Below are 114,400 nucleotides of genomic sequence, written 5' to 3' on the forward strand. Positions count from 1 at the left end.
GAGAAACTGCGCATCGCGCAGTTTCTCCGCCCTCGGTCCAGGCCGTGCCTGGTCCGGGGTGCAGGGGGCGGACAGCCCCCTGCTGGGGTGCGGGGCAAAGCCCCGCCGCGCATCCCTACGCCTTCGGCCGCGCGAGGTTTTCCTTCAGATCGATCCACCACACCGGCGCGCCCGCCGCGGGCTCGCCGCCGGGAGGCCCGACGCTCACCTCGACGCGGATCGGCCCGACCGCGCGCATGTAGATCCGCTGCCCGACGGCCGTCGCGCCGAGCTTGCAGATCGCCACCTCCACGCGCGGATCGTCTGCGGCGACTTCGCCGTCGTCCTCGGCGCGCATGTACAGCACCTCGACGTTCGGCTTCGTGCATGCGCCGACCTCGCGCCACACGTCGTACTCGACCGAGGGATCGAGCACATCGGCGAGCTGGCCGTGGCGATTGCGGCCCACGCGGTACTTGAAGGCGTCGCGCTTCTCGGCGCGCACGTTCGCGCCGATGCGTTCGAACTTCATCGCGAGGGCGCCGAGCGCGCATGCCGTCTTCACCGTCGGCGCGCCGAGGTTCAGCCGATCGGGCTCGATGAAGCGGTGGATCTTCACGTTCTTCGGGAGCGTCGCCGTGAGTTTGTCGAGCAGCGCCGGGTGCATGCTCATGCGACCGCCGAGCATCACGCGCAGGCCGTCGTAGGGATCCGGATCACGCCCGATCTTCTCGAGCGCCTTCTCCAGGCCCACGCGCACCTCCTCGACCGCCTCGGAGAACCAGCCGTCGATCTCCGCGGCGATCGCTTGCCGATCCACCTCGAGCGGGAAGTCGAAGAACGGACCGTCGAGCGTGGCGAGCTTGATCGACTTGGGCAGGCGCGCCTCGCCGCCTTCGAGCAGCGGCCGGATCGCGTCCTTCAGCACCTCGGCGTTCGCGCGGCCCTCGGGGCTCGCGACGAGCAGGTGCTCGAGCGCGCCCACGGGCGTCTCCTCGCTCGGACGATCGAAGGGCACGCGCGCCGCGCCCACGCTCGCTTCCGCGGCGACGTAGAGCCGATACGCGAGCCGGTGCAGGAGCCGCTCCCCGCCGAACCACGGGATGCTCGTCGGCTCGAGGTACTCGATCATCCGCTCGTAGCCGCCCTCCATCTGCTCCTCGGGTTTGGCGTTGCGGAACAGACCGAACACCACGCCCGTCTCGCTCGCGCCCGCGTCGAGCGCCACGAACGGCACCGGATCGGGCTTCGGCTGCACGGCGAACGCGCGGAACGCGAAGGCTGCGAACGGGATCGCCGCGGGGCCCGCGTCGACCACGTTCAGCATGTCCATGTCGTGGAACTCGAGCATGCCGGCGGGCAGGCTGCGGAAGAGGCCGCGACGAAAGGCCACGAGCGCGCTCTTGCGCCGATCATCGTTCCAGCCCGAGGGCATCGCCACGAGGTAACGCGTGTGGATGCCGCGCGTCCTGTGGTTGACGTTCAGGCCGATGTAGTAGGCGTAGAGCTCGATCGGATCGAACGGATCGTGCGCGCCGATCCCGTCCTCGTCGATGATCGGCGGAGCCGGCTTCTTGAGCGTCTCTTGCGTCTCGGGATCGCCGCGGCCGCGCAGTGAGATCTTCTCCTTGCGATCCACGCGCTCGCGCAGCATCGGCAGGTGCGTGAGCGTCGCCGCGCCGAGCGCGATCGACTCCTCGCCGCCCTTCCTGCGCAGAGCGCGCGCCGCGTGTCCGATCGTCACCTCGCCCCAGCGCGTCATCGGCAGGATCACGCGATCGCGCCACGCCTTCAGCGTGCGTCCGAGCTGCTCGAACGAGATCTCGCTCGGGTTCTCGTAGTCGGCCGAGACCACGGGCGCGCTCGTCGCGCCGATGCGCACGAGCTCCGGCGCGCTGCGATCGCCGCGCAGGGCGACGACCGTCGTGCTCGATCCGAGATCGATCGACACCCACTCCTTGAGCACGTCGAGTTTCGGATCACGCCGCTTGATCTCCGGCGGCACCGCGTCCTTGTCCGTGCGCCCGATCCGCCGGTGGATGCCGACGACCTTGCCCTGGCGCAGGATCGCGATCGCCGTCTGCCCCACGTACCGCGCGCCGTTCCAGAGACCGGCCGAGGGATCGGTGAGCAGGTGCCCCTTCACGCAGGGCAGGTTCGCCACGACCGTCGGGAACAGATCGGCGAGGTGATCACTCGAGGCGGCCCCGTCGTAACGCTCCACCTTGATCGCGGGGCTGTAATAGTCCTGCGCGCCGGCGCCGTAGATGCGCGGCGTCGTCTGGATCAGCTTGAGGTAGGGGATGGGTGAGGTGTGTTCGTCGAGCCGGTATTCTTGGTACTGCTTCGTCCACCCGATCTGGTTTTCCATCTCGGGCCCGATGCGAGGCACGCTCGCGTTCATCTCGGTGCCGAAGTAGAGGAACTTCGTCGGCGCGCCGCCCACGAACGCCGCGATCCGCACCTCGATGAACGACTGCGAGGCTGGCAGCGGAGGCAGCGGGATCGTGTAATCGAGCACCAGCGTCGTGGACCAGGGCTGATCGAACAGGCGCGACTCCCACCGTGTCACCAGCGTCGGAAAGCCCCTCCCCTCGAGCGAAGTGAGCCTCTCGGCCTCGCGAAGGTGGGCGTCGTCGATCGACAGCTCGTAGAGCGACATACGGGGGCGACCTTAACACGAACACGCTTCCCGTCGGCAAAGGCCCTGTGGGGCATCCGTGACCCCCGCGTCCTGCCGGCGCCCCGCCTTTTCCCCCACCCGCCTCCTGGGCTCGCGCCCGGCACCCGTGGTAAGCTCGAGACGTGTTGGATTCCTTCCGCTTCTCGCGAGCGACGATCCGATGACCCTCACCCCCGGCCAAGTCATCGACGACAAGTACCGCATCGTCCGCCTCCTCGGCACGGGGGGGATGGGCGCGGTCTTCGAGGGCGAGAACACGCGGATCAAGCGCCGCGTCGCCATCAAGGTCCTGCACGCGAGCGTCTCCGGCTCGGGCGAGACCGTCGCGCGCTTCGAGCGCGAGGCCCAGGCCGCAGGAAGGATTGGCTCGGAGCACATCTGTGAGGTGCTCGATCTCGGCGTTCTCCCCGACCAATCGCGCTACATGGTCATGGAGTACCTCGACGGCGAGACCTTGAGCGCGCGGATCAAGCGCTCGGGCCGCCTCACGCCGGCGCAGAGCATCCCGCTCATGGCGCAGGTCCTCGACGCGCTCGGCGCCGCGCACGCCGCGGGGATCATCCATCGCGATCTCAAGCCCGACAACATCTTCATCCTGCCGAACAAGGCGGGCCGCGCCGACTTCATCAAGATCCTCGACTTCGGCGTCTCGAAGTTCTCGCAGATCGGCGGCGAGGAGATGAACGTGACGCGGGCCGGCTCGGTCGTGGGCACGCCGTACTACATGTCGCCCGAGCAGGCCCGCGGCATGAACGTCGTCGACGCGCGCAGCGACATCTACGCGCTCGGCGTCGTGCTCTACCAGGCGACGACCGGACAAGTCCCCTTCCGCGCCGAGACGTTCAACGAGCTGCTCTTCAAGATCGCGCTGGAGCTCCCGCCTCCGCCGCAGCAGTTCGTCCCGGATCTCGATCCCGAGTTCTCCCTGATCATCCAGCGCGCGATGGCTCGCGAGCAGGTGCACCGCTTCCAGTCCTGCGCCGAGTTCAAGGACGCGCTCTTCGCCTGGCAAGCGGCGCGTGGTGGGAGTCCGAGCATCGTCCCCGGCGCGCGTCTGGCGACGCAGCCACCCGGCATGCTCATGGCGCCAGGGCCGCTGACGGCGACGCCGCTGCCCGGCGTGATCCCAGGCGTCGGGATGGCAACGCCGCCGCCCGGCGCGCCCGGCATGGGCACGACGGGACAAACCGGTACATCACTCGACGGATCGCAGGGCACGGCGAACGCGTGGGGCCACACCTCGGGCGCCGCCGCGCCGAAGCCTTCGCGCGCGAACGCAATCGTGGGCGGGCTCGTCGGGCTCGTGCTGCTCTCGGGTCTCGGCGTCGCCGGCTACCTGATGCTCGGCAAGAAAGATCCAGCGCCAGCCGGCGGATCGATCCCGAGCACGAGCGTCGCCCCGCCCATCCCAACGACCGCCGCCACACCAACGACGGCGCCAACGCCGAGCGCCGCAGAGGTCGTCAATCCCCCGTCGGAAGACACGAAGCCGACCGAGCCCACCGCGAGCGCAGCGCCAACCCCGACGACCTCGACCGCGCCGCTCGGCACGACATCGACGAAGCTCGGCGGTCCACTCCCCAAGCCCTCCGCGACGTCGACGAACAAGACGAACAAGGGCGGGACGACAGGCGGCGACTTCGGCTACTAGCCAGGATGCGCGTGCGCGGGGCGTTGCCCCGCACCCCAGCAGGGGGCTGTCCGCCCCCTGCACCCCGGACCAGGCACGGCCTGGACCGAGGGCGGAAAAACCGCGCGATGCGCGGTTTTTCCGACGGGCCCCGGGCAAGACCACGAACGGCGTTGCCAGCTGAAACAGCAGCGCTGTCCCCCTCGTCGAGGGGACACGTCAACGCCACGGTTTTGACTGGCAACCTCGTCGCGGGTCTTGCCACGGCCCGTTCGATGAACTGCGCATCGCGCAGTTCATCGACCCCGAGTCCAGCGCTTGCGCTGGTCCGGGTCCAGGGGTGGACAACCCCTGGTCGGGGTCCGGGGTGAAAACCCCGGCGCTACGCTGTGATTAGAACCGACCGACGAGCCCGGCGCCGTTCGGCGCGACGTACGGCATGACCATCGCGCCTGCTGGTTTGTCCTGCTTGCTCCCGATCAGGAACAACGCGACGCCTGCGCCGGCCAGCGCTGCGCCTGCTGCGAAGCCCACGATTGCGCCCGTCCCGCGCGAGGCGGACGCCTCGTCGAGCGCGGTGATCTCCGCCTGTTTGTCTGCGGGGCACGGCTTTGGGCAGGCGTTGAAGGCGTCGTCGGCTTCCTTCGACTTGTTCACGAACATGACTGTGAAGATCGTGCCGGCGATGATTCCTGCTCCGCCGAGGCCCATGCCGGCGATGCCGACGTACTTCAGCGGGCTCTTGCCCTGCGGCTTGTCCGGGGTCGGCCCGGCGGCCCCGCCGGTTTGTCCGCTCCCTTCCGGCGCTGCTGCGCCCTCCGTGGGCGCCTCCACTTCGAGCGACACTTCTTTCTTCTCGCCGTCGCCGAGCGAGACCTCCTGCGTGACGGCGTTGCGCCCCGCCGCGGTCGCGGTGACCACGTGTTTGCCTGGATCGATCGGGCGGTGCACACCGATGAGCGCGGACGTGACGCCTTGCTCGTCGAGCTTGACCGTCACCTTCGCGGGATCCGCTGCGCCTGGGCCCGTGAGCACGATGCGCAGCGAGCCGATGCGCGGCTCGATCGCGGCAAGCTCGGTCTTCGCGTCCTCCTGGGCTCGCTTGAATGCCGCGGGCGCGTTCGCGGGCAGCTCCTCGCGGATGATCTTGAGGAACGACTCGCGCGCGGCAACCAGCTTGCCGAGACCGACCTGCCCGCGCCCGATCAGCAACAGATGCGTCGGCGCGTGGATGATCGCCTCGGCGCGGCCGAGGAGATCGATCGCCTCTGCGTAGTTCTTGTTCTGGAGGGCCTCGGCGCCTTGCTGCGCAAGGGAGCGCGCGGCCGCCTTCTCCTCGGCCGTCTGCGAGGAAGCAGGCGTGGGCGAAAGGAGCGCGAGCGCGACGGTGGCGGCGGCGGCGAGTGGAGCGAGACGATGGAGGCGCACGGGACGTTATCTCCTCGATCTCCGACCCTACCACACGAGCAGGCGCATCGATCAAATCCGCGAGACCGCCCACGACGGCATTGCTTTCGCATGGGCGGACCCCATGAAAACCCGCTCCCCCCGCCTGGTCATCGTGAGCGCGCGCGCGCCGTTCGTGAGTACGGCGAGCGGCATCGTTCGCGCGCCGGGCGGACTCATCTCCGCGCTCCTGCCGCTCATGCGCAGATCGCGTGGCACCTGGATCGCGACGGGCGCGGATCGGGAGGCTTGCGACACGAGCGAGCTCCCTTTTCGCGTGCGTACCCTCTCCCTTCCCTCGGAGATCCGCTCGGCCTGGTATGCGGGCGCCTCGAACGGCGCGCTCTGGCCGCTTTCGCACGGCTTCGTCGAGATGTGTCGTTTCCGCGCCGAGCAAGCACGCGCCTACTTCGAGGTGTGTCGCGCGGCCGCGGATACCGCTGCCGAGCATGCGCCTCCGGGCGGCGTCGTCTGGGTCCACGACTACCAGCTCGCGCTCGTCCCTGCCCTGCTCCGGGCGCGCAGGCCCGACCTCACGATCGGCTTCTTCTGGCACATCCCCTGGCCCCCGAGCGAGAGCTTGCGCGTCTTGCCCTGGGCCTCCGAGCTCGTCGAGGGGGTGCTCGGCGCGGATCTCGTGGGCCTCCACGTCCCGCGGTACGTGCGCGCCTTCCGCGACGCGCTCGACGAGCTCGGCGTCGCGTACGCGAACGACGGCGGAAGCATCGTCGTCCCGCGCGGCGCGCGCCATGCGCGGATCGAGACGTGGCCGATCGGCGTCGACGTCGACGGCTGGGCCTCGCTCGGGCGCGACGAGAACGTGGCCGCGGAGGCCGCGCGCATCACCGCCGATCTCGGCGGCGGCCGCGTACTCCTCGCGGTCGATCGCATGGACTATGCGAAGGGCATCGTCGAGCGGCTCGAGGCGTTCGAGCGGCTGCTCGAACGGAACGCCGACGCCCGCGAGCGCGTCACGCTCGTGCAGATCGGCGTACCGAGCCGCGAGACGGTACCGGCGTATCGCGAGCTCCGGCAGCGGATCGAGGCCACGGTCGGCCGCATCCAGGGGCGCTTCGGTGGACCGCGCCGCAAGCCCGTCCACCTCTTCGCGCGGACCTTCGACTCGACCGAGCTCGCCGCGTATTACCTCGCGGCCGACGCCGCGATCGTCACGCCCAAGCGCGACGGCATGAACCTCGTCGCCTTCGAGTACGTCGCGACCCGGCCGAGGCCGAACGGTCGACTCTTGCTGAGCACGACCGCGGGCGCGGCCGACGTCCTGCCCGAGGCGCACCTCGTCAACCCCTACGACGAAGAGGGCCTCGCGTCGGCGATCGAGGACGTCGCGCTCGCGCCGGAGACGGCGAGCGACATCGCGCGCATGGCCGCGCTGAAGACCAGGGTCTCCCGACTCTCCGTCGAAACGTGGGCCTCGGGCTTCCTCGCCCGACTCGAACAGGTGACGGAAGAGCGGCTGCCCGTGCGCGCAGAGCAGACGCGCCTCGCTGCGTCCGCACGTGTCACACGCGCGCGCTGACGAGGACGCTCGCGCGCGTCACGCGCGGACGGAGCCGCCGTGATCGGGACGCACGAGGGCGGGTGGCACCGGACGTGCTGAACCTGCGGGTCTCATGTCCAGCACTACACGCCCATCGAACCCGGAGCCGGAGGGCAAAGCCCCCGGACGAACTGCGCCTCGATCCCCCGTCGAGGCTCCGCCGATCCCCACGGTGGGGCACGTATTCCGTTGCCCCGCGTGCGGCCGCGTGTTTCTCGTCGTGGCTGCGGAGGGCGCGACGGCCGCGCCGCGGTGCGCGTGCGGCGTCGAGCTCGTCGTCGGCACGTTGCCCGCGGGCGCCCACGAGATCCAGATGCGCGCGCATGCCAAGCGGCCTCGCGCATCGCGCCGCGCGCGCCCGCGCGGCGAGGAGATCGATCAAGGCTACGGCTCCTCGCATGGCTACGGCCCTGGGCACGGCGGACCCACGAGCCCGGGCGACGCGCCTGCTTGCGGCACCGCGGGCACGCCCCCTTGCGAGCAGGCGACCTTGGACATCGCGGCCGATCCGGAAAAACCCTGAGACTCGTGTTGCTCCGGCGGCGTGCACGCTCTGCCCGGCACGCAGGGTGCATTGGGTGAATGCGGGCGGACGTCCTCGCGGCGTAACCCCGCCTGCGCGGCACGACGAGTGCGCCGCGCGTGCCGCGCGAGAGGGAGGTAGGAGAGCATGTCGATTCTGCTCTGGATTCTGTTCGGTCTCGTCGTTGGCGTCATCGCGAAGCTCTTGACGCCGGGTCGTGAGCCCGGAGGGTTCCTCATCACGGTGCTGCTCGGCATCGGCGGCGCGCTTCTGGGCGGCTTCCTCGGACGCGTGCTCGGGATCTACCCGACGTACCAGTCGACCGGCGGCTTCATCATGTCGATCATCGGCGCGATCCTGATCCTCGCGATCTACAACATCGCCACGAGTCGTCGCACCGCCTAGAACAACCGCGCTCTAGAGCCGCGTACCACCTCGTACGTGGCTCGGAGGCGCGCCCCGCGGCGGGAGGAGTCCCGCGCGGGGCGCGTTTCGTTCATTCCTTCGAGCACGAACCTCGTGTGTCGTGATCGACCCGGGACGTCGGCAGTATCGACCTCGATCCCGCAGCCGCGTCGCGCGCCGGGCGGATTCCCTCCCGCAGCGTGCTGCCACGCGCGGCCGCGGCGACGAGCACGCCCACCACGAACGCCACCAGGAGCGGCACGACGCGCGGCGACGAGAAGCGACGCGGAAGCAGCGGCGGCGCCGCGATGATCGTCGCGGCCTCGTCGATGGGCAGAGACACCTCGGGACGGGTCGCGTCGTCGCGCGGCGGGCTCGCGTCCGCGATGCTCTCCCCGCCTTCGCGCAAGAGCGCACGCGCGCGGAACCCTTCGGGCCGCGTGTCCTCCGCGGCGGGATCCTCCACCGGCGCCGACCTCGCGGGGGACGTCGACGGCCGCCACGACCTCGCCTCCGGCCACGTGTCCGGCGCGCATGCTTGCTCGCCCTCGTACACCTCGCGCGCGAGCTCCGCGAGCTCCGCGAGCGCCGCTGACCCGCCTTCGACCGAGAGCTCGGCCCCGACGGCGCGGAGCGCCTGCTCCATCGCCGCCGCGCTCTCGAACCGATCCCGCGGATCCTGCGCCAGCGCGCGCCGCACCACCGCTTCGAGCGGCGGCGGGCAGTCCGATCGCAGCGTCACGAGCGGCGGGATCTCCGCGTCGAGCGCTTGCCGGATCATCTCCACGTCCGCGCCGCGCCGGAAGAGCGGCCGCCCCGTCAGCATCTCGAAGAGCACCACGCCGAGCGCGTACACGTCTCCGCGCGCGTCGAGCGGCTGCCCGCGCAGATGTTCCGGCGCGATGTACCCCATTTTCCCCTTCACCAGCCCCGGCGCCGTGTCGCGCGGCACGTGCGCGCTCGTCGTCTTCGCCACGCCGAAATCGATCAATTTGATCTCGCCGTCGACGGACACGAGGATGTTCTGCGGGCTCACGTCGCGATGGACGAGGCCGATCGGAACGCCGTCGTCGTCCTCGAGCGCGTGGGCGTGCGCGAGCGCGCGCGCGGCCGCGGCGCCGACCTCGATCACCGCGCGGAACGAAAACGATCGACCGCTCGCCTGCAGCGCACGTCCGAGCGTCGCGAGGTCGGGGCCGCGCACGTGCTCGAGCACCAGGTGATCACGCCCGCGGTGCGATACGAAGTCATAGAACCGCACGATGTTCGGGTGACAGAGGCGCGCCGAGATCCACGCCTCCCACGCGAACATCTTCACCACCGACGGCGCGGCGCGGAACTCGTCGCGCAGCCGCTTCACGACCACCGTGTGCTCGATCGCGTAGAGACCTCGACGCCGCGCGAGGAACACCTCCGCCATGCCGCCGCTGCCGAGCTGCTCGACGAACTCGTAGCCCCCGGCGCCCATCGGCAGCCGCTCCGGCAAGCTCCCGCGCGAACCAGGCAAAGACGCGGGGAACGGCCACCTCGCCGAGGTCGACGTCGCCGTGCGCGATCGCCGGTCCAGCGTGCGCGCTCGGCTCGGACCGCGATCGCGCCTCCGCCTTGGTCGCACCTTGAACTCACCCCCCTCCGCCACGAGACCATCATGGCGCAAGCTCCCTCGCTCGCCAGCGGCATTCGTTGGCTCGCTCGCTCGAACCACGGGCGAAGACGAAGCGGGACGGCGCGCGATGTTCGTGCTGATGCGCGCGCCGTCCGCGGAGCGCATCGCGCTTGCGTTGCACGCTTGTTCCACGCGAACGAACGAGGTCCGTCCGCGCCTCGGTGTCCTCATGTCACTGCGGCTTCGCGGCTCTTCTCCGGCCTGCGCCGCGCGAGCGCGCGGACCTCCGCGATCGTCACCACGCGCAGCGCGAGCAGCAGCGCCGCGTGCGTGATCGCGCCGGCGATCACCGCGGCCCAGAGCCCCACCGCCTTCAGCGCGACGAGCGCGACGACCGTCATGATCACCGTCGCGAGCGTGGCCGCGCCGAGCCGCCCGATCGGCGCCTCGCGCATGTACCGCAGCGCGAGGATCCCCGTCGCGACGAGCATGCCCACGGAGGCCAGGAGCGCCGCGAACGCGGCCCCGAGCGCGCCGTGCCGCGGCACGAGCCACATGTCGAGCGCCACGTTCGCCGCGAGCGTCGGCGCGAGCACCGCGCCGAGCTGCCGTTCGCGCTTCGAAGCGAGCAGAGGCAGCGCCGCGACCTGGAACGCGAACGTCGCCGGCACGTGCCACGCGAGCACCCGGAGCACGTCCGACGTACCCGCGAAGTCGCGCCCCTCGTACACGAGCGCGACCACGTCCGGCGCGACGATGCTCACGCCCGCCGCGAGCGGCAGCCCGAGCGCCGTCGCCACCACGAGCGCCGTCCGGAAGAGCTTCACGAAGCCAGGCTGATCGTGCGCGTAGAGCCGCATGCCTGCTGCGAACGCGGCGCCGAGCACGAGATCGGAGATCAACTCGAGCTGCTCGACGAGCACCCACGCCGCGCTGAACACGCCGACCGCGGCCTCGCCGTCGAGCCAGCGCAGGATCACGCGATCGGCTTGCCGGATCACGCCGAGCAGCGCGCCGATGAGCCCGAGCGGGATGCTCTTCTTCGCGATGGCCAAGAGCTCGTGCAGGCCCACTTCGAGCCGCGGCTGGTAGAGCCGCTTGCGCAAGAAGTGGTACGTGAGCGCGAGCTCGATCGCGTTGCCGAGCGCGAGCGCGCCTGCCGCCGCGACCACGCCGAGCCCCGACGCCACGAGCGCGACCGACAGAGCGATCACGAAGAGACGCGCGCCGAGCTCGACGTACAGGATGTACTGGAAGCGCTCGTGCGCCTCGAAGCTCAGCCACATCGTCGTGTAGAGGATCGTGGCGAGCTGTGACGCGGCTGCGATCACGACGAGCGTCGCGCCTTCTCCCGAGCGCGTCGCCACCGTGAACAGCGTCGCGCAGAGCAGCGTCGTCGCGCCCATCGCGCCGCGCGCGACGAGCGCCGATCCCAGGTGCCTCGGCCCGAGCTCCGGCGTCACCGCGATCTCGCGCGCGAGATAACCACGCACGCCGAGGCCTGCGATCACGGCGGCCATCGAGGTGATCGCCAGCGACGCCTGCAGCTCCCCCCACGCGGCCACGCCCAGCCGACGCGCCAGGTAGCCCACGTAGACGACGCTCAGGACGGCCATGATGGCCTGCTTCGCGATCATCAAGGCGGCGTTCCACGCCACCCTTTGTCCCTGGTGCATCCTCCCGCGCCCCCGCTCCGCGACAGCGGACTGACGCTTGGATGCTCGATCCCTGCTCCGCGCGTCGGGCTCTTCAGGAGCACAAAAGCAGCGTGGCGGCTTTCGCCGCCACCTTCTCTGCTTGCGCGGCGTTTTCCCGGAACGCCGCGACTTCTGCTTTGGAGCGGGACACGAGGCTCGAACTCGCGACCCTCAGCTTGGGAAGCTGATGCTCTACCAACTGAGCTAGTCCCGCGAACTGCGAACGCATGTCTAGCCAATTCCGCGGAGCTTGGCAAGGCCCTGCGCGCTCCCGAGGTTTCCGCCCCGGCCGACGACGATTCCCCGCGCCGTTCAGACCTGTATTACCTTCGCTCACCGTGCTTCCCGCTCGTCCCCGTTTCCTCGCGGCAGCGCTGTTCGTCCCTTCCCTCGCCCTCGCGACCGCGAGCTGCGGCGGACCTCAGACGAACGCCGGCGGTGCGCCCGCGCAGAGCCCCGAGATCGAGTGCCCGGATCCAATCGGCACGATCCCTCGCGAGAGCTGCGCCGAGATCGCCGACGACTTCGGCTCCTTCGACGTCTCGAGCTCGCTCAAGCTCGCGGGCGCGAGCCGCGGCGCCGAGCAACGCATCGAGGCGATCCGCGCCGCCGCCGATCTCGCCGCCAAGCTCAAAGAGCGCCGTGTCGCACTCTGCGAGTCGTACAACACGTGCAAGACGAAGCCCGCCGATCACGCCGCCGAGGATCAACGCCTCGCGGGCCTGATGAAGGAGCTCATCGATCTCTGGGACGCGCGCAAGTTCCTGAACGTGGATGACGTCGCTCGCTTCCGCGGAGGCGTCACGAAGATCGCCGCCAAGCTGGACGGGACGACCGCGGGCCCGAGCACCGACAGCGCGGAGCCTGCCGTGGGCAAACCCGGGAAGAAGACCGTGCGCGGCGAAGCGCTCGCGCGGATCGAGGGCGCAGGCCTCACGTTCGCCCCGTCCGGCGGCAACGTGACGATCACCTCGACGACCGCAGGCACGCACGACGCGCTCCGCGCCGCGGCGGAGGAGCTTCGCGGTACGGGTGGTCGCATGCGCGTGCGTATCTTCGGTTCGTACACGCCGTCGGCGCCTCCGCTCATCCCGGCCGGCGAGGATCTCATCATCCGCTTCAAGTACCGCGCGGCGCAGGCAGGCGAGATCCACGTCGCGCTGCGTTCGCTCGAGGATCCCGACGCAGTCGAGAGCACGATCGTCTTCCGCGTCGCCGCGGGCACCGGGACGGAGAGCACGACGCTCACGGCCACGCCCGGGTCGAGCGGGTTTTACGTGGGCATCAGCTCGCGCGGCGCCGGTAACGTGGAGTTCGACGATGTCGAGCTCGTTCGCCAGAACGCCGTGATCGCCGCAGCCCGCGCCGAGTCCGCGACCGAGGCGAACCTCGCGTCGAACTGCACGATCAGCAAGACGAAGCCCCTCGCCGGCAAGGCGTCGTTCCTCTGCGAGTCGGGCGACGGAGACAAACTCGTTCTCGGTCAGCCCAAGGGCCACCTCTACCTCGCGCTCAAGACGCCCGCAGGCGAACGCGCGCGCATCCGCACCCTCTCACTCGAAGGCGGACGCAGTCTCGACCTGAACGGGAAGGAAGACACCGAGCTCGTCATCGGGCTCGAAGGACCGGGCTCAGCCACGATCCAGTCGATCGAGCTCCTGCCCGTCGGCGGCGAGTAGTCGTCTCATCGGGGGCCGCTGCGCTGGGGCTTCGCCCCAGGCCCCACCAGGGGCTGTCCGCCCCTGGACCCGGACCAGCCAGGGGCTGGACCCGGGGTCGATGAACTGCGCGATGCGCAGTTCATCGAACAGGCCGAGGCAAGACCGGCTACGACCCTGCCAGCCAAGACAGCCGCGCTGCCCTTTCGACGGGCGACGCGGTCCCACCGGGCCCGTTGGAAGAACTGCGCGGAGCGCAGTTCTTCCACCCTCGGTCCAGGCCGTGCCTGGTCCGGGTCGAGGGGCGGATAGCCCCCGCGGGGCCCGGGGCAGCGCCCCGGCGCGGCGGCCCCAAGAAGAAACCCTAGGTCTCGTTCGCTGCGGGCCGCTCGCGCGCCGTTACCGGCGGAAGCGTCTTCGCGCGGGTGCGCGGCTGCGAAGAGACGGGCGCTGCTTCCTTCTGGAGGAACGCGAGCACGCTCGTTGGATCTGCCTCGGGCACGATCCACGGCAGCGCGCGCAGCTCCAGGTCCTCCGCTGGCAGCCACCGCAGGCTCCGCGTGATCAAGACGACCCGCTGGTTCCGCGCACAGAGCTCCTTTGCGAGCTTGGCTGCGCCGCGCGGTGCGGGCGGCAGATCTAGACAAACGAGACAGAGATCGAAGGGTTTGCCCTTCGCCCAGGAGCGCGCCGCCTCCACGGAGTATGCCTCGACCAGCTCGACATCCTCGATCAGCGGCTCGAGCCCCTGGACGAGCGCGTCACACGTCGACAGGCGTGGATCTCGTGCCACCAGGATCCGGCGGCCCTGCGCCTCGACGTCCGTTCGTGTCTCGATCATCGTCGCTCGGAACACCCCACTCGCCCCCATATTCCCGACCCTCCCGAGAAGCGATCGACTCCTGGGCCGAGCGTATCCCTCTTGAGCCCGATCACTCCACGCTTTATAAGCGCCGCGAGCGAATCAGCGGCCGAGCCGAGGTCCCCCACGTCCGGGACGGCTCGCCCACGCGGGAGATCCATGAGCCAGTTCAGCGTGCAGAGCCGATGCGAGTGCCAGGCGATCCTGTCTGCGACGCTCGACGAGAAACGTCACGTCGTCGCCGGGACGGCGTCGCGCGGGCGAGCGCGGGAGGTCGCGCCCGCCCATAGCATCGGGGCCTCGGGCGAGCGCTTCGACATCGGGTGGGCCTGCCCCTTCTGCGGCCGCAACACCCTCCGCTCCTTCCACGTCGGCGCCCTGCGCCCCGTCCGTGTCGCGTCCTAACAGGACCGCAGCTCCGCCTCGAGCAGCCGTGCTGTCACCTCCGCGCGCGGCCCTTCGCCGGCCCTCTGCCTGAGCCAGCGCGCGTGCGCCAGCGCCACCGCCGCCTCGTCGTGGCGACCCACCTCCGACAGCAGCGCTCCGAGCAGCGTGAACGTCCGCGCGCGCCACTCGTCCTGCGAGCACGCCTGCCGCAGCAGCACGATCGCGCCCCGTGTATCGCCGCGCCGACGCAGCTTCCGCGCCCGGTAGATGAGCCCCTCGATTGGATCGAGCTCGCCTTCCGGCCGATGAACCGCCCGTTCCTCACGCACGCCCTGACTGGCGCGCACACTCCGCCCATCTCTCCGGCTCATGACGGGCCTTCCAGCAGGGCCCGTTCCAGCCGGCGGCGCGGCGATCAGTTCATCGTCCGGAACACGTAATCCCAGAGCGGCGAGGACACACCCCAGCGCGCGGGGGTGCCGGTGTGGTGGTGGATCATGTGGTGGCGCTTGATCCACTTGCCCCAGCGCGAGCTCATCCGGAAGTGGTGGATCGCGTAGTGCGTCCCGTCGTACGCGAGGTAGCCGAGCCCGAAGCCCGTGAAGAGCGGATCCACGAGCACCGGGCCGACGGTCGCGCGGAAGAGCAGGTAGAACGCCACGCCGAGCGGGATGCTCGCCCCGAGCGGAAACACGAGCCGATCCGCGTCCTGCGGGAAGTCGTGGTGAACGCCGTGCAGGACGAAATGCACCCGGCGCTGCCAGAGCCGCGGCCCCACGTAGTGGAAGACCCAGCGGTGCAGCACGTACTCGGCGAGCGTCCACAGGAACAGACCGAGAAAGCCGAGCCCCAAACCGGTGCCGAGCCCGACGCCGTTCTCGTAAGCACGGAACGCGAGGTAGCCGTAGATCGGGACCCAGAACACGAACGGGGTCGCGGGGTGGATGCGGGAAAACCGCTCGATGAGCGGGGTCTCGAACATCCGGCAGGTGGCAGGCTTCGACGATCCGACGCGATCCGGGGCCGTGGCTACCATCGACCCGACTCCTAACGCATTCCGGGCAGAATCGCCAGAGTACGCAAGGCGCGCAAACCCTGGCGAATGGCGAGGCTGGCCACCTCCGTGGCAGCGCGCGACAGGGTGCGAGACACGCGGACGTCGGGTGGACGATTCAGGGAACGATTTCGGGAGCTTGTGCTGCGGAGTCGAGGTGCGACGCGAGGGATGCGGTGAGCCGTGCATCCCTCGCGTCCTGCCTGAGGAGCGCCCGCCAAAGGCTCAGAAACACGCCTCGTAGAGCGCGCGGAGATCGTCCCGGGTGCAGGGCCGCGGGTTCGACTGGTGGCAGGCGTCCTGGAAGGCGAGGTCGGCGAGCCGATCGAGGTTCCCGCGCGGCACGCCCGCCTGCGCGAGCGTCCCCGGAAGACCGAGCCGCTCGCGCAGCCGGCGCACGGCCTCGACGCAGCCGGCCGGGCTCGCCTCGCCGCCGAGCAGGACCGAGACCTCCGCGAGACGCGCCCCCGCAGCCTCCGCGTTGAACGCGCACACCGCCGGCAGGCAGAGCGCGTTCGCCAGGCCGTGGTGCGTCCCGTGCTCGCTCGACAGCGGATGCGCGAGCGAGTGGCACGCGCCGAGCCCCTTCTGGAAGGCGACCGCGCCCATCATCGCCGCCTTCATCATCCCGCCGCGCGCCTCGAGGTCGCCGCCGTTCTTCACGGCCCGCTCGAGGTAGCGCCCGACGTGCCGGATCCCTTCGAGCGCGATGCCGTCCGCCATCGGGTGATCGCCCTTCGCCACGTACGCTTCGAGGCAGTGCGTGAGCGCGTCCATGCCCGTCGCCGCCGTGAGGAACGCCGGCATCGAGCGCGTGAGCTCCGGATCGAGGATCGCCGCGTTCGCGAGCAGGTGCGGCGAGAAGATCACGGTTTTCCGGTGGTTCACGTCGAGCGTCACCACGCCCGATCGCCCGACCTCGCTGCCCGTGCCCGCCGTGGTGGGCAGCGCGAGCATCGGCGGCACGTTCGCCGTGATGTACCGATCGCCGCCGATCGCGTCGTCGTACTCGGCGAGCGGCCTGTGGTGGTGGATGCCGAGGCGCACGAGCTTGCCCACGTCGAGCGGCGAGCCGCCGCCGATCGCGATCACGAGGTCCGCGCCCGACTCCTGGAACGCGCGCACGCCGTCGTGCACGTTCGCCTCGATGGGGTTGCCGAGCACGCGGTCGAAGATCGTCCACGTGATCCCCGCCTCGCGCAGCGACGCCTCGATCGGCGCGAGGAGCCCCGCCCCCACGACGCCTTTGTCCGTCACGACGAGCGCGTGCTTGCTGCCGAGCCGCGCGGCCTCGGCGCCCGTCTGCTTCGCGGCCCCCACCCCGAACACGATGCGCGTCGGGAAGCTCCAGATCGACAGGTGTCCCATGCTCGTCCCCCCTCGCCCTCTCAGATCGCCTCGAAATACCGCGCGAGCTCCCAGTCCGTGACCGCGCGCTCGTACTGGCGCACCTCCCACTGCCGGGTGCGCACGTAGTGATCGACGAACCCCTCGCCGAGGATCTTCCGCATGCGCTGGCTCTCCGCGAGCAGCGCCGTCGCCTCGGCCAGCGTGTGCGGCAGCCGCTCGCGCCCCTCGCCGCCCTCGCCCGCGTCGCCCGTGATCGGCGCGCCCGGATCGATCGCGTTCTCGATGCCGTAGATCCCGGCGCCGAGCGTCGCGGCCATCGCGATGTACGGGTTGATGTCGGCCGCCCCTTGCCGCACCTCGACCCGCGCGGACTTCGTCCCGGCGCCCACGATCCGGAGCGCCGCCGTGCGGTTCTCGAAGCCCCACGTCGCCGTGAGCGGCGCCCACACGCCGGGCACGTACCGCTTGTAGGAGTTCACCGTCGGCGACACGAGCGCCGTCATCTCGCGCATGCACGCGAGCTGCCCGCCGATGTAGTGGCGCATCTGTCGTGAGATCCCGCCCTCCGACGGCGGCCCCTGGAACACGTTCTCCCCTTCCTTCCAGAGGCTCTGGTGCAGGTGACCGGACGAGCCCGGCAGCTTCGCGTTCCACTTCGCCATGAACGTCACGCTGAGCCCGTGCTCGTAGGCGAGCTGCTTCATCGCGGCCTTGAAGAGCGCCGCCTTGTCGGCCGCGCGCAGGGCGTCGTCGTACCGGATCGCGACCTCGTACACGCCCGGCCCCGTCTCCGTGTGCAGCCCCTCGAGCTCGATGTCGAAGGCGCGCATGCCGTCGAAGATCGCGGCCATCAGCTCCTTGTGCTGGCCCTCGCGCACCCACGAGTAGCCGAACATCCCCGGCGAGAGCGACTCGAGCTTCTGGAACCGTTTTTCGTGAAGCGACGCCGGCGTCTCTTTGAACAGAAAGAATTCGTACTCGGCCGAGAGCTTCGGGTGATACCCGAGTGACTCCGCGTGCGCGATGACGCGCTTCAGCGCCGAGCGTGGACACGCCGGATGCGCGCCGCCCTCCGCGTCGCGGAAGTCCGCGAGCATCGCGACGGTGCCGGGCTCCCACGGCACGAGCCGCCTCGTCGAGGGATCCAGCACGGCGTGCGCGTCCGGATACCCCGTGTGCCAGCCGGTCACGCGCGCGTTGTCGTAGAGGACGTCGCCGATGTCCCAGCCGAAGATGACGTCGCAAAAACCGAAGCCACAGGAGAGCGCCGAGCGCAGCTTCTCCATCGACACGTACTTCCCTCGAAGCACGCCATCGACGTCGAACCCGCCGATCTTCGCCCGCCTGACACCTCGCCCCTCGAGCTCGCCCAAGAGCTCGTCAAACGATGCCCCACCCATGCCCGAGTTCGTACCACGAGTTCGCGGCACGGGCGCGCGGCCACGAGCTTACTCGATGCGCTCGGGAGGTTCGTCCGCGGCGTGCTCGAGGTCGCTCTTGACGTTCGTCCTGCCGAGATCGACGAGGATCGCGCCGGGCTCTCGGCGCTTGGCTGCGTCGAGGGCGGCCGCGGCGCGGCCGAGCACGTCCGCGGCGCTGTCGGCCGAAGGCGGCCTCCAGACGGCCACGCCGGCGCGCAGCGTGATCACGTACCCCGCGTCTTTCGCCGCGGACGCCATGTGCGCCGTCGCGCGCGCGAGCACGCTCTTCACGGCGGCGTGGTCGACACACGGCAAGAGCAACACGAACTCGTCGTTCCCCCACCGCGCGACCACGTCGTACTGACGCCGCGACGCGCGCAGCGCCTCGCCGATCAGCCTGAGGAGCGCGTCGCCCTTCTCTCTTCCGTGCGCCTCGTTCAGCGCGCCCATGCCGTCGACGTCGACGCGCGCCACGGCGTACGAGTCCCACACGCGTTGCGCGCGCCGATGCTCGCGCTCGCACTCCTCCTCGAAGCGACGCCGGTTCCAGAGCCCCGTCAGCGTGTCGACGAGCGACACCTCGTCGAGCTTGCGCGCCATCGCGGCGGACGCGCTCTGATCACGCACCACATCGATCCGCCCCACCACCACGCCGTCCTTCACGACGGGCGCGCTCGTCCACACGAACGAGCGCGGCGGCGTCCCCGGGATCTCCAGCGGGTCGATCTGCACGCGCTCTGGCGAGAACGCACAGGCATCGAGCGCCGCGAGCGGTTCTCGAAGCTCGGGCGCGGCGTGCGTGATCCGCGCGAGCAAACGCGCGCGATTTTCCCCCACGCACGATCCCGGATCGAGGCCGAGCAGCGCGGCCGCGCGGCGTCCCGCGGCGCGGCACACGAGCCCTTCATCGAAGACGAGCACCGCCTCGTCGAGGACGTCGAGCAGCGTTTCGAGCGCGAGGTCGGAAGGGTGGGTCGGTCGCGACGACATCGCGTTCGAAGGGTACCACCCGAGGCTCGCTCCGGACCAATTCGAGGCGCTGGATCAGGGCGCGACGGAGAGCGTATGTCGCGACAGGAACCGGAGCAGGTCCTCCTCGCGCCCCTTGGGCCAGCGCCGGTGCAGCGCCGTTCCGACGATCTTCGTGCACTTCTTGTCGATCGCGCACGACGGCTCCTCGGCGTTCGCCGCGCCGAGCCGCATCCCCGTGGTCTCGGCCGCGATCGCGTCGCGCGACCTGAGCCAGCGCTCGACCGACGCGCAAGGCGAGATCTGATCACACGCGCGGTACATCACGAACGCGGGCGGCGGCGGACCCGGGCACGACCACGCGGCGCGCGGCGCGTCGCTGCCGTACGTGGCGAACGCCGCGATACGATCGGCGCGCATCATCGCGTACGTCGCGGCCATGTGCCCGCCGTGCCCGGCGCCGACGGCGTAGATCCTGCGACGATCGACGTGTCCACGTGCCGTGAGCACCGACACGAAGTGATCCGCGGTGGCGACGTCGACGTTGTCCTCGCCGGTGTAGTCGACGTCGAACATCGCGCCCTCGCGATTGCCGTGCAGCGCGCGGCCTTGCGGCGAGATCACGATGAAGCCTGCGTGCGCCGGGTCGCCGGTCAGATCGAAGCGCGCGGCGAGCTTGCGGAGCGAGGTCTCCTTGTCGACGCTGCGCGGGTTGTCGCCTGCGTCGTGGAAGAAGACGAGCAGCGGCACGGGAGCACGCGTCTCGATGCCTTTGGGCGTGATGACGCACGCGTAACGCGGCGCGCCCGCGGCGTCCTTCCACTCGAGGACCTCGGCGCCGGGACAAGGCGGCCTTCCGAGCGTGCGCTTGATGTCGCGATCGGGCAGGCCGTCGACGGCGACGCAGCTCCCTTCGGTGGGCGGGCGCGTCACGGGCTTGGCCGCGGCGGACGCCGTCATCGCGGGGACCGGCGCGGCCCCGCCATCCTTGCGGCCAGCATCCCTGGCGCCCGCGTCGGTCGCGGCGGCGTCGGCGGCTGCCGCGTCGCGATCGAAGACGCCGAGCAGATCGCCGCCGTCGACATCGGAGGAAGGGAGCGAGCACCCCGCGCCGAAGAGCGTTGGGATGGCGAGCGGCGCGGCGAGAGCGAGCGCGCAGGCGAAAATCCGGAGCCGCACGGGCGACACTCTAGCCAAGAAGGGCGCTTCGCGAAGCGTCAACGCACCGCGACGCGGGGAAACGGGCGTTGAGACGAAGGGGAACGTGCCGGGATCGGGATCCGTGGGCGTTGCGAGGTGTGGGAATCGTTCGGGAACGGGATCCGCGGTCGTTGCGCGGCGGAGGAATCGTCCGAGATCGAGGATCCGCGGGCGTTGCGAGGGGTGGGAATCGTCCGGGATCGGGATCCGGGAGCGTTGAGAGGAAGGGGAACGCTCCAGGATGCGGATGCGGGGGCGTTGAGCGGAAGGGAAACGCTCGCGGATGCGGATGCGGGGGTCGTTGAGACAAAGGGGAATGCCCGTTGCGACGAAGCGGGGTGCGTTTCTACGTCGGGGAGGCTGGTCAGGCGGGGGGCAGGGCTTCTAGCCACGCCATCGCCTCGTTCCAGGAGAGGACTTGCTTGGCTTCCCGGAGCGCGCGCCAATCTTCGCCGTCGTCATGGGTGACGATCCGCGCGGAGGAATCGCTCGCGACGAGGAGGGAGATGAGCCAGTCCGTGGTCATGGGCATGTCGCCCGGGAGAACGGCGAATCCTCCCCGGAGCACACCGCCGAGCGTCCTCTGCTTCGCCCCTTCCCACGCTTCGATCGTCGGGTACCGCTCGTAAAGCGCGTCAGTCCAGGCGGCGGCGACAGGCACTGATCCTCTGCCCCACGCGCTCGTGCACGCTCGCGGAGGTCGGCGCCGACGAGGTCGGACGGCTGCCGCACGACGGAGGTGACGCCTTCCGGCGATCGGCTGAAGCGAACGACCTCGGGGCCATCGAAGATCGGGACGTGGCTCTCCAGGATGATCTGGTCGACGAGCCCGCTCCGTACTTGCTCGCGCAGCATGTCGCCAAGGAGTTCCTGGTAGCTCGGATCGAGGCTGATCTCCGGCTCCTCGATGGCCACGATGGCCGCGCGTGACGTGAGCACGGCGGCACAGAGAGCGACGACTTGCTGCTCGCCCGAGCTCAGCTCGGAGACGCGGAGGATCTGCTTACCGCGGATCTCGAAGCGGAGATCGGCGCTGCCGTCGGGCAGGCGCAGGACGTTGACCTCACGCCCTGCGAGCGTCTTGAAGCGCGAAATGAGCTGCGTGAAAGCGCGCCAGCGCTCCGTGTCGAGGGGTTCGAGGGAGGTCGCGAGATCAAGCAGGCGCGTAGCAAGCTCGGCGGAAAGAGGCGAAGCAGGAGCATCGGAACGGGGCTTGGTCTGCCCCGTGCGGTGTTCACGGCGGCGCGCGTCCAGGCGGAAGAGCGGCCGACTGCCGGGACCTAGCGGAGTTTCGACCTTGGCCCGGATGGTCCCGAGACGTTCCTGTTCCTGCGGCTGCAATTCGCCTGCATAGAATTGATTCCCATCGACGGATTGCCCCCAAACACCGTCCATGCCGATGAGCACCTCGTTCCCAGCGTGCGCGATGCTGACCATCGCCGTTCCCCCAAGGGCAAAGTGCACTCGTATGTGCATGAATTCACGGGTACTAGGGGGCCAGTCGCGAGGTGAGGCGATGACGCCCGCGTCGTCCGTGAGACGCTCCCAGTCAAGCGTGAAGTAGTCGCCACGCGCGTTGGCGCGCTGCCGCATCCACAGGCCAGCCAGCCGAAAGAACAACTCCAGCGCCGCCAGCGCGTTCGATTTGCCGCTCCCGTTCCCCCCGTGGAACACCGCGACCTCGTCCGCCACGCCTCCCGCGGATGCGAGCGGGATCTCGGTCGGGCCGTGGAACGTGCGGAAGTTCTGCACGACCAGCCGGGAGATGCGGAGCGACGGCGTGGCGCGGGGATTCACGCGCGAAGCAGAGCAACGGCCCGAAACCGGGTCAAGACGGTACCCCCCGCCGTTTCCACCTCCGTCCCCGCCCTCGCGCCTGAAATCGCCCACCCCCCTCCTTGAAAGACCAGCCTGACTGGCTAGGTTCCACCGACCCTCATGGACCTCTTCGACGGCATCCTCGGCGCCTTGCTCCTTGCTCTCGCGGCTTTCCAGACCTGGCTCACGGTTCGCGTCTGGAAGAGCCGCCTCTTCGAGCGCAAGCAGAAGATCCTCCAGTCCCAGCTCATCTGGCTCCTGCCCATCCTCGGCGCCGGGCTCGTCTTCACCATCCTCATCGAGGAAGAGCGCTCCAACAAGACGCCCCCCTCCCAGCTCTCCTGAGCTGGCTGGAAAGTTCTGCGACCACTCTCCCCCGCGCCGCGTGATCCTCCGTCGGATCCGCCCAACGTCCCCACCACCTCCGGCTCATGTTGAGTGCCGCTGGCCTTCGGCGCTAAGGTGGCGCCGATGTCCATCACGCCCGGTACACTCCGAGCCGAGATGGAGGCGCGTCGAGCCTCCGGACGGACCTTCGATCTGAAAGAGTCGCTCTCCGTCCTCGTGCCGCTCTGCACCGAGATCGGGGAGCTGCATCGCGAGGGCAAAGCGCTCTTCGTCCACCCCTCCGCCATCCTCTACACGGGCTCCGCCGTCAGCCTGCTCGAGGACAAGGCCGAGGCGCTCCCCGTACTGCCGGCCGATCGCGCCTGCATCGCGCCCGAATGTCGCAAGGGCACGCCCGGCGACGCGCGCGCGACCGTCTTCAGCATCGGCTCCATCCTCTACGAGATGCTCACCGGCGGCAGCGTTGGTCCGGGCATGAAGCGGCCCACGGACGTCGTGCCCGACCTGCCCGCCGCGTTCGAGATGATCCTCGGCAAGGCCCTCGTCGCCGACGCGAAGCATCGCCCCGCCGACCTCGCCGCGCTCGCGCAGGCCCTCCACAACGTCGCGCCCGGCGCCTCGGTCGCGCCGCCGCCCACGGATGCAGGCCTCGATGACGGCGTCGAGGTCGACGTCGCCATGTCCCTCATCCCGCCGGCCACCGCGACCGGCGGCGTCGCCATTCCCGCCGCGCCGAGGGCACCGAACATCCCCGGCGCTACCGCCGTGGCCGCCGCGCCCGCGCACGATGGCCCCTTCCCCATCGCCGTCGTCCAGGCGCCCCAGGTCCGCAACGCGAACGATCCCACCCAGCGCCTCGCTGACCTCAAGGCCGCGCTCGAGTCCGATCCTCGCCCTCGTTACGTCGTCATCAAGGACGGCATGGATCACGGCCCGTTCTCCGCGGTCGAGGTCCTGCAGCAGATCGCCACGGGCAACTTCACCGGCGACAACCCCCTGCGTGACTCCATCCTCAACGAGGAGAAGTTCATCAAGGACTGGGAGCAGTTCGCCCCGTACGCCGAGCAGGCGAAGCTGAACCGCGACATCAAGCAGGAGAAGAAGAACCTCGAGGCCGTCGTCGTCGCCGAGCGCAAGGGCACGCAGTACAAGGCGCTCATCGGCGTCGCCGTGACCCTGTTCCTCGGCGCGGGCTTCGCGGGCTGGCTCCTCAGCGTGCGCGGCAGCAAGAAGGACGACAAAGAGGTCCAGGGCGACACGGTCGTCGCGGTCGAGGTCGACGCCGGGCTCGGCAAGGGCAAGTCGGGCCCCGCGGGCGGCGGTGCCATCGGCGGCGGTGGTGGCGGCAAGTACCCCGTGCTCGGCGGCGGCATGAGCTGCGAGGGCGCGCGCTCCAAGTACATCGAGGACTACAGCAAGGATGCGCCGCCCGATCTCAGCGCGGGCTCGTTCGGCAACGTGCTGAACCGCGGCAACTACCTCAACTCGTGCAGCGTGCCTCCCTCGACCGAGGTGAGCATCTGCGCGGCCATCCAGAACGGCCGCGCGGTCGGCGTGACGGTCTCGACGAGGCCTTCGAACCCGGGCATCAACTCCTGTGTCGCTGGCCAGGTGCGCGCGCTCTCCTTCCCGGCGCATCCTCGTCTCGACGTCACCACCACGACGTTCGCCGCGAACTAGCCCTCTGCGGCCGTCCCATGACCGAGCCGCTCATCCGCATCGAAGACATCACGAAGAGCTTCGGCGCGCGGACGGTGCTGCGCGGCGTGAACCTCTCCATTCCGCGCGGCTGCTTGTACGGCCTCATCGGGCCTGGCGCGTCGGGCAAGAGTGTCTTGCTCAAGCTCATCACGGGCCTCTATCGGCCCGACGCGGGGCGCATCCTCGTCGAGGGGCAGGACGTGCACGGGATGAGCGAGCTCGAGCTGCAGAAGTTCCGGCTGCGCTTCGGCATGTTGTTCCAGAACAACGCGCTGTTCGACTACATGACCGTGGGCGAGAACATCGCGTTCCCGCTGCGCCGGCTCTTCGATCTGCGCGAGGACGAGATCGTCGAGCGGGTGTCGGAGCGGCTCCGCGTGGTGTCGCTGCCCGGCTTCGAGGATCGTTTGCCGGCGGGGCTCTCGGGCGGGCAGAAGAAGCGCGTGGGCGTGGCGCGGGCGACGATCACCAAGGCGGAGATCGTGCTCTACGACGAGCCCGCGGCGGGCCTCGATCCCGTGACGTCGCAGCGCATCTTCGAGCTGCTCCGCGACGAGCAGCGCGCCGCGGGGGCGACCGTGGTGATGGTCTCGAGTGACCTCGATCGTCTCCTCACCGTGACCGATCGTGTCGGCATGCTCTACCGTGGCCGCCTCGTGTTCGACGGCACGACCGAAGAAGCGAAGACGAGCGACGACCCCTACGTCCGCCAGTTCGTCCACGGGCTCACGGAAGGCCCCCTCTGATCTCCTTTGCATCGACCGCACCGCGGTCGATGCACCAGCGGTCCAGGGCTTGCCCTGGTCCGGGTGCAGGGGCGGACAGCCCCTGCTCGGGTCCGGGGTGAAACCCCGGCACTAACGCTTCACACGAAGTGAAACCACTGCGTGGGGTTGTCCCGCAGGAACGCGCCGAGATCGTCCATCAGGCGTTGCGCCGCCTCGTCGAGGTCGCTCGCTTTCGGGCGGCGGGGGACGTGGATCGGGGGGAGGACGTGGGCTTCGTAGTGCATGAAGCCGAGCCTCCGCGTGAAGACGGGCATGATGGGCGCTCCGCTCAGCGCGGCGATCATCAGCGGGCCTTCGGGCACCTGAAAGGGCTCGCCACAGAGTGCGACCGTGCGCGCGCGCATTCCGGGCGGCACGCGGTCGATCTGCATCGCCACGACGTCGTCTTGCTGCAGGTGCCTGAGGAGCGGCAGTGCGTCGAGCGCCGTCTCGCCGATGTGCACGACCTTGACGCCCGAGCGCTCGCGCAGCTCGTCTTGCATCGCGCGGGCTCGCTCGTCGCGCTCGCGGGCCATCACCACGACCACGTTCTTTGCGTGCACCCGGCTCAGCATCGGGCCCGCCACTTCCCAGCCGCCGAGGTGCGCGGTGGCGATGACGATTCCCTTCCCCTCGGCGGCGCACGCCTCGTAGTTCGCGACGCCGATCGCGTTCGAGAGCAGCCCGAGCTCCCGCCCGCGCGGCGTCCCGAGCAGCATCGCTTCGGTCATGCAGCTCGCGTAGTTCGTGAAGACGGCCGCGACGTCGGCGACCTCTTCGAGCGGGGGGCGCGGGCCGAGCACGCGGCGCAGGTTCTGGCGCACGCAGGCGCGCTTTTCGTGCAGGCCTGCGGCGAAGGCGGGGCCGAAGAGCAGCGGGCCGTAGCGGAGCAGCGCTTCGGGGCCGTGCGTCACGGCCTTCACCATCAGCCGACGGAGGAACGCGGAGTCGGAGCGGAGCCCCTCCGCGATGTGCCGGATGCCGCTCTGCATGGGGAGCTCGCCCCCTGCATTAGCAGCTCGCCGGGAGATGTCAGGGGGAACGGAGGCAGGCGCGGCAGCCGGAGCGGAACGTCCCTCCGGAGCGGCGCATGTGTACAGGTGAAACCGGCGCAGGTGTGCAGGTGGAACCGGCGCAGGTGTACAGGGAAAAGGGTTTGCCCGGTGGTTCGTCCGGGCGTTCCGTCACGCTCGGATGGCGTTTTTCCCTCCTGACGGGGCAAACCCGACCCTAAAAGCGGGTTCATTTCGAGGGGGATCTCACGGTAATGGTGGGGCGAGGGGGAAAACCATGAAGCTCTTGCTGGTCGATGATCAGAATGTCGTACGGGAATCGCTGGCCAAGGCCCTGCGGGACGAGCCCGATGTCACGCTCGTCGTGGAGGCGGAGAGCGCGCGTGACGCGCTCTCGCAAAAGAACCGGCAGCCCTTCGACGTCGTCGTGATCGAGCTGTCGCTCGCGGACCGTTGCGGGACGGAGCTCATCCGGCAGCTCAAGTCGTTCGGCGAGACGCGCGTGCTCGTGCTCTCCACCTTCCGTGACGAGTTCCGCGTAGGCGAAGCGATGCGCGCCGGCGCCGACGGGTATCTGTCAAAGCGCTGCCGCATGAAGGAGCTCATCGACGCGATACGCACCGTGGCCAAGGGCCGCACCGCGGTCTCACCCGACGTGAGCGCAGCCATGGTGCGCGCTCTCCAGCGGCGCGACGCCGCCCGCGGAGACGTGCTCGCCTCACTCAGCGAGCGCGAACGTCAGGTGTTACGCCTGCTCGCGATGGGCAGCAGCGCGAAGGAAGTCGCCGCCCACCTCGCCATCAGCGTAAAAACAGTCGAGACGCATCGCGCGCGCCTCTGCGCGAAGGTCGCGACCCACAGCGTCGCCGACCTGACCCGCCTCGCCGTCCGCGCCGGCCTCATCGATATTTGAGAGGAGACGGAGCGGGGCGTTGCCCCGCACCCCAGCAGGGGGCTGTCCGCCCCCTGCACCCCGGACCAGGCACGGCCTGGACCGAAGGCCGAGAAACCGCGCGATGCGCGGTTTCTCGGACGGGCCCGTGGCAAGACCACAGACCACGTTGCCAGCCGAGACGGCAGCGCGCCCGTCATCGCGTCGACACGTTACCGCTGCGGTTTGACTGGCAAGCCCGTCGCCGGTCTTGACCTGGCCGTTCGATGAACTGCGCATCGCGCAGTTCATCGACCCCGGGTCCAGCGCTTGCGCTGGTCCGGGTCCAGGGGTGGACAACCCCTGGTGGGGCCTGGGGCAACGCCCCAGCGCAGCGGCGTCGACATGAGACCTCAGGCCTGACAGGCGCGCGCTGCCGGCGGGATCTCGTAGTCGCGGAATTCGAATGGGTCGCCGAGGCGGCCATCCATGGCGGCGCGGGCGATGTTGTACATCTCCCGCGCGGTCACGTAATGCACCCGGAAACCTTCTCGCTTTCCCAGCCAGGCCAGTGCCTCGTGAAAGCGGCGCTGTGGGGCTCCGAGTAGGCTGTCTGCTTCGCGCTCGGGCGCGCCGTGCGTCGAGAGTTTTACGAATGCCCATTCGGGCTTGCCTCGTACGGACACGCCCTGGTCGATCCAGCGCTCGAGTCGCGGCAGCGTTGCTGGATCTCGCGCCGTCAACGCGCCGGCGTCGATCCTGAGTGGCAGCCCTGGTCCTTGCCGGAGTGACAGCGCCAGCGGACCCTGCATGCAGAGCACTCGCTCCATCCGCCCGTCGCCTACGCTCGCTGGCCGCCCGCGCTCGTGCGCTTTGCGCCGCTTCACGTCGCCGGACGGATAATAGATGCTGTTCACGATCCGCGGCTGCGTCCGGTCTGGCGCCGATGGGAACGTGAAATCGGCGTAACAGCCTAGCTCGTGCAGCAGGTCCAGCTCGTCGTCCACGCCGCAATGGGCGCCGTCGGCGCGCGAATTTGCCAGACACCAGTTTCCGTGGATGAACGCCCATCGATCCACGCCCCGCACCCGCGGCACGAGACTGTGACGACCGAGCGATGCGAGTGTCCCCTCGAATTTCTCTCGCAGCGTGCTCCGCGTGTCCTGGTCGTGGTGCAGGTGCACCTCCACCTCGCCGAGGCCCATCGCCACGAGCTCGGCGATCGGCTCGACCAGCGCCGGATCGTACTGGTCGCCCGGATAAAAAAACGTGTGCCGCGGCGGCCTGCCGTTCGAATCACGGAAGCACGCGGCGAGCGCGGGATAGCCGCGCCGCCACGTCGCCACCCGCGTGAGACCGCGCGAGAGTGGGGCTCGACCCGGGGCCTTCGCGTCGCCCGTCCAGAGCGGCTCGAAGTGATCGCAGATCGCCACGAGCACGTGCTTCGGCCGCGTCACCTCGCCGAAAACGAACCGCTCGACGCCGCGGACGAGCCGCGCCTCGGCCCAGCTCCCCATCCATGGCGCGAACTTCTCGGCCCACGGCGCGATTCGCCCCGCCACCGCTCTCTGCGCGGCCTCCACCTTCATGCAATCGCCCTCCCCTTCGGCGCCCCGCCCACCACGTGCACATCGTTCAGCACGACCCCGAACATGCGCCGGTCGCCGAGCTGCTTTGCTGCGCGCGAGAGCTCGCTGCCCTTCGTCATCCCCGCCCGCGCGAGGAGCAGGCACACGTCGCTCACGTCCTCCAGCACGTTCGCGTCGCCCGAGCCGAGCACCGCGCAGCCGTCGATGACCACGTAATCGTAGCTCTCCTTCAGCGCCCGCACCGCGCCCTCGAACCACGTCGAATGCAGCGCCGTCGGGAAGGCCGCCTCCGTCGCCGGCTCGGCGAGCACGTACAGCGAGGCGCCGATTCGCAGGACGCTCCACGGCTCCCAGCGGCCGCTCATGTGCCGCCGGAGCTGCGCCGAAAAACCCATTTCCTCGGGCACGTGCAGGCCCAGCATCGAGGCGAGACGCGGCCGACCGAGGTTGCCCTCGACCAGCACGACCCGCGCGCGCTCGGCCTCGGCCAGGGTCATTGCGAGCCGCGCCGCGACGGCGCTCTTCCCCTCACCGACCCCCGGGCTCAGCACGCTCACCACGAGCGGACCCTCGCCGCGCCTCTGCTCCAGCCTGTGCCGCAGCACGCGCAGCGCCCCGAGCACCGCGGGAGGCGCCCCGCGCACGAGCTCGAGCGCGCCCTCGTTTTCGGGGTCGAAGGGCGTCCCCACGACCTCGACCTCCGGCGCGAGCATCATCGCGCCCGCGTTTGGATCCCGCAACGAAAGCGCGGTCGGCTCCTCGTCCGCCGACGGCACGTCCGCGAAGTCGTCCGCGATGGACTCGTCCTTCGGCTCCTCGGCGGGCGGCTCCTCGATCGGCGGCGGTTCGCTCTGCGCCTTCGCCAGGTAATCCGCCAGCGTCGCGCCGTAGGGCAGCGTCTCCATGCGGATCCGCTTGGGCGGCAGAGGATCCTCCTCGACCTCCGGGGCGGACGGCGGCGCGCCGAGCGGCATCACGCAGGGTTCGTCGGAGAGCGGCGCGTCCGCCGCCTCCATTCGAACCTCAATCGATCCGCTGTCCGGCGGCCGGCTCTTTGGACCCGTGTCTTCGTGTCTTCGGGACGATGGCGGCGGCGACCCCCACGAATCCCGCGTGGTGAGCGCCGTGCTCGTCTTCGGCTCCGGGATATGCGGCACCGACACGAGCAGCGGCGGCTCGCCGAGCGCTTCGACGTCACCTTCGTCGAGAATCGTCTCGCACAAGAGCACGCGCGTGCCCGCATACCCGAGCGCGAGGAACAGCGCGACGAACGATCCCGCGAAGAACACGCGCCCGCGCCCACGATCCGGCCTCACCGGCAGATAGGCCGGATCCGCGATGACGAGCGCCGCTTCGGCCTCCTCTTCCGCGGCCGTCGCGCTCAGGCTCGCGCCGCGCTCCTTCTCCTGCACCTTGCGGAAATTCTCCCGCGCCCGCTCCAGATCGAGCCGCAGCTTGTGCCACTCGGTCTCGAGCTCCACGATTTCGGGATCGCTCGGGACCTCGGGAGCCGCCTGCGTCCCCACGCTCGTGCCCGTCGTCGTCCCGGTGTTCGGCGTCGGATTCGTGGCCGCGCCCCTCCCGCGCGACGCGCCCGTCCTGTTGCGCGCCGAGATCTGCGCGGCAATCGAGCGACGCTCCTCCTCCAGCGCCGCGCGCCGGCCCGGATCGATTCCTTCCGCGTCGACCGCCGGCGGCGGGGCCCCGCCCGTTCGCAGGAGATCGAGCGTCTTTTCCGCCGTGGCGAGCGCGGCCCTCGCCCGCGCCACCTTCGATTGCGCGGAGATCGCGTCCGGGTGCACCGGCGTGACCTTCTGCAATTTCGTGGCGAGATCCGTCTCCGCCGCGGCGAGCGCCGCTGCGGCCGCGTCCCTTTGCTTCTGCGCGTCGCTCACGTTCACCGGCAGCGGCGGCGGCGCGCCCGGCTTTCCCGGACCGGCGAGCTCGGCGTCGATCTGCGCGAGCCTCTGGAGCAGCCGCGCGAGCACGGGATCCGCGGGCGCTCGTTCCCGGCTCGCCTGGGGCGCGCGATTCGCGGGATTCGACTGCGCGAACGGGGCCGCCGCGCCCGGCTGCGGCGCCGTCGGGGCGTAAGGCGAGTCGTTGATGCCCCAGGTGAATTGCGGGTGCTTGGCGAGGAAGCGCGCGAGCGCCCGGCTCGCGTCCTCGACCGTGCGATTGGCCTCGTCGAGCTCGCGGCGCAAAACATCGTAGTTCAGCGCGGCCGTCGTGAGGTTGTCCTTGCTGTAGTCCGCGATCATCACCTCGGCGATCCGCTTCGTGACGGCTTGCGCCATGGCCGGATCGTGGTGCGAGAACGACAGGGCGAACGTGTCCTGCGTGCGCGCGCGGAAGGAGACGTTCTTCTGCATCTCCGCCACGGCCTCGAGCATCGATTTTTCCGCCAGCTCGGGATAAAGATCGAATTCCTGGATGATCGAGGAGAGCGTGCCACGCGCGAGGACGATCTCCTTCAATCGTGGGCCGAGCCGCGCCGCGCGTTGCGCCGGGCTCTCGCCTTCCCTGCCCGCCCGGACGACCTCGCGGTACACGATCGTCGTCTCGCTCCGGTAAATGCGCTTCGTCGAGAGCGCGAGCAAGAGCGACGCGAGGACGAGCGCCGCGGCAATGGCGATCGTGCCCCGCGCATACCTGCGCGTTCGTTTCATGAGGACGACGATCCGCGCGAGTCGCTCGCGCGGTGTGCTCTCGGTGCTCAGGCGGACCATGTGCTCCCTCCGCGCTCGGGCGCGAGGAGCCTTCCGGCAATGATTATGCTCGGCGCCTCCTCGGGCCACTTGGTTGTCGAGAACATACAATTCAGCCCATCACGTGCAGCACGATCCACACGATCGGGAAGAGCAAGAGACAAGCCGCGCAGACGGTCGCGGCTTCGCGCAGGTCGATGCGCACCGAGAAGCGCGGATCCTCTGCGCGCGCCGCCTGGTAGAGCGCCGCGGAGGCGCCGAGCTGCATGTAAAGAAACTCCTTGTACGACCACGACAGGAAAAAGATCCCGACGTACGCCCCGACGAGCGAGATCGCGAGCGCCGGCGCGATGCGGCGGAGCTCCGCGTCCACGTCGTACGAGCCGAACCACAATTTCACGGGCACCTTGATCGCGCCGTAGAGCAAGAGCGAAAAGAGGCAAGCCCCGATGATCCCCGTCTCCGCCGCGGCGAGCAGGTAGCTGTTGTGCGCCGTGAGCCCGCGCGTCGATTCGTCGGCGAATTGACCGACCCCGAAGCCGATCCCCTTCGATCGCCGGATCATCGTGAGCGCCTCGGCCACGAGATCGAGACGTTCGTCGGCGGACGCCTCCGCTTCCGCCCCGCTCCGACCGCCGAGCAGGAGCACGGGCGGAAATGCGATGCACCCAATGACGACGCCGAAGATCCCCGCGCGCCGTATGAAGGCGAGGCCCATCACGACGAGGAAAACGAGCACGCCCATGCGTGACTGGGAAAAGACGATCATCACCGCGAATGCGGCCGCGACGACGAGCGCCGGGACGACGCGGAAGATCGACCCGATGCTTGCGAGAAGCCGGTCGGTGAGCAGGATCGGGAGCCTCAGCGACGCGGCGCTCGGCTTCTGGTTCGGATCCCGCGACGAACGTTTTCGTTCGGCGAACGCGAGCGCGAAGGGCAGCGCCATCACGGCGGCGAGCGAGAGCTCGTTCGGATCGGCAAGCGTGCCGCGATAACGTACGCGGCCCCCGATCGTGGCCGTGCCGAACGGCCCGACCCGCTCGCAACGGTAATTCACGTCCGGCAGCCCGTCCTTGCGGCAATCGAGCGCGGTCTCGCAGCCGCGCCCGTCGTACTGGAGCTCGCCTTTGCCCTCCCAGTCGCCCTTTTCCGCGATCATGCAGCCATACGGGCTCTGGGACTGGACGAGCGCGACCGTCGTGGCGAAAATCATGCAAACGAGCAGCGTCCAGCAAAAGCGCCGGAGCCCCTTCGTCGTGCCCAGGCCGAGCGCGATCACGCCGAAGATGCAGAGCACGATGGCGAGATCGATTCCCTCTTTTTGCAGGACCGCGGGCCTGCGCACGAGCGTGACGAGCGCCCCCCACAGGAAAAACGCGAGGACGAAGGGAGCGTGCGGCGGCAGATCGACCCGGGCGCGACCGCGCAAAACGTCCGCGGCGAATGCCACGGTGAAGAGCGCGAACACGATGTAGAGGAGCGGCAGCCCGGCGAGGGCCGGCACGAACTCCTGGGGCTTCAAGACGACGAGCGCGCAGAGCACGCACACGATGATCGCGGCCATGTCCCCCGAAGGCGCGCGTTCGAGATGGCTCTCCGCGGCGCGCGTGGCCTCTTTCGTAGCAGGGGACGGCGCTCCGAGCATTCGGGATCACCCTTTGCCATGGGTGAACCTGCTCGTCGGAGGAAAGCCATGGATGTGCACCAAAAGAAGAGAATCGCCCGGGGCGTGAAAGGACGATTCGCGCGGGGATGCCTGCTCCTTCTTGGGCTCGCGGCCTCGGCGAGCTGCGGCGGCGCGCGCCCGAATTACGATTACACGACGGAGCTGCGCGTCATGCGGACGTACACCGTCGGCGCCGGGGACGTGCTCGAGGTGCGCGTCTGGCACAACGATCAATTGAGCCGAAGGGTCACGGTGCGCCCCGACGGATTCGTGACGCTCCCGCTCGTCGGCGACATCGTCTGCGGCGGAAAGACCGTGGAGCAGATCGGCAAGGAGATCACCCAAAAGGGCCAGCAGTTCTACACGGAGCCGCTGGTCGTGTCCGTCGAGGTCGCGGAGCTCCACAGCTATCGCATTTACGTGCTGGGCGAGGTCACGCGTCCGGGCGAGTTCACGCCGACGGGACAGGTCACGGTGCTGCAGGCGATCGCGCTCGCCGGTGGATTCACGCGTTTTGCCGCGCCGAACGAGATCGTCATCGTGCGCAAGGACGCGCATGGCGAGCGGCGGATCCCGTTCGCGTTCTCGGCCGTGGTGAAGGGCGGAGATCTACGCGAGAATTTGCCGCTCCTGACGAATGACACCGTGGTCGTTCCATAGGGCACACCTGGTAACTCCAGCGTGCACCCTGGGCGTTCCAGTTGGGATGCACGATTCCCACGAAATTAGCAGATGCAACGCCGTTGCACTGATTCGTAGTAAAATTCACCCATTACGGATGATTTTCGGCTGCGACGCAGATCGGTATTGACATCAATCGAGAAAAAAAGGAAGGTCCGCATTCTCCGGACCACCGGATCCGTCCGCTCCCACCTTTTTCTCGTCGAGGTGTCAGCCCATGCGTAATCGTCGCCTTGCCACGCTCGCTCCCCTGACGTTTCTCCTCGCGGCCTGCGCCGTCGACGGCCAGGACGTCGACAATCAGGCCGCTCCGCAGGATGAGGGAGATTTGTTCGTCGCCAGGGACGATCAGGCCACCAAGCTCGCGGGGGACCTCAGCCTCGAGAAGATCGTCGCGGAGCGGCCCGATGTCGTGCGCGGGGCCGGCGATCTGGAAGTCCGGCGCGTGCGCATCAACGATGAGGGCGAGGCGATCAACCGCCTCGCGCAGTCGATCCGCGGCGTCCCGGTCTTCGGCGGCGAGGCGATCGTGCGCCTCGATCGGCGCGGCCAGCTCCAGACGGTGCGCGACTACTTGCACCGGAACCTCAAGGTCGAGACGAGGCCGGCCCTCGCCGAGATCGACGCACGCAAGGCCGCGTACAACGCGGTCGACGGCGTGGTCTCGCGCGAGATCGGCACGGATCTCCAGATCGTGCCCCGCCCGATGCTCGGCGCGGCGCTCACGTACCGCGTGCAGCTCGAGGGCACGCTGAACGACGGCTCGCCCACGATGCCGGTCGTCTTCGTCGACGCGCAGACGGGCGAGATCGTCGATCAGTACGACAACCTCCAGACGGGCAAGAGCCTCCAGACCTACACGCTGAACAACGGGACGTCCTTCAACAGCGCCACGCTGAAGCTGACCACGACGGGGACGACCACGACGGGCTCCGGTGACGCCGTCGTGACCCAGGCGCACGAGAACGCCGGTCGCACGTACGACTTCTACTTCAACAACTTCGGCCGCGACAGCTACACCGGCACGGGCTCGACCATCAAGTCGTACGCGCACTACAGCACGGGCTACGTGAACGCGTACTGGGACGGGACGCGGATGGTTTACGGCGACGGCGATAACGTCAATTCGTCGGCGCTCACGGTGCTCGACGTCGTGGCCCACGAGCTCACGCACGCCGTCACCTCGAGCGAGTCGAACCTGACCTACAGCTACGAGTCCGGCGCGCTGAACGAGGCGATGAGCGACATCTTCGGCGCCGCGGTCGAGGCGGCCCGCGACGGCGCCGTCTCGGGCAACACCTGGAAGATCGGCGAGGAGTGCTGGACGCCGGGCACGGCGGGCGACGCGCTCCGCTACATGAACGATCCGGCGATCGCGGGCGATTACGACTACTACCCGACCCGCTACACCGGCTCGCAGGACAACGGCGGCGTGCACTGGAACTCGGGCATCGCGAACCTCGCGTTTTACCTCGCGGTCGCCGGCGGCGTGCACCCGCGCGGCAAGACGTCGAACCAGGTCCCGGCGCTCCATGCGGACGGGTTGACCAGCATCCAGATGGGCGCGGCGATCTTCTACCGCGCCAACACGGACTGCCTCGGCGCAAGCTCGAACTTCGCGGCCGCGCGCACCTGCACGGTCGACGCCGCGACGGCCCTCTACGGCGCGGCCGCGGCCACGTCGATCTCCGAGGCCTGGACGGCCGTGGGCGTGGGCGGCAGCAGCGGCGGCGGCGGCGGCGGGACGTACACGTCGCTCGGCGAGGTGACCGGCATCTCGGTCGGGAAGAGCAAGTGGAGCACGACGTACACGCAGGCGACGCCGGCCGGCGCGGCGACGCTGAAGGTCGAGATCTCCGGTGGCACGGGCGACGCGGATCTCTACGTCCGCCAGGGCTCCGCGCCGACGGCCTCGCTCTACACCTGCCGCCCGTACCTCGAAGGCAACAACGAGGTCTGCGAGATCGCTGCCCCGAGCGGCACGTACTACATCAGGCTGTACGGCTACGCGGCGTCGTCGGGTATCACGCTGAAGACGAGCTACAAGTGATCGAGCGGTAGGCGAGGCGCGCCGCGCGGCAAACCCTGCGCGGCGCGCGCCCTCCCTCATTCCACGCCAAACACCTTCTTCACCTCGTCGACGGGCGTCTCCAGCCAGCGCGCGCCCATCTCGTCGTTGCACGAGAGCGTCCGCGAGATCATGCGATCCACGTAGAGCGTGCCGCGCAGGTGATCCACCTCGTGCTGCAGGATGCGCGCGGGCCAGCCCCGCGCCTCCCAGCGCAGCGGCTCGCCTTTCTCGTCGAAGCCCGTCACCTCCACGGCAAAGTGCCGCTCGACGAGCGCCATGTAGCCCGCGACGGACAGGCAGCCCTCGAAGTACGTCGCCGTCTCCTCGCCGATCACGCGCAGCTCGGGGTTGAAGATGACCGTGAGCGGAAACGGGGCGCGGCCGCGTTCTTCGCGTTGCTCTTTCGTGAGGCGCGCCATGCGGGTGTTATCGTCCTCGAGCACGATCACCTGCAGGCCCACGCCGATCTGCGGGGCGGCGAGGCCCACGCCGGGCGCCTGGCGCATCGCCTCGACCATTTTCTTCACGAGCAGGCGGGAGTCCCGGCTCTTGATCTGATCCCTCGCGACGGGCGCGGCGGCGGCGCGGAGGACGGGGTTACCGGCTTGTACGATCCTGGGCTTCGACATCGGGGCGCGGCATCGTGCCCTCACCCGCGCGTCCGGCGCAAGGAACCGGCCGCGCCGAGCAAACGTGACGCGCCGCGGACGAGCTTTTCCGTCGCGCGGCTCTTCCACGTCGCTTCGGGCAAACACGGCGCGGGCTCGGTCCAGGCGAACGCGTCGAGCCACGCCTCCCAGGGCGGCCGCCGCAGCACGCCGCCGAGGTCGAAGAGCGTGAGATCCGAGAGGCCCGCCGCGCGCGCGATGGCCACGTCGTCGGCGAGATCGGCCGCCGAGCGGTACGTCGCCTCGTCCCCGAGCGCCCCCTTCCCCACCGCGCCGAGCGACACGCCCGCCCGCGCCCCGAAGCGCGCCGCGGCGAGGCGGCACGAGGACGCGAGCAGGGGCCGTACATCGTTGCGGGTCAAAAGACCCCGCGAATAACCTTCGAGCAGCGTGGTGTAGACCATCACGCTCGCGTGATCCCAGGCGATGGATCCGATCGGCGTGCCGAGCCATCGTTCGAATCCCAATCTTTCGTCGTCAAAAAGAACGAGTGGGATGACCGCGGCCGAGACGCGGATCGACGTGGGGACACGCGCGCCGAGGTCCCGCGCGAGGGCGCCGAGGATCGCCGCGCCGTCCTCGGGATGAGGCGCGCTCCTCGCGGGCGGGTCGAGCCCGAGGAGGCGGCGGAGGCGATCGATCGGCGGTTCGAGATCGAGGGCAATTTCCTCGGGCAGGGCACAGGCCGCGTCGAGCTCGTCGACGAGCGTCCGGACGTACGCGGCGAAGCGGGCCGCGTTGTCCACGCTCGCCCAGCGCCCGGCCGCGTCCGCGAGCATCGGCCAGACGGCGAACGGGAGCCCCACGTCCCTCGCGGCCTGGGCGAGCCGCACGAGATCGGCGCGCGGGCCCGGCTGTGCCGCGACGATGAGGCCGATCTTCCGCTCCGCGAGGGCCGCGAGCACGGCCGGCGCCGCGATCTCGGCGTGCGTGACCATCTCGCACCAGATGCGAAGGCCGCGCGGGGCCGTCATGCGCGCCGGATCCTCGACCCCCACGGCGCGGATCGATAAACTCTTCGCCCATGAAGATCCTCTACGGGGTGGTGGGCGAGGGCATGGGGCACGCGATGCGCTCGCGCGTGGTGCTCGAGCACCTGGTCGGCCAGGGGCACGAGATCGAGATCATGGCCTCCGGGCGGGCGGCCGAGTTCCTCACCAAGCGATTCGAGGGCGTGAACAAGATTCACGGCTTCCACATGATCTACGAGGAGAACCGCGTCCGTCGGGGCAAGACGTTGTTCTCGAACGTGACGCAGGGCGCGGCCGGGCTGCCCAAGAACATCGCGGCGTACTTCGAGCTCATCCAGGCGTTCCGCCCCGAGGTCGTGATCAGCGATTTCGAGTCGTGGACCTACCTGTTCGCCAAGACGCATGGACTGCCCATCCTGTCCATCGACAACATGCAGATCATCAACCGGTGCACGCACGGGCCCGACATCATCCGCGGGGACGAGGCGGACTTTACCGTGGCGCGCCTGTTCATCAAAGGAAAACTCCCGTTCTGCGACCATTATCTCGTCACGAGCTTTTTCCGCCCCCCGATCCGCAAGCCCCGCACGACGCTCTACCCGCCGATCCTGCGCCCCGAGATCCTCCGCGCGAACCGGCGCGAGGGCGAGCACTTGCTCGTCTACCAGACCGCCGAAGGGAACGACGCGCTCGCCGATACGCTGCGGAAGACGGGCCTCGAATGCCGCATCTACGGCATGCGCCGCGGGATCCAGGAGGAAGAGGTCGAGGGCAACCTGCGGTATCGGCCCTTCAGCGAGGACGGGTTCATCGACGACCTCGCCTCGGCCCGCGCCGTCATCGCGGGCGGCGGCTTCACGCTCATGGGGGAGGCGGTTTTCCTCCACAAACCCATGCTCGCCGTCCCCATCCGCCACCAGTTCGAGCAGGTCCTGAACGCGCGATACTTGGAGCGCGAAGGGTTTGGCCGGGCAGCGGACTCCCTCGCGGATCCGGCCACGATCCTCGATTTCGTGAAGGTCGTCCCCGAATGCGCGGAGAAGCTCGCCGCGTATTCCCAGAACGGGAACCAGGATCTCTTCGACGGCATCGACGGGCTGCTCGATCGGGCCGCGGCGGGCGTGCTGTCCTGATCAGAAGAAATAGCGGAGGGCCAGGCGTCCGCCGAGCGCGCGGGTCGGCGGGCCGGGCGAGATCGTGTCTCCGGCGGCGCGCCGTGCTTGGGTAAAACCGTACGTCCCGACGAACCCCAGCGTGAGCGCGTCGCGCCCCGTGTAATACACGCCCGCCGCGACGCGCTCCGTCGTGTAGGCCATGGGCGCGCCGCCGAGGATCTCCGCGTTGCGACGATCGAGGCCTCGGTTTTCGCCGCGCTCGAGCCCCGCTTCGAGCATCGCGCCGAGCGGCGCGAGGGGCGCGAGGTCGACCGAGGCGGCGACGGACGCCGCATACGAGCGCGGTGACATGTGGGAATCGAGGCCCGGGCCGCCGTGCAGCCTCGTATCGAGCGCCTCGCCGCCGAACGAGGCCTGAAGCCCCACGTGCCGGCCGAACGATTTCGCCGCGCTCGCGTACACGTGCACGCCGAACGAGCGCTCGTCCACGCGCATCGCCCCGGCCCCGTCGAACGTCTTGAATGCGCAGCCGAGGTCCCCGGCGATCAGGCAGACAATGCGCGCCCTGTCCCGCATCGCCGCGTCCGCCTCGCGCATCATGGCGTCCACGAGCCCGGAGGGACGCGCGCGCACCCCGCCGGCCATGATCAGGCCCGCGCGCAGGCCGACCGAGATGCCGAGCGATTCACTGTGCAGGACCTCGAAGCCGAGGTGCGGGCGGACCTCGTAGCCCATGCGGCCTCCATAATAATAGGTCGACGCCGCGTCGCCCCCGACGCCCATTTGAAAGGCCGCGCGCGCCCCGATCTCCGCGCCGCGCACCGGCGCGATTCCGAAGGCGAGCCGCTCCTCGAACAGGAAAAGCTTCTGGCCGTCGCGGGCGGGGAGCGGCAAGCGCATCGGCCCCGCGGGGGGCGCGCCCGCGCCGTCCTGGACGCGCAGGCCCATCGAGGTGTCGATTCCGACGTGGGTGGTGGTGAATGGACCTTCCAGCAGCACGGGCGGCTGGAAGGTGTGGCCCTCGAGGGTACGCGCCGCGGCCGCTCCGTACTGCATCTCGGCGCGCCCGGACGGAGCGGCGAGGAGCACGGCGAGGGCCGCGGCGCAGGCGATCACTTGATGCGGCAGGCCTTGGTGCTGGTGCCGGTCACGCCGTTGCAGGACTCGCTCGCGGCGCAATCCGCGTCTTGCGTGCAGACCTTGAGGCACTGCGGCTCCGTGGCCGTGTCGCTCGGCTTCCCGCAGATTGCGTCGTCGACACATTCGTCCGCCGCGCCCTCGGTCTCGCATGGCTCCCCCACCTCTGCCGCGGAACATGCAAGCAGAACGGTGGTGAAGGAAGCGAGCGCCAGCGCGACGAGGCTATTTTTGAGCATGAATGTCTCCTTTCGACAGGGGCGTCAGACTATCGCTCGGGCACGGGCGCACGCTCTCCTTTTCTGCCACGAACGGCCATTTTTCTGGTCACGCGGGTGACCATCATGGAGGCCCGCCATCGAAACGAAACACGCGGTCGACACGGAAATGGTTCAATGGCCGGCGCGCCCGTGCGTCATCCCGCATGTCCTCGCAATGGGCGCGCGACTGTGCGGCCCGTCGCGGCCCGCGGGGCGTCCCCTTCGGGTACGACGGATCGTGGGCCGCCGGGCGTGCCCGGGGGTGGGACGGGAGAAACGGCGAGTCGGGGCAGTATGGACGGACCGCCCTTCCGCCAATGGGTTGTCACACGCGCCGGCGGTCGGTCCCGGCTGCATTCGGCCCGACGCACCGCAGCGTCTCGCGCCGCACTCGCGTCCGCTGGATCGGGCAAATCCCACGTTGCGCCGCAATTGTGACAATTGTCACAGTCGATGGAGCGGAAGAGCTCGAGGGCACGAAAGATTCGGGGATCCCGCGAGGAAATCTTTCCCAACCTGCTCGCGTTAAGCTACCCTCCCCGCATTGGAGATCGTCCGACTCTGCCCATTCAGCGTCGCCACCGTGGTGTGGGAAGAGCACCCCGGAGGCTATCGCCTCACGATCGGGGTGAAGGCGACGTTCACGCTGGTCCACGGCGAGACGGCCCTTCTGGCGCCGAAGCAAGACACGGCGCACGGCGATATCTCCTGGGATCACAACCCGCAAGCGGCGCTCTTCGCGCCGAGTGACTTCGTCCCCTACAAGCCGAAGGTCGACGTCGCGTTCTCGGGCCGCGCGTTCGCCCCGGGCGGCGTGCCGACGGAGATGCTCGTGCCGCGCCTGCGCGTGGGGCATTTCGAGAAGTCGCTGCGCGTCTGCGGGCCACGCGTATGGATGCCCGGGCACACCGGCAGCCTGCGTCCGAGCGCCCCCGAGCGGTTCTCCGCGATCCCGCTCCGTTACGAGCTCGCCGCGATGCAAGGCGAGAACATGAGCGGCATCCCCAGCGGCGCCGGGAGCGCAGGCTGGCCCTTGCCGCGCATCGAGACGAGCGAGACGTGTCCGCCCAACGCGACGCCGGGCTTCGGCCCGCTGCCGATCCGCTGGCGCGCCGAGCACCGCGGCGCCCCGGATGATGCCGTCATGTTCGCGCGTCGCATCCGCACCGAGCACGCGATGGCCCCCGAGTCGCTCCCCTTCTCGCTCTTCAATTGCGCCCCGATCGAGCAGCAGATCGACGAGCTCGAGCCCGCGCCCGTGATCGTGCTCGAACACCTGACCCGCAAGGCCTCGCGCTTCGAGTCGAAGCTGCCGAACATCCGCCCGCGCGTGTTTTACGCGCACCAGGGTTCGCTGCGGCCGTTCGAGGTCGACGTGCGTCTCGACACGATCTGGATCGACGGCGTGCGTCTCGTGGCCGTCGTGTCCTGGCGTGGATCGACGCCGGTGCACGAGCCCGACGAGCACGCGCTCGGCCGGATCATCGTGGCCTCCGAGAGCCCCGAGATGACCGTGAGCCTCGAAGACGTGGAGTCGCCCCCCGTCCCGCCCGAGGACTCGAGCCCCAGGCCCATCCTGCCCCGCCCCTTCGAGGGCGAGATCGCCGAGGACGAGGGGTACACGCTCCTGCCGAGCGCGCCCGTGCAGCACACGCCGGAAGAGCCGGCCTCGCTCCCCGTCGAGCCGCTCGCGCTCGCGAGCGGCGGTGGCCTTCCCGCGCGCCCGCGCGACAGCTCGGTGCCGATCCCGCCGTCGGGAGAGCGCCTCATCGAGGATCGCGCGTCGTCGAGGTTCGTCGTGGACGCGGCCTTCCCCGGGCCAGCCGAGCTCGTCGAGCGCGCCACGCGCGGAGAGGTCGGGGACGAGCGGCCCGCGCACGTCGAGACGTCCTGGGAGACGGACGTTTGGCCGGGCGACGCGGCCGCGATGCGGCTGCCACCGCCCCCCACGCCGACGAGCGTTTCGCAGGGCGAGCACACGCCAGACGAAGAGGAAGAAGATCCGGCCGATCGCGCGCCCGCGACCGCGCGCACGGGAACGACGAGCCCGCCGCCGGCGGAGAGCTTCGGCGTGATCACGGAGCGCGATACGCTCGCGCCGCCGACGCTGGTGCCGAGCACGCGAAAGACGGGGACGCTCGCGCCGCCTCCCACGTTGCCCGGCGGGGCCGCCGCCGCGAGTGGTCGGCTGCTCGACGCGCCGCCCACGACCCAGCGCGCCCCCGCGCTCCTCACGTGGACCGATTCGAAGGGCCCGTCCGTCGCGACGCCCGTGAGCGCAGCGCCCGTCTCGCCGGCGGAGAACGCAGCCTTCTTCGCGGCGTCGGCCGTGGCCTCGTCCGGCCCCGCCCTGCCCTCCGCGCCGGTGACGCCGTCGCCGAAGCCTTCGGTCGTCGCGGTCGAGACCCCGCGCCCGTCGGGTGATCGTCGCCGTCCCTCGACGGCGAGCATGGCCGCGCCGCTGCTCATGGCCGCGGAGCTACCGCTCGAACAATGCGCGACCGTGGCCGCTCGGATCGATCGCCGCCCGGAGGACCGCGCTCGCATCCTGTCGGAGATGGGTTTGTCGGAGCAGCGCTGGGTGTCGACCGAGCGGACGTGGATAGGCGCGATCCGCGCCGAGACCGAGCAAGGTCGGTCCGAGCTCCGGCTCGCCTACGATCGGGCGTACGTGCAGCAGCTCGAGATCGAGCGAGGCGCGCTGGAGATCGCCGACTACGCGCGGCTGATGTTCTCGGTCGAGCACAGCGACGCCGACGTGGTGCTCGCGGAGCTCGGCCTCGCGCGCATCTGCCTCGTGCGGATCGAGCGCGTCTGGCAGGAGCGCATGGAGGCCGATCCGGCCTTCCGAGCGCGCGTGCGGGAGGCGCTGGCCTCGGCGCGCCGGGCCTACGCGCGGGTGCACCCCGACGGCCGCGGCGCGACGTTCGCCGAGGCGGCCACGCCCTCGCGGCCACGGTCGAGTGATCGATGACGTGATCGATGACGTGACCGCGGCGTGAAGAATTGACGCCTCGCCCGCCGGCCCAACGTGCGCGGTGGGAGGCGAAGATGAACGCACCGACCGCGATCCTCGTCGCCGCGAACCTCTTCGCGGCGCAGATGGCAGAGACGAACGAGGCCGTCAGGACCCGAACGCCGTGGTTCTGGGTGGTGCTCCTGGTGATCGCCGTGCTCGCGCTCGCCTGGTACTTCCGGGCCGGGACGATCGGACGGAGGCCGTAATCCTCAGGCGCGCGCGAAGTTCGCGCGGCGGCCGGCCCAGGGCGGATCGTCCGGCTCGATGCGGATCAGCACGACCGTGATGTTGTCGCGTCCGCCGTTCGCGTTCGCCGCCTCGACGAGGCGCGTGCACGCCTCGGTGAGGATCGCGTTGTCGTGCACGATGGTTGCGATCTCTTCGTCGGACACGAGCCCGTGCAGGCCGTCGGAGCAGAGGACGAAGACGTCGTGCGGCTCGACGCGCTCGGCGCGCAGGTCGACGTCGACCGTCGGGCTGATGCCGAGCGCGCGCGTGATGACGTTCCTCGGCAGGTACTTGAGATCGAGCTCGGTGAGATCGGGCCGCTCGAGCAGCGCGTCCGAGATGAGCGAGTGGTCGCGCGTGAGCTGCTTGATCTCGTCGCCGCGCAGTCGGTAGCAACGGCTGTCGCCCGCGTGGGCCACGAAGAAGGTGCGATCGTCCGGCGCGTACGCGCCCGCGACGACGGTCGTGCCCATGCCGCGGTGCAAGCGCGAGTCGTCGGCGCGAGCGTAGATCTTCGCGTTCGCCTCGAGCACGGCGGCGCGGAGGCGCTGGCCGACGGTCACGTCGGGCTTGCACTCGTTGCGGAAGTACTTGGCGATAGAGCTCGCGGCCATGCGGCTCGCCACCTCTCCGGACTGATGTCCACCCATGCCGTCCGCGACGACGAACACGTTGAACTCAGGCAGAAGGATGAAGCGATCCTCGTTGTGGTGCCGCTGTCTGCCCACGTCGGATAGGCCTGCCGCGACTGCTCGCATCCGCCGGGCATTGTACGAACATTTTCTGGCCGACGAACAGGTCCTAAACAAGCTTGCTCCTCATGCTGGAGCTCGTCGTCGACAACCCCTACACCCTCGATGTAGCCGTCAGACGCCCCCTCGCCGAAGCGGGAGAGGTCGATCAGGCCCTGGATGCCGCCCGCGCGGCCGCCCGGGCCTTCGCCCCCACGCCGGTGAAGGACCGCGTGGCCCTGTGCCTCGCGGCCGTTTCACGCATGGAAGAGCGGGCAGAGGCGATCGCGGCCGACATCACGGCCATGATGGGCAAGCCCCTGCGTCAGGCGCGTGGCGAGGTGGGCGGGATGGCCAAGCGCGCCCGGTACATGGCGAGCATCGCGGAGGCGTCGCTCGCGGACACGGTGTTGCCGTCCCAGGAGGGCTTCGAGCGGCGGATCGCCCGGGCCCCACTGGGGGTGGTGTTCAACCTGCCTGCATGGAACTACCCGCTGCTCACGGCCGTGAACGTGGTGATCCCGGCCGTTCTCGCGGGGAACGCGGTGATCCTGAAGCACTCGCCGCGGTCGCCGCTCTGCGGGGAGCACTTCGCCGACGCACTGCGTGATGCGGGGGCGCCGGCCGGGCTCGTCCAGGCGCTGCACTGCGATCACGAGATGGCAGGGCGCATCGTGGCCGATCCGCGCGTGGATCACGTGGCGTTCACAGGCTCGGTGGCGGGGGGGCACAAGGTGTACGCCGCGGCGGCGGCCGCGCGCTTCGTGGACGTGGGGCTCGAGCTCGGCGGCAAGGACGCGGCCTACGTGGCGGCGGACGCCGATCTCGAGAAGGCGATCGAGAACATCGTCGACGGCGCTTGCTACAACGCGGGCCAGAGCTGCTGCGCGGTCGAGCGCGTCTACGTGCACCGGAGCTTGTACGAGAAGTTCGTCGAGGGGTGTCTCGCGCTCATGAAGACCTACCGTCTCGGCGATCCGATGGTCGCCGAGACGAACATGGGTCCGATCGCGCAGCCACATCACCCAGCGTTCATCCAGGCGCAGATCGATCGCGCGATCGCCGCAGGCGCGAAGGTTCTCTTGGGAGGCAAACGAACGCAGGTGGACGGGCGCGGGCGTTTCTTCGAGCCCACGCTGCTCGTGAACGTCGATCCACGCATGGACGTGATGCGAGTCGAGACGTTCGGTCCCGTGCTGCCGATCGCGGCCGTGGGCTCGGACGAGGAGGCCGTGGCGCTGGCGAACGACAGCGATCTCGGTCTCACAGCGAGCATCTGGACGCAGGACCGAGAGCGCGCAGTGCGGCTCGCAAAGCAGCTCGATGTAGGCACTGTCTACATGAACCAGTGCGACACGCTCGACCCAGCCCTGCCATGGACCGGCGTGAAGGACAGCGGCAAAGGCTCGACCCTGTCCACGCTCGGCTTCCTGCACCTCACACGGCCAAAGGCGCTGAACTTCAAGCTCTGAGCGGGGCGTTGCCCCGCACCCCAGCAGGGGGCTGTCCGCCCCCTGCACCCCGGACCAGGCACGGCCTGGACCGAGGGCGGATGAACCGCGCGATGCGCGGTTCATCCGACGGGCCCGAACGTCGCCGGTCTTGACCTGGCCCGTTCGATGAACTGCGCATCGCGCAGTTCATCGACCCCGAGTCCAGCGCTTGCGCTGGTCCCGGGTCCAGGGGTGGACAACCCCTGGTCGGGGTCCGGGGTGAAACCCCGGCGCTGCGCCTACGCTTCGAACTGGTAGGTCGCGCGCTCTGCGCCTTCGACCTTCACGACGATGCGGTTTGGCTCGAGGTGCACGACGGCGTGTGCGGCGGCGGGGCGACCGGGCGCGTCGTCGTCGAGGTTCTCGATGAGGCTCTGCAGCGTGACGAACGGGATGCCGTCGATCACGTCGAGGTGGTTCCAGTGCAGGTGACCGTTGAAGACGGCGCGCACGATGCCGCTCTCGCGCAGGATTGCGCGGAGCGCGCGACGCTCCTCGACGAGACAGATGTGAGGCGAGCCTTCGAACCAGCGGTTGCCGCGGAGGTCCTGATCGGCTGCGCTGTGGTGCATGAGGACGATGGTCGGCGCGTGGGTCGCGGCGAGATCCTCGCGCAGCCAGCGGAGCTGCTCTTCGCCCACGGTGACGTCGCGATCCTTGCGCTCGCGCGTGTGGAGCACGACGAAGTGGAAGCTGCCGCGATCGAACGAGTGGTAGAGCCGATCGAGGTCGGGGCGTTGCCAGACCGAGAGGAGCTCCGAAGGCGCGAGGTGCGCGGTGTCGTGGTTGCCTGCGACGTTCACGAGCTCGGCGCGCGCGCCTCGTAGAAGGTTCACGCATGCGGCGTAGCGGGCGAGATCGGCGTCGTGCCCTTCGTCCTCGATGTCGTCGCCGAGGTTCACGACGAGGTCGGGCTTCACGACGTCGTTCATGCGGGCGACGAAGGCCTTCGCGAGGCTGGGGGCGCTGCGCGTCAACTTGCGCAGCTTGCCCGCGAATCCAGCTTCGGGGCCGAAGTGGAGATCCGTGATCAGGCCGAGCGTGAGCATGCGGATCTCACTTCTTGTCGTGCTTCGAGCCGCCGAGACAGGGCGGCGACTGGAAGCCCTGGCTGCCTTCGGCCTCGTACTGCGCGGGCGTGAGCGCGCGGAGTGTGAGCGCGTGCAGGCCCGAGCGCAGCTCGGTCGCGAGGGCCGTGTGCACCTTGCGATGCCTGTCGATCGTGCCGAGGCCCTCGAAGGCGGGGCTCACGACGAGCACCTTGAAGTGCGTCTCGGAGCCCGCGGGCACGTTGTGGTTCTTGCTCTCGTTCTCGACCGCGAGGAACACGGGCGCGAGGGCCTCGGTGAGCTTCTGCTCGATTCTCTCCTGGCGTGACACGCGGCGAGGATAGCGCATCCCTCCCATCCTGCTCGGGCCTGGGTTACAAAGGCGCGATGACACGCTTTCCGCATGCTTTCTTGCGCTCCTTGCGCGCCTCGGGGCCCTCGCTCGTCCTCTGCGCGGCCCTGCTCGCCGGCTGCACCGAGGAGAGCGACGACACCACCACGGAGACGATCGAGACCGACCCGCCCACGATCTCCATCAAGAGCCCCGCGGAAGGTGCCTGCGTCTCGATCGGCGAGGCGCCGGACGTGCGGATTCCCTTCGTGCTCGAAGTAAAAGCGCTCTTCCTCAGGCCGCCCGGGTACTGCGGGGACACGACGGCGTGCGGACACCTCGAGCTGTCGGCGAACGGCAAGGTCGTGAGCCGCGGCTCGGGGACGGTCGTGGAGTTCCCGATGATCGGCGTGGCGGATCGGTACGACACGTTCAACGTGGAGATCGTCGCGGTGGACGACGAGGGCGATCCGCTGCAAGGCGGCGAAGGGAGCGTGCTCCGCGCGACGCGGACGATCACGACCGCGCCCTCGTGCGACACGGGCGGAGGTGCGTGATGCTGGCGCGACGCTCGAGCCGCGGGAAACAGGCTGCACGCGCGATCGTCTCCGCGATGGCCTTGCTCCTGGCCGCGGGGAGCTGCGTCGCGCCGCCGCCGCCGAAGACAACGCCGACGTCGGAGGTCCGCTGCGACAAGGCCGCGCTCTCGACGTGCGAAGGCGCGATCGCCGCGGCCGCGCGGGAAGAGCGAGATCCGACGGCGTTGCTCGATGCGTACGCCGCCGCGCGAGCCGAGCGCGACACGGCCGACCGATGGGCGTCGCTCTGGCGCGCCGTGAAGTCCGAGCCGAAGGCGCGCGGCGCGAAGTCCGTCGTCCTGCGCGAGCACGACGACAGCTCCTCGCCGCGGGTCTCCGAGCGCAGAGGAGGCGTGGAGATCCGGACCGCGCCGCTGCCTCGGCTGGAGTCGATCGACGAGGCGCTTCTGCTCGCCGCGATGGGGACGTCGCTCGGCTGGGAGACGATCGCGCGCGTCCGTGTCGACGCCGGGATGCTGGCGGAGATCTTTCCGAACGATCCGCTCCGCCCGTTCATGGGCGGTTTGCCGCCCGTCGTGAAGGACGTGATCGCGCGGGATCTCGATGCCTTGATCGAGCTCGACCTCGACATCGCGCAAGCGGCGAGGCGCGCCGCGGAGCACGCCGCGAGCTTCCGCTACGTCGACGCGGCCAGCGAGGCCGAGCGCCTGTACGAGCTGCTCGATCGGCGCCGAACGCGAAGCCAGCGCCAGCCGTCGCACCCTTCGGAAGAAGCCGAACCCGTGCTCCGTGGCAGGTACCTGCTCACGCTCCTCGAGAGCGCGGGCATCGCGCTCGAACCTCCGCCGGGCCCGTGGATCTCGCCTTATCCGAATGCTCGTTCGAGCGGGCCCACCGGCCCGGACACGCTCCGCGACGGCACGCCGTACGGGCACCTCCTGCGCGTCCGGGCCGCCGAGGACGACGGCGCGACCTGGAAGGTGCTCGGTGACGCCATCCTCGCGGCCGTGCCGGAGGGCAAACGCGAGGGGATCCGCGCGCTCTTCGGCCCCCAGGAGGCGTGCGTCACCGCGGCGCCGCCGAGCTTCCAGGGGCCCGACGATCTCGTCTTCGCGTACGCGATGGGCCGCGCGCTCACGCCCTCGCTCACGCTCGACGCGACCCGGAAGAACCTGCTTCCGCTCGCGGAGTGGCTCCCCCGGTACGACACCTTCGTTCGCGCCGTGGACGACGCCCGTACGACGTGGGCCCACGCCTTCGCGCTCACGCAGCAGCGCGGCGAGCTCTCGGGGATCTCGCTTGCGCAGACACCCTCGTACCGGCGTGTCTCCACGCTCGTCTCCGCCCACCTCGCTGCGCTCTCGCAGCTCCACCAGGCCCACCCCGATCGCCTGCGCTCGATGAGCGTGGTCACGCTCGCGTACGCCCCCGGCCTCGTCTCCGACGCGCCGCTGCGGGACGCGCTCGTCGATCTGCTGCGGCGCACGATCGAGGAGCGGCTCGCCCGCGCGAAGGACGCGGCCGAGGTCTTCGAGGCCGCCTTCACCGGAGCCCTGGCCGCGACGGCGTATCCGGCGGCGATCCAGAGCGCGTTCTACACGGGCCTGCTCGGCGCGTTTCGCACGAAGCTCGACGGGGATCTCGCCAAGCAGAGCGGCTGGGGCGTGGCCGGGCTCTTCACCGCCGACGTGCTCGTGCGCCTGCTCCTCGGTGATCGACCCGATCTCGACGCGGCCGCGGCGCGGATCGGGCAGGCCCTCGCCGATCCGTCCGTCGCGCGGCGCCCGCTCGCGCGCCTCGCCGCGAGCGTGGCCCGTTATCTCGCGCTCGGGAGCGCCGGCAAGCTCGACCCCGAGGCCGCGGACCCCGCCCGCTTCCCCGCCGATCGCAAGGCCGCGCGGGATGCTCTGCGCGAGGCGATCGCCGGCCTCGGCGACGGCGCGGAGCCCATGCCCGCGGGCCTGCTCGAGGACGTGGTGACCCTTGGGGATCAAACGATCTCCGCGCTCGCCACGATCCTCCTCGACAAGCCCTCCGGATCCGAGCCGAAGTGTGGCGGCGCGAAGAGCGGGCCGAGCCCCGCGGCCAGGCGCGTGCTCGCGCGGCTCGGTGACGTGCGGAGGCGCATCCTCGCGAGCCCTTCGTACGCCAAGGGGGATGGCGCGACGATCCGCCGCGCGCGGTTCGTCGTGACGATCCTGTCGGACGCGATCGACCTCGCGTCGCCGCGCAAGAGCAAGGCGACGCCGTTCGCGTTCGTGATCCCTACGGCGGACGCCGAGCGCGCCGTGCAGGCCGGGCTCGCCGAGTGGGACGAGCGCGCGTTCGCCGACGCGATCACGTCGATCTACGGCCTCGTCCGGACGTACCTCGCAGAGCCGAAGGCGTCGTCGATCGACCCGACGCGCGTGAAGCGCCTGCTCGGCGCGCTCGCCGCGATCTTCCGCGACGAACACGCGGGCACGACGGTCGGCCTCCTCGACGAGCTCGCTCGCGCCGCCGCCGTGGAGAACACGCAAGGCGGGCTCGATGCGCTGCTCGTCTCGCTCTCCAGCACCTTGCGAGCGCAGGGGAAGCGTGATCAGGCCGATTTTTGTCTGCTCGGCGGCGTGCTCGTCTCGGTCGCCACGGACAAACCGCCGCCCGACACCGCGATCGCCGCGGCGTCCGACGGCGCCTCCGAGCTCGGCTGGGCCCTGCGGTTCGCGCGTGAGGTCTTCCGGGCGCGCCATGGAGAGCCGCCGCGCCCGAGCGAGTACGCCGAGGGCATGCGCGGAGCGGTCGCGCGCGCCTGCGAGGATCCCGCGGCCGCGGATGCCGTGGTCTCCGTGATGGACGCGATGAAGCTCGCGAACACCGGCGACCGCACGAAGGCGCGCGAAAAACTCGACGCGTTCCTCGCGAAGGCCGAGTCGAGCGGGCTCGTGATGCCCCGCATGTCGTACCGCTACGAGGAGAAGACCGTCTCCAAGGTCTTCAACGTGAGCTTCGACGTCTCCTTCGGCGCGGGCCTGGTCGAAGGCTCGTCCACGTTCCAGATGGGCCTCGGCGTGCGCTCGCCCGGCAAGCCCGAGGGTTCGTTCGTCGCGCGTCTCGCGCCGATCGCCGGCCCCGAGCGCGACACCGAAGCCGCGCGCTACTACGTGCACGCCGCGGCGATCGACGCCGCTTACCACTTCCTCGACGGCGACGTCGAGCGCGGCGCCTCCGCCGCCTCCCGCGCGATCGACGCCGCGATCTTCGGCGTTCGCCTCGGCGGCCGCTCCCTCGGCCCGCCCGACCCGAAGACCATCGCCGCCGACGCGCGCGCGGTCCTCGCCGTCACGGCCGTCCTCGCCGCCGACGCTGGCATGCCCTTGCTCGCCGGCGACCTCTGGTCCCTCGTCCGCGCCACGCTCGAAGGCGACACCGACGACGCCGCGCTGCGGGACATCCTCTCCACGCCCCCCGTCGCCTTCGCCGGCATGCCAGCGGCAAAACCCGTGCTCGATCGCGCGGCGCGCGCCCTCGCCGTGCTCGGCGAACCCCTCGCCTGCACCGAGGACAAGGTCGAGCTCGGCGGCTACGAAGCGCCCGCGTGTGACGCCTACTCCCTCGCCCTCTCGCTCCGCGCCGGCGGCGCGCTCCGCAAGCTCCCGCGGATCCGCCGCGGCGACACCGGCAAGGCCTGCGCCGGCCCCCTGCCCGCCCTCGACGCGTTCCTCGGCGGCATGGAACAGAAGAACTACGACCCCGACGCGTTCACACGCGCCACACTCGAGCTCTCCTCGGCCGGCCGCGTCTACGACGCCGCCGTCCTGCTTGCCCGCCAGCGCCAGCCGACCCACTGCAACCCGAGCCTCGTCACGGCCGCCCGCTCGATCGGCCGGTCGAAGCTCCTCGGACCGAGCCTCCGCGCCGACACGCTCAGCGTCGCCGTCAACTGCGCCACGCTCGACGACGCCGCGCTCGATGATCTCGCCGCGCTCGACGCGGACACGGCGGCCCTCTCCGATCGCAACCGCAACCTCTCGGTGCTCGTCTTCGCGACCGAGCTCGGCCTCGCGCGGAGCCGTTGGGACGTGCTGGCCAAGCTCGCGAGGAGCCCCACGTTCGTCTCGCGATGGCTCGACACCACCCCGCAGGCGTCGCTCTTCGCCCTCGTCCTCGCGCACGCCGCGGCCATCCTCGTGAAGGAGCCCGCCCTCGCCGAGCCCGCTTCGCGCTCGTACGATCTCTTCTGCGTCACGCTCCCGCCCGCGGACAAGGCCGCCTGCGAGGCGGTCCGGGCCATGCAGAAGCCCGAGACGGATCCCGAGGCCCGGGAAAAACTCGCGCGGGAGGCGGTCTCGGCCGCGCTGCAAAGGATCACGCAGAAGGCCCGGCGATGATATCGTCCGCCCGCTTTTCGGCCCGCCGATGAGGAGACGTTCGCATGACCCAGGCCCCTGACAAACCCCGCCGCGAGGCGGGCATCCTCCTGCACCCGACCTCCCTGCCCGGCCCTTACGGCATGGGGGATCTCGGCGCCTCTGCGCGGCGCTTCCTCGACTGGCTGGCCCAGGCCGGGCTCGGCCTCTGGCAGGTCCTGCCCCTCAACCCGACCAGCAACAACTGCCCCTACGTCTGCTGGTCCGCCTTCGCCGGCAACCCGCTGCTCGTCGACCTCGTCCGGCTGCACGAGGTCGGCCTGCTCGACGCCTCGGAGCTCGTGCACGACTTCAAGCCGGCGAGCGTCGTCGACTTCGACGCCGTCCGCGCCTTCAAGGAGCCGCGCCTCGATCGCGCTGCCGAGCGCCTCCTCGCGAGCCCCGATCACCCGCTGCGCAAGCCCCTCGCCGCCTTCCGCGAGGCCGAGGCCTCGTGGCTCGAGGACTCTGCGCTCTTCTGGCTGCTCTCGCGCAAGAACGGCGGCAAGGCCTGGTGGGACTGGGAGCCCGCCCTGCGCGACCGCGAGCCCGCCGCCCTCGAGAAGGCGCGGGCCGAGCACGCGAAGGAGATCGAGCGCGAGATCGCCATCCTGTTTTTCTTCGAGCACCAATGGAGCGAGCTCCGCGCCTACGCACATTCGCGCGGCGTGCGGATCGTCGGCGACCTGCCGATCTACGTCGATCGCAACAGCGTCGACGTCTGGGCGCACCGAAACCTCTTCCACCTCGACGAGCTCGGCACGCCGCAGAGCGTGTCGGGCGTGCCGCCGGACTACTTCAGCGAGACCGGCCAGCTCTGGGGCAACCCCATCTACCGCTGGGATCGCATGGCCGAGGATAACTTCGCCTGGTGGCGCGCGCGCCTCCGCCGCGTCCTCGCGCACACGGACATCGCCCGCATCGATCACTTCCGCGCGTTCGCCGCGTACTGGGAGATCCCGTTCGGCGCTCCCGACGCGCGCGGCGGCCGCTGGGTGAAGGGCCCCGGGCTCGCGTTTTTCCAGGCGCTCGAGCGTCACGGCAAGATGCCGCTCGTCGCCGAGGATCTCGGCATGATCGACGAGGCCGTCCACGAGCTGCGCCGCGCCGCGGGCCTGCCCGGCATGCGCGTGCTGCAGTTCGCGTTCGGCGGCGACGCGGACAACACGCACCTGCCCCACAACCACGAGCCGGACAACGTCGTCTACCCGGGCACGCACGACAACGACACCACCGTGGGCTTCTGGAACGCGGCGCCGCCGCACGTGCGCCACCACGTGCAGCGCTACCTCCGCGTGAGCGGCCAGGACATCGCCTGGGACTTCATCCTCGTCGCGTTCGCCTCCACGGCGAACACCGCGATCATCCCCATGCAGGACGTGCTCTCGCGCGGCAGCGAGGCGCGCATGAACAACCCCGCCACGACCCGCGACAACTGGCGCTTCCTGCTCCACGGCGACGTCTTCCGTCGCGAGACGGCCATGCGCCTGCGCGAGCTCGCCGATCTCTACGGACGCCTCGCAGAGCCACCTGGAGCCGCGCGATGAGCGAGCAGTACCGCCTCGCGTCCCCGCAGTGCCCGCTCTGCGGCGGCCTGCTCCAGGAACGAGTGACCCCCGGCGCGGTCGTCGACGTCTGCGCCGACTGCCATGCCGTATGGATCGACTGGTTCGACGGCGACGTCTCCAGCGTCGCCGCCGCCGTCGATGTTCGCCCTGCGATCCCGCAGTCGCACCCCGGCGCGCGGATCTGCCCGCGCTGCCGGCACGCGCTCGCGCCCGAGCATCTGCGTGGCCACGGCCCCGAGATCCTCCGCTGCCCCGGCTGCGCCGGCGTCCTCGTCCCCTCGACCAAACTCGCCGAGGTCGTGGCCCTCGGCCCCGTCGACGACACGACGCCCCCCACGCCGGAGGAAGGCCTCTTCCGACGCATGCTCAACGCAATACGCTCCCTCGGCGCCTGAGAGCTCCTTTGCATCGACCGCATCGCGGCCTTTGCACCAGCGGTCCAGGGCTTGCCCTGGTCCGGGTGCAGGGGCGGATAGCCCCTGCTCGGGCCCGGGGTGAAACCCCGGCGCTACGCTGTCGATCAAAAGCCTACTTCGGCGGCGGTTCGACGGGCGCGAACGTCGTCGAGCCGGCGCCCCAGAACACGAGGCTCGCGGAGCCGCCTGGGATCGGGATGTCCTTCGTCGTGATCCCGGTCCCGTTCGGGTTGAACGTCACTTCGAAGAGCTGGCCCGAGTCACTGAAGCCGTAGACGCTGCCGGCCCAGAACGCGATCCCGAAGACGTCCTCGTACGGCACGGAGCCCCAGTTCTTGATGAGCGCGCCCGTCTTCGGGTTCACCTCGACCAGGCAGTCGTTGCAGCTGTTGCCCTTCACCGTGAGGTACGTCCCGCCGCCTTTCACCGACACGATGTCGCCGCTCGACGAGTACCCGCCGCCGATCGAGCCGACCGTCGTCATCTGCCCGGTCGTCGTGTCGATCCGCACGTACGTCGAGTTCTGGTAACCGACGAGCACCTCGTTGTTCGGATCGAGCGTCCCTGCCGGCACGAACGAGAGCGAGTTCGGGTAGCTGCCGCTCGCGATCTCCGTGCACTTCGCGGTCGTCTTGTCGATCCAGTAAAGCCCGCTGAAGCTCGTCCCGACGATCTTCGAATCCTTGTCGATCGCGATGTCGATGACCTCCCCGCAACCCTGGAAGTAGTCCACGACCGACACCTGCTTCGTGTAGGGCTCGAGTTTGTAGAGCCGATCGGGGCTGTGCCCGAACACCTCGCCCGGCAGCTCCGGGTCGGGCGTCCCGCCGTCGGTCGGGAAGTCGAACCCGCCCGCGCCGCCCTGCCCTGCCGATCCTCCCTGCCCTCCCGACCCGGCCGAGCCGCCCTGCCCCGCCTCGCCTCCTTCGCCGCCGGCGCCGAAAGTACCGCTCGTCTTTGCGGCGCAACCGAACACCAGCGCCGAGACGGCGATCAAGGCGAACCAGGAAGGACGCAAGGAAGCTCTTCGCATGGGGAAAACTCCACGAAATCGGCGTCTTCTCGAACGCCGATGCTGGAACGTAGGAGACCAGACCCCCTTCCGGGCGTCAAGGAGCGCCCCCGGCCACGGTTTCCGCTGCGATTCCAGCCCGAACCGGCGGGAAGCGGCCGGGGTATTGTGCATGGTCTTGCATTCGGTAATGTGACGGAAACTCGGGATCACTCCCCTCGGTCCACGCCGGAGGCTTCACCATCATGCTTCGCCGATCGCGACTCCTTTCTCTTTCTTTCCCCACGATCACGCTCGCCCTGCTCAGCGCCGTCGCCGGCTGCGGCGAACCCACCCCGAACACGACGGGCGGCGCGCAGGGCGGCGCCGGCGGCACCGGCGGTCAAGGCGGCCAGGGTGGCCAAGGCGGCCAAGGTGGCCAGGGCGGCGGCGGCCAGGGCGGCCAGGGCGGCCAGGGCGGCGGCGGGACGGGCGGCACCGGCGGCATGGCTGGCTGCACCATCGGCACGACGCAGACCTGTTACTCCGGGCCCGACGGCACCGAGGGCGTCGGCTCCTGCAAGGCCGGCGTGCAGACCTGCGAGCCGAACGGCGAGTGGGGCGCGTGCGTCGACGAGGTCCTGCCCGCGGCCGAGACCTGCAACGCCGCCGACGACGACTGCAACGGCGCGGTCGACGACAGCCCGAGCTGCGTCTGCCAGCCGGGCGACATGATGGACTGCTACGACGGCCCGCCGGGCACGGCCGGCATGGGCGTCTGCGTCATGGGCAAGGCCACCTGCGCGCCCGACGGCCAGTCCTACGGCGCGTGCCAGGGCCAGGTCATGCCCTCGGCCGAGGTCTGCAACATGCTCGACGACGACTGCGACGGCGTGGTCGACGACGGCATCGGCTGCGCCTGCACGCCGAACACGACCGAGACCTGTTACACCGGCCCGAACAACACGGCCGGCGTTGGCCTGTGCAAGGCCGGCAACCACACCTGCCTCCCCGATGGCTCGGGCTACGGCGCCTGCATGGGCGAGGTCCTCCCCTCGCTCGACAACTGCGCCTCGCCGGCGGACGAGGACTGCAGCGGCGCGGCGCTCGCCTGCACGGGCAACCACGTCGCGAGCAAGGCGTTCGGCGACGCCTCGAACCAGATCGGCCTGGACGTCGCGGTCGACCCCCAGGGCAACGTCTACACGATCGGCAACTTCGAGGGCACGATCAACTTCGGCGGCGCCATCGGCGCGCTCACGAGCGCAGGCAGCACGGACGTCATCGTCGTGAAGTACGATCCGACGGGCACCGTCCTCTGGGCAAAGCAGTACGGCAATTCCGCGGCCCAGGTCGGCAACGGCATCGCCGTCGACGGCGCGGGCAACGTGTACGTCACGGGCGCCTTCCAGGGCACGATCAGCTTCGGCCAAGGCACCTTCACGAGCGCGGGCGGCGACGATCTCTTCGTCGCCAAGCTCGACACGAACGGCGCCCACGTCTGGACGAAGACGCTCGGCAACACCGTGACCCAGCAGGGCATGGACATCGGGGTCGACGCCCAGGGCGCGGTCTACGTGACGGGCCACTACTCGGGCAGCCTCAACTTCGTCGGGGTCATCGCCAACCAGGGGGGCTTCGACGTGTTGCTCCTCAAGTACTCGAGCACCGGCAACGCGGTCTGGGGCAAGGGCTTCGGCGGCACGGGCACGCAGTTCGGCACCGAGATCGCGGTGACCCCCGCGGGTCAGGTGACGCTCGTCGGCTCCTTCCAGGACAGCGCCAACTTCGGCGGCGGCAATCTCACGAGCGCGGGCGACTACGACATCGTGGTGGCTCAGTACGACAGCACCGGCGGGCACCTGTGGAGCAAGGGCCTCGGCGACGCCTCGGAGCAGCGCGGGCTCGCCGTGGCCGTCGATCCCAGCGATGGCGACGTGGTCGTCACGGGCGAGTTTGCCGGTTCGGTTTCGTTCGACGGCGGCGCCACCACGCTCACGAGCGCGGACGGCACGGGCAACGTCGACGGGTTCTTGGCCAAGTTCGACGCTGCGGGCAACCACGCCTGGAGCAAGAGGTTCGGCAACCCGGGCGCACAGCGCGGCAAGGGCCTCGCGATCGACGTCTTCGGAAACATCGTGATCACGGGCGAGTTCTTCAACCAGATCGATCTTGGCGGCGGCGCGGTCCTGAGCACGGGCGGGCGTGACGCCTTCGTGGGCAAGCTCAACCCGGACGGCGCGCAGCTTTGGCTCAAACGGTACGGCAGCGGCATGATGACGAGCCAGGCGGGCGAGGCCGTCGCGATCGACCCGCAGACGAACACCTGGGTGACGGGCTTCTTCGAAAACCTCATCGACTTCGGCGGCGGCCCCTTCACCTCCGCCGGCGGAACCGACATGTTCCTCGCGAAGCTCGCGCCCTGATTCCTCCTCCCGGGGGGTTCGCTCCGGCGAACCCCTCCTTTTCCGCTCGGGGCTACGCTCGGACGAGCCGAGCTACGCCCCAAACCCCGAGACCATGCACCCTCTTCACGATATCCACGTCGTCCCGTCCACCATCGCCGAGTTCGTCCCTGCGGTCATCGAGATCCCGCGTGGATCCAAGCTCAAGTACGAGCTCGACAAGCGCACGGGCCTGCTCATGCTCGACCGTGTCCTCTACTCGTCGGTCCATTACCCTGCGAATTACGGGTTCATCCCGCAGACGCACGCCGGCGACGGCGATCCGCTCGACATCCTCGTCTTGATGCAGGAGCCCGTGCATCCCCTGACCATCGTGCGCGCCCGGCCGGTCGGCGGGTTTCGCATGCGGGACGACAAGGGCGTCGACGACAAGATCGTCGCCGTGGCCATCGACGATCCTGCGTATGCCCATTACGAGGATGCGACGGCGCTCCCGCCGCACGTCCTCGCCGAGATCCGGCGGTTCTTTCAGGACTACAAGATCCTCGAGGGCAAGATCAGCGAGGTCGACGACCTCTACGATCGCAAGCGCGGCCTCGAGGTGATCGCCGAATCCATCGCGACCTACCGGAAGGACGCGGCCTGGGGCAAACCCTGAAATGAAAAAGGGGTCCCGGCGCGGGCCAGGACCCCTTTCCCATTCTCTTCGATCTCTCTCAGCCGATCACTTGCCGCCGCTGCCCGGGGCGCCGTAGAGCGAGGCCGCGCCCGCCTTGTCCTGGCTCGTCAGGTTGAGCGCCCACGAGTTCGTCCCATTGCACTGCGGGTAGTGCATGACGGAGCCCGAGTCGTAGGGCGTGAGGCCGCGCCAGTTGTTGTCCTCGAAGCAGGCGCCGGCCTCGGGCCGCGTGTGCTCGTGCCGGAAGCCGAGCGCGTGGCCGAGCTCGTGGCGCAGCACGCCGTCGAGCGAGATGCCCTGCGACGTGAAGGCCGTGTTGTCGATGAGCACGTTGCGGCCGTTGCGTTTCGTGTTCGGGAAGAATGCGCGCGCGAGGTATTGCCCGCCCACGTTCACCGGACGAACGTCGAAGATCACGTTCTTGTTCTGCGCCGAGCAGTTCGCGTCCTGATCACTCTTGTGGACGAAGTTCACGTTTGCGGCGCCTTCCCAGGCGCCCGTGGCCGTGTTCATCGCATTCACGACGGCGCTGTAGCGGCTGCCGAAGCTCGTGCTGATGCAATACGTGATGTTCAGCGCCGTCGCCGAATCCCACTTCACGTCGCTGCCGCCCTGCGTCATGACCGCGAGCGCGCCCTGTTGCACGTGCTCGAGGTAAAACGCTTCGAGCTCGGCTTCGCTGAACATCGGCGTGTCGCCGTCGACGATGTAAACGCCCGTATCCGGCTCCTGATAGGCGTTCGCCTTGAACTCCTCCCAGGTGATGCCCATTCCGACGTTCTCGAGGTCCTCCGGCTCGCCGGTTTCGGCGACGCAGCCGCCGGCAAACACAGCGGAGAGGACGAGCAATCCGTGAACGAGGCCAAGCTTCTTCATGGGCGACGACTCCTTGTTCCGATTCGTGACCATCCCGGACAGCGCGAATGTCTACCAGGATCGGAAAGACACGTCGATATGGTAATTTTTGTGACCGGTGCTTGAAAATGTCCGGTCGGAGCGTCGTAATGGTGCGGAGGAAGTGGCACGGCGAGTGACCAGGCTTGCCACCTTGTCTCCTCGAACCCTGCACCCTAACTCCTCGAAGGCCACGGAACGTTCGGCGCTCCTCGCGCGTCCATCGATCGAGGCCGAGGTCACGATGGAGATCGTCATTCTGGTTGTGGGGTTCCTGCTCCTCCCGTCGCTGCTGTACGTGGTGGGCCGTATCGCTGGGCGCGACGTGTGGGGGCTCGTCCTCTCGCGTTACGAGAAGCGCGGCGGCAGCGCATACCGCGCCGCCGAGGTGCCCGTCTGGGTCGCCGGCAAGGCGCCACGCTCGGTGAAGGCCGCCGCGATCACGAGCTTCCTGCTCGGACAGATGGTCATTCCGGGGGCGCTCGCGGCGCTCGTCGGGCTCGTCATCAGCTTGGAGATGCTCGGCAGGCCCCTCGAGGCCATGGAGCCCATGGTCCTCATCCTCACGCTCTCGGCGCCGAGCGGGCTTTTCGTGGCGGGCTGGCTGCTCGGGCTCGGCATCCTCCTGCTTCGCCGCAGCCCGGACGCGGCCGCGCAGGCCCGCCGCGTCGGTCGCTGGTCGGTGATTCACAACGTTCTTCTGATCGCGACGCTCCTCGTCGCGTGTGGCCCGAAGCGCGATCTCGTGCCGATCGTCGCGTATGCATTCGTCTCGCTCGCGCACGCGGCGCTGCTGTTCGTCGCGGCCCGGGCGCTCGACGCCCACGACGTCGCGCAGGCCGGGGAAAACCTGCCCTCGCCGGGCGAGACGGCCACCGCGTCCGCCGGTTAAAGCTCGATCCCCGCCGTTCCCTCGGGCAGGATCGAAAACCGGAGCGTATCCGAGCCCTGCACCGCCATCGCCACCCCGCCCCCGACGAACGGCACGAGCCGTTTGGCAATCTCGAACGAAAAGAGCACGCGCGCCTTGTACAGCTCGTCGTGCGTCGTGAGCGGCACGCCCTCCGCGAAGAGCCGGTTTCCGCCGAGATCCCCGGCCACCGCGAATCCCTCCGCGATCGGCACGCGCGCGCCCAGCGTGAGCCCCGCCGTGAACGCCGCTTGCCGTTTTCCCTCCGGCAGCGGTCGATTGTGGAGGCCGACACCGAGGATCGAGTACGCATAGGCGCTCGCGAATTTGACCCCGATGTTCGCGAAGATCGAATTCGAGCCCCAGAGCACGGGGTGCACCCCGCCGCGCCGCGGGATCGGCACGAGGCCGAGCGACTCGCCTTCGAGCTTGTCCGTGACGTTGAGGACCCCCACCTGCAGGCCCTTGATCCGCCGCGCCACGTTGATGAGCCCGATCTGCACGCCGCGCACCTCGGCCGAGACGTTCACGATTCCGAGCTGCAAGCCGTCGACCCGCCCGATGTTCGTCCCGCCCGCGAACTGCAGCCCGCGGACCCTTCCGCGCGCGACCGAGACGAGCCCGCCGGCGAGGACGCCGTCGACGTCGGCGTACACGTAACTCGCCATTCCTGCGAGCGCGACGCCGGTCATCCGCCCGCTCGTCCACCCCATGAGCCCCGCGACCTGCGCGCCCGCGAAGTCTCCTTGCGCAATGGAAAAGATGCCATCGATCTCGAGCCCCTCGGCGCGGCCCTCGACGACGTGCGCGAGCCCGATCTGCGCGCCCCGCATATCGTATCCGACCCAGCCGACGGGCCCGATCTGCAAGCCGCCGAGATAGCCGATCCGGCCGAGCATGAGCGCGATGTCGAGGTGCGTGAAGACGTCCGGCGCCCCGATGTTGGTGCTCATCGGATACAAGAACCCGACGTTGACGGGGCGATACGGGACGGTCTCGGGCGACGGCGGCGGAGGCTCTTCGACGACGACGGGGGGCGGATACGCCGGGTCGGGAATGGGCGCGGGCGCGGGCGCGGGAATGGCGACGGGAGCGGGATCGGATGCGGACGCGGGTTCGTCCGCGGCCGCGGGGGCGCCGAGCAGGCCGAGGGCGAGCGCGGCGGTCGCGGCGAGCATTCTCCTCGGAGGCGCGGTGGGGGCGGGACGCGGCGTCATGGCGCGTCCTCGAGCCTAGCTGGTTTCGAGCGTGTCGCGAAGGTGCTGTGTCGCGCTCGAAGTCGTCGATCCGCGTCTCGCTCTCGTGTTACGTCCATCAGGTGATCCGAAACATCTGCCTCGGCGCGCTCTTTTCCCTCTTGCTCGCTGCGTGCGACCCCGCCGGTCAGCTTCGGGTGGTGGTGGTGCGCGACGGCGCCGGGCCCGTCCGTGAGCCCGTCGCGGATGCTTCGGTATGGCTGAAGTGCCCGGTCGGCGAGAGGACGAAGCTCTCTCCGATGAGGGCCGCGGGGCAGTTTTACGCGATCCACATCCCGGCCATCGATCTCGACTGCGTCGTCACCATCGAGACGCCCGACGGCGGAGGCGATCATTATCGCGTGCGTGATCTCTGCGTGGACGAGACGCTGCATGAAGGCTACGGCTGCAGGGAGGCGTTTCTCTACGTCCCGGTCGCGCGCGGCCCCGGGAACTGAGGGCGCCTCGCCCGCCGAGGGATGCCTCGGCGCGCCGGCGGAAGCGCGCCTCGGGCGCCCGGAAGCGCACCCGAGCACGATCGCAGGTACACCTCGCCCGCCGAGGGATGCCTCGGCCCGCCGGCGGAGCGGCGACTTGCCACGGGCGTCGATCCTCGTGCAGGATGGCCCATCCGGACTCCCTTGCCGGGACGTGGAGGCGCGATGAGCGGGGACGCGACGACGGAATCGGAGAACGGCAGACCGGCGAAGCACGGCCAAGGGCTCGTCCTCGACCTCTGCGCGGTCTGCGTCCCGATTGCCGCCATCGTCGTCTACGTCCTCTTCTTCAAGCCGCCCGCCGAGGTCCCGCGATATCTCGAAGGCGCGTCGCTCGTCACCCGAAAGGAACACACGCTCGCAGCGGCGACGCGCGCCGCCGAAGAAGCGGAGAAGGCGAAGGACGATGAGCTGCGGGCCGCGCTGCAGAAGGCGCTCGACGAACTGAAGGCGGAACGAAAGGCCGGAAGGGGATACGTGTGCATTCTACCAGACCGGTCGGGGGGCAAGCCCTGCGACTGCGAGCTGGGTGATCCGCTCTGCTCGTGCTTGTGAACGCAGCCTGCTAAACGCCTGAGCGTTGGTCTCATGTGGGAGCCGCTGCGCTGGGGCGTTGCCCCAGGCCCCACCGGGGCTATCCGCCCCTGGACCCGGACCAGCGCAAGCGCTGGACCTTTTGTCGATGAACTGCGCTCCGCGCAGTTCATCGAGCAGGCCGAGTCGAGACCGGCGACGACCCTGCCAACCGAGACCGCCGCGCTGCCCTCTCGACTGGCAACGCGGTCCAACGGGCCCGTTGGAAGAACTGCGCATCGCGCAGTTCTTCCACCCCGAGTCCAGCGCTTGCGCTGGTTCGGGTCGAGGGGCGAACAGCCCCCGCGGGGTCCGGGGCAGCGCCCCGGCGCGGCGCCCCCACCGCCGCCGTTTTTCCAGTTACGATACCGCCCATGTCCGCGCCCGCCCCTCTCCCGCCCCTCGCCCCCGGCGCCCTGCCCCTCGCCGGTCACTTCATCGCCTACCGCGCCGATCCCCTCGCCTTCCTGATGTCCCTCGCCGCGCGCGGGCCCATCGTCGGCATGCGCCTCGGCCCCATCGACGCCTTCCTCGTCCGCGAACCCGAGGACATCGAGCGCGTCCTCGTCTCCGAGCATCGTCGCTTCTGGAAAGACCGCATGACCCGCGGCCTCGGCCGCATCCTCGGCGATGGCCTCCTCACGAGCGAAGGCGACATATGGCTCCGCCACCGCCGCCTCCTCGCCCCCGCGTTCCACCGCGAGCGCATTGCCACGTATGGGAACGACATGGCCCTCGCCGCCGAGCGCTTCGCCCTCGCGCGCGAGCCCGGCGAGGTCCGCGACCTCCACGCCGACATGATGCGACTCACCCTCGAAATCGTCGCCAAGGCCCTCTTCGCCAGCGACGTCGGCCCGCGCGCCGCCGACGTCGCCCGTGCCCTCGACGTCGTCGTCGATCGATTCGGCGACGGCTTGATCACCCTCTTCCCCTGGATGGAGCACCTCCCGCTGCCCGACAATCGCCGCACCCGCGAGGCCATTGCCACCCTCGACGACGTCCTGCTCGGCGTCGTCCGTGCCCGGCGTGCGCGCGGCGGCGGCGGCTCCGATTTGCTCTCCATGCTCCTCGCCGCCGAGGACGACGCGGGCCGCGGCCTCTCCGATCGCGAGATGCGCGACGAGCTCATGACCCTCTTCCTCGCGGGCCACGAGACCACCGCCCTCGCCCTCTCCTACGCGTTCGTCCTGCTCTCGAAACATCCCGACGTGGAGGCCCGCCTCCGCGCCGAGATCGACGAGACCCTCGGCGACGCGCTCCCCACCACGGAGAACCTCGCGCGTTTGCCCTTTGCGCGGGCCACGATCCTCGAAACCTTGCGCCTGTATCCGCCCGCGTGGGCCATCGGCCGCGAGGCCATCGAGGAGACCTCTCTCGGCGGCTATCGCATCCCCAAGGGCACCCAGCTCTGGATCAGCCAGTGGGTCAACCACCGCGACGCCCGTTATTTCCCCGAGCCCGAGCGCTTCCTCCCCGAACGCTGGCTCAACGGCCTCGAGCGCGCCTTGCCACGCTTCGCCTATTATCCCTTCGGCGGCGGGCCTCGCATCTGCATTGGCAACCAGTTCTCCCTGCTCGAAGCCACCATCGTCCTCGCCACGATCCTCCGCCGCGTCCGCGTTCGCCTCCTCGAACGGCGCCCGCCCGCGCTCAGCCCGATGATCACCCTCCGCCCCACGGGCCCGATCGTCGTCGCCTACGAGCCCGCGCGGAAGACCGCGCTACTTCGCGCGCCCGCTCCGCTCGTGCCCTGACGCGACCTCGTCCACCGCCGAAAGCAGCGGTTCGAGCCCCACCGGCTTGTGCAAGACGCGCGTCGGCCCGAGCGCCGCGATCGCCTCGACCGCCCGCGATCCCGCCGCCGTCATCACCACGACCGGCACCTCCGAGAGCGACGGATCGGCCCGCTGCGCCCTGCGGAATTGCTCTCCGTTCATCACCGGCATCATCAGGTCGAGCAGGATCACGTCCGGCAGCGGGCCATCGTGCAGCCGCGTGAGCGCGTCCGCGCCGTTGGCCGCCTGGAGAACACGATATCCCTCTTCCGCGAGGACCATCGTCACGGTTCGGCGAAGATCCTCGTCGTCGTCCACCACCAGCACGCAGCGGCTAGCTCCCGCCAACGTCCTTTCCCTTCCCCGCGGGCGCCGCGCCGCGGACGAGCGGCAGGCACACCGTGAACGTCGCGCCTTGCCCCTCGGTCGAGGCCACGCTCACGTGGCCCCCCATCTGCTCCACGAACTGCCGCACGATCCACAGCCCGAGCCCGAAGCCGCCGTAATGGCTCGCCGGCACCGCTCGCTCGAATCGCTCGAAGATCCGCGCCTGCGCCTCCGCCGGGATGCCGATGCCCCGATCCTTCACCACGAGCTCGGCCTCGCGCCGGCGCGTCGCGACCTCCACCGTCACCGGCCGCCCCGCGCCGTACTTGATCGCGTTCGTCAGCAGGTTCGTCACCACCTGATCGAGCCGCCCCTCGTCCCATTGCCCCACGACCCCTGCCTGCGCACGCACCTCGATCGTGCTCCCGGCCGCCGCCGCCTGGATCGAGAGCCGCTCCGCCACCCGACGCACGAGCTCCCCGAGATCCGTCTCCGCGAACGAGAGCGAGAGCTTGCCCGACGAGAGCTGCGAGACGTCGAGGAGCTGATCCACGAGCGCGACACACCGCTCCACCTGCCGCATCGCCATCTCGATCCGCGGCGTCGCGTCCGTCCGGCTGAGCCCGCCCTCCCCGCTCCGCGTCGTGGCCCGCTGCAGCGCCTCCAGCGTCAGCCGCAGCGTCGCGATCGGCGTGCGCAGCTCGTGCGACGCGACCGAGAGGAAATCGTCCCGCGCGCGCAGGGCCGCCCGCAGCTCCGCGGCGAGCCGCGCGAGGTCCGCCGCCTGCCCGAGCACGATGCCCACCACCGCCGCGCGCAGCGCGCTCGCGGCCTCGATCTCCCACGGCTTCCAGGGATCCGCGCACCCTCGCACCGTCTGCCGCCAGACCTCGAACGATCGACGCGGCTCGATCCGCATCGTGCTCGGATCCCGCGACACCGGCTTCCGCGGGTCGCCGCCCCACGCGAGCGTCCGCTCGATCTCCGGTCGGAACCATAACGACATCGTCCGCCCCTCCGAGCTGAACGAGGTCACGAGCAGCCCGCTCGCCACCGCGGCGAGCCCGCGCGCGAGCGGCAGCTCCGCCCCGAGCGAGTCCGTCGCGAAGATCGGCTCCTTCATCACTTCCCGCAGCCACGCCGCGATCCTCCGCACGTCCTCCGCCGTGGGCGTCACGCCGGCCGTCGCCACCTGCGACTCGTCCACCACGGCCACGCCCGTCGCCTCGACGAACCCGAGCAGCGCTCCTACCTGCCCGAGCAGGCCCTTCTCGGCCTCGCCCTTGCCCGGCGCGATCCGGCTCGACGTCCCGAGCCGCGCCGTCACCTGCTCGACGTAGTGGTGCGCGAGCGTGCTCGCGCGGAGCTTCTGCTCTGCCGCGTCTTTCTGATCGAGCACCTCGAGCTGGAACGAAACCACGCGTCCGAGCACCTCGCACATGCCGCGCTGGGCCGGCACGAGCAGCCGGGGCGCGCGGTGATGACACGCGACGAGGCCGAACAGATCTCCTCCGCGGAGGAGCGAGATCGACATGGACGCGCTGACGCCCATGTTGCGGAGGTACTGCACATGCACGGGCGAGACGCTGCGCAGCCATGCGTCGCTCAAGTCGAGCGGGCGGCCCGTCCGCGGGTTCTCCGGCGGCACGATGGGCGAAGGGACCGCCTCCACGTCCCGGATGCATCGCACCAGGTTTTTCGCGTACAGACGCCGCGCCTGGGCGGGGATGTCCGAGGCCGGGTAATGCAAGCCGAAGTAAGGCTCGAGCTCCGGCTCGCGCACCTCGGCGATCACCTCGCCGTGCAGGTCGTCGTGGAACCGGTAGATCATCACCCGGTCGTAGCCCGTGAGCGCCTTGACCTCGCTGGCCATGCTGCGGAGCAGGTCGAGGACGGTCCGCGCCCCGGACAGACGCGCGAGGACGAACTGCAGCGTGCCGGCGACCCGGCTCTCCTCGGGCGGCCCCGCCCCCTCGAGCTCGAGCACGAGCAGCCCCTCGGAGCGGTGGAGCATCACCGTGAACGCGAGCCCCGCGAAGCGCAAAAAGAGCGGGCTTTCCTTGCGGAGCGAGGGCTGCCTCAAGGCGCGCTCGAAGAGATCCCACGACCCCGGATCGAGGAACGCCCGGAGGGGCTGACCGAGGAGCGCGCGTGCGTCCACGCCGACGAGGGCGCGGGTGTTCTCGCTCGCCTGCACCACCCGGAGATCGTCCTCACGCACAGCGAGGAGCGCGCCGTGCGGCTGCACGGCACCCGGGATGTGGATGGGTTCCCGCGCGCACTCCTCGAGCGCTTCGGCGCTGAAGTCGAGCGCCTCGGCCCCGATGTCGACCTCGCCCGTCGTCACGATCCAAGCCCTCCGTCAGTGTTGGGGGCTCCGCTCGGACAAGCCGAGCTGCGCCCACAAGCCCCCTGGATCTGCGAAGAAGCAACACAGGGGCCCGCCGCCGCGCGCGGGCGTGCCCGGCCGTGTTTTTCGGACACGAACATTCTCGCGGCGGCTCCGGCCGTGTCATATCGTGGGCCCATGAGCCGGGTCGTCCTGCACGTCGACATGGATGCGTTCTACGCCTCCGTCGAGCAGCGGGACGACCCGCGCCTGCGCGGCCGCCCCGTCATCGTCGGCGGACATCCGCGCCGCGGCGTCGTCTGCGCCGCCTCCTACGAGGTCCGTCGCTTCGGCGTGCGCAGCGCCATGCCCATGGCCCGCGCGCTCGTCCTCGCGCCCTCGGCGATCGTCGTCGCACCGCGTTTCTCCGCGTACGTCGAGGCGAGCGAGCAGATCCACGCCATCTTCGAATCCGTCACGCCCCTCGTCGAGCCTCTCTCGCTCGACGAGGCCTTCCTCGACGTCACGGCCTCCCGCGGGCTCTTCGGCACCGGCGAGGCCATCGCCACGCACATTCGCGCGCGCATCGCGGCCGAGCTTTCCCTTCCGGCCTCGGCCGGCGTCGCCTCCTCGAAGCTCGTCGCCAAGATCGCCTCCGACCTCGCCAAGCCGAACGGCCAGCGGATCGTCGCGCCCGAGGAGACCACGCAGTTCCTCGCGCCTCTGCCCGTCTCGCGCCTCTGGGGCGTCGGGCCGAAGACCGAGGAGATCCTGCGCGCGCAGGGCTTGCACACCATCGGCGATGTCGCTGCGCGGGATCCCGTCTCGCTCGGGGTGCTGCTCGGCAAGCTCGGCCCGCACATTCATGCCCTCGCGACCGGCCACGGCGACGATCGTCCCGTCGTCCCAGATCGCGAACAAAAATCCCTCGGGGCCGAGGACACGTTCGAGGAGGACCTCCAGGGCATCGCGGCCCTCACCCCGCACGTGCATGCTCAGGCCTTGCGTGTCGGCCGCCGCTTGCGCCGCGCGGGGCTCGTCACGCGGGTGGTGGTCCTCAAGGTCAAGCTCTCGGACCACACCCTCGTCACGCGCCGAACCACGCTCGACGAGCCCACCGACGACGGCCAGGTCCTCCACCGCGCGGCCCTCGCACTCCTCGACGGCCTGCCCATGTCGCGCCGCGTCCGCCTCACGGGCGTCTCCGCCCACGAGCTCAGCCGCGGCGGGGGCCAGCTCCCGCTCTTCGACCAGGGCGCGCAGCGCTCGAAACGCCTGAACCAGGTCCTCGACCGCATCGCCGACCGCTTCGGCCCAGCCGCCGTCGTCCCAGCCGACGTCGCAGGCCTCGGGCACGGCAGCGCAGACGACGAGGCCCGCCGGAAGGTCGGCGCAGCGCAGTTCGACGCGCCCTCGCGCCTCCCCCGGAGGGAGCGGGGCTGAGCCGCCGCGCCGGGGCTCTGCCCCGGGCCCCGCGGGGGCTATCCGCCCCTCGACCCGGACCAGGCACGGCCTGGACCGAGGGTGGAAGAACTGCGCTCCGCGCAGTTCTTCCAACGGGCCGGTGAGACAGCCTTGCCTGTCGAAACGTCAGCGCGGCTGCCTTGCTTGGCAGGGTCGTGGCTGGTCTTGACCTGGCCTGTTCGATGAACTGCGCATCGCGCAGTTCATCGACCCCGGGTCCAGCCCCTGGCTGGTCCGGGTCCAGGGGCGGATAGCCCCTGGTGGGGCCTGGGGCAACGCCCCAGCGAAGCGCCTCCCGGATGAGACCTCCTCTTGTCATTCCTGCCCAAAGCTACTAAGGCGACCGCATGTCGGCCGAGACCATCGATGCTTCTCGCGGCGCGCGCAGGACGTTCGTCGCCTCGCGCCTCGGATCGCTCCTCGCCGTGGCTCCGCTCGGCGTCTGGACCGTGAACCACGTATGGGACAACCTCGCGGCCTTCCAGGGCGCCGAGGCGTGGCAAGCGTCCGTCACGGACCACGCGCACCCCGTCGCGCATGGGGTCACGCTCCTCGTCGTCCTCCTGCCCCTCGTGATCCACACGGTGTGGGGCCTCGGCCGGCTCAAGAGCATGCGCCCGAACAACGAGCGGTATGGCTACTTCGCCAACCTCCGCTACATCCTCCAGCGCGCGAGCGCTGTCGGCGTGCTCTTCTTCCTCGGCGCGCACATCTGGCTCGCGTTGCTCCGCCCGCGCCTTCTCCTTGGCCATGCCGAGGCCTTCTCGGACATCTCGCACGAGATGCACCACCACATGCCGACGCTCGTGGTCTACCTCCTCGGCACCCTCGGCGTCGCGTATCACCTCGCGAATGGCATCGGCACCTTCTCGATGGGCTGGGGCCTCGCCGCGAGCCGCAAGTCGATCCGCACGATCGAGCGCCTCTCCTACCTCGTCTTCGTCGTCCTGCTCGCCATGTCCTGGGGCGCCATCTACGCGCTCTGGCGCGCCGGCACCTGAATCGTTGTCATGAGCCTGGCCGCTCCGTTAAGGTGGCCTGGCCATGCCCTTGAAATATCTGGGCGCTCGTGCGCCGCGCCCCCTCCTCGCCTACGCCTTCGCCCACGCTTTCCTCCTCGCCGGCTGCGGCAGTGACGACGCGCCTGTCTTCACCGCGCCTGATCGCGTCGAGGGCGCCCGCGCGCCCCTGACGGCTCCCTGCGGCGATCCGGACGACCTCCGGTGCCTCCTCCCCTGGCCCTCCAGCGCCTTCCTCACCGCGGACCCGGCCACCGCCACCGGCGTCCGCCTCCACCTCGAGGCCACGAGCCTCCCCGTCGACGACGATCCTCGCTCCCTCGCCCTTGCCGACGGGTTTTCCCGCGTCTCGCCTCTCGCCATTGGCTTCGCTGGCCCCGTCGCCCTGCCCGCCGCGGGCTCCTTCACCGAGGGCCCGGTGCGCCTCCTCCTCGCGCAGCACGACCACGCGCGCCGCGGCGAATCCGTCCCGTTGCGCCTCTCCGCCACGCCGGGCGAGGATCCGGCCGCCGAGACCCTCGTCCTCGGGTATCCCCTGCACCCCCTCGAGCCCGGCGCCGATTACGTCGCCGTCGTGCTCGACGACCTCAAAATGGAGGGCGGCGCCGCGATCGAGCCGACGCACCAGACCCGCGTCGCGCTCGGCCTCGCCACCCCGGCCTCGCAGGCCGAGGCCGATCTGCGCGGCTACCACGCCCCGACCCGAAAGCTCCTCGCGGAGGCGGGCATCGATCCGGCCCGCGTCCTGCGCGTCTTCGACTTCACGACCCGCTCCGCCGACGACCCCACGAAGCGGCTCACGGCCATGCGCAAGGCTGCGATCGACGCCGTCACCCAGGGCAGCGTCACCGTCGAAATCGACTCCGTCGCCTGGGACCCGAACCCGGCCGTCGCGGCCGTCGTGATGGGCCGGCTCGTCGGGCTCCCGTCGTTCCTCGAGGACGACCTCGACCTCTCGGTCGACGCGGCCGGCGCCGTCGTCCCGAAGGGCACGCACGAGGCGCCCTTCCGCGTCATGGTCCCGGCCGGCAGCGGCAATTACCGATTCGTCATGTATGGCCATGGCATGGGCGGCAATGTCGATGACGGCTCCTTCGACCAGGAGCTCGGCCAGAATGGCATCGGCAAGGTCGGCATGCGTTTCGACGGCTGGACGGGCGACGACGTCATCGGGACGTTCGTCGGCATGACGCGCATGGCCGAGGCCACGCACCGCTCCACCGCGCGGCTCATGCAGGCCCTCGCCGACGGCGCGGGCGTGCAGGCGGCGATGAACACGACGCTCGGCGAATTGCTCTCGGGCCCCACCTTCGACGGCGGGGCGAATCCGCTCATGGGCCGCGAGCCCGACGGCAGCGTCCCGGTCTGGGCGGGCGGCTCCCTCGGCGGCACGCTCGGCCTCGTGTATGCCTCCGCGGACCCCGACATGCATTACGGCGTCCTCAACGTCCCCGGTGCCGGCTGGACCCATTTCATTCCCGGCTCGAACGTCTACGGCACGATCCAGGGCCTGCTCCGCGCGACGTACGGCGGCAACCTCGACGTCAGGCATGCGCTCACGCTGAGCCAATCGAACTGGGACGACGTCGACGGCGCGATCTGGGCGGATCGAATGCCCGACGAGCCGACGGCTTATCTGATCCAGGAGAGCATGGGCGACCCCATCTTGCCGAACGAGGGCACGGCGTTGCTCTCGGTCGCGGTCGGGGCGGGCCAGGTGGGCGCGGTCTTGAGCCCGATCCTGGGCGTCGAGACGTCGGCCGAGGTGGTCGGCAAGAGTGGGCTCACGCAGTTCCGCACGCCGGACATGGATCCGTATGGCATCCACGGATTCGCCGCGGAGGGCGGGCCCGCCGGGGACGCGGCGCGCCAGCAGATCACGACGTATCTGAAATCGGTCTGGGCGGGTCAGCCCAAGATCACGGTGCCGGAGGGCTGCACCGGCGGGAGCTGCGACTTCACGAAGAAGTAATCACTTCAAGACGAGCTTCCCCGCCTTCGTGAGACAGCTGAACGTCTCGTCGTTCGGCGGGGTCCCGTCGTCTCGGCAGGGCGGGGGCACGTCGAACGCATCGCCGACCGGCGCTTTCGGATACCAGCAAACGCCGTCGAGGTGACGGACGAGATACTTCTCCTCGCCCTCCGTGGCGTTCTCGATCTCCCAGTCGGTCGAGTCGTACACGATGATCGAGCCGGCCTCGCAGATCTCCTCGGCCCCCTTCACGTGCTCCTTTTTCCAGATGGGCGCGGGCTTGTTGCCCTTCGCGGGCACCCGGTCGCAGGGGACGATCTGGCGGGCGCCGTCCAATCTCTGCGCGGACATGCTGCCGATGTTCCGGAGGGGCATGACGGTCGTGGTCCACTCCGTCCCGGGGCGCTGCTCGCCGGCCCTCACGTAAAGCGAGGCATACCCACACCCCTCTTCGGTCGAGCCCTTCTTGCGGATGGCGTCCCGCATCTGCCCGCATTTCCGCTCGGCGTCCTCGACCTTCATGGGGCCCTCGACGGTCTCGACGGTCCACCCGTCCTCGAAGGTCCCGTGGGTGGCATCGGAGCAGGCCTGCGCCTGGACGACGGCATTGAAGTAGGCCTCCATCGAGGCGAAGTCCGTCTTCGATGCCTCGACGGTGGCATTGTACATCTTCGCGAAGTCCGCGAGCCACGCCTTGCCTTCCTCCGTCGCCGCGCCTCCGTCGGACGTCGCAGCGGCGATCAGCGCTCCGCAGCCGAGCGGACCCGCGCACGCGAGCAAGAGGAACAGCGGTCCCAGGAGCCCGCTCTTCCGCGTCGGGATGGTATGTTTCATCGTATCACCCAAATTGCTCTTGGATTGTAAGAGACACCCGTCAATTCGTTGACGCTGTGGGCGTCTATCACGCGTCGGCGAGCAGATCAATCGTTGCCCCGTGTCACGAAGGGCACTGCCGGTGGCTGCGCGGCAGCCGATCTTCATGCGTCGACCACCCCGTTCCCCTGTCGACAGGCCACGAACAGCAACCCCTTCCCCCCGAAGGCCTGTCGACAGGGCGCAACGATGAACGCGACCCTCCCGCCGCCCTGTCGCCAGCGCGCCGACATGAAGGCGATGCCCCCGACGCCCTGTCGACAGGGCCTTGCCCATCAAGCCGATCACCCCGACGCCCTGTCGACAGGCCATCGGGGTAGTCGTCTTGCCCCCGACGCCCTGTCGACAGGCCATCGGGGTAGTCGTCTTGCCCCCGGCGCCCTGTCGACAGGCCGCGGACATGAAGCCGACCCCGCCGATGCCCTGCCGACAGGACCCAGGGGTGATCGTCAGGGCGTTTCGGGGCTCGCAGGCTCGCCAGCCGAGGCCTTCTTCCCCGCCAGCGCGTCCGCCCGCATCTGGTCGAGCTGATCGAACAACCCGAAGACCTGCGCGTCCAGGTCCCTCGGCAGGGCCGCATTCACAGCCAGCTCGTCCCCCAGCGCCCCCCGGAACCGGCCCAGCACCGCCAGTGTCGCCGTCCGGATCCGGCCCGCGTCGCGCCGCGCGCCCGTGTCCACGTCGGCCCGCTGGCTGAGCAGCGCGCCGATCTGCTCGGCCGCGCCCACGTACCCCTCGGCCCAATCGAGCAGCGTGAGCCCATCCGCGATGGGGATGAGCTGCAAGTCAGCCTTCAGCTCCTCGATCTGCTTCCGGTGCTCGAAGGCCGCATGCGCCTCCTCGACGTAACTCGCCCGCAAGTCGTCGAGCTGCGGAATGAACGCCGCCCGCACCCGCTCGACCGCCGCCCGCACATGCGCCGGCACCTTGGGGCACCGCATATACGCCTCCGTCACGTGCCAGATCGCCGCGCCGAACCCATCATGCTCGTCGTCGGCCTCCGCAATCGACTCGGCGAGCGGCTTGCCCCCCGTGAGCGCCCCCGGGAGCGCGTCGATCTGCTGCTTCTTCGCGAGGAGAATGGACTCGTACGTCTTGCCCGCGCCAGACACGACCAGCGCCGCGTGACGCGGGCCGAACAAGTCGGCAAACGCAACCTTGAGAGCCGCCAAGGACAGATGTCTCATGCAAACGGACGTTACACGCAGTGAGCGGGAAAACGCAAGAAGGAGCGCAAACGGGGGCGCTGCGCTGGGGCTTCGCCCCAGGCCCCACCAGGGGTTGTCCACCCCTGGACCCGGACCAGCGCAAGCGCTGGACCCGGGGTCGATGAACTGCGCGATGCGCAGTTCATCGAACAGGCCCGAGGCAAGACCAAGGGCGACCCCGCCAGCCAAGACAGCCGCGCTGCCCTTTCGACGGGCAAGGCTCTCTCACGGGCCCGGTGGAAGAACTGCGCGGAGCGCAGTTCTTCCACCCCGAGTCCAGGGCTTGCCCTGGTCCGGGTCGAGGGGCGGACAGCCCCCGCGGGGTCCGGGGCAGAGCCCCGGCGCGGCGCCCCCAAGAAGAGCCGCCATGCTCACGACACGTCCGTGTAGAATGCCGCACCATGACGAGCCAAGGCAGAGTCCCCAACGCGATGGCGCGTGCGTGCCTCGACGGGGCTGCGCGTGAGATTGCGGCGAATCGGCCGCGTGAGGCTTATGCGCTTGCTGGCCAGGCGATCGAGGCGGATGGGGACTGCGCGGCGACGCTCGGCGAGGCTGGGCGTTGGATGCTCGAGGCGGCTTTGTTTTTCGACGAGACGTGGGTTGCGCGTATGGTTGCGCGGGCCGAGCTCGTCGTGCTCGAGGCGCTTGCGCTCGACTGGAGCTTGCCTGTGGCGCGTGAGACCATCGGGAAGATTGCTGCGGTCCTTTGCAGGGTCGACCGCCCGCATCGACCCGAGGTGCTCGAGCTCTTGAACCTTGGCAATGAGCGCTTCATGGCGGGCCGGTTTGCCGAGGCCGAGCCTCATTTCGTGCGCGCGACCAAGCTCGATCCCACGGATGCCACTGCGCACAAGTACCTCGGCAACACCTACTACAACCAGAAGCGCCTCCCCGAGGCCGTGTTTTGCTTCCGGCGCGCGACCGAGCTCGATCCGCTCGATCCCCAGGCTTTCAAGTTCCTCGCGGATGCTCATCTCATGCTCGAGGAGCATACGCCCATGTGGCGCGCGGTGTATGGCGCGATTGCGGCGAACCCGCGGTACTGGTCCGCGTGGCTCATGCTCGATCGGCTGCTCGCTGCTGGCGGCGTAAAGATGCGCCGGTTTCGCCCGAGCCCGACGGCGTTACCGGACCTTCAGAAGAATACGATCTTGTTCGACGAGTCGGCCCCGCCTGCCACGACTGCGGTGTGGAAGCAGCACGCCACCGCTTGGATCGAGGGGGCCAGGTCGAATGCGTCACGCCATGCCTGCGAGCTTGCGGCGATCACGCGGATGAACGAGGCCATCACCTGGCTTCGCGACAACAATGACGCTGCGTTTCGTGAGCTCGACCCCGAGCTCAGGCTCTTGCCCGAGCTCACGAAGCTCGGCAACCTCCGACCGTTCGTCCTCGTGATTCGTTATGAAGAGTCGTTCCGGCCCGAGCTCGAGGCGTACAAGCAGGAATGGGCGAAAGCCACCGGGGATCCGATCGAGGCGGTGCAGAATTTTCTCGTGCGCACGCGCGCTCGACCGTTGTGAGCGTTAACAATCGCTAACGAGAACACAACAACAGGTTCACCGGATTGGCGCACTGTCGTCACATGACGACGCTTGCGCTTGGCTTGCCACGAAAAACGCGAAAAAAACCTCGAACGCGGCACGCCGCCGCGGCTTTGGCCGGGCTTTTTTGTTTGCCTCTCCTCGCCTGCTCCAGCTCCGACGGCGGGAGCGCGCCCGGGGCCGGCGGCAATGGCGGTGAAGGCGGCGGCCCGCCCGACGTCGAGCCCGGCGACTCTTCCATTCTCGTTGGCTCGTTCCAGGTGCGCCTCGTCGCGCCGGTCCCTGCGTCCGGGAATACGCCGGCGACGCCGGGGAGCACCGCGGTGCTCGGCAAGGTATACGACGGCCCCACGCCCTCGCAGATCATCTGGGAGGAAGCCGCAAAGGAAGGCGCGTGCAAGCTCTCCACGCCGCGCGTCCCTTTTTGCAGCACGCCTTGCGGCGGCAGCGCGGCCTGCGTCGAGGACGATCAATGCCAGGACTACCCGCTCGCGCACGGCGCCGGCAAGGTCACGGTCAAGGGCCTGCATACGGAATCGGGCGACGAGGGGTTCAGCATGGATCCCGTGGTGAACGCCTATCAACCGCCCGCCGGCGTGAAGCTCCCCTACCCTGCGTTCGCCGAGGGGGACGTGATCTCCTTCCAGGCGGCTGGTGATTACTTCAGCGCCTTCACGCTCGAAGCCGCCGGCATCGCTCCCCTCGACCTCACGAGCGAGACGCTCACGCTCGAATCGGGCAAACCCGTCTCCCTCGCGTGGACACCACCGACGAAGGCCGGGAGCTCTCGCATTTACGTGAAACTCGACATCAGCCATCACGGCGGCACGAAGGGCATGATCGAGTGCGACACGGACGACACCGGCTCCCTGGAGATTTCCGCCGCGCTCCTGACGAAACTCATCGACCTCGGGATCGCGGGGTATCCTTCCATCGTGGTCGCTCGGAAATCGACGGGCTCCACGACCATCAAAGAGGGCCGCGTCGACCTCGTCGTCACCTCGTCGATCGAGGAAGCCGTGCAGATCCCCGGGCTCACGTCGTGTACCGTCGACGAAGATTGCCCGAGCGGTCAGATCTGCCAGGCCGATCTCACCTGCAAATGAATTTCCTCCGGATGCCGAGCATCCGAAGAATGAGCTGGAACGAATCCAGCGAGCTCTAGAAAGGAGCTTGTCATGAACGCACACCGATGGGCGCTGCCCCTCTTGGGCAGCGCGGTGCTCTCGTTTGTCGTGGGTTGCGGTAGCAGCAGTGACAATGATCTCGGCCTCGGGAACGGCGGCTCCGGGAGCAGCGCGTCCTCCGCGTCGAGCGGCAATGGCGGCGCGGGCGGCGCCGGTGGCACGGGCGGCGAAGGCACCGGCGGAAGTGGTGGAGGCAATGGCGGCAGCGGCGGCGACGCGGGCGCCGGCGGCGGCGGCACGACCGAAAAGTTCAGCTTCTTCGTGACGAGCTTGCGCGCCTTGCAGGAGCTCTCGGGCAATTCCGAGGGGTTCGGCGGCGATCTCCGCTTCGGCGAGACGGGCGCCGGCGCCGGGCTCCGCGGCGCCGACAAGATCTGCGCGACGATCGCCGAAAAGAGCATGCCGGGCGCGGGGCAGAAGCCGTGGCGCGCGTTCCTGAGCGCCACCGCGGGCGAGGACGGGCAGCAGGTCGACGCCAAGGATCGCATTGGCGAGGGCCCCTGGTACGACCGGCTCGGGCGATTGCTCGCGGCGAACAAGACCGATCTCCTGACCGAGCGCCCCACGGGGGCCGACGCGGCCATCATCAATGATTTCCCGAACGAGGACGGCGTCCCGAACCACCAGCCCGATCCGAATCAGGGGCAGGTCGACAACCACGACATGCTCACCGGTACGAACGCGCAAGGTACGCTCTTCAGCGCGACCGCGACATGCAAGGACTGGACGAGCAACCTCGGTGATCTCGCGAGCGAAGGCCGGCCGCGCGTGGGGCATTCGTGGCCGCGGTTCGGCGGCGGCGGCGGCCCGGGGCCGGGCGGCGGGGATGGCAGCATGGCGAACTGGATGTCCTCGCTCAACGAGTCCGGCTGCGCGCCGGGCGTGAACCTCATCGAAATGGGCGGGCCCCAGCCGGGCGCGGTCACGGTGGGCTCCGGCGGCGGATACGGCGGCTTCTATTGCTTCTCGCTCGTCCCCTGACGCTCGCGACTCGACTTCGGCTTTCTTCGGGAGGAAATCATGTCCTTACACAAACGCGCCGCCACGGCGCTGGGTCTCGTTTTGTTCGTCGCCGCGCTGCCACTCGCGTGCAGCGACACCGCCGCGCCCGCGGGCCCCGTGTTCGAATGCCAGCTCGCGAGCGGCAGCGAATCCCCGGAGTTCTTGCAGGTGATCGGCTGCAACGGGGACTTCCAGGCGCTCGCCTCGGAGCCCCTCCGCGCCGATCTGCCGGGCGCGCGCTCGGTCAAGGTCGTCCTGGATCAGGCCGACGACAATGCGCTCTACTTCCAGAACAGCGTCCTCTACAAGATCCACTACGAGTTCGCCTCGAAGCACCTCTCGGGCAATGACCTTCCGCTCGTGCCCGAGCTGTCGAGCTTCAACGCGACCGAGTATTACACGCCGGATCGCCGCTTCTTGCTCGGCGCGGTGACGTACTACGAGGGCCCGAAGGTCTGGGCGCTCGAGATCGCCCCGTACGACACCGCCTCGGCGGCCATGATCACGACGCTGTACGAGACGGTCGCGAAATCGGCCTACTTCGGCGGAAATCTCTTCTTCCACCCCACGTCGGACGCGGTGGCCGTCGAGGCGGACAAACTCGGCACGGACGTCCCCGTGAAGACCACGGACGAGCTTTATGCGGCGATCGATTACCAGCCGCTCTCGCTCGGCTCCTCCATGGGCCGGCTCCGCTTCCTGAAGGCCGCGGATCTCGATACCGAGTACGTCTCGCACGAGGACATCGTGGTGCTCGACGAGGCGCCGAACGACATCTCCGTCATCCAGGGCCTCGTCACCGAAGAATTCCAGACGCCGCTCTCGCACGTAAATGTGCTCTCCCAGAACCGAGGGACGCCGAACATGGGGCTCCGCCATGCCATGACGAATCCCACGCTGCGGGGGCTCGAAGGCAAATTGGTCGAGCTCACGGTGGGCGCCTCGACGTGGGGCGTCCGCGAGGTCACGCTCGAAGAGGCCCAGGCCTTCTGGGACGCGCACAAGCCCGAGCCCGTCGTGCTCCCGACGCTGGATCTATCGGTCACGGGCCTGTGGAACCTCGAGGACGTGACGCCCGAGCCCGCGGCCGGCGCGTCGCTCCGGGACGCGATCAAGAAATCGGTGCTCGCCTTCGGCGGAAAGGCCGCGCATTACTCGATCCTCGTGCGGACCGAGGACGTCCCGATCCAGAAGGCCTTCGCGATCCCGGTCCATTACTACGACCAGTTCATGAAGCAGAACGGGTTCTACGACCAGATCGACGCGCTGCTCGCGGATCCCACGTTCCAGGCGGACGCGGCCGTCCGTGATCAGAAGCTCGCGGACTTGCGCAAGGCCATGGAGGCGGCTCCCGTCGACGCCGCGTTCCAGGAGCTGCTGAAGGAGAAGATCGCGGCCGAATACGGGACGCACAAGATGCGCTTCCGCACCAGCACGAACAGCGAGGATCTCGAGGGTTTCCCCTGCGCCGGCTGCTACGAGTCGCATACGGGAGACCCGACCGACTGGCCGGACGTGCTCGACGCCATCCGCGAGACCTACGCGAGCGCCTGGCTCTTCCGCACGTTCGAGGAGCGCAGCTATTACGGCATCGATCACAAATCGATCGGCATGGCCCTGCTCGTGCACCACAACTTCCCGGACGAGGAGGCGAACGGCGTGGCCGTCACGGCGAATCCGTTCGACGAGGCGGGGGTCGATCCCGCATTTTACGTGAACGTGCAGTACGGCGGCGACGTGGAGGTCGTGGCCCCGCCGCCCGGCGTGACCAGCGATCAGTTCCTCTACTACTTCACGCAGCCGAACCAGCCGATCACGTACCTCACGCATTCGAGCTTGCTGGCCGAGGGCGAGCGTGTCCTCACGACGGCGCAGATTCATCAGCTCGGCGTGGCCCTCGACGCCATCCACGCGCGCTTCTCCCCCGCGTATGGGCCGGCCGCGGGGAACAAGGGCTGGTACGCGATGGACATCGAATTCAAGTTCGACGACGAGGCCGCCCCGGGCGAGACGCCCACGCTCTACATCAAGCAAGCACGCCCCTACCCCGGCCGCGGGGACGAGTGAGCGCGACGTTCCCGACGCCGCGAGATTCGCACGCTTAACAATCGCACACGAACCTGTAACATCAGCTCCGCAGTCCCGACATACAGTCGACTCGAACCTTGGACTTGGGGAGTGACTGATGAAAATGCGGTTCCTGCATGGTGTGCTACCGTTCGCTTCGCTTTTGACCCTGGCGATCCAGGGCTGCGGCTCGACCGATCCCAGCGCCGAGACGGGCGCGGGCGCGGCGGGAGGCGGCGGATCGGGCGGCAGCGCCGGTGAAGGCGGCGGCGGAAACGGCGGCGAGGGCGGCAGCGGTTCGGAGGATCCCGATTACGCGGCCGCCTTCCCGCAGGATCGGGTTCCTCGTATCGACATCACCATTTCGCCCGAGAACTGGCAGGCGATGGTCGCCGACATGACCGACATGCTCGGCACGTTCGGCGAAAGCATGGGCGGACCGGGCGGGCCGGGTGGACCGGGTGGGCCCGGCGGCGGGCCGCCGCCGGAGCTCACCGAGGCTTGTAATGGCCTCGCGGAAGGTGACGCTTGCACGTACACGCTCAATGGCGTCGAAACGCAAGGGACGTGCACGGCCGCGATCGGCACCCTGCTCTGCTTCCCGGAGGGAGGCCCCGGCGGCCCCGGCGGCCCGGGTGGACCGGGCGGCGAAGGCGGCGTCGATCTGCTCCCCCGCACGCCCATCTACGTCGAGTGTGACGTCAAGACCGAGGATCGGAGCTGGCAGCACGTCGGCATTCGCTTCAAGGGCAATTCGAGCCTGGCCATGACCTGGAGCCAGGGCGTCTGGAAGCTGCCGCTGCGCTTCAACTGGGACAAGTACGAGGACACGTACCCGGAGACGAAGAACCAGCGGTTCTACGGGTTCGACGCGCTCAGCTTCTCGAACTCCGCCAACGATTCCTCGCTCCTGCGCGACAAGATCGGCACCGAGGTCTTCGTGAACGCGGGGATCCCGGCGCCCGCGACGGCGTTTTATCGCGTGTTCATCGATCACGGCGAGGGCCTGAAGTATTTCGGGCTGTATACGGGGATCGAGCTGCCCTCGGACGAATCGTTCATGGACACGCATTTCGGCGGCCACAAGGGTAACCTCTACAAGCCCGACGGCGCAGGCGCGCGGTGGCAGACCTGGGACCCCGACACGCTCGGCAAGGAAAACAACGAGGACGAGGCCGATTTTTCGGACGCGCAGGCGCTCTTCGACGCGCTGCACGCCGACAAGACCGACGCCGCGGCCTGGCGCGCCGGCCTCGAAGCCCGCCTCGACGTCGATCGTTTCTTGCATTGGCTCGCGCTGAACGCGGTGATCGAGGACTGGGATCAGTACGGCCGCATGCCGCACAATTATTACATGTACGCGGATCCGAAGAAGGACGCGCAATTCACGTGGATCCCCTGGGACCACAGCTTCGCGTTCCCTGCCGCGTCGGGCGGAGGGTTCGGCGGGCAGTCCATGTCGCTCGCGATGACCGAGATCACCGAGCAATGGCCGCTCATCCGGTACCTGCTCGACGACCCGGTGTACCTCGAGAAATATCGCGGCTACGTCGCGCTCGCGGTCGAGAAGGACTACGAGGCCGCGAGCATGGAGACGCGATTCAAGGCCGCCCACGACCTCATCGCGCCGTACGTCGTCGGCGCGGAGGGCGAGCAGCCGGGGTACACGTTCCTCGCGTCGCCCGCCGCGTTCGACGAGGGCCTCGCCGGCGTGATCGCTCATGCGAAGGAGCGGCCGGCGGACGTGGCCACGTATCTCGGACCGTGACCTCCTGAACCCTCTCGCCCACGATTGCCACGAGGAACACGCCGCATGATGGAATGGCTCGAACCGCTCACCCAGGGGGATGCATTCGAATGGCGCAAGGCGCTCGTCTCCCTCCTGCTCGCCTTCGGGCTGGGCCAGGCCATCGCGGTCGTGTACATGGCGACCTTCCGCGGTCTCTCGTATTCGCGCTCCACGGTGCACGGAATGGCCATGGGCAGCGTGATCACGTGCATGCTGATGCTCGCCGTGGGCAGCAGCATCGCCGCGGGGATCGGCATGGCGGGGGGGCTCTCGGCGGTCCGGTTCCGCACGTCGCTGCGTGATCCGCGCGATATCATCTTCATCTTCGCGGCTCTCGGCGTGGGGATGGCGACCGGCGCCCAGGCGCACGGCGCGGCGATCCTGGGCACGATCATCTTCGCGATCGGATTCGTGCTGCTTCATTTCACCGGCTATGGCGCGCGCCATCAGCCCGATGGTCTCCTCCGCTTCGCGGCGCCCGCCGGGCCGGAGGCGGAGGAGGCCATCATGAAGATCCTGAGGAGCCATTGCAGGTCCTTCGCGCTCGTCACCCTGCGCGAGGCGGCGCAAGGGACGATCATGGAGCATGCGTACCAGATCAGCGTCCGTACGCCGGATCTGCGCTCGCCGCTCGTCTCGAATCTGAAGGCCATTCCGGGGGTGCAGGACGTCGCCTTGCTGCTGCAGGAGCCGACGCTGGATCTGTAGCCATGAAATCGACGAAGACCGTATATCGATTGCAGGCGGCCCTTCAGCGCGTCGCGCCCGGGCTCTGCCTCGTCTCCACCCTCGGCGCTGCGGCGTGGCTGCACTTCGGCGAGGGCGGCGGGCGCGGGCACATCGTGGGGTTCGCCGAGACGACGCCCGAGGCGATCGCGCCGATCGAAGTCGCCAAGATCGTCGCGGTCCACGTGCATGTCGGCGACGCGGTCACGCCGGGGCAGATCGTCGTGGAGCTCGACACGGCCGCGATCGACGCCGAGATCGCCGTCGCCGAGGCGGAGAAGGCGCAACTCGAGGCGGACGTGCGCGCGTCCGAAGCGGAGATCTTGCAAAAGCTCGACATGGACCTCGCGTCGCTCGAGCGCGAGGCGGCGAAGCAACGCGAGGAGCACCTGCAGGTGACCGCCACGGCGAAGGCGCTCGACAGCGAGCTTGCGCGGGTGAAGCAGCTCGTGGAGGACCGGCAGGTGGTCTTCGAGGAGCTCGCCAAGGTCGACCTCGAGCGCACCGCAGCCGCGGCGCTCGCCGCGGAGAAGCCGAGGACGTTGAACCTGCTCACGAAGCAGATCAAGGCGGCCGAGGCGCGGCGGAAGGCGGTCAAGCAGGAGGGCTCCGCGACGGCAGACAAGCTCGCCGCGGACTTGCGTTTCGCCGAGCGGAACATCGAGCTCCTGAAGAAGAGGCGCGAGGCGTACATGCTCCGCGCGTCGCGGCCCGGGCGCGTCGCGGCGATCTTCAAACGGCCTGGCGAGGTCGCCGTGGCCGGCGATCCGGTGCTCAACATCGTGAGCGGAGGCGCGCGTGTCGTCGCCTGCGTGCCCGAGCGCGTGGCGCTCGGCCTGCGCGAGGGAGATGATGCGAAGCTGTGGATCCGTGGGCAAGCGAGTGCCCCGCTCCTCGGAAAAACCGTCACGCTCGGCCCCGTCGTCGCGGAATTGCCCATTCGTTGCTGGACGGCGCCGAACCGTCCGACGTGGGGCCGTGAAGTCACGGTCGAGCTCGAAGGCGCGGTGAACGTGCTCGCGGGGCAAGCCTTCGATGTCGTGTTCCAGCCGTCCACCATGCCGCTCGCATCCCCACCCGTCGCCCCCACGAAGGCCGCGACGAATGCGGCGAACGTGAACGCGGCCCATGCGGCGAACCTTCCGGCGAGCGTGCTCCCGATGATGCTTCCGGACGCGCTGGCGAAACGGACGCGATTCGAGCCGTCCGGGATTCTCGCGCGGGAGGCCGAAGGTCGTTATCTCGTCGTCAGCGACGATACGGGCCAGAAGGACAAGGACACGGAGGGCGCGCCCTGGGTTTTTGGAATGTCCAAGGACGGCGCCATCGAGCCGGAGCCTTTGCAGGTGGACGGCATCGACGAAGTCTCGGACGTCGAGGCGATTGTCGCAGGCGATGCAGGCGAGATCTACCTCTTGTCGTCGCAGAGCTACAGCAAGCGAGGGAAGCGCAAGCCCGCGCGGACGGCGCTCTTGCGCCTCCGGAAGGAGGGACGAGGTTTTCGTGTCGACGGGGAGGCCCATATCGCGGAGCTGCTCGACGCGGACCCCGCGCAGGCCGCGGCGCTCGGGCTCCCGAATGGAACACGAGCGCTCGACATCGAGGGACTCGCCTACCGAGGAGGCTCCCTTTACTTCGGCCTCAAGGCTCCGCTCGACGCGCAAGGCAATGCCATGATCTGGCAGGTCACCGCGCCGAGCGCGCTCTTCGCATCGAAGCCCCTGGCGAGCGCCGGCGCCTCGCTCTGGGCGCGCGTCCGTGTCGACGTGGAGGTCGCGGGCAAACCCACGCCGGGCGGCATTTCGGATCTGTTGTTCCTGCCCGACGGAGGCCTCGCCATTTCGTCGACGCCCTCGACGGCGGACGGTGACGCGGGGGCGCTCTGGCGCGTCGATGCGCCGGCGTCCGGCGCGCTCACGCCGGTGCTCGTGCGGAAATGGGCGCTCAAGCCCGAAGGAATCGCGCCGTCGCTCTCCGCGGGCAAACTCATGGTCGTCTTCGATACGGGCAGCACCGCCCCGTTGTTCGAGGAGGTGCCATGGGCACGGTGAAAAGATTCGCAGCCCTGCTCCCCGCAGCGCTGCTCCCGGCTCTCGCAGGCTGCACCGCTCCGCTGCAAATGTCGGGCTCCGAGCGCGCGATCGCCATGTATCGCGAGAGCCTCGGGCCCCGGGGAGCGCTCAACGTCCGCCACGACGAATCCACGCGCCGCGAGGCGGAGCGGAGCCAGACGGGTGCCTCCGACGCGGCGCCACGCGTGCTCACCGTCGAGGACGCGGTCGTGCTGGCCAAGAAAAACAGCGCGCATCTCTCGGCGCTCGAAGCGGGCGCGGCCACGGCCGAGGCGGGCGTCGCCGCGGCGAACAAGCACACGAATCCGGAGCTCCGGATCTCGCAGATCCGCCTCAATCAATTCGTCGAGGGCGAGCCGCAGATCCGCACGGCGGTTCGTTTTTCGCCGGATCGGCCGGGGGACGTGGACGCAGAGGTCGCGGAGGCGCGCGCCGAGCAGGCCGAGGCGCAGGCCGAGGCGCGCGCCGAGGAGATTACCATCGAGGCCGATGTTCGCTGGCTCTTCGACGACGTAGCGCTGATCGACGCGGAGATCGAGGCGGCACGCGCGGTCGCCGAGGCGCGAAGGGCCCTCGCGGCGCAGATGAAGAACCGCCTCGCCGCGGCGGAGGCGACCTCGATCGACGAGGCCATGGCCGAGCTCGCGGCGGTCGAGGCCGAATCGGATCTGGCCGAGCAACAGGCGCACCGGCGCGAGGTGCTCGGCGAATTGCTCGATCGGATCGGCCTCGAACCCGGGGCGTCCGTGGAGGTCGTCGGCGAGCCGCCGCTCGCGTGGCCTCCTCCGGATCTCCCTTCGGAGCAGGCTCTCATCGAAGAGGCGCTGCGGCGCAGGCCCGAGGTCGCCATTGCAGCCGCGCGGATCGACGCGGCCGACGCCCGCGCGTACGCCGAGCGCGCGCGGCGTTTTCCGTGGTTTTCGTTCGTGGAGGTCGGGTATCAATTCACGCCGGGCACGCTGGCCACGCCGGGCACGCTGACGGGCCTCGCCTGGACGTTCCAGGCGGGCGTGGAGCTGCCAATTTTCGACACGAATCGCGCGGGCGCCGCCGCTGCCGGCGCGGCGAAGACCTCGTCCGAGCGCGCCCTCGCCGGCGAGGTCGAGCGGGTCGCCCGCGAGGTGCGCGCGCGCCTGCGCGAGGCCGAGGCCTCGCGCACGCTCGTCACCGAATTCCGCGCCCGCGCCCTCTCCGCGGCCGCACAGGCCGGTACCGCGTCGAAACGAGCGCTCGAAGGCCGAAACGTCGACGTCATCGAGGCGCTCTCCGTCGACGCGCAACGCGTCAAGGTCGAGCTCCGCCTCCTCGCGCTCGTGCGCCGTTATCGCACCGCCGTCTCCGAGCTCCGGCGCGCCGTCGGCGGCCGCTTCCCGGCCGCCGCCCCCCGCGGCGCCAGGTACTGAGCATGGGTCTCATGTCGAAGCGGGGTCGCTGGGGCGTTGCCCCAGGCCCCACCAGGGGCTATCCGCCCCTGGACCCGGACCAGCGCAAGCGCTGGACCCGGGGTCGATGAACTGCGCTTCGCGCAGTTCATCGAACAGGCCGAGGAACGACCCCCCTGCCAACCAAGACCGCCGCGCTGCCCTTTCGACCGGCAACGTTGTCCCTGGTCTTGCCACACGGGCCCGTTGGAAGAACTGCGCGGAGCGCAGTTCTTCCATCCCGAGTCCAGCGCTTGCGCTGGTTCGGGTCGAGGGGCGAACAGCCCCCGCGGGGTCCGGGGCAGCGCCCCGGCGCAACGGTTGCCCGATGGGACCCCTGCTCGTCGCCAGGTGACGTCAGCCGGGAATGCGCGCATCCGGGAGCGTCAGCTCCGCGGTCACTCCATAACAATACTTCGAGAAGGAATAGCGGATCAGGTCGAGCCGCTGGACGAGCGAGACCATCCACCGCGGCGGGCGCCGCTCGAATTTCAGTTCGAGGACACAAACCGGCTCCTCGGTCCGCGTCTGCGCCCGGTGATCGATCGGCCGCCACCGCCCCGGGATCGCTTCGAGATCGAGTGATTCTTGCGGCTGCACCGCGATCTTCCGATCGAACGTGAGCCGCGCGTAGGTATCGATCTCGCTGATGTAGGCCTCGCGCTCGTACTCGACGAGCAGCACCGGGCGAATGTGGTGCCGGTGATACGGCGCGAGGAACCGCATGGCCCCCGACCGCGCGCCGGGCGGGAGCGCGGCGAGCGCGGATTCCTTGCCGGCGAGCACGTCCCGCCACGCGGCCGCGGGCATGGCGGCGCGCGTCTTGACGATGACGTCGAGCACGCGCCGTTTGACCTCGAGGAAGACCGGGCTCTCCTTGCTCGCGGGATAACAGCGCGCCCGCAGCTTGAATCGATCGGCCTGCTCCCGCTCGTTGGCCCAGAAGAGGTCGTAGCGATCCGTGTCGAAGTACAGCGATCGAATTCGATATGTCCCGTCGGGCCCGGCGTATTTGTCGACCTTCGACGTCGCGCGCGCCGTGGCGCGGACGGCGGGGACGAGCCCTTCCGGGACCAAGTATTTGTACTCGTAACGCTCGATGATGTTGTCCACGGCGCGCCTCGTTTTCAGGGCGTGGGGGCGATCTTGTCGCTGCGCACGGTCACGATGTTGCGGAGCTCGGTGATGCTCGCGTCGAAATCGGCGAGGTCCTTGCTCGTCTGCTCCCCCGAGCCCGCCGTGTGCAGCACCGCGTCCGCCTGGTTGATGACCGCCTGCATGGAGTTCTCGTCCCACGCGGTCCGGGCAAGCTCGGTGAGCTGCGTGTGGAACTCCATGTCGAGCGCCTCGATCGCGCGGAGCCGGAGCGGCAGCTTGGTCACCGGCGTGGTCTCGGGGTCGAACGCCGGATCATCGAGGATGCGATCCATCCCGTGGGGCATGAACACGAGGAGCCCGGTGGCGGGGTTGTTGTAAATGTAATGGTTGTTCGCCCGGAACGCGAAGCCGTCCCAGTGGCCGAGCAGCGCTTCGAGGGCGTAGCTCTTCATGAACCGGCCGAGATCGAGCCGCTTTTCGAGCGCGTCGGCGAACTCCGCGTCGGGCGTGTCCTGGATGATCTGGGCGAGCGCGAGGAGATCGTCGCGGGTCCGGCCGTCCTTTTTTTCGTCCTCGAGCTCCATGTGTTCGATGTCGTCGACGAAATCGCCGCAGCAGGGGCCCTCGTACAGGTTGCCCTCGGCGAATTCTTCGCCGAAGTGGCTGCGGAGGAAATCCTTGTCGATGGCCTCGACGACCACGTAGATCCCCTTGTCGACGCCGTTCAGCGTCACCTGCGCGTGCGCCACCCGTGCGGCGGGGATGCCGGCGCGCAGGTGCACGTCGGAGCCGAGCCGGCTGCGCAAAAAGCTGGGATCCTGCTTCGAGCTGTTGAGGATGAGCTTGTTCAGCCCGTAGAGCTTGGCCTGATCGTCGAACTCGTCGAACTTGACGGAAAAGCTCGGCTTGTCGTCGAGATCCACGAGCGTGTTGCCCTTCTGTCGGATGCCGGATCCCGCGACGAGCTCGCCGTCGTAGACGATGTCGCAAGGGACGCGCTCGTCGAGATTGCTCCCGAGCGTGCCGAGGTACGTCGAAGCGACGGTGATCTCCACCTGGTGGAGCTTGGCCGGGTCGAAGACCGACGCCACGGGATCCTCGGCGATGCAACCCGTGAAAGCCGATGTGAGGAGGAGGATCGAAGCGAGACGGTATCGCATGCCCGCGAGGGTACGAGATTCGTGTTAACGGCGTGTTAAGCGGACGGAAGATGTGCAATCGGGAGCCGCACGCGCGCGCGGGTGCCCTCGTTCGGCGCGCTGACGAGCTCGATCTTGCCGCCGTGGGCGTCGACGATCCGCTTCGCGAGCGGGAGCCCGAGGCCGAGCCCCCCGGTCGCGCGGGTGCGGCTCTTGTCGGCCCGGAAGAACGGCCGGAACACGCGCGAGAGGTCCTCTGCCGCGATCCCGATGCCTTTGTCGATCACCTCGACCGTGATGTCCTCGCCGGCGCGCGCGACGAGCTCGACCGCCTCCGAGGCCTTGTCCGTGTACTTGTGGGCATTCTCGAGCAGGTTGTCGAAGACACGCCGCAAAAGTACGGGATCCGCGTCCACCGAGGGCAAATTCGCGGGCACGTCGACCCTGAGCGTCCGCTCGGGGTGCGCCGCGCGGAAACGCGACGCGGCATGCGTGAGCAATTCATGGACGTCGACGCGCTCGCGGCGCAGCGGGGGAATGCCAGCGTGTGATTCCACATCCTCGAGATCGAGCCGCGCGGCCGTGAGGACGTCGGAGATGAGCCGCTCGAGCTCGTCGAGATCCCCGGCAATTTCGCCGAGCATCTCCCGCGCGACGGCGACGTCGCCCTCCGCCTCGGAGACGAGCGCGAGGGCCATTCGAATGCGCGAGAGCGGCGTGCGCAGCTCGTGCGAGACGTTCGCGAGCAGCTCCCGTTCGGCCCGCAAAAGCTCGGTCACGCGCTCGGCCATCTCGTCGAACGCGCGCGACACGTCGCCGAGCTCGTCGCGGTTCGGCAGAGCGGCGCGGGCCTTCAGATCGCCGCCGCCGAACGCGCGCGCCGCGGAAGACAGGCGACGCAGCGGCCGCGTGAGCGTGCGCGCGAGCAGCCAGGACGAGATTCCCACGACCACGAGGACCATCGTGATCAAGCGAGGCCCGGTGATGGGCGGGCCCGGCGGTCGATGCGGGGCAAATTGCTCGATGCGCCCCTCGCGACCATCGGGAAAACGCACGGGTTTTACGTGACAAGGTGGTGGCGGTGGTCGATCCTCGAGGAGTTTCCACGGCCTGAGCGGCATACAGCGGGGCGCGCCGGGCGCGTTCGTCGCGAAGACGGCGCCGTCCGGATCGACCACGGTGACCGAGGCGTGCAGCTCCCGCTGCATGAGATCGAGCACACCCTGGAGCTCGCGCGGTCTGTCGATCTCCCGCGTGATCATCTCGTGAAAGAAGCGAACCTGGTGTTCGTGCGGAAACCCCTTGGGCCGGTTGATCTCGAGGAGCGCGATGAAGCCCGCCGCGACCACCGCGAACTGCGCGAGGCCCACGAGGTAGATGCGGAGGGCCAGGCGCGTGCGCAGGACGTCACGGAGGGCCATGGCTCACATCCGGTCGATCGCGAACACGTATCCGATGCCGCGCACGGTCTTGATGATCCGGGGGTTTTTCGGGTCGTCGCCGAGCTTCTTCCGGAGGTGCGAGACGTGCACGTCGATCGAACGATCGAAGGCCTCGTCCGCGCTGCCGCGCACGAGATCCACGAGCTGCTCGCGCGTGAGCACGCGCCCGGCCCGCTCGGCGAGGGCGTGCAGGAGGTCGAACTCGTAGGTCGTGAGCGCGAGCTCCGTCTCGCCGAAGATGGCCCGGCGGGCGCAAGGGTCGATGGTGAGGGAGCCGGCGACGATCTGGCGCTCGGCCGGGGGGCCCGCGAGGCCGCGGGCGCGGCGCGCGTGCGCCCGGATGCGCGCCAGAAGCTCGCGCGCGGAGAAGGGCTTGGGCAGGTAGTCGTCCGCGCCGCCTTCGAGGCCCATGACGCGATCGGCCTCTTCGCCGCGCGCGGTTACCATGATGATCGGGGTGTGGACGCGGGCGCGGAGGCGCTGGCAAACCTCGAAGCCGTCGATCTCGGGGAGCATGAGGTCGAGGAGGACGACGTCGGGGTGCTCGCGCAGGACGGCGGCGATGCCGTCGCGGGGATCGGTCGCCAACGTGACGCGGACGTTGTGGGATTCCAGGTATCTCGCCGTGAGTCGAGCGAGCTTCTCGTCGTCCTCGATGAACACGATCGAGGTCGAGGTTCTCTCCACGGGCATCATCGGCGCAGACTACCACCCGCGCCGCGGGCGGAGTGCGTCGCTAACAGTTGCTTAACATGAGGCGGACGAACGGGCCGGAGCGGGCCTTGGGGAGCGAAGCTCTCCCTCCGGAGCACGCCCGCGCAATCCCTGCTCATCGCGGAAGCACGATGGTGCTGGTCCAGACCGGCGTGTAGCATCGTGGAAAACTGGGCGTGATGCAGCTTCGCCGCGTCATGCCCATTTCCTTGCAAGCCCGATCGTAGGGCCTTCGAACATGTCCGATCGACCGCACGCTCGACGAGAAAGGAAAAACTCTCGATGAACGATCGCTCTGGGATGCATCGGCCGATGAGGCCTCCACGCACCGCACGGCTCGCTTCCCGCGGGTTGTTTCTCTTCTCCGCCGCCGCCTTCGCCGTCGTGGCGACGCCGCCGCGCGCGCCCTCGCCCGCCGCCGCGGGGTCGCCGGCCCCGCTCCTCCCCGCCTTCCGCGGCAGCGAGGGCATATGGACCGCCGGAGGGGACCGTTATGCCGTGCGCGCCTCCACGGAGGCATTCGAGCTCGCACCCCTCGCCGACGGTAGGGCAAACACCCCCGCCGCGCGCCCGTCGCCGCTCCGCGTCGAAACGACGGACGTCACGCGCGGCAGCCGCTCGCTCGGCCATGCCGCGTCCGCCGCGAAGTCGGCCGTCGACGCGGGAGGCGAGCTGGTCATCGACCGGGGAGAGGTCGCGCAACACCTGAGGCCCATGCCGGAAGGCGTGGAGCTGAGTTACACGTTCCCCGCGCGCCCCGAGGGCGAGGGTGACGTCACCGTTCGCCTCCGGGTCTCCGGCCAGGCGTATGCAGGCGAAGGCACGGCGGGGCATCGATTCGCGGATCGCGCGACCGGGCTCGGCGCCCGGGTCGGGCATGCGACGTGGATCGACGCCCGCGGCGTCCGCGCCGACGTGCCCGTGCGCGCCGTGCCCGGGGGCCTCGAAATGCGCGTCGCCGCGAACCTCGTGGAGACGTCCGCCTACCCGGCCGTGCTCGATCCGCTCATTTCACCCGAGACGGGCACGGATACTCCCCTCTTCGGCCCGGCCGGCTTCGCCGAGAATTCGACCTCGGTGGCCTTCGACGGCACGCAGCACCTCGCCGTCTGGTACGACGGCCGCGGCGCGCCGGCGACGATTTACGGCGCGCGTGTCATGCCGGACGGGACCGTCCTCGATCCGTACGGGCTCGGCCTCGCGACGGGCAACGAGCCGCGCGTCGCGGTGGGTGGAGGCGTGTTCCTCGTCGCGTTCCGGAGCGGCGCCGAGCTCCAGGCCGTGCGCGTGGATCCGAGCGGCGCCGTGCTCGACCCGACCCCGATCACGATTGGCAGCGTCGGCTCCGCAGGCCAGGGATTCGGCGTCACCTACGCGGCGGGGCAGTTCGTCGCGGCCTGGTCGAGCACCGATGCCCCGGCGGGCCTCCGCCACGCGCGAATCACACCGGCAGGCGCCGTCCTCGATCCGGGCGGCATCGTCTCCGTCACGGGTCCGACCTGGAGTTTCAGCGGGCTCGGGCTCGCGGCCGCGGGCGCGGACACGCTGATGGTGTGGCATTCGAACGGCAATCTCCGTGGCGCGCGTATCGACGCCCAGGGGGTCGTGCTCGACCCGAGCGGCGTCGACCTCGCGCCCTCGGTTGCCGGCGTTCCGACGGGTGACGAGTTCATCAGCGCGCCGGCCGTGGTCTTCGATGGGACGAACCATCTCGTCGCGTGGGAGACGGCCTGGACCGAGAGGACATTTCATACGCTCCGCGTGTCGGCCGCGGCCGCGCCGCTCGGGGCGCCGAACACGCTCGCAATCACGGATCCCGTGAACGATGAGCTGATGGGCGTCGCGCTCGTCGAGACCAGCTCCGGGTTCCTCATGACGTCGAGCAGCCGATGGGAGGTGGAGCTCGTCGAAGCTGGCGGAACGCTGAGGCTCCTTCGGCTGGACGCGCAGGGAAGTTTTCTGGATCCGGCGCCGAGCATCCTCACGACGACGGGCAGGGACCTGGCCATCACCTCCGATGGGACGAACGCGTTTTTCGCCTGGTCCGCGTTCGCGTCGACCGATTATGGCGCGCCCGACTTCGCCGACATCGTGGGGGCGCGCTTTGCGATGGATGGAACGCAGATCGATGCGACGCCGGTCCTGATCTCGGCGAGCGCGAACAGCCAGACGGACGTATCGCTCGCCTGGAATGGGCAGAATTACGTCGTCGCCTGGGAAGACGATCGCGACTACGCGGCGCCGGGATCCATGGACATCGTGGCGACGCGTATCTCTCCCGCTGGGCAGGCGCTCGACACGTCGGGGCTGCCCATGGCCACAGGCCCGCTCCACCAGCGTGATCCACGCGTGATCTCCGACGGGCAGTCGACCCTCCTCGTCTGGTCTGCGTTCGACCGCCAGGCGGGGGCTGTGGAGGAGCAGAACTCGCTCCGAGCGGCGCGCGTGGACAGCCAGGGGATGCTGCTCGACAACCCGCCCATCGAGCTCGGGGAGTACCAGGTCGTCGCGGCGACGAAGGTCGCGGGCGATACGCTGCTCGTGCTTCAATATGCATTCGGCGGACTCTACAGCGCCCGGATCCCCTTCCGCATCGACGCGCAAGGGAGCGTCACCGAGCTCTCGGCGCTGCCCTGGGGCTTCAGCGGCGCGCTCGCCTCCGACGGCGCGAGCTCCTTGTACGTCTGGGGTGCGGACCCGAATGGCACCGGATCCGGCAATCCGACGATCCTGCGCGCCTCGCGCCTCGACGCGAACGCGACGATGCTCGATCCGAGCGGCCTCACGGTCGCGATTCCGAACGAGATGCTTTGTGGTTTCAACGTCGCGTTCGGCGGGGGCGTCTACCTGATCGCCTGGAGGGCCTTCGATCTCGGGACGAAGGTCACCCGCGAGCGCGCGGCGCGCGTCACGCCGGATGGAATGATCCTCGATTCCCAGGGGCTCTTGCTCGACGAGCACCCGGACCCGCTCGGCTACAACGGATGTCGCTTCAGTCATTGGGAGCAGCGTCCTTCGGTGGCGTTCGACGGGAGCGTGTTCGTCGTCGCGCGGTTCGCGCCCGGGGCTTCCGCGCGGCACGACATCCTCCGGGGCGTGACCGTCGCTCCGGACGGGACGGTCAGCGCGCCGTTCGACATCTCGACCGAGCCTGGCATCGTCAAGCCCGTCGAGCTCGCCTCGCGCGGCGACGGCGAGACACTCGCGGCATTCTCGCGGTTCGTGGAGGGCGCCCCCTACGATTCGGTTCGCGTGCGGCTTTCGCGTATCACGACCTGCGGCGATTGCCCGAGCGGCTTTTGCTCGGACGGCGTTTGCTGCGACACGGCATGCGGCGGCGGCGACACGACCGACTGCATGGCGTGCAGCGTGGCGGCCGGCGCGCCGGCCGATGGGGTCTGCGCCCCGCTCGACGGCACGACGTGCGGCGATGGGACGAACGTGTGCTCCGCGGGGACATGCATGGAGGCGGTCGAGCCGCAGGACGCTGGGACGGACGGCGGCGAGGAGCCCGACGCGGGAATGGACGGCGGCGAGGAGCCCGACGCCGGAACGGATGCCGGCGAGGTGCTCGACGCGGGCGCGGATAGTGGCAGCGAGGTGATCGACGGGGGAACCGGCTCCGACGCGGGTCCGGGCGGCGGGACCATCCCCCCTGGCGGCGGCGGCTGTAGCTACAGCGTAGAGGACGCAGAACGAGCGCCCTCTTCGTCGCTGCTTCTCCTGGGCGCGCTCGGGATTCTCTTGTCGGTCAAGCGGCGCGCAGGCGGCGCGCGGCGGTCTCACCCGACGGGCTGAGCCTACACGACGAGGCCCCGGGGAGGCGCGCGCCCCGGGGCCAGATCCAACCCACAAGCGAAAGCTGCGGCTCCGTCAGAGAACGAAGCCGCAGGCCTTCAATGCATCACAGTCGCCGGCGCAAACCGCGCTCACGAGGCATTGCACGTCGGCTTCCTTGTAGCATTTGATGGTGGTGCCCATCTCGCAGTTGATGTTGCACTGGCCTTCATCGGTCGAGGCCATACAGCTCACGGCGAGCTCGCAGGCGGTCCCGTCGGACGGGAACCCGCAGAGCGCGGCCGCGCCCGTATACGTGAGGCACCCCATGTCGTTGTATTCGACGCCCGCCGGGATGGCGCAGGCGCTGCCGCCGCCGCTCCCGCCGGCGGCCGACCCGCCGCCGGTCGACGACCCGCCGCCCTGACCACCGGTGCCGCCGCCGCCATCGCTGCCGCCGCCGGAACCGCCACTACCACCAGAACCGCCGGGGCCGGCGCCGCCGTCGCCGCCGGTCTTGTCATCGCCGCACGCGGCCAACGAGACCGCAGTCACCATGAAGAGCAAGAGGAAGGTACGCATTCCGTCCCCCTCGCACGAAATGCAGGCACGGACAAGACCCAAAACGACCGCATGAGCTGGAAACCACTGCGGAAACGTGCTCGTTGCGCGTCTCGGGATCGGAACGAGCGTGGTCAATTCCGTTACCACGCCCCGCACGACGAGCGCGTCGGCGGCGACGGGCGGGATGGCTGCCTTCGCGGCCGGACCGACGCGCCCGCATCCGGATCTTTCGGAGCAGACGGGCATTATCGGCGTCACCGGAGCGGCCGCGCGACGAGGTCCTCGGCCAGCTTTCGTAGCGCCGCCTCTCGCGGGTGCCCCTCCCGCCAGACGAGCCGGAACCAGTCGATCGGCAGCTTCATCCTCGGCAAGATCGACACGAGCCGGCCCCGTCGAAGATCCGCCGCCACGAAGTATTGCGGCAGCACGGCGACCCCCGCTCCTGCGAGGGCGCGGAGCCGCACGGCGCCTATCGTGCCGAGGTACTCCACGCGCCGAAATGCCCAGTCCTCGCCTCCCGGGCGGGTGTCCAGGAAGTAGCGGAAGAGCGGCAGGTCGCGGTGCACATCGAGCAGCGTGTGCGCGGCGCAATCCTCTCGACACGCGAGGGGGCGATGCGCGAGCAGCTGCCGTTGCCCCACGAAGACGTATCGCTCCTCGTGCAGGCGCGCGTACGAAAACCCAGCGTCCGAGAGCCGCGCGCTCGAGACGAAGGCGTCGATCACGTCGCGCTGCGCCTGTCGGACGAGGTCCGGCGTGTCTCCGAAATAAAGGTGGAGCCTGCGCTCGGGGCGCGCCGCGTCGAGCGCGTCGAGCGCGGGGACGAGCCAGCTCATGCCGAGCTCGAAGCGCGTGCCGATCGTGAGCTCGTAAGGCATCGGCGCGCCGTCTTCGCGGAGCACGACCTCGCCGCACCGCCGCGCCTGATCGAGGCAACGTTGCGCCTCGGGCACGAGGCGTTCGCCCGCTGCGGTGAGCGCGACGCGGCGGGTCGTGCGGTCGAACAGGGACGCCCCGAGCGTGTCCTCGAGGCGCTGGATGCGATCGCTGAACGCCGCGGGCGATAGCGCGACCGCGCGCGCCGCCACGCGGAAGCTCAGGTGGCGCGCCGCGGCCAGGAAGCAGCGGAGCGATTCGAGGTCGGGGAGGTTGGAGCCGGAGGTGTCGATCATCGTTCGGTCGTCCCGAACGATACAGTATCGAACATTCCGATTCACAGGACGTTCGAGGGGGCGCATCCTAGGAAGAACCAGCGGGGGATCCGTGCGGCGCACGGTCTTCCGCCCGGAAATCCAGTCTGCTTGACGTGAGGGATGCAATGAACATCGAAAAACTTTTCAATGTCCTGGTCCTGGGGGGCGCGGCGCTCGGTCTCCCTGCGTGCAGCCACGCGAGCGACGGTGGAAGCGGCAACGAAGGTGGCGCGGCGGGCACGAGCAGCCCGAACGGCGGGAATGGAGCGGGCGGAAGCGGCGGCGAAGGCGCGACGTCGGGGAGCGGCGGCGCAGGCGGCGAAGGCGCGACGTCGGGGAGCGGCGGCGCGGGCGGCGCAGGCGGCGCAGGGGGCGAGAGCGCGACGTCGGGGAGCGGTGGCGCGGGCGGCGCGAGCAGCCTCGAATGCTCGCTGCCCACCGCCGACCCCGGCGATCCTTGCGGTTGCCCGTGCTGCTGGGCCGACAATTGCCTCAATTCGGAGCCTTGCTGCGCCGGATTCTGCGCGGCGGGCAATGCCGGGGCAGGCTGCTGCGGTGGCTGACGTCGGCACCGCGACCGCGCGCGAAGCCGCGGCGCAGATCTGGCGGCACCGCGCGCGCGCCGAGCTCGAAGCGTCCGCGCGGTTCACGCGCCTCGCGGGCGAGCTCGCGGCGTGCGGCGCCGTGGCGCCCGTGATCACGATGGCCCGCGAGGCAGCCGAGGACGAGCGGCGCCACGCGGAACGATGCGCGGGGCTCGTGCGCGAGCTCGGGGGTGGCCCCTTCGAGCTCGGGCCGGTGCCCGCCGCGCGCGTGGTCACGCCCGGCGGGCTCGGGCCGCGTGAGCGGCTGCGCTACGAGGTCGTCGCGATGTCGTGCGTCACGGAGACGCTGAGCGCGGCGCTGCTCGGCGAGCTCGTCGCGCGCGCGACCGATCCGCTGGTGCGCGATACCATGCAGCACATCCTTCGCGACGAGGTCGACCACGCGCGGCTCGGGTGGGCGCACCTCGCGGCCGAGCACGAGCGCGGCGCCGTGGATATCGTGGGCCCCTCTCTCCCGGCGATGCTCGCCGGCACGGTATCCGAGGAGCTCTTCTCGTCCTGGGCCGAGCACCCGGCACAGGAGGCGCTCTCCGGCCTCGGCGCGCTGGATCGCGCCGAGCGGAAGCGGATCTTTCGCGACACCATGTCCCTCGTGGTTTTCCCGGGGCTGCGGCGCTTCGGCGTCGACACGGGGCGGGGGGAAACGTGGCTCTCGGAGAGGCTGCCGTAACTCCCGCTCCGCACCAGCGCGTCGCGACCTGCGCCGATGAGCGCGCTCGTTCGTGCGCGCTCGACCTCGAGCAGCGAACTACTCGTTTACATCGTCCACTGCTTCGCCGAGGGGCCAGCAGCTGATTGCATCGTACCTGATTCCGTTGCACCAAAAGTGTACGCCATAGAGGCATGCGTTCGCGTAATGATACGTGCCATTACAGCATCCCATGCATCCCGCGGCAGAGCAGTAGGTGTATCCGTCGATGCATGCGGCAGTTGCGGGGTCAGACGCGGTGGATGATGCAACATGGGCCGCGTTGCCGTTGCACCCGGGTGAAGAAGCGGCCTCATTCATCGGGACATTCTCTGCGGCGACATCGAGGACGCTACAAAGAGGATCGTCGCCACAAAGAAGATCCTTCGTTGCAGATGTCGCCGTCGGGGCGAAGGAATCCTCGTTCGATACGGTTTCGGATGAGCCGAGGCATCCCATGAAGAAAATGCTGATGAGAGTGACAGTGGCAAGGTATCTCATGGTTTGTTTCTTCCTGACTACCGTGGGTTACTCGAGGATGCTGCACAGAGGATTTTTCTTGCAGGCTTCACGTTCCTGCTCGTTGGGATGCTCTTCCGAGGGCTCGGGTTCATGCTCGGTCTCGGGAGCGCTTCCCGCTGTCGATGGAGGGGGCGAGGGTTGCGCAAGAGGTCGAGCAGGTTCTTTCGTCGTGGCCGTGATTTCTTTGATCGCAGGTGCCACCGTAGTCGCCGCGCCCGTACGCGATTCAGAATCACCACACGCCACGAAGGCGATTGTCGAAATGGCAGCAAGCGTGACGGCTTTTGCCGAGAAGCGCATTGGATACACCTCGTGGATGCTCCCCTTCATCGAAGACCCCCTTCGCGTTCTTGCTTGTCGATGAGATTGGAGTTCGTTTTTGCTCGACCAGCTCGTGAAGTACTGCTCCTAGCCGCTCCCGCTTCAGCCCGCGCCCCCTGCGTCCGCGTTTCCGGGCGGCGCGGGCCTCGAGGTTGACTGTGATCTTCTTCACGATGTCACGCTTCGCGGCACGCGGAATCTGGTCCAGCTTGGATATGGATCCCCGTCTTCCTCTCGGTTGTCGTGAGGTGACGTTACCCGCAGGCTCCGCAAGGATCAATACAATATCGTTAGATGTGGACGGTCGGAAACGTGCCGGCGGGTCCTCTGCTGGGGAGGAGAACGGGAGGAACGTGACGACGAGCGCGCCCCTGGTGGGGCCCGGGGGCAACGCCCCAGCGTGGCGGCGAAACCCATGGGGCTCGTGAGCTCGTGGTAGGGTTCGGGCATGAAGGACCGCTCGAGCGATGATCCCGGCGCGCAGATCCTCGTATCGGCCTGTCTTGCGGGCCGCGCGTGCGCGTATGACGGCAATCACCGCGCGCGCGACCGCGTCCTCGAGTTGCTTCGCGAGGGGCGGGCCGTGCTCGTGTGTCCGGAGGCTGAAGGGGGCCTTGGAATTCCTCGGCCTCCTGCCGAGACCGTGGGAGGCGATGGGAACGATGTCTTGAGCGGGAGAGCCCGCGTCCTCACGGACGCGGGGGACGATGTCACCCCTCAGTACCTGGCGGGGGCTCGTATTGCGGTGGAGCGCGCGCGCGCCGCAGGGTGCCGCCTCGCCATTCTGAAGGCTCGATCGCCGTCGTGTGGATGCGGCGCCGTCTTCGATGGAACGTTCTCGCGTACCCTTCGCGAAGGGGACGGGGTCACCGCAGCTGCATTGCTGCGTGAGGGGATCGAGGTCATCACCGACGAGGATCTTTGAGCGCCGCCGCTCCCGCTCCCGGTACTGGGGCAGCCGCTCGTGAGCGGCCCATGCATCCGCCGCTTCGAGCGGCTCACTCCTCGGTCGCGGAAGGGCCTTTCCGGCGGGTGAGGCGATGTCCCGCGAGGGCGGGATCGTTTTCGGGAAGGCCGGGGCGATGTTCCACGAGGGCGGGGTGGCGTTCCACGAGGGCGGGATGGCGTTCCACGAGGGCGGGATGGCGTTCCGCAAGGGCGGGATGGCGTTCCGCAAGGGCGGGCTGGTGTTCCGCAAGGGCGGGCTGGTGTTCCCTAACGGCGGGGCGATGTTCCACGAGGGCGGGCTGGTGTTCCCTAACGGCGGGGTGGCGTTCCACGAGGGCGGGCTGGTGTTCCCTAACGGCGGGACGGCGTTGCCGATCGAAAGGTCAGCGCGGCGGTCTTGCTTGGCAGGGTCTACGTGTTCGATGAACTGCGCATCGCGCAGTTCATCGACCCTGGGTCCAGCGCTTGCGCTGGTCCGGGTCCAGGGGCGGATAGCCCCTGGTGGGGCCTGGGGCAACGCCCCAGCGCGGCGACGCCAGGGAGGGGGGGAGCGTCGTGGTTAGAGCGCGGCTTCGATCGCTTGCACGACTTCGGGCGACTCGGGCGTTACTCGCGGGGAGAAGCGCGCGCGGACGGCGCCGTCGCGACCGACGAGGAACTTCTCGAAGTTCCAGGAGATGTCTGCGCCTCCGCCCGCTTTGCTGCCGATGAGCCACTGGTAGAGTGGGCTGCGCTCTGCGCCGTTCACGTCTTGCTTGGCGAGGAGGGGAAAGTCGACGCCGTAGGTCGTGGAGCAGAACTGAGCGATCTCCGTGGCCGACCCGGGCTCCTGCCCGAGGAACTGGTTGCAAGGTGCGCCTACCACGAGGAAGCCGCGATCGTGGTAACGCTCCTGCAGCTTCACCAGGCCCTCGTACTGCGGGGTGAGGCCGCAGCGGCTGGCGACGTTGACGAAGAGCACGACCTTGCCCGACAGCTCTTCGAGGGGGAGCGGCGCTCCGTCGAGCCTTTGGAGCGAGAGCTCCTGCAGGGAGGTCGGCCCGCCTTCGGGGGCCTTGCCGTATACGGCGCGGTTCACGACGCCTACCAGTTTGTTGAGCATGGGGATCGCCATACCCGAGGACGGGCCGCGACGCCAGCCCGGATTGCCCTTGCGTGGGGGCTCCACGCTGTACGGCGTCTGCGCCATTGCCGACGCCGACCGAGAAGCGGCCGCTCGAAATGAGCTAGGGCCAGGGAAGAGCGGCGGCTCCTCGGACGATCGTGGTCATGTGAATGCCGCCGCTACAGGCAGCAAATGTTGATCGTGTAAAGGCACCCGGTCATCCCTTCGTAGGTTTCGGCGGTCCCCCCGCTCTCCCAACAAACATTGGGCTCCGAAGAGTCCTCGAGCTCGGTGAACGGAGGACAGTCCACGGTGGATGGGTCCTCGTCTGGCACCCAGGTCGAGCCAGGCTTCAGGGAGTCCTGGGCAAGTTGAGGGCCGAGGTAAGTCTTTCCCAAACAATTGATGGTGCCCCCGCCGGCTCCGCCGTCGCCGCCGATGCCGCCCCCGCCAGCACCGCCGAAGCCGCCGACGCCGCACCCGCCGCCGCCGCCGACGCCGCCGACGCCGCACCCGCCAACACCGGCTCCACCCGCGCCGCCGACGCCACCGGCTCCGCCCATGCCGCGGCGGGCGTCGGCTTCGGATGAGCCATCTGTGCCACCCTCTCCCCCGAGGACCCCGGAGGCGCAGCCAAGAACGAATACGAGCGAAACAAGTGCAAGTCGCATGTAGTTCCCTCTGAACCCCAGCCCTGCACCAGCCCACGCTGGCACAACCTGGACGTCCGATTCCATGGTGGTGCAGGATGTGGGCCACCGCTCACCCGCCTGCGCTGGCATTGCCACGCCCGCGAGCCCGAGAGCGAAGAGCCCTGATGGCGCGTTTGGCAGGAAGTCGCCTCGCGAGCCCGTGGATCCCGAAACGAATCCCGGGGTACCCTGGTCCAGAGTGCCACCATGCGCCATCACCTGACCCGCCTCCTCGCGCCGTCCCTCTTCTCCCTGCTCCTCGTCGGCTGCGGTGAATACGAGCCCGCGCCCCCCGCGCTCGGATCTGCTCGCGCGGCCCTCGAAACCGTCATCGGCCCCGAGATGGGCCTCGGTGAGCCCCTCCCCGGCTTCGCGGCCGAAGTGCAAGTGCGCCCCGCGGTGGCCTTCGGCGACGGCGTGTACTTCGCGGTCTGGCAGGACCACCGCAATGGCCGCGAGCGCATCTTCGGCTCGCGCGTGATGCCCGACGGCACCCTCGTCGATCCCTACGGCCTCCACCTCGCCGACGGCCGCTCACCCTCGCTCGCCCATGACGGAACGAACTTCCTCCTCGCCTACGAGGGCAGCACCGTGGAGATTGACGGCACCTCCCCTTCGAGCGTGCGCCTGATGCGCGTCGACGCGGCCGGCACGGCCCTCGATCCCGGCGGGATCCTCGTGGCGGAGGATGAACATGTCCGGGCGAAGATCGCCTCCAATGGCAATGGCTCCCTCGTCGTCTGGGACAAGACCTGCCCGTTCTCGAACTGCGAGGTCCGCGCCGCGCGTGTCGCCGCCGATGGCACCGTGCTCGATCCCGGCGGTTTTCTCGTGGCGCCCGCCGAGGACGCACCCGACTATGCGCGACCCGCCGTGGCCACGGACGGCACGGATTGGCTCGTGGTCTGGAAGGACGGCGAGATTCGCGGGCGCCGTTATTCCGCGTCCGGCGCCCCGCTCGATCCCTCGCACCTCGTCCTCGTCGCCGACCCGCAGGCCAGCAATGCCGTGCTCGTCCACGACGGCGCCGCGTACGTGCTCGGCTGGGCCCATTCCAGCGGCGTGTACGCCGCGCGGATCTCGTCCTCGGGCGTGATGCTCGATCCGAGCCCGATCCAGGTATCGAGCTTCGAGACGTATCCCTCGGGCCTCGTCGGCGCCCACGACGGCGTGAATACGATCTTCGCGTGGGCCGATTACAGCCCGGGCGACTCCACCACGCTGCACGCTGTGCGCCTCTCCCCGGCCGGGATCCCGCTTGCTTCTCCGCCGGGCGCGTCGCTCGCCCCGGACGTCGAGGGGTTCGCCGTGGCCAGCACGGGCGTGGGATCCCTCGTCCTCTGGACGCAGCAGAGCCACAGCATCAACGACGTCAACAGCGGCGACATCATCGGTACGCGCCTCGACCCCTCGGGCGCCGCGCTCGACGAGCCGCGCATCGTGGTCTCGCAGAGCGCCAATCAGCAATTTCAGCCCTCGGTGGCGTTCGATGGCACGAACCACGTGGTCGTGTGGACCGACGATCGCTCCTTCGAGCAGGGCATGAAGTGGTACGACATCCACGCCGCGCGATTGTCTCCGGACGGGACCCTGCTCGATCCGCAGAGCATCCCCGTGTTCGCCGGCGACAACGTCCAGATGCAGCCCCGCGCGTTCTTCGACGGGAAGAACACCCTCGTCGTGTGGGGCTCCGACTTGGCGTATCCTCCGTACGGCTATCCGCTCGCGGCGCGCGCGGCGCGCTTGAGCGCGGCAGGCGTGGTGCTCGATTCCACGCCGATCGAGCTCCCGGAATACAACGACGCGGCCTCGGACGGCGCGGGCCTGATGTTCGTGGGCGCGAGCGCGGGCAATCTCCACGCGTTCCGCGTGGGCCAGGACGGCGTCGTCTCCCCGATGATCGACCTGTCCGCGGCCCCGGCCGAATGGGCCGGCGGCACCCCTGCCCTCTCGTTCGATGGGACGAACTTCCTCGTGACCTGGTCCTCCAGCACGGGCATTCGCGCCGGCCGCCTGACCCCCGCGGGAGAGCCGCTCGATCCGGGCGGTTTTCCGGTGGCGCCCACCGACCCCGCCCTGCCGACGATTGGGCCCGACGTGGTGTTCACGGGAACGCACCACGTCGTCGTTTGGCAGGAGCTGGTTGCAGAGCGGCGGGTGAATCTGCGCGCCGCGCGCGTGACCTCCGACGGAATGGTCCTCGACCCCGAGGGGCTCTCGATCGGCGAGGATCTCCCGCGCGGCAGTTGCGACGACGCCGTGCTGTACCACGGCTACGTTCAGGGCACGTGCCCCGCCCTCGTCGCGGTGGGTCCGCGCGCGCTCGTCGCGTTCCGCGTCCTGACGGCGCCCACGGACCCGGCCGCGGTCGACCTCGTGGCGAGGACGATCGAGGCCGACGGGACGGTGACGCCGATCGTCCCGCTCTCGGCCGAGCCCACCTGGGTCGAGGGGGCGCCCGTGATGGCGGCGGAAAACGCGGACAAGGCCCTCGTGGCGTATGCGCGGTTCGTCCCGGGAGAGCCGTTCGGCGCGCAGCGCGTGTTCGGGCGATTCGTGGAGATGGACGGCGGAGGCGGAGGCGGAGGCGCAGGCGCGGGCGGAAGCGCAGGCGCGGGCGCGGGCGGAGGCGGAGGCGCAGGCGCGGGCGGAAGCGCAGGCGGAAGCGGCGGCGACAGCGGCAGTGAAAGCGGATGCGCCTGCCACCTCGCCGCCTCGTCCTCGTCCCCCGAAGCCCTCGTCCTGCTCGTCCTCGGCTCTCTCCTCGCATCGTGCCGTCGCCGTCACCCTCGGTCTGCCCTCGACAGACCCTGAGGTTTTTCACGACACGCGTCCGGTTGCCTGCTCGTGCCATCCGTGCTTACTCACGCACATGCACCAGCGGCTCCTGCCTTTTGCGGTGGCCTTCGTGCTCGCCGGCTGCGGAAATCCGACGGCGGACGGGCCGAAAGGCCCCACGGCCCTTCGCAAGGTCGCGCCGAACGAGCTCCGCGCGCCTTCCGACTTCGCGAGCATCGAGGACACCCGCGAGCGATCCCGCGCCCTCTTTCTCGAAGCGAGCCGCGTGTTCACGCACCCCCGCTGCGTGAACTGCCATCCGAACGGCGACATCCCCCACCAGGGGATGAACATGCAGCTCCATGACCCGCCGTCCGTCCGTGGGCCCGACAACCACGGCGTCGTCGGGATGGAATGCACGAGCTGCCACCAGGACAAAAACCAGGAGCTCAGCCGCGTCCCCGGCGCGCCCCACTGGGCGCTCGCGCCGATCGAGATGGCGTGGGTCGGCAAGTCGCCGCGCCAGATCTGCGAGCAGATCAAGGATCCCAAGCGGAACGGCGGCAAGGCCCTCGCCGCGATCGTCGAGCACAATGCCCACGACGCGCTCGTCGGCTGGGGATGGCATCCGGGGGCCGATCGCGAGCCGGTCCCGGGGACGCAGGAGCAGTTTGGCGCGATCGTCGCGGCCTGGGCGGAGTCCGGGGCCGAGTGCCCCGCGGAGGGGGCGAGACCATGAGCGTGCGTATCCGCGTGAACGGCGTTGAAAAGACGCTCGATGTCGACCCCGAAATGCCCCTGCTCTGGGCGCTCCGCGACGTGCTCGGTTTGACCGGCACGAAGTACGGCTGCGGTCAGGCGCTCTGCGGCGCGTGCACCGTGCACCTCGACGGGCAGGTCGTGCGCGCGTGCGTGACCCCGGTGCGCCGCGCCGACGGCCACGCCGTGACGACGATCGAAGGCCTCGCGCCGGAGGGAAGTCATCCGCTCCAGCGCGCGTGGGTCGAGCTCGGCGTCCCGCAATGTGGGTTTTGCCAGGCCGGGCAGATCATGACGGCGGCCGCGTTGCTCAAGGCCAAGCCAAAACCCTCGGACGACGAGATCGATCAGTCGATGGCCGGGAACCTGTGCCGATGCGGCGCCTATCCGCGGATCCGCGCGGCGATCCGCAAGGCCGCCGGGATGCCGGAGGGCGAACGATGAGCCAGGGCGTCGTGCGCGTGACCCGGCGATCGTTCCTCGTCGGATTGAACCTCTCCCTGGCGGGGCTCGCGATTGGCCTCCCTGCCCTCGCCGACGAGCCGAGCGGCCGCGCCGGGCCGAGCCCCAGGGCGGCGGCGCCCGAGGACGGCCCGGGGCTGCATCCGAACCCGTTCGTCCACGTCGCGCCGGACGGGACGGTGACGATCGTCTGTCACCGCTCCGAAATGGGCCAGGGCGTGCGCAGCTCGATTCCGGTGCTCATCGCCGACGAGCTCGGCGCGGACATGGCGCGCGTCGTGATTCGCCAGGCCGACGGCGACAAGAAGTACGGGGATCAGAACACCGACGGATCGAGCAGCATCCGGAAGTTTTACGATGACCTCCGGTACGTCGGCGCCACCGCGCGCACGATGCTCGTCGCGGCCGCGGCGGCGAAATGGAAGGTGAAGCCCGAGACGTGCGAGGCGCGGGGGAACATGGTCCACCACGCGCCGACGAAACGCTCGCTCGGCTTCGGCGAGCTCGCGGAAGCGGCGGGCAAATTGCCCGTGCCCAAGCGCGAGGACGTAAAACTCCGGCCGAAGAGTGAGCTCACGCGGGTGAACAGCCCGGTCTTGCCGCTCCTCGACGGGCCGGCCGTCGTGACGGGTCAGGCGGTGTTCGGGGCCGATCTGAAGCTGCCGGACATGCTGATCGCGGTGATCGCGCGGCCCCCGGTGGTCGGCGGGAAGGTCGCCCGGTACGACGCGTCGCGCGCCATGAAGATCCCGGGCGTCAAGCGGGTGGTCGAGATGCCCGCGGCGACGCGGCCTTATGGATTCCAGCCGTGGGGCGGCATCGCCGTGCTCGCGGAGAACTCCTGGGCCGCGATGCGCGGGCGCGCGGCGCTCGACATTACGTGGGATCCCGGTGAAAACGCGGTGTACGATTCCGCGACGTACCGGGAAAAACTCCTCGCTTCGGTGCGCGAGGCGGGGACGCCGTACCGCAACGTCGGGGACGTCGATGCCGCGCTCGCCAAGGCGGCGCGGGTCGTCGAGGCGGAGTACGTGGTCCCGCACCTCGCGCACATGCCGATGGAGCCGCCGGTGGCCCTCGCGCGGGTCGCGGGCGGGCGCTGCGAGGTCTGGGCGCCGACGCAGCACCCGCAAGCGGCGCGGACGCAGGTGGCGAAGATACTCGGCCTCGGCGAGGACGCGGTCGCGGTGCACGTGACGCTGCTCGGCGGCGGGTTCGGGCGAAAATCGAAGGCGGATTTCGCCGCGGAAGCGGCGTTCCTCGCGCGCGAGGCGGGCGTGCCGGTGCGCGTGCAATGGACACGCGAGGACGACATCCACCACGACTATTACAACGCGGTGAACGCGCAGCGGCTCCGCGCGGGCCTCGATGCGAACGGCAAGGTGATCGCCTGGCACCATCGGACCGCGTTCCCGCCGATCGCCTCCACGTTCGGCGACGTCGACAAACCGGCCATCACGGATCTCCAGCAAGGCGTGCTCGATGTCGCGCTCGACGTGCCGAACGTCCGCGCCGAGGGCTGCAAGGCGCAGGCGCACGTGCGGATCGGCTGGTATCGGTCCGTGTACAACATCTTCCACGCGTTCGGGATCGGCTCGATGATCGACGAAATCGCGCACGCGCGCGGGGCCGATCCGCGGGACGTGTGGCTCGAGATCATCGGCCCGCCGCGGACCATGAGCCTTCAGGACCTCGGCGTCGAGAAGCTCGTGAATTACGGGGAAAAACTCGAAAAACACCCGGTCGACGCGGGCCGGCTGCGGCGCGTGATCGAGCGGGTCACGGCGTCCTCGAACTGGAGCGGGCGAAAGAAAGACGGCCGCGGCTACGGGCTCGCCGCGCATCGGAGCTTCGTCACGTACACGGCCGTCGTGCTGGCCGTCGTGCCCGACGAGCGGAACAAGGTCCGCGTCGACGAGGCCTGGATCTGCATGGATGCCGGCTCGGTGGTCAACCAGGACCGCGCCCGCGCGCAGATGGAGGGCTCGGTGGTCATGGGGATCAGCAATGCGTTCTTCGGCGGGATCACCATGAAGGGCGGCAGGGCGGAGCAATCGAACTTCCGGGACGCGCGGATCGCGCGGATCGGTGAGGTCCCGCGAAAGATCCACGTGGACCTCGTGCCGAGCGACGGGCCTCCGTGCGGCGTGGGCGAGCCGGGCGTGCCGCCGGTGGGCCCGGCGCTGGCGAATGCGGTGTTCGCCTTGACGGGCAAACGCATCCGCGAGGTGCCGATCGTGCGGGGGCTCTTCGCGTAGGCGCGTTACTCGACGGCGCCGAGGAGGTTGCCCGAAGGGTCGACCTCCTCGATGAGCTTTCGCACGTCGCGCTCCGAGGGCGCGATGGCGAGGGGATACCCTCCCCCAGGCATGCTCAGGGACACCATGTTGAAATGGGAGGTCGAGACCGAGACGACCTGCTTGTTTCGAATGCGGGACTCGGCCTCCGCCCAGGAGATCTCTTCGATGTCGTCCCGGTAGAGGAACCTGAGCTCCTCGCGGGGGAACTGCGCCATGAGCTTGGCCAGGTCGCCGAGCCTGGGCGCGGTGGTGTAGTGTTTCTGGCCCTCCCTCTTGACCACGTACACGCGGCGGGTCCGGGTCCCGAGCACGCGGTCGACCGCCTGACTCTGGATGAGCGTGACCACCTCGGACCAGGGAATCTCGGTGTAATTGGGCGGGAGCCACGGAGGCGGTGAACGAAGGGGCGCCGCGGCCGCCCCGATGCCCGCGGAAGCGCGTTTCGGCTCCTCCGGCCCCAGGTCCTTGCACCCGAGCAGCAAGAGGAGCCCGCTCGCCGCGACGAGCATGCGCCGAGGCGAGGGCGCGAGGTCCAGGAACGCCATGCCTCAGCTTGCCAGGCCTGTCGCCCCGGTGGCAAGCGCCCGGGATGCCGAGGGGCGCGATCCGGGCTAGGAAATCCGCATGGCGCACGTCCTCGTGATCGATGTCGGCAGCTCGTCGGTGCGCGCCGCCATTTGTGACGGGAGCGCGCGTATCCACCGCGAAACGGCCGAGCCATATGCCTTCACGGTAGCCGCGGACGGCACCGCGGAGGTGGATGCGCGGAAGCTGCGCGCGTCCGTCGAAGGGTGCGTCGACCGGATCGTGACGGACGCGCCGCCGATCGAGGCGGTCGCGATGGCGACGTTCGTGGGGAATTTGCTCGGCGTGGATGCCCAAAACCAGCCCGTGACGCCCGTGTTCACGTATGCCGACACCCGCCCGGCCGCGGATGTCGAGGCATTGCGGACCGAGGTCGACGCGGCACATCTGGTTCAGGCGACGGGCTGCCCGCTGCATACGGCATATCACCCCGCGCGCCTGCGCTGGTATGCTCGGAGCGGGCGGATCATGCCTGCGACGTGGCTCGATTTCGGCACGTATCTCCATCGCGCCTGGTTCGGCCGGGAGGTCCCGTGCAGCTCTTCGGTCGCCTCGTGGAGTGGCCTGCTCGACCGCACATCCGGGAGCTTTTCGACCGAATGGCTGCGCATTCTCGGGCTCGCGCCGGAAAAGCTCCCACCCGTGGCCGGCTCTCGGCATGTCGAGATGGGCCTCGCGCCCGCTCATGCGCAGCGCTGGCCCGCGCTCCGCGACGCGCCGTTTCTCCCGGCCATCGGGGACGGCGCGGCGGCGCACGTCGGCAGCGGCGCGATTTCGCCTCGAAGCACGTCGCTGACCGTCGGGACGACGGCGGCCTTGCGGCAGATGCGCGTCGCGGAGAGGCCGCCGTGCCCCGTGCCGAAGGGGCTCTGGGCCTATCGCATCGACGAGACACGCGAGCTCATCGGAGGCGCCACGAGCGAAGGGGGCAATGCCCACGCCTGGGCGCGCGCGCATCTGAAGCTCGACGACGAGCCGCTCGTGTTCGGCGCGCCCTTCGCGCACGGGCTCACCGTTTTGCCCATGTTCGCGGGAGAACGCAGCCCCGGCTATCGGCCGGATGCCACGGCCACCTTGCATGGCTTGCGGCTCTCCACGACCCCACGTGACATCGTGCAGGCCTTGTACGAATCGATCGCTTTGCGGCTCGCGCAGATCCACGACGCGCTTGGCGGCAGCGACGCACTGTACGCTGGAGGCGGCGCGCTCTCCGCCTCCCCCGCCTGGGCCCAGATGTTCGCGGACGCGATGCAGACGCCCGTGCATTTCATGGGCGACGAGGCCACGATGCGCGGCGCGGCCATGCTGGCGCTGGAAGCGCGGGGCCTGGGATCCCTCGCATCACTCGCCCCATCCGCGTCCCGGATCTTCGAGCCGCGGCGGGAGGTCGCCGAGATCTATCGGGCCGCGAAGGAGCGGCAGATCGAGCTTTATCGAAGGCTTTATTCGTGAGCCGGGCGCACGGGGCCACCGCTTCGGGGCAGCCCCCTGCCCTCTTTCAGCGAATCACCAGCGGAGCTCGGCGGGGAGATACTTCGCGATGAGGTCCTGGTAATAGGGCCTGAGCTTCGCCACGTCCGGCGGCGCGTCGGCCTTCGAGTAGAGATCGTACGGGTTGAACCGCCGCACCCACTCCATCATCTGCCGATCCTGCTCGTTCATCAGGTGCCCATAGGCGCCCTCGCGGTGGGCCGCGTAAAACGAGTGATACCGGATCATGTACTGGGCCTCGATCGGCAGGTAATCCTTCACCACGTGGTAAAGGTATTCGTCGTGCCCCCACGACATGTGGACCTTCGAGAGCCCCGCGCCCTCCTCGTAAACCCCGCACGGCGTCTGGTAGAGCGGGTCTTGCCGATCCGGGTTCTTCGCGAAGAGCTCGGGGAAGACGATCCGGTCCGAGAACGCGCAGCCCACGGGGAACGTGTCGCCCACGACGGCCCATTGCGGCTCGCCCCAAAGGCAAAGCGCCTTGCCGGCGTCGTGAATGAGCGCCGTCAGGATGAACCACGGAGGCTGATCGTCGCGCCGCGCCGCCTCCGCGGACTGGAGCGCGTGCGCGATCTGCGACTGCTCCGTGTCCGGATCGCTGTCGTCGACCAGCCGATCGAGCAGCTCGAGCACCTCCCACATGTCTGCCCGGCGCCGATCCAGGCTCAGGTATTGCCGCTTCTTGTCCTCGACGAACGAGAGCGTCTGGTTCTCGTGGTTCAGCCGGTAAAGCTCCTTGACGCTGGGCCTCGCCTCGGCGCGGTAATCGCGAAACTCCGAGGTTTCCTTCTTCCCTGTCGTGGCGGCTGCTCGTTTCCCGTCATGGATCTGCCCAAGGTGCTCGGTCACGCTCATTGTCCAGGGCAATAGCGCGGCGGTCCGGGCGGCGCTAGGATTCTCGAAAGGTCGCGGCGCAGGGGGCTCCGCGAGGAAATGGGGAACATGAAAAGAGAGCTCTCCGCCCGCCGCCCTGCGTTGTGGATGCTCCTCGGCTGCCTCGTCGCCCTCGTCGCCGTCGCGTGCGGCAGGGGCGAGCACGCGAGCGCGACCACGCGCGATTCGAGCGTCGAGGCGCGTGTCGCGGTCGTCACCCACGGCCAGGCCTCCGATCCATTCTGGTCCGTGGTGAAGAACGGAATCGACCAGGCGGCGAAGGACATGGGCGTCAAGGTCACGTACCAGGCGCCCCAGACCTTCGACATGGTCGCGATGAGCCGCCTCATCGACGCCGAGGTCGCCCGCAAGCCGAGCGGCCTCATCGTCTCCGTGCCGGATCCCAGCGCCCTCGCGCGTTCACTCCTGGCCGCCCGAGACGCCGGAATCCCCGTCATCAGCATCAACGCCGGCGGCGCAGAGGCGCGCAAGATGGGCGCGCTCTTGCATATCGGCCAGAGCGAATACGACGCCGGGAAAGCAGGCGGCGAGCGCATGGCGAAGGAGGGCGTACGCCACGCGATCTGCGTGAATCACGAGGTCGGCAACATCTCCCAGGACGAGCGTTGCCGCGGCTTCCTCGACGCGCTCGAAAAGGCGGGGGGCAAGGGCCGCGTGCTCGCGGTGAACGCCACGAGCCCCACCGACACGCAGCAAAAAATCATGGCCGCGTTGACGCCCGACGTGGATGGCATTTTCACGCTGGGCCCGCCGGGCGTGCACCCGGCCCTCGCCGGCCTCCGGCAAGCGAACCGGCTCGGCGCGGTCAAGGTCGCGACCTTCGATCTTTCGCCCGATGTCCTCGCGGCGGTCCGCGACGGGCAGATCTCGTTCGCCATCGATCAGCAGCAATATTTGCAAGGCTATCTCTCCGTCGTCCTGCTCGCGCAATACACGCGGCACGGCCTGCTCCCCGCGGCGGAGGCCATCCCCACGGGGCCCTCGTTCGTCACGAAGGAGAACGCGGCGTCCGTGATCGACGCGAGCAAGAAAGGCATTCGTTAGTCGTGTCCGCGCGCAATTGGCTCGTCCGCCCCGAGCTCGGCGTCGTTGCCGCGGTGGTGGCCGCATGGCTCTTTTTTGCCGTCACCGCGGGTGACTCCGGGTTTTTGACCCTCTCCGGCACGGCGAGTTACCTCGCGATCGCCGCCGAGCTCGGCATCCTGGCCGCGCCCGTCGCGCTGCTCATGATCGCGGGCGAGTTCGATCTCTCCATTGGCTCGACCATGGCCGCGAGCGGAATGACCATCGCGCTTTGCACGACCGAGCTCGGCTGGCCGTTATGGGCCGGGATCGCGGCGGCCGCTGCGCTCGCGGTCTGCGTGGGCCTCGTCAATGGCCTCATCGTGACTCGCACGCGCCTGCCTTCGTTCATCGTCACCCTCGGCACGCTCTTCATCCTGGCCGGCGGCACGATTGGCACGACCCGCCTCATCACCGGACGAACCCAGGTGGGCGGACTCGAGGACGCGGGCGGATTCGGCACGGCGCAGAAGCTCTTCGCCGGGCAGATCGGGCCTTTTTCGATCACCCTGCTCTGGTGGTTGGGCCTCACCGCGCTCGCCACGTGGGTCCTCGTGCGCACGCGCCCGGGAAACTGGATCTTTGCGGTTGGCGGAGCCCCGGACGCCGCGCGCCGGCTGGGGATTCCGGTCGACCGCGTCAAGATCCTTCTTTTCATGACCACCGCGCTCGCCGCGTGCCTGGTCGCCACGTTTCAGACCGTGCAATTCCGCGGCACCGACGTTTTGCGTGGCACGGGCAAGGAGCTCGAAGCCATTCTCGCCGCGGTCCTCGGCGGCACGCTGCTCACGGGCGGCCGCGGCTCCGTCGTGGGCGCGGCCTGCGGCGCATTGCTCTTCGGCATGGTGCAGCAGGGCATCGTGTTTTCGGGCGTGGACTCGGACTGGTACAAGGTCTTTCTCGGCGCGGTCCTGATCCTGGCGGTGCTCCTGAACAGCTCCGTCCAGATGCGCGCGGCGGAGGCGCGGCGATGAGCCACGAGACGAATGGCAAGGCACCGATCCTCGAAGCGGATCACATCACCAAGCGGTTCGGCCGCATCACCGCGCTCGAGGATGTCTCGATGCGCGTGTATGCGAGCGAGATCCTGTGCGTCCTCGGGGACAATGGCGCCGGCAAATCGACGCTCATCAAGACGCTTTCGGGCGTCCATCCGCCGGACGAGGGGCGCCTGCTCGTGGACGGCGAGCCCGTGCGATTCTCCTCGCCGCGGGACGCCCTCGCCCGCGGCATTGCCACCGTCTACCAGGACCTCGCGATGGTCCCGATGCTCTCGGTCGTGCGCAATTTCTTCCTCGGCGCCGAGCCCACGCGGGGCGTGGGGCCGCTCAGGCGGCTCGATTTGCGCGAGGGCGAGGAGGTGGTGCGCGCCGAGCTGAAACGAATGGGGGTCGAGCTGCGCGACATGTCGGTGCCCGTCTCGGCGCTCTCGGGCGGACAACGCCAGGCGCTCGCGATTGCGCGGGCGATCCATTTCGGCGCGCGGGTGCTCGTGCTCGACGAGCCGACGTCCGCGCTCGGCGTGAAGCAGGCGGGCATCGTCCTCCGGTACGTGATGGAGGCGCGAACGCGGGGGTGCGGCGTCATTCTCATCACGCACAACCCGCACCACGCGCACATGGTCGGGGATCGATTCACCATTCTGAGCCGGGGCCGCTGCGAGGGGACGTTCACCAAGGCGGAGATCTCGCGGGACGAGCTGGTGCGGCGCATGGCGGGCGGCGAAGAGCTCGAGCAGCTCCAGCACGAGCTCCGCGCCTCATGACCGATAAAGCACCTCGCCCGCGTTCCGCACGAGCAGGATCCCCTCGTCTTCCCGCCCCTCCCACGCCGCCGGCTCGATCCCTCGGGGATCGGCGAAGCCCAGGTTGATCCGACGGCAGCGCTCTTCCGGGATGCCCGTTGCGAGCGTCACCTGGATGCGCGGCCGTTCTCCCTGCTCTGCGTCGTAGCTGCCCGCGCCTTTCACGTGGGTGCTGTGCGCGAGGATGGAGAGGGGGACCGTGCGGAAATGGTCCCATTGCGCGAGGAAATAATCCCGCACGTGGTAGCCCACCCGATCGATGAGCGCGCCGTGGGTGAACGAGACCTCGGCCAGGTGCGGCGCGTAAATGATCACCTCGCCGCCGTCCTCGATCACGGGCTCCGTCTTGTACATCGCCTTGGCCGCGGTCCAGAGGTCCTCGTATTTCGTCGAGGGGAGCGAGAGTACGCGCTCGTAGCGCCGCTTCGTGTGGACGATGTTGAGAGCATTCGAGAGATCGGCCGCCGCGCTCCACGCCTCCGCGTGCGGGCCGACGTAAAGCCCGTGGAGATCCGCTCCGCGGAGCACGAGGGCCGCGCAGTGCACGGGCACCGGCACGAATTCGGCCGCGCGGTGGATCACCCGCCGGACCATCGTATCCTTGACGCCGATCGTCGACATGCTCGTCGAGAGCGCCCCGAGCCAGTGGGTCGTGTCGATGATCTCGCGCCCCGCGATGCCCGGGAACAGATACTTGGCGCCCCCGGAAAAACCCACCACCTCGTGCGGGAACACCGGGCCGCAGATCAGGATCCGATCGTAGTCGAAGATCCTGCGATTGATCCTCACCTCGGTCGCGACGGCGAGCAGCCCGCCGGTCAGGCGCGCCATCTCGTCCTCGCCGATCACGCCGATGGTCGCCAGCGCTCCCGGATCGCTCCACGCGTGATTGAAGATCGAGGTCCGCCCATCGCCGCGCCCCGGCGCGTCTTTCCCGACGAGCTTTTCGATGGCGGATTCATCCATCGGCGGATGTGTGCCGAGCGCTATCAAATAATCGAGGCGCGAGACACGTCCGGCGAGGAGCGTATGGAGGAGCCGAAACACGAGCGGGATCGGCGCCGTGCGGGTCGCGTCGGGGATGATGACGAGGAGCCGTTTGCCCGTGAGCGGGAGCGTGGCGAGCGCCTCGTCGAGGATCCGGTGGACGGCCTCGTCCGGGAGGGTTTGCCCGGGAGAACCCTGGCCGATCAGCATTTCATACCCCACTCTGGGCGGAGAACCCGCCGTCCACCGGCAAGACCACCCCCGTCACGAAGGTCGACGCCGGGCTCACCAGGAAAAGCAGCGCGCCGGCGAGATCCTCCGGCGCGCCCATCCGCGCCATGGGCGTGTGCGAGACGATCACCCTGCCCCGCTCGGTGAGCGTGCTCGTCGCGGGATCGGTGAGCAAAAATCGATTTTGTTCGGTGAGGAAAAACCCTGGCGCGAGCGCGTTGACGCGGATGTGGGGGCCGTAGGTCTGGGCCATGTGCACCGCGAGCCAGCGGGTCAGGTTGACGACGGCGGCCTTCGCCGCGCCATACGCGGCCACGCGCGTGAGCGGGCGATCGGCGCTCATGGACGTGATGTTCACGATGCTTCCCCGGCCCCGCGCGGCCATGCCGCGTCCGAAGACCTGGCAGGGCCGGAGCGTTCCTTGCACGTTCAGATCGAAGACCGCGCCGAACCCCGCCGGATCCAGCTCGAACAGGCTCCGATCCGGCCCGATCGTGGCCTTCGGGTGATTGCCACCGGCCCCGTTCACGAGAATGGTCACCGGGCCGAGCGTGGCCTCGATGTGCCGCGCCGCCGCTTCGAGCGCCTCGTGATCGAGCACGTCGCACGGCGCGGCGAGCGCCTCGCCCCCTTCCGCGCGGATCGAATTCACCAGGGCCTCGCACGGCTCGCGCCGCCGCCCCATCACGGCCACGAACGCGCCCGCCGCGGCGAGCGTGCGGCAAAACGTGGATCCGAGCACGCCGCTGCCTCCCGTGACGACCGCCACTTCACCGCGAATGTCGAACAACGTCGCTGGATTCATGTGGACCGCTCCCCCGCGCCGAGCCGATAAGCGCGCTCGGCCAGGCCCACCGCGCATTCCGAGGCGAGCTCCGCCGCCTCCTCCGCGTCGAGCCTGCCCGTCACCACGAGCCCCGCGAGCCAGTTGCAGCTCACCCGGCGCCAGACGTCGTGCCGCGCCGGGATCGAGCAAAACGCCCGTGTATCGTCGGTGAAACCCGCGGTGTTGTAGAGTCCGGCCGTCTCCGTGACCTGGTCGAGAAATCGGACCATCCCATTCGGGCTATCGAAGAACCACCAGGGCGGCCCCAGCAAGACGGCCGGATAATACCCGGCGAGCGGAGCGAGCTCGCGCCCGTAGGTGCTCTCGTCGAGCGTGAAGAGCAGGAGCTGGAAGCGTGGATCGTCGCCGTAGGCTTCGAGCAGCGGCCGCAGGTTTCTCGTCCATTCGGTGGCGACGGGGATGTCGGCGCCGCGATCGGGCCCGAAGCGCGCGAGCAGCGCCCCGTGGTGGTTGCGCAGGCTGCCGGCGTGGAGCTGCATCACGAGGCCATCCTCGACGCTCATGCGCGCCATTTCCATGAGCATGTGGGCGGAGAACCGCGCGGCGTCGTTCGCGCTCGCCTCGCCGCGGAGCGCGCTCGAAAAGATTCGCTCGGCTTCCGCGGCGCCGAGCCGCTCGGCGTGCGGGGTGACGGCGCCGTGGTCGGTGGCCGTGGCGCCGAGCGCCTTGAACGTGGCGCGGCGTTCTTCGAGGGCTCGGATGTAATCGGCGTAGGTCGTGATATCGAGGCCGGCGGCCGCGCCGAGCCGCTCGATGTGGCCACGGAAGCCGGGCGTGCCCGGGTGCACGACCGCGTCGGGCCGGAAGGTCGGGCGAACGTCGAGCCGGCCCTCGGAGCGGAGGCGGCGGTGAT

At 69.4% G+C, this 114,400-nt stretch carries 94 protein-coding genes and 1 tRNA gene (1 of these 95 cut by a window edge); 50 read left to right on the top strand and 45 right to left on the bottom strand.

Going from position 1 to position 114,400, the window contains the following annotated elements; genetic code table 11:
* Positions 1–115 precede the first annotated feature (115 nt).
* The gene (locus QHF83_RS14060; protein WP_282418325.1) at positions 116–2,641 is read right to left on the bottom strand and encodes a hypothetical protein; all 2,526 of its coding nucleotides are present in this window, start codon (positions 2,639–2,641) and stop codon (positions 116–118) included.
* Positions 2,642–2,822: 181 nt separating this feature from the next.
* On the opposite strand from QHF83_RS14060, the gene QHF83_RS14065 reads away from it, so the two are divergent.
* Complete coding sequence (locus QHF83_RS14065; protein ID WP_282418326.1) at positions 2,823–4,313, top strand: serine/threonine protein kinase; 1,491 nt, start codon at positions 2,823–2,825, stop codon at positions 4,311–4,313.
* A gap of 372 nt (positions 4,314–4,685) precedes the next feature.
* Here QHF83_RS14065 and QHF83_RS14070 read toward each other — a convergent pair whose 3' ends face one another.
* Positions 4,686–5,720, bottom strand: a complete 1,035-nt coding sequence (locus QHF83_RS14070) for a hypothetical protein (RefSeq protein WP_282418327.1) — start codon at positions 5,718–5,720, stop codon at positions 4,686–4,688.
* Between the two features lie 103 nt (positions 5,721–5,823).
* On the opposite strand from QHF83_RS14070, the gene QHF83_RS14075 reads away from it, so the two are divergent.
* From QHF83_RS14075 to QHF83_RS14085, 3 genes are all read left to right on the top strand, one after another.
* Complete coding sequence (locus QHF83_RS14075; protein ID WP_282418328.1) at positions 5,824–7,275, top strand: trehalose-6-phosphate synthase; 1,452 nt, start codon at positions 5,824–5,826, stop codon at positions 7,273–7,275.
* 94 nt (positions 7,276–7,369) lie between these two features.
* On the top strand, positions 7,370–7,819 hold the full coding sequence (locus QHF83_RS14080; RefSeq protein ID WP_282418329.1) for a hypothetical protein: 450 nt from the start codon (positions 7,370–7,372) through the stop codon (positions 7,817–7,819).
* A gap of 147 nt (positions 7,820–7,966) precedes the next feature.
* Positions 7,967–8,224: a GlsB/YeaQ/YmgE family stress response membrane protein gene (locus QHF83_RS14085; RefSeq protein WP_282418330.1), complete on the top strand. Its 258-nt coding sequence runs from the start codon at positions 7,967–7,969 to the stop codon at positions 8,222–8,224.
* Between the two features lie 91 nt (positions 8,225–8,315).
* Here QHF83_RS14085 and QHF83_RS14090 read toward each other — a convergent pair whose 3' ends face one another.
* From QHF83_RS14090 to QHF83_RS14100, 3 genes are all read right to left on the bottom strand, one after another.
* Positions 8,316–9,692 (bottom strand): serine/threonine-protein kinase, encoded by a 1,377-nt coding sequence (locus QHF83_RS14090; RefSeq protein ID WP_282418331.1) that lies wholly within the window; start codon positions 9,690–9,692, stop codon positions 8,316–8,318.
* Between the two features lie 365 nt (positions 9,693–10,057).
* On the bottom strand, positions 10,058–11,488 hold the full coding sequence (locus tag QHF83_RS14095) for an oligosaccharide flippase family protein (protein WP_282418332.1): 1,431 nt from the start codon (positions 11,486–11,488) through the stop codon (positions 10,058–10,060).
* 177 nt (positions 11,489–11,665) lie between these two features.
* Positions 11,666–11,741 (bottom strand) — tRNA-Gly (locus tag QHF83_RS14100).
* Positions 11,742–11,865: 124 nt separating this feature from the next.
* On the opposite strand from QHF83_RS14100, the gene QHF83_RS14105 reads away from it, so the two are divergent.
* A complete protein-coding gene (locus QHF83_RS14105) occupies positions 11,866–13,206 on the top strand; it encodes a hypothetical protein (RefSeq protein ID WP_282418333.1) in 1,341 nt (446 codons plus the stop codon).
* 343 nt (positions 13,207–13,549) lie between these two features.
* Here QHF83_RS14105 and QHF83_RS14110 read toward each other — a convergent pair whose 3' ends face one another.
* Positions 13,550–14,026, bottom strand: a complete 477-nt coding sequence (locus QHF83_RS14110; protein ID WP_282418334.1) for a hypothetical protein — start codon at positions 14,024–14,026, stop codon at positions 13,550–13,552.
* Positions 14,027–14,206: 180 nt separating this feature from the next.
* Here QHF83_RS14110 and QHF83_RS14115 point away from each other — a divergent pair, with 180 nt between their 5' ends.
* Positions 14,207–14,452, top strand: a complete 246-nt coding sequence (locus QHF83_RS14115) for a hypothetical protein (RefSeq protein WP_282418335.1) — start codon at positions 14,207–14,209, stop codon at positions 14,450–14,452.
* Here QHF83_RS14115 and QHF83_RS14120 read toward each other — a convergent pair.
* The 8 genes from QHF83_RS14120 to QHF83_RS14155 form a co-directional block, all read right to left on the bottom strand.
* Positions 14,449–14,805 carry a hypothetical protein gene (locus tag QHF83_RS14120; RefSeq protein WP_282418336.1) on the bottom strand — a complete coding sequence of 119 codons (357 nt, stop codon included), beginning with the start codon at positions 14,803–14,805 and terminating at the stop codon, positions 14,449–14,451. The genes QHF83_RS14115 and QHF83_RS14120 overlap by 4 nt on opposite strands.
* Positions 14,806–14,849: 44 nt before the next feature.
* On the bottom strand, positions 14,850–15,470 hold the full coding sequence (locus QHF83_RS14125; RefSeq protein ID WP_282418337.1) for a sterol desaturase family protein: 621 nt from the start codon (positions 15,468–15,470) through the stop codon (positions 14,850–14,852).
* 243 nt (positions 15,471–15,713) lie between these two features.
* A complete protein-coding gene (locus QHF83_RS14130) occupies positions 15,714–16,856 on the bottom strand; it encodes an iron-containing alcohol dehydrogenase (RefSeq protein ID WP_282418338.1) in 1,143 nt (380 codons plus the stop codon).
* A gap of 20 nt (positions 16,857–16,876) precedes the next feature.
* Positions 16,877–18,238, bottom strand: a complete 1,362-nt coding sequence (locus tag QHF83_RS14135; RefSeq protein ID WP_282418339.1) for a glutamine synthetase family protein — start codon at positions 18,236–18,238, stop codon at positions 16,877–16,879.
* A gap of 48 nt (positions 18,239–18,286) precedes the next feature.
* Entirely contained in the window at positions 18,287–19,249 is a 963-nt protein-coding gene (locus QHF83_RS14140) for a GGDEF domain-containing protein (RefSeq protein ID WP_282418340.1), read from the bottom strand.
* Positions 19,250–19,303: 54 nt separating this feature from the next.
* On the bottom strand, positions 19,304–20,407 hold the full coding sequence (locus tag QHF83_RS14145) for a hypothetical protein (RefSeq protein WP_282418341.1): 1,104 nt from the start codon (positions 20,405–20,407) through the stop codon (positions 19,304–19,306).
* 385 nt (positions 20,408–20,792) lie between these two features.
* Positions 20,793–20,960 (bottom strand): hypothetical protein, encoded by a 168-nt coding sequence (locus QHF83_RS14150; RefSeq protein WP_282418342.1) that lies wholly within the window; start codon positions 20,958–20,960, stop codon positions 20,793–20,795.
* Positions 20,951–22,225, bottom strand: a complete 1,275-nt coding sequence (locus tag QHF83_RS14155) for an AAA family ATPase (protein WP_282418343.1) — start codon at positions 22,223–22,225, stop codon at positions 20,951–20,953. Before QHF83_RS14155 ends, QHF83_RS14150 begins: the two co-directional genes overlap by 10 nt.
* 141 nt (positions 22,226–22,366) lie before the next feature.
* Here QHF83_RS14155 and QHF83_RS14160 point away from each other — a divergent pair, with 141 nt between their 5' ends.
* From QHF83_RS14160 to QHF83_RS14170, 3 genes are all read left to right on the top strand, one after another.
* Positions 22,367–22,591, top strand: coding sequence for a hypothetical protein (locus tag QHF83_RS14160; protein WP_272426029.1), 225 nt, complete (start codon positions 22,367–22,369; stop codon positions 22,589–22,591).
* Between the two features lie 126 nt (positions 22,592–22,717).
* Entirely contained in the window at positions 22,718–24,274 is a 1,557-nt protein-coding gene (locus tag QHF83_RS14165; protein ID WP_282418344.1) for a hypothetical protein, read from the top strand.
* Between the two features lie 17 nt (positions 24,275–24,291).
* Positions 24,292–25,041, top strand: a complete 750-nt coding sequence (locus QHF83_RS14170) for an ATP-binding cassette domain-containing protein (protein WP_282418345.1) — start codon at positions 24,292–24,294, stop codon at positions 25,039–25,041.
* Between the two features lie 119 nt (positions 25,042–25,160).
* Here QHF83_RS14170 and QHF83_RS14175 read toward each other — a convergent pair whose 3' ends face one another.
* A complete protein-coding gene (locus QHF83_RS14175) occupies positions 25,161–26,054 on the bottom strand; it encodes a lysophospholipid acyltransferase family protein (protein ID WP_282418346.1) in 894 nt (297 codons plus the stop codon).
* A 298-nt stretch (positions 26,055–26,352) separates the two neighbouring features.
* Between QHF83_RS14175 and QHF83_RS14180 the strand changes: the two genes are divergently transcribed.
* Complete coding sequence (locus QHF83_RS14180; protein ID WP_136934646.1) at positions 26,353–26,988, top strand: response regulator transcription factor; 636 nt, start codon at positions 26,353–26,355, stop codon at positions 26,986–26,988.
* Between the two features lie 371 nt (positions 26,989–27,359).
* Here the strand turns inward: QHF83_RS14180 and QHF83_RS14185 are convergent, their stop codons facing one another.
* From QHF83_RS14185 to QHF83_RS14195, 3 genes are all read right to left on the bottom strand, one after another.
* The gene (locus QHF83_RS14185) at positions 27,360–28,535 is read right to left on the bottom strand and encodes a hypothetical protein (RefSeq protein ID WP_282418347.1); all 1,176 of its coding nucleotides are present in this window, start codon (positions 28,533–28,535) and stop codon (positions 27,360–27,362) included.
* Positions 28,532–31,264, bottom strand: a complete 2,733-nt coding sequence (locus QHF83_RS14190; RefSeq protein ID WP_282418348.1) for a CpsD/CapB family tyrosine-protein kinase — start codon at positions 31,262–31,264, stop codon at positions 28,532–28,534. The genes QHF83_RS14185 and QHF83_RS14190 overlap by 4 nt, the downstream gene beginning before the upstream one ends.
* Before the next feature lie 91 nt (positions 31,265–31,355).
* Complete coding sequence (locus QHF83_RS14195; protein ID WP_282418349.1) at positions 31,356–32,891, bottom strand: O-antigen ligase family protein; 1,536 nt, start codon at positions 32,889–32,891, stop codon at positions 31,356–31,358.
* Between the two features lie 84 nt (positions 32,892–32,975).
* Between QHF83_RS14195 and QHF83_RS14200 the strand changes: the two genes are divergently transcribed.
* Positions 32,976–33,572 carry a polysaccharide biosynthesis/export family protein gene (locus tag QHF83_RS14200; RefSeq protein ID WP_282418350.1) on the top strand — a complete coding sequence of 199 codons (597 nt, stop codon included), beginning with the start codon at positions 32,976–32,978 and terminating at the stop codon, positions 33,570–33,572.
* A gap of 238 nt (positions 33,573–33,810) precedes the next feature.
* A complete protein-coding gene (locus tag QHF83_RS14205) occupies positions 33,811–35,643 on the top strand; it encodes a M4 family metallopeptidase (protein ID WP_282418351.1) in 1,833 nt (610 codons plus the stop codon).
* 56 nt (positions 35,644–35,699) lie between these two features.
* On the opposite strand, the gene def is transcribed toward QHF83_RS14205, so the two are convergent.
* Positions 35,700–36,293, bottom strand: a complete 594-nt coding sequence (gene def / locus QHF83_RS14210; protein ID WP_282418352.1) for a peptide deformylase — start codon at positions 36,291–36,293, stop codon at positions 35,700–35,702.
* A 20-nt stretch (positions 36,294–36,313) separates the two neighbouring features.
* Positions 36,314–37,306, bottom strand: coding sequence for a hypothetical protein (locus QHF83_RS14215; RefSeq protein WP_282418353.1), 993 nt, complete (start codon positions 37,304–37,306; stop codon positions 36,314–36,316).
* Between the two features lie 50 nt (positions 37,307–37,356).
* On the opposite strand from QHF83_RS14215, the gene QHF83_RS14220 reads away from it, so the two are divergent.
* On the top strand, positions 37,357–38,436 hold the full coding sequence (locus QHF83_RS14220) for a glycosyltransferase family protein (protein ID WP_282418354.1): 1,080 nt from the start codon (positions 37,357–37,359) through the stop codon (positions 38,434–38,436).
* On the opposite strand, the gene QHF83_RS14225 is transcribed toward QHF83_RS14220, so the two are convergent.
* On the bottom strand, positions 38,437–39,534 hold the full coding sequence (locus QHF83_RS14225) for a hypothetical protein (protein ID WP_282418355.1): 1,098 nt from the start codon (positions 39,532–39,534) through the stop codon (positions 38,437–38,439).
* Positions 39,531–39,794, bottom strand: a complete 264-nt coding sequence (locus tag QHF83_RS14230; protein ID WP_282418356.1) for a hypothetical protein — start codon at positions 39,792–39,794, stop codon at positions 39,531–39,533. The genes QHF83_RS14225 and QHF83_RS14230 overlap by 4 nt, the downstream gene beginning before the upstream one ends.
* A 565-nt stretch (positions 39,795–40,359) precedes the next feature.
* Between QHF83_RS14230 and QHF83_RS14235 the strand changes: the two genes are divergently transcribed.
* Together QHF83_RS14235 and QHF83_RS14240 are read left to right on the top strand one after the other, a co-directional pair.
* The gene (locus QHF83_RS14235; RefSeq protein ID WP_282418357.1) at positions 40,360–42,789 is read left to right on the top strand and encodes a DUF2169 domain-containing protein; all 2,430 of its coding nucleotides are present in this window, start codon (positions 40,360–40,362) and stop codon (positions 42,787–42,789) included.
* A gap of 77 nt (positions 42,790–42,866) precedes the next feature.
* Positions 42,867–43,040, top strand: a complete 174-nt coding sequence (locus QHF83_RS14240; protein WP_282418358.1) for a hypothetical protein — start codon at positions 42,867–42,869, stop codon at positions 43,038–43,040.
* 3 nt (positions 43,041–43,043) lie between these two features.
* Here the strand turns inward: QHF83_RS14240 and QHF83_RS14245 are convergent, their stop codons facing one another.
* Positions 43,044–43,820, bottom strand: a complete 777-nt coding sequence (locus tag QHF83_RS14245; RefSeq protein WP_282418359.1) for a Stp1/IreP family PP2C-type Ser/Thr phosphatase — start codon at positions 43,818–43,820, stop codon at positions 43,044–43,046.
* A 62-nt stretch (positions 43,821–43,882) separates the two neighbouring features.
* Here QHF83_RS14245 and QHF83_RS14250 point away from each other — a divergent pair, with 62 nt between their 5' ends.
* A complete protein-coding gene (locus QHF83_RS14250) occupies positions 43,883–45,265 on the top strand; it encodes an aldehyde dehydrogenase family protein (protein ID WP_282418360.1) in 1,383 nt (460 codons plus the stop codon).
* Positions 45,266–45,525: 260 nt separating this feature from the next.
* Here QHF83_RS14250 and QHF83_RS14255 read toward each other — a convergent pair whose 3' ends face one another.
* Together QHF83_RS14255 and QHF83_RS14260 are read right to left on the bottom strand one after the other, a co-directional pair.
* Positions 45,526–46,335, bottom strand: coding sequence for a metallophosphoesterase (locus QHF83_RS14255; RefSeq protein ID WP_282418361.1), 810 nt, complete (start codon positions 46,333–46,335; stop codon positions 45,526–45,528).
* 7 nt (positions 46,336–46,342) lie between these two features.
* A complete protein-coding gene (locus tag QHF83_RS14260) occupies positions 46,343–46,684 on the bottom strand; it encodes a BolA family protein (RefSeq protein ID WP_282418362.1) in 342 nt (113 codons plus the stop codon).
* A 38-nt stretch (positions 46,685–46,722) separates the two neighbouring features.
* Between QHF83_RS14260 and QHF83_RS14265 the strand changes: the two genes are divergently transcribed.
* The 4 genes from QHF83_RS14265 to QHF83_RS14280 are packed head-to-tail and all read left to right on the top strand — an operon-like array spanning position 46,723 to position 53,556.
* Positions 46,723–47,223 (top strand): hypothetical protein, encoded by a 501-nt coding sequence (locus QHF83_RS14265; protein ID WP_282418363.1) that lies wholly within the window; start codon positions 46,723–46,725, stop codon positions 47,221–47,223.
* Entirely contained in the window at positions 47,223–51,575 is a 4,353-nt protein-coding gene (locus QHF83_RS14270) for a hypothetical protein (protein WP_282418364.1), read from the top strand. The genes QHF83_RS14265 and QHF83_RS14270 overlap by 1 nt, the downstream gene beginning before the upstream one ends.
* A gap of 44 nt (positions 51,576–51,619) precedes the next feature.
* Positions 51,620–53,140 carry a 4-alpha-glucanotransferase gene (malQ, locus tag QHF83_RS14275; RefSeq protein ID WP_282418365.1) on the top strand — a complete coding sequence of 507 codons (1,521 nt, stop codon included), beginning with the start codon at positions 51,620–51,622 and terminating at the stop codon, positions 53,138–53,140.
* Positions 53,137–53,556 carry a zf-TFIIB domain-containing protein gene (locus QHF83_RS14280; protein WP_282418366.1) on the top strand — a complete coding sequence of 140 codons (420 nt, stop codon included), beginning with the start codon at positions 53,137–53,139 and terminating at the stop codon, positions 53,554–53,556. Before malQ ends, QHF83_RS14280 begins: the two co-directional genes overlap by 4 nt.
* A gap of 133 nt (positions 53,557–53,689) precedes the next feature.
* On the opposite strand, the gene QHF83_RS14285 is transcribed toward QHF83_RS14280, so the two are convergent.
* Entirely contained in the window at positions 53,690–54,610 is a 921-nt protein-coding gene (locus QHF83_RS14285; RefSeq protein ID WP_282418367.1) for a hypothetical protein, read from the bottom strand.
* A gap of 224 nt (positions 54,611–54,834) precedes the next feature.
* Between QHF83_RS14285 and QHF83_RS14290 the strand changes: the two genes are divergently transcribed.
* Together QHF83_RS14290 and QHF83_RS14295 are read left to right on the top strand one after the other, a co-directional pair.
* On the top strand, positions 54,835–56,994 hold the full coding sequence (locus tag QHF83_RS14290) for an SBBP repeat-containing protein (protein WP_282418368.1): 2,160 nt from the start codon (positions 54,835–54,837) through the stop codon (positions 56,992–56,994).
* A gap of 94 nt (positions 56,995–57,088) precedes the next feature.
* Complete coding sequence (locus QHF83_RS14295; protein WP_282418369.1) at positions 57,089–57,631, top strand: inorganic diphosphatase; 543 nt, start codon at positions 57,089–57,091, stop codon at positions 57,629–57,631.
* 66 nt (positions 57,632–57,697) lie between these two features.
* Here QHF83_RS14295 and QHF83_RS14300 read toward each other — a convergent pair whose 3' ends face one another.
* Positions 57,698–58,528, bottom strand: a complete 831-nt coding sequence (locus QHF83_RS14300) for a M57 family metalloprotease (RefSeq protein ID WP_282418370.1) — start codon at positions 58,526–58,528, stop codon at positions 57,698–57,700.
* Between the two features lie 172 nt (positions 58,529–58,700).
* Between QHF83_RS14300 and QHF83_RS14305 the strand changes: the two genes are divergently transcribed.
* Entirely contained in the window at positions 58,701–59,438 is a 738-nt protein-coding gene (locus QHF83_RS14305) for a hypothetical protein (RefSeq protein WP_282418371.1), read from the top strand.
* Here the strand turns inward: QHF83_RS14305 and QHF83_RS14310 are convergent.
* Positions 59,435–60,673, bottom strand: coding sequence for a hypothetical protein (locus QHF83_RS14310; protein ID WP_282418372.1), 1,239 nt, complete (start codon positions 60,671–60,673; stop codon positions 59,435–59,437). The two genes, QHF83_RS14305 and QHF83_RS14310, sit on opposite strands and share 4 nt — an antisense overlap.
* 47 nt (positions 60,674–60,720) lie before the next feature.
* Here QHF83_RS14310 and QHF83_RS14315 point away from each other — a divergent pair, with 47 nt between their 5' ends.
* The 3 genes from QHF83_RS14315 (at position 60,721) to QHF83_RS14325 (ending at position 63,515) form a co-directional block, all read left to right on the top strand.
* The gene (locus QHF83_RS14315; protein ID WP_282418373.1) at positions 60,721–61,149 is read left to right on the top strand and encodes a hypothetical protein; all 429 of its coding nucleotides are present in this window, start codon (positions 60,721–60,723) and stop codon (positions 61,147–61,149) included.
* A gap of 204 nt (positions 61,150–61,353) precedes the next feature.
* Positions 61,354–61,743 (top strand): hypothetical protein, encoded by a 390-nt coding sequence (locus tag QHF83_RS14320; protein ID WP_282418374.1) that lies wholly within the window; start codon positions 61,354–61,356, stop codon positions 61,741–61,743.
* Between the two features lie 392 nt (positions 61,744–62,135).
* Positions 62,136–63,515: a cytochrome P450 gene (locus QHF83_RS14325; RefSeq protein WP_282418375.1), complete on the top strand. Its 1,380-nt coding sequence runs from the start codon at positions 62,136–62,138 to the stop codon at positions 63,513–63,515.
* Here the strand turns inward: QHF83_RS14325 and QHF83_RS14330 are convergent.
* Positions 63,483–63,884, bottom strand: a complete 402-nt coding sequence (locus QHF83_RS14330; protein WP_282418376.1) for a response regulator — start codon at positions 63,882–63,884, stop codon at positions 63,483–63,485. The genes QHF83_RS14325 and QHF83_RS14330 overlap by 33 nt on opposite strands.
* Positions 63,871–66,210 (bottom strand): ATP-binding protein, encoded by a 2,340-nt coding sequence (locus QHF83_RS14335; protein ID WP_282418377.1) that lies wholly within the window; start codon positions 66,208–66,210, stop codon positions 63,871–63,873. Before QHF83_RS14335 ends, QHF83_RS14330 begins: the two co-directional genes overlap by 14 nt.
* A gap of 180 nt (positions 66,211–66,390) precedes the next feature.
* Between QHF83_RS14335 and QHF83_RS14340 the strand changes: the two genes are divergently transcribed.
* The 3 genes from QHF83_RS14340 (at position 66,391) to QHF83_RS14350 (ending at position 70,647) form a co-directional block, all read left to right on the top strand.
* Positions 66,391–67,635: a DNA polymerase IV gene (locus tag QHF83_RS14340; protein WP_282418378.1), complete on the top strand. Its 1,245-nt coding sequence runs from the start codon at positions 66,391–66,393 to the stop codon at positions 67,633–67,635.
* Between the two features lie 368 nt (positions 67,636–68,003).
* Entirely contained in the window at positions 68,004–68,657 is a 654-nt protein-coding gene (locus QHF83_RS14345) for a hypothetical protein (protein WP_282418379.1), read from the top strand.
* 43 nt (positions 68,658–68,700) lie between these two features.
* Complete coding sequence (locus QHF83_RS14350; RefSeq protein WP_282418380.1) at positions 68,701–70,647, top strand: hypothetical protein; 1,947 nt, start codon at positions 68,701–68,703, stop codon at positions 70,645–70,647.
* On the opposite strand, the gene QHF83_RS14355 is transcribed toward QHF83_RS14350, so the two are convergent.
* Positions 70,648–71,481 (bottom strand): hypothetical protein, encoded by an 834-nt coding sequence (locus QHF83_RS14355; RefSeq protein WP_282418381.1) that lies wholly within the window; start codon positions 71,479–71,481, stop codon positions 70,648–70,650. It abuts the gene before it with no gap.
* 488 nt (positions 71,482–71,969) lie between these two features.
* Positions 71,970–72,662: a hypothetical protein gene (locus QHF83_RS14360; RefSeq protein WP_282418382.1), complete on the bottom strand. Its 693-nt coding sequence runs from the start codon at positions 72,660–72,662 to the stop codon at positions 71,970–71,972.
* A 467-nt stretch (positions 72,663–73,129) separates the two neighbouring features.
* Here QHF83_RS14360 and QHF83_RS14365 point away from each other — a divergent pair, with 467 nt between their 5' ends.
* From QHF83_RS14365 to QHF83_RS14400, 8 genes are all read left to right on the top strand, one after another.
* On the top strand, positions 73,130–74,254 hold the full coding sequence (locus QHF83_RS14365; RefSeq protein ID WP_282418383.1) for a tetratricopeptide repeat protein: 1,125 nt from the start codon (positions 73,130–73,132) through the stop codon (positions 74,252–74,254).
* Between the two features lie 152 nt (positions 74,255–74,406).
* Entirely contained in the window at positions 74,407–75,381 is a 975-nt protein-coding gene (locus tag QHF83_RS14370) for a hypothetical protein (protein WP_282418384.1), read from the top strand.
* Between the two features lie 72 nt (positions 75,382–75,453).
* Entirely contained in the window at positions 75,454–76,443 is a 990-nt protein-coding gene (locus QHF83_RS14375) for a hypothetical protein (protein ID WP_282418385.1), read from the top strand.
* A gap of 39 nt (positions 76,444–76,482) precedes the next feature.
* Positions 76,483–78,531, top strand: a complete 2,049-nt coding sequence (locus tag QHF83_RS14380) for a PEP/pyruvate-binding domain-containing protein (RefSeq protein WP_282418386.1) — start codon at positions 76,483–76,485, stop codon at positions 78,529–78,531.
* A 118-nt stretch (positions 78,532–78,649) separates the two neighbouring features.
* Complete coding sequence (locus QHF83_RS14385; protein ID WP_282418387.1) at positions 78,650–80,299, top strand: CotH kinase family protein; 1,650 nt, start codon at positions 78,650–78,652, stop codon at positions 80,297–80,299.
* Between the two features lie 45 nt (positions 80,300–80,344).
* A complete protein-coding gene (locus QHF83_RS14390; RefSeq protein ID WP_282418388.1) occupies positions 80,345–81,028 on the top strand; it encodes a DUF4956 domain-containing protein in 684 nt (227 codons plus the stop codon).
* Positions 81,029–81,030: 2 nt separating this feature from the next.
* On the top strand, positions 81,031–83,097 hold the full coding sequence (locus tag QHF83_RS14395; protein ID WP_282418389.1) for a biotin/lipoyl-binding protein: 2,067 nt from the start codon (positions 81,031–81,033) through the stop codon (positions 83,095–83,097).
* Positions 83,085–84,521, top strand: coding sequence for a TolC family protein (locus tag QHF83_RS14400; RefSeq protein WP_282418390.1), 1,437 nt, complete (start codon positions 83,085–83,087; stop codon positions 84,519–84,521). Before QHF83_RS14395 ends, QHF83_RS14400 begins: the two co-directional genes overlap by 13 nt.
* A 375-nt stretch (positions 84,522–84,896) precedes the next feature.
* On the opposite strand, the gene QHF83_RS14405 is transcribed toward QHF83_RS14400, so the two are convergent.
* The 4 genes from QHF83_RS14405 to QHF83_RS14420 are packed head-to-tail and all read right to left on the bottom strand — an operon-like array spanning position 84,897 to position 88,914.
* Positions 84,897–85,652, bottom strand: a complete 756-nt coding sequence (locus QHF83_RS14405; RefSeq protein WP_282418391.1) for a polyphosphate polymerase domain-containing protein — start codon at positions 85,650–85,652, stop codon at positions 84,897–84,899.
* Between the two features lie 14 nt (positions 85,653–85,666).
* Positions 85,667–86,797, bottom strand: coding sequence for a CotH kinase family protein (locus tag QHF83_RS14410; RefSeq protein WP_282418392.1), 1,131 nt, complete (start codon positions 86,795–86,797; stop codon positions 85,667–85,669).
* Between the two features lie 35 nt (positions 86,798–86,832).
* Complete coding sequence (locus tag QHF83_RS14415; protein ID WP_282418393.1) at positions 86,833–88,197, bottom strand: HAMP domain-containing sensor histidine kinase; 1,365 nt, start codon at positions 88,195–88,197, stop codon at positions 86,833–86,835.
* A 3-nt stretch (positions 88,198–88,200) separates the two neighbouring features.
* Complete coding sequence (locus tag QHF83_RS14420) at positions 88,201–88,914, bottom strand: response regulator transcription factor (protein WP_282418394.1); 714 nt, start codon at positions 88,912–88,914, stop codon at positions 88,201–88,203.
* Positions 88,915–89,214: 300 nt separating this feature from the next.
* On the opposite strand from QHF83_RS14420, the gene QHF83_RS14425 reads away from it, so the two are divergent.
* Entirely contained in the window at positions 89,215–92,730 is a 3,516-nt protein-coding gene (locus tag QHF83_RS14425) for a hypothetical protein (RefSeq protein ID WP_282418395.1), read from the top strand.
* A gap of 75 nt (positions 92,731–92,805) precedes the next feature.
* On the opposite strand, the gene QHF83_RS14430 is transcribed toward QHF83_RS14425, so the two are convergent.
* Together QHF83_RS14430 and QHF83_RS14435 are read right to left on the bottom strand one after the other, a co-directional pair.
* Entirely contained in the window at positions 92,806–93,291 is a 486-nt protein-coding gene (locus QHF83_RS14430; protein ID WP_282418396.1) for a hypothetical protein, read from the bottom strand.
* Positions 93,292–93,527: 236 nt separating this feature from the next.
* Positions 93,528–94,445 carry a LysR family transcriptional regulator gene (locus QHF83_RS14435; protein WP_282418397.1) on the bottom strand — a complete coding sequence of 306 codons (918 nt, stop codon included), beginning with the start codon at positions 94,443–94,445 and terminating at the stop codon, positions 93,528–93,530.
* Positions 94,446–94,591: 146 nt separating this feature from the next.
* On the opposite strand from QHF83_RS14435, the gene QHF83_RS14440 reads away from it, so the two are divergent.
* Both QHF83_RS14440 and QHF83_RS14445 read left to right on the top strand, forming a co-directional pair.
* Complete coding sequence (locus QHF83_RS14440; RefSeq protein WP_282418398.1) at positions 94,592–95,029, top strand: hypothetical protein; 438 nt, start codon at positions 94,592–94,594, stop codon at positions 95,027–95,029.
* Entirely contained in the window at positions 95,022–95,741 is a 720-nt protein-coding gene (locus QHF83_RS14445; protein ID WP_282418399.1) for a ferritin-like domain-containing protein, read from the top strand. The genes QHF83_RS14440 and QHF83_RS14445 overlap by 8 nt, the downstream gene beginning before the upstream one ends.
* 546 nt (positions 95,742–96,287) lie before the next feature.
* Here QHF83_RS14445 and QHF83_RS14450 read toward each other — a convergent pair.
* A complete protein-coding gene (locus QHF83_RS14450; RefSeq protein ID WP_282418400.1) occupies positions 96,288–96,611 on the bottom strand; it encodes a hypothetical protein in 324 nt (107 codons plus the stop codon).
* A 439-nt stretch (positions 96,612–97,050) separates the two neighbouring features.
* Here QHF83_RS14450 and QHF83_RS14455 point away from each other — a divergent pair, with 439 nt between their 5' ends.
* The gene (locus QHF83_RS14455; RefSeq protein WP_282418401.1) at positions 97,051–97,527 is read left to right on the top strand and encodes a DUF523 domain-containing protein; all 477 of its coding nucleotides are present in this window, start codon (positions 97,051–97,053) and stop codon (positions 97,525–97,527) included.
* A 582-nt stretch (positions 97,528–98,109) separates the two neighbouring features.
* On the opposite strand, the gene QHF83_RS14460 is transcribed toward QHF83_RS14455, so the two are convergent.
* Positions 98,110–98,652, bottom strand: a complete 543-nt coding sequence (locus QHF83_RS14460; RefSeq protein WP_282418402.1) for a glutathione peroxidase — start codon at positions 98,650–98,652, stop codon at positions 98,110–98,112.
* Between the two features lie 374 nt (positions 98,653–99,026).
* Here QHF83_RS14460 and QHF83_RS14465 point away from each other — a divergent pair, with 374 nt between their 5' ends.
* From QHF83_RS14465 to QHF83_RS14485, 5 genes are all read left to right on the top strand, one after another.
* Positions 99,027–99,245, top strand: a complete 219-nt coding sequence (locus QHF83_RS14465) for a hypothetical protein (protein WP_282418403.1) — start codon at positions 99,027–99,029, stop codon at positions 99,243–99,245.
* Between the two features lie 309 nt (positions 99,246–99,554).
* Positions 99,555–102,161 (top strand): hypothetical protein, encoded by a 2,607-nt coding sequence (locus tag QHF83_RS14470; RefSeq protein WP_282418404.1) that lies wholly within the window; start codon positions 99,555–99,557, stop codon positions 102,159–102,161.
* 58 nt (positions 102,162–102,219) lie between these two features.
* Positions 102,220–102,864 (top strand): Isoquinoline 1-oxidoreductase subunit, encoded by a 645-nt coding sequence (locus QHF83_RS14475; RefSeq protein WP_282418405.1) that lies wholly within the window; start codon positions 102,220–102,222, stop codon positions 102,862–102,864.
* On the top strand, positions 102,861–103,328 hold the full coding sequence (locus tag QHF83_RS14480; protein ID WP_282418406.1) for a (2Fe-2S)-binding protein: 468 nt from the start codon (positions 102,861–102,863) through the stop codon (positions 103,326–103,328). The genes QHF83_RS14475 and QHF83_RS14480 overlap by 4 nt, the downstream gene beginning before the upstream one ends.
* Positions 103,325–105,604, top strand: a complete 2,280-nt coding sequence (locus QHF83_RS14485; protein WP_282418407.1) for a molybdopterin cofactor-binding domain-containing protein — start codon at positions 103,325–103,327, stop codon at positions 105,602–105,604. Before QHF83_RS14480 ends, QHF83_RS14485 begins: the two co-directional genes overlap by 4 nt.
* A 5-nt stretch (positions 105,605–105,609) precedes the next feature.
* Here QHF83_RS14485 and QHF83_RS14490 read toward each other — a convergent pair whose 3' ends face one another.
* Positions 105,610–106,191, bottom strand: coding sequence for a hypothetical protein (locus tag QHF83_RS14490; protein WP_282418408.1), 582 nt, complete (start codon positions 106,189–106,191; stop codon positions 105,610–105,612).
* 79 nt (positions 106,192–106,270) lie between these two features.
* On the opposite strand from QHF83_RS14490, the gene QHF83_RS14495 reads away from it, so the two are divergent.
* On the top strand, positions 106,271–107,683 hold the full coding sequence (locus QHF83_RS14495; RefSeq protein ID WP_282418409.1) for an FGGY family carbohydrate kinase: 1,413 nt from the start codon (positions 106,271–106,273) through the stop codon (positions 107,681–107,683).
* A 54-nt stretch (positions 107,684–107,737) separates the two neighbouring features.
* Here the strand turns inward: QHF83_RS14495 and QHF83_RS14500 are convergent, their stop codons facing one another.
* Entirely contained in the window at positions 107,738–108,571 is an 834-nt protein-coding gene (locus QHF83_RS14500; protein WP_282418410.1) for an inositol oxygenase family protein, read from the bottom strand.
* A gap of 132 nt (positions 108,572–108,703) precedes the next feature.
* On the opposite strand from QHF83_RS14500, the gene QHF83_RS14505 reads away from it, so the two are divergent.
* From QHF83_RS14505 to QHF83_RS14515, 3 genes are read left to right on the top strand one after another with little or no spacing between them, the layout of a single operon-like run.
* A complete protein-coding gene (locus QHF83_RS14505; protein ID WP_348980446.1) occupies positions 108,704–109,660 on the top strand; it encodes a sugar ABC transporter substrate-binding protein in 957 nt (318 codons plus the stop codon).
* Between the two features lie 2 nt (positions 109,661–109,662).
* Positions 109,663–110,652 (top strand): ABC transporter permease, encoded by a 990-nt coding sequence (locus QHF83_RS14510; RefSeq protein WP_282418412.1) that lies wholly within the window; start codon positions 109,663–109,665, stop codon positions 110,650–110,652.
* On the top strand, positions 110,649–111,443 hold the full coding sequence (locus tag QHF83_RS14515; protein WP_282418413.1) for an ATP-binding cassette domain-containing protein: 795 nt from the start codon (positions 110,649–110,651) through the stop codon (positions 111,441–111,443). The genes QHF83_RS14510 and QHF83_RS14515 overlap by 4 nt, the downstream gene beginning before the upstream one ends.
* Here QHF83_RS14515 and QHF83_RS14520 read toward each other — a convergent pair.
* The 3 genes in view from QHF83_RS14520 to uxaC are tightly spaced (at most 1 nt apart) and all read right to left on the bottom strand, a layout consistent with a single transcriptional unit that may run on beyond the window.
* Positions 111,438–112,679 (bottom strand): lactate racemase domain-containing protein, encoded by a 1,242-nt coding sequence (locus QHF83_RS14520; RefSeq protein ID WP_282418414.1) that lies wholly within the window; start codon positions 112,677–112,679, stop codon positions 111,438–111,440. The genes QHF83_RS14515 and QHF83_RS14520 overlap by 6 nt on opposite strands.
* 1 nt (position 112,680) lies before the next feature.
* Positions 112,681–113,505 (bottom strand): SDR family oxidoreductase, encoded by an 825-nt coding sequence (locus QHF83_RS14525; protein ID WP_282418415.1) that lies wholly within the window; start codon positions 113,503–113,505, stop codon positions 112,681–112,683.
* Positions 113,502–114,400 carry the 3' portion of a glucuronate isomerase gene (gene uxaC / locus QHF83_RS14530; protein WP_282418416.1) on the bottom strand. Its footprint extends 538 nt past the window's final position, so only the last 899 of its 1,437 coding nucleotides appear in the window; the start codon falls outside the window, past its right edge; the stop codon is at positions 113,502–113,504. The genes QHF83_RS14525 and uxaC overlap by 4 nt, the downstream gene beginning before the upstream one ends.

It is taken from the genome of Polyangium sp. 15x6 (assembly GCF_029960785.1).
Lineage (GTDB): Bacteria > Myxococcota_A > Polyangia > Polyangiales > Polyangiaceae > Polyangium.

Excerpts from the sequence above, each read along its gene's own strand:
- QHF83_RS14170 (WP_282418345.1), top strand. The coding sequence starts at position 24,292 with ATGACCGAGCCGCTCATCCGCATCGAAGACATCACGAAGAGCTTCGGC.
- QHF83_RS14435 (WP_282418397.1), bottom strand. The coding sequence starts at position 94,445 with ATGATCGACACCTCCGGCTCCAACCTCCCCGACCTCGAATCGCTCCGC.
- QHF83_RS14165 (WP_282418344.1), top strand. The coding sequence starts at position 22,718 with ATGTCCATCACGCCCGGTACACTCCGAGCCGAGATGGAGGCGCGTCGA.
- QHF83_RS14365 (WP_282418383.1), top strand. The coding sequence starts at position 73,130 with ATGACGAGCCAAGGCAGAGTCCCCAACGCGATGGCGCGTGCGTGCCTC.
- QHF83_RS14350 (WP_282418380.1), top strand. The coding sequence starts at position 68,701 with ATGCCCTTGAAATATCTGGGCGCTCGTGCGCCGCGCCCCCTCCTCGCC.
- QHF83_RS14505 (WP_348980446.1), top strand. The coding sequence starts at position 108,704 with ATGCTCCTCGGCTGCCTCGTCGCCCTCGTCGCCGTCGCGTGCGGCAGG.
- QHF83_RS14285 (WP_282418367.1), bottom strand. The coding sequence starts at position 54,610 with ATGCGAAGAGCTTCCTTGCGTCCTTCCTGGTTCGCCTTGATCGCCGTC.
- QHF83_RS14130 (WP_282418338.1), bottom strand. The coding sequence starts at position 16,856 with ATGGGACACCTGTCGATCTGGAGCTTCCCGACGCGCATCGTGTTCGGG.
- QHF83_RS14300 (WP_282418370.1), bottom strand. The coding sequence starts at position 58,528 with ATGAAGAAGCTTGGCCTCGTTCACGGATTGCTCGTCCTCTCCGCTGTG.
- QHF83_RS14180 (WP_136934646.1), top strand. The coding sequence starts at position 26,353 with ATGAAGCTCTTGCTGGTCGATGATCAGAATGTCGTACGGGAATCGCTG.
- QHF83_RS14475 (WP_282418405.1), top strand. The coding sequence starts at position 102,220 with ATGCACCAGCGGCTCCTGCCTTTTGCGGTGGCCTTCGTGCTCGCCGGC.
- QHF83_RS14185 (WP_282418347.1), bottom strand. The coding sequence starts at position 28,535 with ATGAAGGTGGAGGCCGCGCAGAGAGCGGTGGCGGGGCGAATCGCGCCG.
- QHF83_RS14375 (WP_282418385.1), top strand. The coding sequence starts at position 75,454 with ATGAACGCACACCGATGGGCGCTGCCCCTCTTGGGCAGCGCGGTGCTC.
- QHF83_RS14125 (WP_282418337.1), bottom strand. The coding sequence starts at position 15,470 with ATGGTAGCCACGGCCCCGGATCGCGTCGGATCGTCGAAGCCTGCCACC.
- QHF83_RS14325 (WP_282418375.1), top strand. The coding sequence starts at position 62,136 with ATGTCCGCGCCCGCCCCTCTCCCGCCCCTCGCCCCCGGCGCCCTGCCC.
- QHF83_RS14115 (WP_282418335.1), top strand. The coding sequence starts at position 14,207 with ATGAGCCAGTTCAGCGTGCAGAGCCGATGCGAGTGCCAGGCGATCCTG.
- QHF83_RS14280 (WP_282418366.1), top strand. The coding sequence starts at position 53,137 with ATGAGCGAGCAGTACCGCCTCGCGTCCCCGCAGTGCCCGCTCTGCGGC.
- QHF83_RS14425 (WP_282418395.1), top strand. The coding sequence starts at position 89,215 with ATGAACGATCGCTCTGGGATGCATCGGCCGATGAGGCCTCCACGCACC.
- QHF83_RS14450 (WP_282418400.1), bottom strand. The coding sequence starts at position 96,611 with ATGAAGGGGAGCATCCACGAGGTGTATCCAATGCGCTTCTCGGCAAAA.
- QHF83_RS14075 (WP_282418328.1), top strand. The coding sequence starts at position 5,824 with ATGAAAACCCGCTCCCCCCGCCTGGTCATCGTGAGCGCGCGCGCGCCG.
- QHF83_RS14380 (WP_282418386.1), top strand. The coding sequence starts at position 76,483 with ATGTCCTTACACAAACGCGCCGCCACGGCGCTGGGTCTCGTTTTGTTC.
- QHF83_RS14385 (WP_282418387.1), top strand. The coding sequence starts at position 78,650 with ATGAAAATGCGGTTCCTGCATGGTGTGCTACCGTTCGCTTCGCTTTTG.
- QHF83_RS14205 (WP_282418351.1), top strand. The coding sequence starts at position 33,811 with ATGCGTAATCGTCGCCTTGCCACGCTCGCTCCCCTGACGTTTCTCCTC.
- QHF83_RS14140 (WP_282418340.1), bottom strand. The coding sequence starts at position 19,249 with ATGTCGTCGCGACCGACCCACCCTTCCGACCTCGCGCTCGAAACGCTG.
- QHF83_RS14230 (WP_282418356.1), bottom strand. The coding sequence starts at position 39,794 with ATGCTCAAAAATAGCCTCGTCGCGCTGGCGCTCGCTTCCTTCACCACC.
- QHF83_RS14495 (WP_282418409.1), top strand. The coding sequence starts at position 106,271 with ATGGCGCACGTCCTCGTGATCGATGTCGGCAGCTCGTCGGTGCGCGCC.
- QHF83_RS14430 (WP_282418396.1), bottom strand. The coding sequence starts at position 93,291 with ATGCGTACCTTCCTCTTGCTCTTCATGGTGACTGCGGTCTCGTTGGCC.
- QHF83_RS14240 (WP_282418358.1), top strand. The coding sequence starts at position 42,867 with ATGAACGCACCGACCGCGATCCTCGTCGCCGCGAACCTCTTCGCGGCG.
- QHF83_RS14515 (WP_282418413.1), top strand. The coding sequence starts at position 110,649 with ATGAGCCACGAGACGAATGGCAAGGCACCGATCCTCGAAGCGGATCAC.
- QHF83_RS14085 (WP_282418330.1), top strand. The coding sequence starts at position 7,967 with ATGTCGATTCTGCTCTGGATTCTGTTCGGTCTCGTCGTTGGCGTCATC.
- QHF83_RS14480 (WP_282418406.1), top strand. The coding sequence starts at position 102,861 with ATGAGCGTGCGTATCCGCGTGAACGGCGTTGAAAAGACGCTCGATGTC.
- QHF83_RS14400 (WP_282418390.1), top strand. The coding sequence starts at position 83,085 with ATGGGCACGGTGAAAAGATTCGCAGCCCTGCTCCCCGCAGCGCTGCTC.
- QHF83_RS14250 (WP_282418360.1), top strand. The coding sequence starts at position 43,883 with ATGCTGGAGCTCGTCGTCGACAACCCCTACACCCTCGATGTAGCCGTC.
- QHF83_RS14090 (WP_282418331.1), bottom strand. The coding sequence starts at position 9,692 with ATGGGCGCCGGGGGCTACGAGTTCGTCGAGCAGCTCGGCAGCGGCGGC.
- QHF83_RS14255 (WP_282418361.1), bottom strand. The coding sequence starts at position 46,335 with ATGCTCACGCTCGGCCTGATCACGGATCTCCACTTCGGCCCCGAAGCT.
- QHF83_RS14160 (WP_272426029.1), top strand. The coding sequence starts at position 22,367 with ATGGACCTCTTCGACGGCATCCTCGGCGCCTTGCTCCTTGCTCTCGCG.
- QHF83_RS14415 (WP_282418393.1), bottom strand. The coding sequence starts at position 88,197 with ATGGCCCTCCGTGACGTCCTGCGCACGCGCCTGGCCCTCCGCATCTAC.
- def (WP_282418352.1), bottom strand. The coding sequence starts at position 36,293 with ATGTCGAAGCCCAGGATCGTACAAGCCGGTAACCCCGTCCTCCGCGCC.
- QHF83_RS14270 (WP_282418364.1), top strand. The coding sequence starts at position 47,223 with ATGCTGGCGCGACGCTCGAGCCGCGGGAAACAGGCTGCACGCGCGATC.
- QHF83_RS14345 (WP_282418379.1), top strand. The coding sequence starts at position 68,004 with ATGTCGGCCGAGACCATCGATGCTTCTCGCGGCGCGCGCAGGACGTTC.
- QHF83_RS14340 (WP_282418378.1), top strand. The coding sequence starts at position 66,391 with ATGAGCCGGGTCGTCCTGCACGTCGACATGGATGCGTTCTACGCCTCC.
- QHF83_RS14080 (WP_282418329.1), top strand. The coding sequence starts at position 7,370 with ATGTCCAGCACTACACGCCCATCGAACCCGGAGCCGGAGGGCAAAGCC.
- malQ (WP_282418365.1), top strand. The coding sequence starts at position 51,620 with ATGACCCAGGCCCCTGACAAACCCCGCCGCGAGGCGGGCATCCTCCTG.
- QHF83_RS14395 (WP_282418389.1), top strand. The coding sequence starts at position 81,031 with ATGAAATCGACGAAGACCGTATATCGATTGCAGGCGGCCCTTCAGCGC.
- QHF83_RS14410 (WP_282418392.1), bottom strand. The coding sequence starts at position 86,797 with ATGCGATACCGTCTCGCTTCGATCCTCCTCCTCACATCGGCTTTCACG.
- QHF83_RS14390 (WP_282418388.1), top strand. The coding sequence starts at position 80,345 with ATGATGGAATGGCTCGAACCGCTCACCCAGGGGGATGCATTCGAATGG.
- QHF83_RS14310 (WP_282418372.1), bottom strand. The coding sequence starts at position 60,673 with ATGACGCCGCGTCCCGCCCCCACCGCGCCTCCGAGGAGAATGCTCGCC.
- QHF83_RS14470 (WP_282418404.1), top strand. The coding sequence starts at position 99,555 with ATGCGCCATCACCTGACCCGCCTCCTCGCGCCGTCCCTCTTCTCCCTG.
- QHF83_RS14260 (WP_282418362.1), bottom strand. The coding sequence starts at position 46,684 with ATGCGCTATCCTCGCCGCGTGTCACGCCAGGAGAGAATCGAGCAGAAG.
- QHF83_RS14485 (WP_282418407.1), top strand. The coding sequence starts at position 103,325 with ATGAGCCAGGGCGTCGTGCGCGTGACCCGGCGATCGTTCCTCGTCGGA.
- QHF83_RS14065 (WP_282418326.1), top strand. The coding sequence starts at position 2,823 with ATGACCCTCACCCCCGGCCAAGTCATCGACGACAAGTACCGCATCGTC.
- QHF83_RS14195 (WP_282418349.1), bottom strand. The coding sequence starts at position 32,891 with ATGCTCGGAGCGCCGTCCCCTGCTACGAAAGAGGCCACGCGCGCCGCG.
- QHF83_RS14135 (WP_282418339.1), bottom strand. The coding sequence starts at position 18,238 with ATGGGTGGGGCATCGTTTGACGAGCTCTTGGGCGAGCTCGAGGGGCGA.
- QHF83_RS14490 (WP_282418408.1), bottom strand. The coding sequence starts at position 106,191 with ATGGCGTTCCTGGACCTCGCGCCCTCGCCTCGGCGCATGCTCGTCGCG.
- QHF83_RS14440 (WP_282418398.1), top strand. The coding sequence starts at position 94,592 with ATGAACATCGAAAAACTTTTCAATGTCCTGGTCCTGGGGGGCGCGGCG.
- QHF83_RS14455 (WP_282418401.1), top strand. The coding sequence starts at position 97,051 with ATGAAGGACCGCTCGAGCGATGATCCCGGCGCGCAGATCCTCGTATCG.
- QHF83_RS14520 (WP_282418414.1), bottom strand. The coding sequence starts at position 112,679 with ATGCTGATCGGCCAGGGTTCTCCCGGGCAAACCCTCCCGGACGAGGCC.
- QHF83_RS14355 (WP_282418381.1), bottom strand. The coding sequence starts at position 71,481 with ATGAAACATACCATCCCGACGCGGAAGAGCGGGCTCCTGGGACCGCTG.
- QHF83_RS14290 (WP_282418368.1), top strand. The coding sequence starts at position 54,835 with ATGCTTCGCCGATCGCGACTCCTTTCTCTTTCTTTCCCCACGATCACG.
- QHF83_RS14060 (WP_282418325.1), bottom strand. The coding sequence starts at position 2,641 with ATGTCGCTCTACGAGCTGTCGATCGACGACGCCCACCTTCGCGAGGCC.
- QHF83_RS14110 (WP_282418334.1), bottom strand. The coding sequence starts at position 14,026 with ATGATCGAGACACGAACGGACGTCGAGGCGCAGGGCCGCCGGATCCTG.
- QHF83_RS14265 (WP_282418363.1), top strand. The coding sequence starts at position 46,723 with ATGACACGCTTTCCGCATGCTTTCTTGCGCTCCTTGCGCGCCTCGGGG.
- QHF83_RS14420 (WP_282418394.1), bottom strand. The coding sequence starts at position 88,914 with ATGATGCCCGTGGAGAGAACCTCGACCTCGATCGTGTTCATCGAGGAC.
- QHF83_RS14295 (WP_282418369.1), top strand. The coding sequence starts at position 57,089 with ATGCACCCTCTTCACGATATCCACGTCGTCCCGTCCACCATCGCCGAG.
- QHF83_RS14215 (WP_282418353.1), bottom strand. The coding sequence starts at position 37,306 with ATGACGGCCCCGCGCGGCCTTCGCATCTGGTGCGAGATGGTCACGCAC.
- QHF83_RS14120 (WP_282418336.1), bottom strand. The coding sequence starts at position 14,805 with ATGAGCCGGAGAGATGGGCGGAGTGTGCGCGCCAGTCAGGGCGTGCGT.
- QHF83_RS14190 (WP_282418348.1), bottom strand. The coding sequence starts at position 31,264 with ATGGTCCGCCTGAGCACCGAGAGCACACCGCGCGAGCGACTCGCGCGG.
- QHF83_RS14150 (WP_282418342.1), bottom strand. The coding sequence starts at position 20,960 with ATGCCCATGACCACGGACTGGCTCATCTCCCTCCTCGTCGCGAGCGAT.
- QHF83_RS14245 (WP_282418359.1), bottom strand. The coding sequence starts at position 43,820 with ATGCGAGCAGTCGCGGCAGGCCTATCCGACGTGGGCAGACAGCGGCAC.
- QHF83_RS14175 (WP_282418346.1), bottom strand. The coding sequence starts at position 26,054 with ATGCAGAGCGGCATCCGGCACATCGCGGAGGGGCTCCGCTCCGACTCC.
- QHF83_RS14220 (WP_282418354.1), top strand. The coding sequence starts at position 37,357 with ATGAAGATCCTCTACGGGGTGGTGGGCGAGGGCATGGGGCACGCGATG.
- QHF83_RS14525 (WP_282418415.1), bottom strand. The coding sequence starts at position 113,505 with ATGAATCCAGCGACGTTGTTCGACATTCGCGGTGAAGTGGCGGTCGTC.
- QHF83_RS14320 (WP_282418374.1), top strand. The coding sequence starts at position 61,354 with ATGAGCGGGGACGCGACGACGGAATCGGAGAACGGCAGACCGGCGAAG.
- QHF83_RS14460 (WP_282418402.1), bottom strand. The coding sequence starts at position 98,652 with ATGCTCAACAAACTGGTAGGCGTCGTGAACCGCGCCGTATACGGCAAG.